Origin of the sequence: Streptomyces sp. NBC_01384 (genome assembly GCF_045040035.1) — a bacterium.
Classification (GTDB): domain Bacteria; phylum Actinomycetota; class Actinomycetes; order Streptomycetales; family Streptomycetaceae; genus Streptomyces.
The window spans coordinates 5,212,596-5,324,800 of record NZ_CP109559.1 but is presented as its reverse complement, the minus strand read 5'-3'; the positions used below and the strand labels follow the sequence as shown (position 1 = coordinate 5,324,800).

At 69.5% G+C, this 112,205-nt stretch carries 110 protein-coding genes, 1 tRNA gene, 4 pseudogenes and 1 riboswitch (2 of these 116 cut by a window edge); of the genes and pseudogenes, 52 read left to right on the top strand and 63 right to left on the bottom strand.

What is annotated here, in order from left to right:
• A protein-coding gene (locus OG747_RS24610) for an HAD family hydrolase (RefSeq protein ID WP_405881502.1) crosses the window boundary here: on the bottom strand, positions 1-8 show its start. Its footprint begins 679 nt before the window's first position; 8 of the gene's 687 nt are visible here — the first part of the coding sequence; it begins with the start codon at positions 6-8; the stop codon falls past the left edge of the window.
• A 58-nt stretch (positions 9-66) separates the two neighbouring features.
• Positions 67-1,152, bottom strand: coding sequence for a hypothetical protein (locus OG747_RS24605; protein WP_405881501.1), 1,086 nt, complete (start codon positions 1,150-1,152; stop codon positions 67-69).
• Between the two features lie 144 nt (positions 1,153-1,296).
• On the opposite strand from OG747_RS24605, the gene OG747_RS24600 reads away from it, so the two are divergent.
• Both OG747_RS24600 and OG747_RS24595 read left to right on the top strand, forming a co-directional pair.
• Positions 1,297-3,945 carry a helicase-associated domain-containing protein gene (locus tag OG747_RS24600; RefSeq protein WP_405881500.1) on the top strand — a complete coding sequence of 883 codons (2,649 nt, stop codon included), beginning with the start codon at positions 1,297-1,299 and terminating at the stop codon, positions 3,943-3,945.
• A 76-nt stretch (positions 3,946-4,021) separates the two neighbouring features.
• The gene (locus OG747_RS24595; protein WP_405881499.1) at positions 4,022-5,695 is read left to right on the top strand and encodes a DNA repair helicase XPB; all 1,674 of its coding nucleotides are present in this window, start codon (positions 4,022-4,024) and stop codon (positions 5,693-5,695) included.
• Here OG747_RS24595 and OG747_RS24590 read toward each other — a convergent pair.
• Both OG747_RS24590 and OG747_RS24585 read right to left on the bottom strand, forming a co-directional pair.
• Positions 5,623-6,690, bottom strand: coding sequence for a glycosyltransferase 87 family protein (locus OG747_RS24590; protein ID WP_405885654.1), 1,068 nt, complete (start codon positions 6,688-6,690; stop codon positions 5,623-5,625). The two genes, OG747_RS24595 and OG747_RS24590, sit on opposite strands and share 73 nt — an antisense overlap.
• A 230-nt stretch (positions 6,691-6,920) precedes the next feature.
• On the bottom strand, positions 6,921-7,112 hold the full coding sequence (locus OG747_RS24585; RefSeq protein WP_405881498.1) for a hypothetical protein: 192 nt from the start codon (positions 7,110-7,112) through the stop codon (positions 6,921-6,923).
• A gap of 347 nt (positions 7,113-7,459) precedes the next feature.
• On the opposite strand from OG747_RS24585, the gene OG747_RS24580 reads away from it, so the two are divergent.
• Positions 7,460-9,586 carry a HelD family protein gene (locus OG747_RS24580; protein WP_405881497.1) on the top strand — a complete coding sequence of 709 codons (2,127 nt, stop codon included), beginning with the start codon at positions 7,460-7,462 and terminating at the stop codon, positions 9,584-9,586.
• Between the two features lie 62 nt (positions 9,587-9,648).
• On the opposite strand, the gene OG747_RS24575 is transcribed toward OG747_RS24580, so the two are convergent.
• Positions 9,649-10,353, bottom strand: coding sequence for a copper homeostasis protein CutC (locus OG747_RS24575; RefSeq protein ID WP_405881496.1), 705 nt, complete (start codon positions 10,351-10,353; stop codon positions 9,649-9,651).
• 190 nt (positions 10,354-10,543) lie between these two features.
• On the opposite strand from OG747_RS24575, the gene OG747_RS24570 reads away from it, so the two are divergent.
• Together OG747_RS24570 and OG747_RS24565 are read left to right on the top strand one after the other, a co-directional pair.
• Positions 10,544-11,236, top strand: coding sequence for a hypothetical protein (locus tag OG747_RS24570; RefSeq protein ID WP_405881495.1), 693 nt, complete (start codon positions 10,544-10,546; stop codon positions 11,234-11,236).
• A gap of 63 nt (positions 11,237-11,299) precedes the next feature.
• Positions 11,300-12,424, top strand: coding sequence for a GNAT family N-acetyltransferase (locus OG747_RS24565; protein WP_405881494.1), 1,125 nt, complete (start codon positions 11,300-11,302; stop codon positions 12,422-12,424).
• Here the strand turns inward: OG747_RS24565 and OG747_RS24560 are convergent.
• Positions 12,414-12,680 carry a DUF4031 domain-containing protein gene (locus OG747_RS24560; RefSeq protein WP_405881493.1) on the bottom strand — a complete coding sequence of 89 codons (267 nt, stop codon included), beginning with the start codon at positions 12,678-12,680 and terminating at the stop codon, positions 12,414-12,416. The two genes, OG747_RS24565 and OG747_RS24560, sit on opposite strands and share 11 nt — an antisense overlap.
• Positions 12,677-13,087, bottom strand: a complete 411-nt coding sequence (locus OG747_RS24555; RefSeq protein ID WP_405881492.1) for a hypothetical protein — start codon at positions 13,085-13,087, stop codon at positions 12,677-12,679. Before OG747_RS24555 ends, OG747_RS24560 begins: the two co-directional genes overlap by 4 nt.
• A 55-nt stretch (positions 13,088-13,142) precedes the next feature.
• On the opposite strand from OG747_RS24555, the gene OG747_RS24550 reads away from it, so the two are divergent.
• From OG747_RS24550 to OG747_RS24540, 3 genes are all read left to right on the top strand, one after another.
• On the top strand, positions 13,143-14,066 hold the full coding sequence (locus OG747_RS24550; protein WP_405881491.1) for a MurR/RpiR family transcriptional regulator: 924 nt from the start codon (positions 13,143-13,145) through the stop codon (positions 14,064-14,066).
• A 154-nt stretch (positions 14,067-14,220) separates the two neighbouring features.
• Positions 14,221-15,156, top strand: coding sequence for an N-acetylmuramic acid 6-phosphate etherase (murQ, locus tag OG747_RS24545; RefSeq protein ID WP_405881490.1), 936 nt, complete (start codon positions 14,221-14,223; stop codon positions 15,154-15,156).
• A gap of 16 nt (positions 15,157-15,172) precedes the next feature.
• A complete protein-coding gene (locus tag OG747_RS24540) occupies positions 15,173-16,696 on the top strand; it encodes a PTS transporter subunit EIIC (protein ID WP_405881489.1) in 1,524 nt (507 codons plus the stop codon).
• On the opposite strand, the gene OG747_RS24535 is transcribed toward OG747_RS24540, so the two are convergent.
• Complete coding sequence (locus OG747_RS24535; protein ID WP_405881488.1) at positions 16,671-17,450, bottom strand: VOC family protein; 780 nt, start codon at positions 17,448-17,450, stop codon at positions 16,671-16,673. The genes OG747_RS24540 and OG747_RS24535 overlap by 26 nt on opposite strands.
• Positions 17,451-17,659: 209 nt before the next feature.
• Between OG747_RS24535 and OG747_RS24530 the strand changes: the two genes are divergently transcribed.
• Positions 17,660-18,247: a hypothetical protein gene (locus tag OG747_RS24530; protein ID WP_405881486.1), complete on the top strand. Its 588-nt coding sequence runs from the start codon at positions 17,660-17,662 to the stop codon at positions 18,245-18,247.
• Positions 18,248-18,283: 36 nt separating this feature from the next.
• On the opposite strand, the gene OG747_RS24525 is transcribed toward OG747_RS24530, so the two are convergent.
• From OG747_RS24525 to OG747_RS24515, 3 genes are all read right to left on the bottom strand, one after another.
• Positions 18,284-19,660 (bottom strand): phosphoribosyltransferase family protein, encoded by a 1,377-nt coding sequence (locus OG747_RS24525; RefSeq protein ID WP_405881485.1) that lies wholly within the window; start codon positions 19,658-19,660, stop codon positions 18,284-18,286.
• A 228-nt stretch (positions 19,661-19,888) separates the two neighbouring features.
• Complete coding sequence (locus OG747_RS24520) at positions 19,889-21,433, bottom strand: subtype B tannase (RefSeq protein ID WP_405885652.1); 1,545 nt, start codon at positions 21,431-21,433, stop codon at positions 19,889-19,891.
• A 221-nt stretch (positions 21,434-21,654) separates the two neighbouring features.
• On the bottom strand, positions 21,655-21,924 hold the full coding sequence (locus OG747_RS24515) for a hypothetical protein (protein ID WP_405881484.1): 270 nt from the start codon (positions 21,922-21,924) through the stop codon (positions 21,655-21,657).
• A gap of 119 nt (positions 21,925-22,043) precedes the next feature.
• On the opposite strand from OG747_RS24515, the gene OG747_RS24510 reads away from it, so the two are divergent.
• From OG747_RS24510 to OG747_RS24490, 5 genes are all read left to right on the top strand, one after another.
• Positions 22,044-22,883: a Scr1 family TA system antitoxin-like transcriptional regulator gene (locus OG747_RS24510; protein ID WP_405881483.1), complete on the top strand. Its 840-nt coding sequence runs from the start codon at positions 22,044-22,046 to the stop codon at positions 22,881-22,883.
• The gene (locus OG747_RS24505) at positions 22,867-23,130 is read left to right on the top strand and encodes a DUF397 domain-containing protein (RefSeq protein ID WP_405881482.1); all 264 of its coding nucleotides are present in this window, start codon (positions 22,867-22,869) and stop codon (positions 23,128-23,130) included. Before OG747_RS24510 ends, OG747_RS24505 begins: the two co-directional genes overlap by 17 nt.
• Positions 23,127-23,576: a hypothetical protein gene (locus OG747_RS24500; protein ID WP_405881481.1), complete on the top strand. Its 450-nt coding sequence runs from the start codon at positions 23,127-23,129 to the stop codon at positions 23,574-23,576. Before OG747_RS24505 ends, OG747_RS24500 begins: the two co-directional genes overlap by 4 nt.
• A gap of 285 nt (positions 23,577-23,861) precedes the next feature.
• Complete coding sequence (locus OG747_RS24495) at positions 23,862-24,683, top strand: hypothetical protein (RefSeq protein ID WP_405881480.1); 822 nt, start codon at positions 23,862-23,864, stop codon at positions 24,681-24,683.
• A gap of 59 nt (positions 24,684-24,742) precedes the next feature.
• On the top strand, positions 24,743-25,414 hold the full coding sequence (locus OG747_RS24490) for a Uma2 family endonuclease (RefSeq protein ID WP_405881479.1): 672 nt from the start codon (positions 24,743-24,745) through the stop codon (positions 25,412-25,414).
• Between the two features lie 27 nt (positions 25,415-25,441).
• Here the strand turns inward: OG747_RS24490 and OG747_RS24485 are convergent, their stop codons facing one another.
• The 6 genes from OG747_RS24485 to thrC all read right to left on the bottom strand — a co-directional run bounded on the left by OG747_RS24485 (position 25,442) and on the right by thrC (position 32,961).
• The gene (locus OG747_RS24485) at positions 25,442-27,019 is read right to left on the bottom strand and encodes a carboxylesterase/lipase family protein (protein WP_405881478.1); all 1,578 of its coding nucleotides are present in this window, start codon (positions 27,017-27,019) and stop codon (positions 25,442-25,444) included.
• Between the two features lie 201 nt (positions 27,020-27,220).
• Positions 27,221-28,345: an NADH:flavin oxidoreductase gene (locus OG747_RS24480; protein ID WP_405881477.1), complete on the bottom strand. Its 1,125-nt coding sequence runs from the start codon at positions 28,343-28,345 to the stop codon at positions 27,221-27,223.
• 243 nt (positions 28,346-28,588) lie between these two features.
• On the bottom strand, positions 28,589-30,211 hold the full coding sequence (gene groL, locus OG747_RS24475; protein WP_405881476.1) for a chaperonin GroEL: 1,623 nt from the start codon (positions 30,209-30,211) through the stop codon (positions 28,589-28,591).
• A 357-nt stretch (positions 30,212-30,568) separates the two neighbouring features.
• Positions 30,569-30,775, bottom strand: coding sequence for a cold-shock protein (locus OG747_RS24470; RefSeq protein ID WP_007493268.1), 207 nt, complete (start codon positions 30,773-30,775; stop codon positions 30,569-30,571).
• A gap of 460 nt (positions 30,776-31,235) precedes the next feature.
• Positions 31,236-31,511, bottom strand: coding sequence for a MoaD/ThiS family protein (locus OG747_RS24465; RefSeq protein WP_030941262.1), 276 nt, complete (start codon positions 31,509-31,511; stop codon positions 31,236-31,238).
• 130 nt (positions 31,512-31,641) lie between these two features.
• Entirely contained in the window at positions 31,642-32,961 is a 1,320-nt protein-coding gene (gene thrC / locus OG747_RS24460) for a threonine synthase (RefSeq protein ID WP_405881475.1), read from the bottom strand.
• Positions 32,962-32,978: 17 nt separating this feature from the next.
• Positions 32,979-33,126: riboswitch (SAM riboswitch) on the bottom strand.
• Between the two features lie 186 nt (positions 33,127-33,312).
• On the opposite strand from thrC, the gene OG747_RS24455 reads away from it, so the two are divergent.
• Both OG747_RS24455 and OG747_RS24450 read left to right on the top strand, forming a co-directional pair.
• The gene (locus OG747_RS24455) at positions 33,313-34,257 is read left to right on the top strand and encodes a glucosyl-3-phosphoglycerate synthase (RefSeq protein WP_405881474.1); all 945 of its coding nucleotides are present in this window, start codon (positions 33,313-33,315) and stop codon (positions 34,255-34,257) included.
• Between the two features lie 154 nt (positions 34,258-34,411).
• Entirely contained in the window at positions 34,412-35,809 is a 1,398-nt protein-coding gene (locus OG747_RS24450) for a trehalose-6-phosphate synthase (protein ID WP_405881473.1), read from the top strand.
• Between the two features lie 27 nt (positions 35,810-35,836).
• On the opposite strand, the gene otsB is transcribed toward OG747_RS24450, so the two are convergent.
• From otsB to OG747_RS24435, 3 genes are all read right to left on the bottom strand, one after another.
• Positions 35,837-36,733 carry a trehalose-phosphatase gene (otsB, locus tag OG747_RS24445; protein WP_405881471.1) on the bottom strand — a complete coding sequence of 299 codons (897 nt, stop codon included), beginning with the start codon at positions 36,731-36,733 and terminating at the stop codon, positions 35,837-35,839.
• 86 nt (positions 36,734-36,819) lie between these two features.
• Positions 36,820-37,047: a DUF3263 domain-containing protein gene (locus tag OG747_RS24440; protein WP_405881470.1), complete on the bottom strand. Its 228-nt coding sequence runs from the start codon at positions 37,045-37,047 to the stop codon at positions 36,820-36,822.
• Between the two features lie 105 nt (positions 37,048-37,152).
• The gene (locus OG747_RS24435) at positions 37,153-38,370 is read right to left on the bottom strand and encodes an ABC transporter substrate-binding protein (protein ID WP_405885650.1); all 1,218 of its coding nucleotides are present in this window, start codon (positions 38,368-38,370) and stop codon (positions 37,153-37,155) included.
• 234 nt (positions 38,371-38,604) lie between these two features.
• Between OG747_RS24435 and OG747_RS24430 the strand changes: the two genes are divergently transcribed.
• From OG747_RS24430 to OG747_RS24420, 3 genes are all read left to right on the top strand, one after another.
• Positions 38,605-39,600, top strand: a complete 996-nt coding sequence (locus tag OG747_RS24430; RefSeq protein ID WP_405881469.1) for an ROK family protein — start codon at positions 38,605-38,607, stop codon at positions 39,598-39,600.
• Complete coding sequence (nagA, locus tag OG747_RS24425; protein WP_405881467.1) at positions 39,600-40,745, top strand: N-acetylglucosamine-6-phosphate deacetylase; 1,146 nt, start codon at positions 39,600-39,602, stop codon at positions 40,743-40,745. The genes OG747_RS24430 and nagA overlap by 1 nt, the downstream gene beginning before the upstream one ends.
• A gap of 144 nt (positions 40,746-40,889) precedes the next feature.
• Entirely contained in the window at positions 40,890-41,819 is a 930-nt protein-coding gene (locus OG747_RS24420; RefSeq protein ID WP_405881466.1) for a 1-phosphofructokinase family hexose kinase, read from the top strand.
• A gap of 18 nt (positions 41,820-41,837) precedes the next feature.
• Here OG747_RS24420 and OG747_RS24415 read toward each other — a convergent pair whose 3' ends face one another.
• Positions 41,838-42,827, bottom strand: a complete 990-nt coding sequence (locus OG747_RS24415; protein WP_405881465.1) for a carbohydrate-binding protein — start codon at positions 42,825-42,827, stop codon at positions 41,838-41,840.
• A 140-nt stretch (positions 42,828-42,967) separates the two neighbouring features.
• A complete protein-coding gene (gene cdgB, locus OG747_RS24410; protein WP_405881464.1) occupies positions 42,968-44,710 on the bottom strand; it encodes a diguanylate cyclase CdgB in 1,743 nt (580 codons plus the stop codon).
• A 469-nt stretch (positions 44,711-45,179) separates the two neighbouring features.
• On the opposite strand from cdgB, the gene OG747_RS24405 reads away from it, so the two are divergent.
• Positions 45,180-45,662 carry a flavin reductase family protein gene (locus OG747_RS24405; protein ID WP_405885649.1) on the top strand — a complete coding sequence of 161 codons (483 nt, stop codon included), beginning with the start codon at positions 45,180-45,182 and terminating at the stop codon, positions 45,660-45,662.
• 82 nt (positions 45,663-45,744) lie between these two features.
• On the opposite strand, the gene OG747_RS24400 is transcribed toward OG747_RS24405, so the two are convergent.
• From OG747_RS24400 to arfB, 3 genes are all read right to left on the bottom strand, one after another.
• A complete protein-coding gene (locus OG747_RS24400) occupies positions 45,745-46,698 on the bottom strand; it encodes a sigma-70 family RNA polymerase sigma factor (protein ID WP_405881463.1) in 954 nt (317 codons plus the stop codon).
• A 69-nt stretch (positions 46,699-46,767) separates the two neighbouring features.
• Entirely contained in the window at positions 46,768-47,055 is a 288-nt protein-coding gene (locus OG747_RS24395) for a hypothetical protein (protein ID WP_405881462.1), read from the bottom strand.
• Between the two features lie 28 nt (positions 47,056-47,083).
• A complete protein-coding gene (arfB, locus tag OG747_RS24390) occupies positions 47,084-47,521 on the bottom strand; it encodes an alternative ribosome rescue aminoacyl-tRNA hydrolase ArfB (protein ID WP_405881461.1) in 438 nt (145 codons plus the stop codon).
• A 183-nt stretch (positions 47,522-47,704) separates the two neighbouring features.
• Between arfB and OG747_RS24385 the strand changes: the two genes are divergently transcribed.
• From OG747_RS24385 to OG747_RS24375, 3 genes are all read left to right on the top strand, one after another.
• A complete protein-coding gene (locus OG747_RS24385) occupies positions 47,705-48,280 on the top strand; it encodes a TerD family protein (RefSeq protein WP_405881460.1) in 576 nt (191 codons plus the stop codon).
• Between the two features lie 183 nt (positions 48,281-48,463).
• Positions 48,464-49,099: a hypothetical protein gene (locus OG747_RS24380; RefSeq protein WP_405881459.1), complete on the top strand. Its 636-nt coding sequence runs from the start codon at positions 48,464-48,466 to the stop codon at positions 49,097-49,099.
• 4 nt (positions 49,100-49,103) lie between these two features.
• Positions 49,104-49,970 carry an SgcJ/EcaC family oxidoreductase gene (locus tag OG747_RS24375; protein WP_405881458.1) on the top strand — a complete coding sequence of 289 codons (867 nt, stop codon included), beginning with the start codon at positions 49,104-49,106 and terminating at the stop codon, positions 49,968-49,970.
• 88 nt (positions 49,971-50,058) lie between these two features.
• Here the strand turns inward: OG747_RS24375 and OG747_RS24370 are convergent, their stop codons facing one another.
• From OG747_RS24370 to OG747_RS24325, 10 genes and pseudogenes are all read right to left on the bottom strand, one after another.
• Entirely contained in the window at positions 50,059-50,637 is a 579-nt protein-coding gene (locus OG747_RS24370; protein ID WP_405881457.1) for a DUF5753 domain-containing protein, read from the bottom strand.
• Positions 50,634-51,143, bottom strand: coding sequence for a Scr1 family TA system antitoxin-like transcriptional regulator (locus tag OG747_RS24365; protein ID WP_405881456.1), 510 nt, complete (start codon positions 51,141-51,143; stop codon positions 50,634-50,636). The genes OG747_RS24370 and OG747_RS24365 overlap by 4 nt, the downstream gene beginning before the upstream one ends.
• Positions 51,144-51,419: 276 nt before the next feature.
• Positions 51,420-51,662 (bottom strand): annotated as a pseudogene (locus tag OG747_RS24360) (hypothetical protein); the annotation flags it as partial.
• A gap of 103 nt (positions 51,663-51,765) precedes the next feature.
• Positions 51,766-51,951: a hypothetical protein gene (locus tag OG747_RS24355; protein ID WP_405881455.1), complete on the bottom strand. Its 186-nt coding sequence runs from the start codon at positions 51,949-51,951 to the stop codon at positions 51,766-51,768.
• 91 nt (positions 51,952-52,042) lie between these two features.
• A complete protein-coding gene (locus OG747_RS24350; RefSeq protein WP_405881454.1) occupies positions 52,043-52,891 on the bottom strand; it encodes a helix-turn-helix domain-containing protein in 849 nt (282 codons plus the stop codon).
• Between the two features lie 12 nt (positions 52,892-52,903).
• Positions 52,904-53,443, bottom strand: coding sequence for a DUF6879 family protein (locus OG747_RS24345; RefSeq protein WP_405881453.1), 540 nt, complete (start codon positions 53,441-53,443; stop codon positions 52,904-52,906).
• Entirely contained in the window at positions 53,403-53,678 is a 276-nt protein-coding gene (locus tag OG747_RS24340) for a hypothetical protein (RefSeq protein ID WP_405881452.1), read from the bottom strand. The genes OG747_RS24345 and OG747_RS24340 overlap by 41 nt, the downstream gene beginning before the upstream one ends.
• A 113-nt stretch (positions 53,679-53,791) precedes the next feature.
• Positions 53,792-53,971 (bottom strand): DUF397 domain-containing protein, encoded by a 180-nt coding sequence (locus OG747_RS24335; RefSeq protein ID WP_405881451.1) that lies wholly within the window; start codon positions 53,969-53,971, stop codon positions 53,792-53,794.
• Between the two features lie 11 nt (positions 53,972-53,982).
• Positions 53,983-54,735, bottom strand: coding sequence for a DUF5753 domain-containing protein (locus OG747_RS24330; protein WP_405885647.1), 753 nt, complete (start codon positions 54,733-54,735; stop codon positions 53,983-53,985).
• Between the two features lie 26 nt (positions 54,736-54,761).
• Positions 54,762-55,622, bottom strand: a pseudogene (locus tag OG747_RS24325) (M1 family peptidase); the annotation flags it as partial.
• A gap of 158 nt (positions 55,623-55,780) precedes the next feature.
• Between OG747_RS24325 and OG747_RS24320 the strand changes: the two are divergent.
• Complete coding sequence (locus OG747_RS24320; protein WP_405885646.1) at positions 55,781-56,281, top strand: hypothetical protein; 501 nt, start codon at positions 55,781-55,783, stop codon at positions 56,279-56,281.
• Positions 56,282-56,313: 32 nt separating this feature from the next.
• Here OG747_RS24320 and OG747_RS24315 read toward each other — a convergent pair whose 3' ends face one another.
• Positions 56,314-57,030 carry a pentapeptide repeat-containing protein gene (locus tag OG747_RS24315; protein WP_405881450.1) on the bottom strand — a complete coding sequence of 239 codons (717 nt, stop codon included), beginning with the start codon at positions 57,028-57,030 and terminating at the stop codon, positions 56,314-56,316.
• Positions 57,031-57,231: 201 nt separating this feature from the next.
• On the opposite strand from OG747_RS24315, the gene OG747_RS24310 reads away from it, so the two are divergent.
• On the top strand, positions 57,232-58,734 hold the full coding sequence (locus tag OG747_RS24310; protein ID WP_405881449.1) for an MFS transporter: 1,503 nt from the start codon (positions 57,232-57,234) through the stop codon (positions 58,732-58,734).
• Here the strand turns inward: OG747_RS24310 and OG747_RS24305 are convergent.
• The 3 genes from OG747_RS24305 to OG747_RS24295 all read right to left on the bottom strand — a co-directional run bounded on the left by OG747_RS24305 (position 58,723) and on the right by OG747_RS24295 (position 61,378).
• The gene (locus OG747_RS24305) at positions 58,723-59,196 is read right to left on the bottom strand and encodes a GNAT family N-acetyltransferase (protein ID WP_405881448.1); all 474 of its coding nucleotides are present in this window, start codon (positions 59,194-59,196) and stop codon (positions 58,723-58,725) included. The two genes, OG747_RS24310 and OG747_RS24305, sit on opposite strands and share 12 nt — an antisense overlap.
• A gap of 105 nt (positions 59,197-59,301) precedes the next feature.
• Positions 59,302-60,714 carry an NAD(P)/FAD-dependent oxidoreductase gene (locus tag OG747_RS24300; protein ID WP_405881447.1) on the bottom strand — a complete coding sequence of 471 codons (1,413 nt, stop codon included), beginning with the start codon at positions 60,712-60,714 and terminating at the stop codon, positions 59,302-59,304.
• Positions 60,715-60,724: 10 nt separating this feature from the next.
• Positions 60,725-61,378, bottom strand: a complete 654-nt coding sequence (locus OG747_RS24295; protein ID WP_405881446.1) for a rhomboid-like protein — start codon at positions 61,376-61,378, stop codon at positions 60,725-60,727.
• A 34-nt stretch (positions 61,379-61,412) separates the two neighbouring features.
• Between OG747_RS24295 and OG747_RS24290 the strand changes: the two genes are divergently transcribed.
• Both OG747_RS24290 and OG747_RS24285 read left to right on the top strand, forming a co-directional pair.
• Positions 61,413-62,300: an aminoglycoside phosphotransferase family protein gene (locus OG747_RS24290; RefSeq protein WP_405881445.1), complete on the top strand. Its 888-nt coding sequence runs from the start codon at positions 61,413-61,415 to the stop codon at positions 62,298-62,300.
• Positions 62,301-62,346: 46 nt separating this feature from the next.
• A complete protein-coding gene (locus OG747_RS24285) occupies positions 62,347-62,532 on the top strand; it encodes a hypothetical protein (RefSeq protein WP_405881444.1) in 186 nt (61 codons plus the stop codon).
• A gap of 44 nt (positions 62,533-62,576) precedes the next feature.
• Here the strand turns inward: OG747_RS24285 and OG747_RS24280 are convergent.
• Positions 62,577-62,651, bottom strand: a tRNA-Thr gene (locus OG747_RS24280).
• A 176-nt stretch (positions 62,652-62,827) separates the two neighbouring features.
• On the opposite strand from OG747_RS24280, the gene OG747_RS24275 reads away from it, so the two are divergent.
• The 4 genes from OG747_RS24275 to OG747_RS24260 all read left to right on the top strand — a co-directional run bounded on the left by OG747_RS24275 (position 62,828) and on the right by OG747_RS24260 (position 65,949).
• Positions 62,828-62,977 (top strand): helix-turn-helix domain-containing protein, encoded by a 150-nt coding sequence (locus tag OG747_RS24275; protein WP_405881443.1) that lies wholly within the window; start codon positions 62,828-62,830, stop codon positions 62,975-62,977.
• Positions 62,978-63,266: 289 nt separating this feature from the next.
• Positions 63,267-64,403 carry an ABC transporter ATP-binding protein gene (locus tag OG747_RS24270; protein ID WP_405881442.1) on the top strand — a complete coding sequence of 379 codons (1,137 nt, stop codon included), beginning with the start codon at positions 63,267-63,269 and terminating at the stop codon, positions 64,401-64,403.
• Positions 64,404-64,676: 273 nt separating this feature from the next.
• Positions 64,677-65,129: a hypothetical protein gene (locus OG747_RS24265; RefSeq protein WP_405881441.1), complete on the top strand. Its 453-nt coding sequence runs from the start codon at positions 64,677-64,679 to the stop codon at positions 65,127-65,129.
• A gap of 88 nt (positions 65,130-65,217) precedes the next feature.
• A complete protein-coding gene (locus OG747_RS24260; RefSeq protein ID WP_405881440.1) occupies positions 65,218-65,949 on the top strand; it encodes an NDP-sugar synthase in 732 nt (243 codons plus the stop codon).
• Positions 65,950-66,072: 123 nt separating this feature from the next.
• Here the strand turns inward: OG747_RS24260 and OG747_RS24255 are convergent, their stop codons facing one another.
• The 6 genes from OG747_RS24255 to OG747_RS24230 all read right to left on the bottom strand — a co-directional run bounded on the left by OG747_RS24255 (position 66,073) and on the right by OG747_RS24230 (position 72,932).
• Complete coding sequence (locus OG747_RS24255) at positions 66,073-67,914, bottom strand: DoxX family membrane protein (RefSeq protein WP_405881439.1); 1,842 nt, start codon at positions 67,912-67,914, stop codon at positions 66,073-66,075.
• Positions 67,915-68,029: 115 nt separating this feature from the next.
• Complete coding sequence (gene rlmB, locus OG747_RS24250; RefSeq protein WP_405881437.1) at positions 68,030-68,971, bottom strand: 23S rRNA (guanosine(2251)-2'-O)-methyltransferase RlmB; 942 nt, start codon at positions 68,969-68,971, stop codon at positions 68,030-68,032.
• 121 nt (positions 68,972-69,092) lie between these two features.
• On the bottom strand, positions 69,093-70,493 hold the full coding sequence (cysS, locus tag OG747_RS24245; protein WP_405881436.1) for a cysteine--tRNA ligase: 1,401 nt from the start codon (positions 70,491-70,493) through the stop codon (positions 69,093-69,095).
• A gap of 252 nt (positions 70,494-70,745) precedes the next feature.
• Positions 70,746-71,252 (bottom strand): 2-C-methyl-D-erythritol 2,4-cyclodiphosphate synthase, encoded by a 507-nt coding sequence (gene ispF / locus OG747_RS24240; RefSeq protein ID WP_405881435.1) that lies wholly within the window; start codon positions 71,250-71,252, stop codon positions 70,746-70,748.
• Entirely contained in the window at positions 71,242-71,994 is a 753-nt protein-coding gene (gene ispD, locus OG747_RS24235; RefSeq protein ID WP_405881434.1) for a 2-C-methyl-D-erythritol 4-phosphate cytidylyltransferase, read from the bottom strand. The genes ispF and ispD overlap by 11 nt, the downstream gene beginning before the upstream one ends.
• Before the next feature lie 455 nt (positions 71,995-72,449).
• Positions 72,450-72,932: a CarD family transcriptional regulator gene (locus OG747_RS24230; protein WP_003953493.1), complete on the bottom strand. Its 483-nt coding sequence runs from the start codon at positions 72,930-72,932 to the stop codon at positions 72,450-72,452.
• A 268-nt stretch (positions 72,933-73,200) separates the two neighbouring features.
• Between OG747_RS24230 and OG747_RS24225 the strand changes: the two genes are divergently transcribed.
• Together OG747_RS24225 and OG747_RS24220 are read left to right on the top strand one after the other, a co-directional pair.
• Entirely contained in the window at positions 73,201-73,401 is a 201-nt protein-coding gene (locus OG747_RS24225) for a hypothetical protein (RefSeq protein WP_405881433.1), read from the top strand.
• A gap of 189 nt (positions 73,402-73,590) precedes the next feature.
• Positions 73,591-74,310, top strand: a complete 720-nt coding sequence (locus OG747_RS24220; protein WP_405881432.1) for a DUF461 domain-containing protein — start codon at positions 73,591-73,593, stop codon at positions 74,308-74,310.
• An 89-nt stretch (positions 74,311-74,399) separates the two neighbouring features.
• On the opposite strand, the gene OG747_RS24215 is transcribed toward OG747_RS24220, so the two are convergent.
• Positions 74,400-75,080, bottom strand: a complete 681-nt coding sequence (locus OG747_RS24215; RefSeq protein ID WP_009340348.1) for a response regulator transcription factor — start codon at positions 75,078-75,080, stop codon at positions 74,400-74,402.
• Positions 75,077-76,405: a sensor histidine kinase gene (locus tag OG747_RS24210; protein WP_405881431.1), complete on the bottom strand. Its 1,329-nt coding sequence runs from the start codon at positions 76,403-76,405 to the stop codon at positions 75,077-75,079. Before OG747_RS24210 ends, OG747_RS24215 begins: the two co-directional genes overlap by 4 nt.
• 262 nt (positions 76,406-76,667) lie before the next feature.
• Between OG747_RS24210 and phoU the strand changes: the two genes are divergently transcribed.
• The 4 genes from phoU (at position 76,668) to OG747_RS24190 (ending at position 78,559) form a co-directional block, all read left to right on the top strand.
• Positions 76,668-77,369: a phosphate signaling complex protein PhoU gene (gene phoU, locus OG747_RS24205; RefSeq protein ID WP_405881430.1), complete on the top strand. Its 702-nt coding sequence runs from the start codon at positions 76,668-76,670 to the stop codon at positions 77,367-77,369.
• Positions 77,370-77,559: 190 nt separating this feature from the next.
• Positions 77,560-77,712 carry a hypothetical protein gene (locus OG747_RS24200; RefSeq protein ID WP_405881429.1) on the top strand — a complete coding sequence of 51 codons (153 nt, stop codon included), beginning with the start codon at positions 77,560-77,562 and terminating at the stop codon, positions 77,710-77,712.
• Between the two features lie 134 nt (positions 77,713-77,846).
• Positions 77,847-78,095, top strand: coding sequence for an SCO4226 family nickel-binding protein (locus OG747_RS24195; protein ID WP_405881428.1), 249 nt, complete (start codon positions 77,847-77,849; stop codon positions 78,093-78,095).
• A 170-nt stretch (positions 78,096-78,265) separates the two neighbouring features.
• Entirely contained in the window at positions 78,266-78,559 is a 294-nt protein-coding gene (locus OG747_RS24190; protein ID WP_405881427.1) for a LysR substrate-binding domain-containing protein, read from the top strand.
• A 452-nt stretch (positions 78,560-79,011) separates the two neighbouring features.
• On the opposite strand, the pseudogene OG747_RS24185 reads toward OG747_RS24190, so the two are convergent.
• The 4 genes and pseudogenes from OG747_RS24185 to OG747_RS24170 form a co-directional block, all read right to left on the bottom strand.
• Positions 79,012-79,241: pseudogene (locus tag OG747_RS24185) on the bottom strand (transposase); the annotation flags it as partial.
• A 131-nt stretch (positions 79,242-79,372) separates the two neighbouring features.
• Positions 79,373-80,803: a DMT family transporter gene (locus tag OG747_RS24180; protein WP_405881426.1), complete on the bottom strand. Its 1,431-nt coding sequence runs from the start codon at positions 80,801-80,803 to the stop codon at positions 79,373-79,375.
• Between the two features lie 87 nt (positions 80,804-80,890).
• Positions 80,891-82,897 carry an FtsX-like permease family protein gene (locus OG747_RS24175; protein ID WP_405881424.1) on the bottom strand — a complete coding sequence of 669 codons (2,007 nt, stop codon included), beginning with the start codon at positions 82,895-82,897 and terminating at the stop codon, positions 80,891-80,893.
• Positions 82,894-83,640, bottom strand: coding sequence for an ABC transporter ATP-binding protein (locus tag OG747_RS24170; RefSeq protein WP_405881423.1), 747 nt, complete (start codon positions 83,638-83,640; stop codon positions 82,894-82,896). The genes OG747_RS24175 and OG747_RS24170 overlap by 4 nt, the downstream gene beginning before the upstream one ends.
• A gap of 119 nt (positions 83,641-83,759) precedes the next feature.
• Here OG747_RS24170 and OG747_RS24165 point away from each other — a divergent pair, with 119 nt between their 5' ends.
• Positions 83,760-85,016 (top strand): sensor histidine kinase, encoded by a 1,257-nt coding sequence (locus OG747_RS24165; protein ID WP_405881422.1) that lies wholly within the window; start codon positions 83,760-83,762, stop codon positions 85,014-85,016.
• Positions 85,017-85,102: 86 nt separating this feature from the next.
• Entirely contained in the window at positions 85,103-85,726 is a 624-nt protein-coding gene (locus OG747_RS24160; protein ID WP_405885645.1) for a response regulator, read from the top strand.
• A gap of 39 nt (positions 85,727-85,765) precedes the next feature.
• On the opposite strand, the gene OG747_RS24155 is transcribed toward OG747_RS24160, so the two are convergent.
• Entirely contained in the window at positions 85,766-86,104 is a 339-nt protein-coding gene (locus tag OG747_RS24155) for a DUF4333 domain-containing protein (protein WP_405881421.1), read from the bottom strand.
• Between the two features lie 329 nt (positions 86,105-86,433).
• Positions 86,434-87,033, bottom strand: a complete 600-nt coding sequence (locus OG747_RS24150; RefSeq protein ID WP_405881420.1) for a TetR/AcrR family transcriptional regulator — start codon at positions 87,031-87,033, stop codon at positions 86,434-86,436.
• Between the two features lie 140 nt (positions 87,034-87,173).
• On the opposite strand from OG747_RS24150, the gene OG747_RS24145 reads away from it, so the two are divergent.
• Positions 87,174-88,304, top strand: coding sequence for an FAD-dependent oxidoreductase (locus tag OG747_RS24145; RefSeq protein ID WP_405881419.1), 1,131 nt, complete (start codon positions 87,174-87,176; stop codon positions 88,302-88,304).
• Between the two features lie 171 nt (positions 88,305-88,475).
• Here the strand turns inward: OG747_RS24145 and OG747_RS24140 are convergent.
• Together OG747_RS24140 and OG747_RS24135 are read right to left on the bottom strand one after the other, a co-directional pair.
• Positions 88,476-88,847 (bottom strand): annotated as a pseudogene (locus tag OG747_RS24140) (Tn3 family transposase); the annotation flags it as partial.
• A 256-nt stretch (positions 88,848-89,103) separates the two neighbouring features.
• A complete protein-coding gene (locus OG747_RS24135; RefSeq protein WP_405881418.1) occupies positions 89,104-89,310 on the bottom strand; it encodes a hypothetical protein in 207 nt (68 codons plus the stop codon).
• Between the two features lie 269 nt (positions 89,311-89,579).
• Here OG747_RS24135 and OG747_RS24130 point away from each other — a divergent pair, with 269 nt between their 5' ends.
• Positions 89,580-89,933, top strand: a complete 354-nt coding sequence (locus tag OG747_RS24130) for a hypothetical protein (RefSeq protein WP_405881417.1) — start codon at positions 89,580-89,582, stop codon at positions 89,931-89,933.
• Between the two features lie 396 nt (positions 89,934-90,329).
• Here OG747_RS24130 and OG747_RS24125 read toward each other — a convergent pair whose 3' ends face one another.
• Entirely contained in the window at positions 90,330-91,091 is a 762-nt protein-coding gene (locus tag OG747_RS24125) for a phosphoglyceromutase (protein WP_405881416.1), read from the bottom strand.
• 152 nt (positions 91,092-91,243) lie between these two features.
• Between OG747_RS24125 and OG747_RS24120 the strand changes: the two genes are divergently transcribed.
• From OG747_RS24120 to OG747_RS24100, 5 genes are all read left to right on the top strand, one after another.
• On the top strand, positions 91,244-92,509 hold the full coding sequence (locus OG747_RS24120) for an MDR family MFS transporter (RefSeq protein ID WP_405881415.1): 1,266 nt from the start codon (positions 91,244-91,246) through the stop codon (positions 92,507-92,509).
• A gap of 66 nt (positions 92,510-92,575) precedes the next feature.
• Positions 92,576-93,823: an ATP/GTP-binding protein gene (locus tag OG747_RS24115; protein ID WP_405881414.1), complete on the top strand. Its 1,248-nt coding sequence runs from the start codon at positions 92,576-92,578 to the stop codon at positions 93,821-93,823.
• A gap of 50 nt (positions 93,824-93,873) precedes the next feature.
• Complete coding sequence (locus OG747_RS24110) at positions 93,874-94,548, top strand: RloB family protein (protein WP_405881413.1); 675 nt, start codon at positions 93,874-93,876, stop codon at positions 94,546-94,548.
• Positions 94,549-94,670: 122 nt separating this feature from the next.
• Complete coding sequence (locus OG747_RS24105) at positions 94,671-97,394, top strand: N-6 DNA methylase (RefSeq protein ID WP_405881412.1); 2,724 nt, start codon at positions 94,671-94,673, stop codon at positions 97,392-97,394.
• Positions 97,384-98,601, top strand: a complete 1,218-nt coding sequence (locus OG747_RS24100) for a restriction endonuclease subunit S (RefSeq protein WP_405881411.1) — start codon at positions 97,384-97,386, stop codon at positions 98,599-98,601. The genes OG747_RS24105 and OG747_RS24100 overlap by 11 nt, the downstream gene beginning before the upstream one ends.
• Before the next feature lie 160 nt (positions 98,602-98,761).
• Here OG747_RS24100 and OG747_RS24095 read toward each other — a convergent pair whose 3' ends face one another.
• The 3 genes from OG747_RS24095 to OG747_RS24085 all read right to left on the bottom strand — a co-directional run bounded on the left by OG747_RS24095 (position 98,762) and on the right by OG747_RS24085 (position 102,415).
• Positions 98,762-100,897, bottom strand: a complete 2,136-nt coding sequence (locus tag OG747_RS24095; RefSeq protein WP_405881410.1) for an AIPR family protein — start codon at positions 100,895-100,897, stop codon at positions 98,762-98,764.
• A gap of 432 nt (positions 100,898-101,329) precedes the next feature.
• Positions 101,330-101,530, bottom strand: coding sequence for a DUF397 domain-containing protein (locus OG747_RS24090; RefSeq protein WP_405881409.1), 201 nt, complete (start codon positions 101,528-101,530; stop codon positions 101,330-101,332).
• Positions 101,531-101,542: 12 nt separating this feature from the next.
• Positions 101,543-102,415 (bottom strand): DUF5753 domain-containing protein, encoded by an 873-nt coding sequence (locus tag OG747_RS24085; RefSeq protein ID WP_405881408.1) that lies wholly within the window; start codon positions 102,413-102,415, stop codon positions 101,543-101,545.
• Between the two features lie 212 nt (positions 102,416-102,627).
• Between OG747_RS24085 and OG747_RS24080 the strand changes: the two genes are divergently transcribed.
• The 5 genes from OG747_RS24080 (at position 102,628) to OG747_RS24060 (ending at position 108,725) form a co-directional block, all read left to right on the top strand.
• Positions 102,628-103,074, top strand: a complete 447-nt coding sequence (locus tag OG747_RS24080; protein ID WP_405881407.1) for an ATP-binding protein — start codon at positions 102,628-102,630, stop codon at positions 103,072-103,074.
• Between the two features lie 5 nt (positions 103,075-103,079).
• Positions 103,080-103,487 carry a hypothetical protein gene (locus OG747_RS24075; protein ID WP_405881406.1) on the top strand — a complete coding sequence of 136 codons (408 nt, stop codon included), beginning with the start codon at positions 103,080-103,082 and terminating at the stop codon, positions 103,485-103,487.
• Entirely contained in the window at positions 103,460-103,960 is a 501-nt protein-coding gene (locus OG747_RS24070; protein ID WP_405881405.1) for a hypothetical protein, read from the top strand. Before OG747_RS24075 ends, OG747_RS24070 begins: the two co-directional genes overlap by 28 nt.
• 257 nt (positions 103,961-104,217) lie before the next feature.
• Complete coding sequence (locus OG747_RS24065; protein WP_405881404.1) at positions 104,218-107,898, top strand: type I restriction endonuclease subunit R; 3,681 nt, start codon at positions 104,218-104,220, stop codon at positions 107,896-107,898.
• 14 nt (positions 107,899-107,912) lie between these two features.
• Complete coding sequence (locus OG747_RS24060) at positions 107,913-108,725, top strand: M48 family metallopeptidase (protein WP_405881403.1); 813 nt, start codon at positions 107,913-107,915, stop codon at positions 108,723-108,725.
• A 13-nt stretch (positions 108,726-108,738) separates the two neighbouring features.
• Here OG747_RS24060 and OG747_RS24055 read toward each other — a convergent pair whose 3' ends face one another.
• Positions 108,739-109,182 carry a DUF2000 family protein gene (locus tag OG747_RS24055; RefSeq protein WP_405881402.1) on the bottom strand — a complete coding sequence of 148 codons (444 nt, stop codon included), beginning with the start codon at positions 109,180-109,182 and terminating at the stop codon, positions 108,739-108,741.
• Positions 109,183-109,231: 49 nt separating this feature from the next.
• Between OG747_RS24055 and OG747_RS24050 the strand changes: the two genes are divergently transcribed.
• Entirely contained in the window at positions 109,232-110,047 is an 816-nt protein-coding gene (locus OG747_RS24050; RefSeq protein ID WP_405881401.1) for an AraC family transcriptional regulator, read from the top strand.
• Here the strand turns inward: OG747_RS24050 and OG747_RS24045 are convergent.
• Positions 110,026-111,750 carry a glycosyl hydrolase family 28-related protein gene (locus OG747_RS24045; protein ID WP_405881400.1) on the bottom strand — a complete coding sequence of 575 codons (1,725 nt, stop codon included), beginning with the start codon at positions 111,748-111,750 and terminating at the stop codon, positions 110,026-110,028. The two genes, OG747_RS24050 and OG747_RS24045, sit on opposite strands and share 22 nt — an antisense overlap.
• Positions 111,751-111,888: 138 nt before the next feature.
• Positions 111,889-112,205, bottom strand: the 3' portion of a protein-coding gene (locus OG747_RS24040) for a YbjN domain-containing protein (protein ID WP_405881399.1). It continues 175 nt past the right edge of the window; 317 of the gene's 492 nt are visible here — the last part of the coding sequence; the start codon falls outside the window, past its right edge; its stop codon occupies positions 111,889-111,891.

Below are 112,205 nucleotides of genomic sequence, written 5' to 3'. Positions count from 1 at the left end.
ATAGGCATATGGGCCATTGTGCCCAGGAGTGGTTTCGGCGATTCGGCGGCGGCGGTCCGGGGGTGCTCAGCGGCGGCGCTGGGAGCGCCAGACCAGGTACAGCGCCGAGGCCACGGCCGCGCCGCGGACCACCCACGGCCAGGTTTCCGTCATCGCCTCGTTCATGTGGCCCTTGGCGATCGGCTCGCCCCAGCGGCCGTTCGAACGGCCCCACAGCCAGACCAGGCCGGCCGCCACGACCAGGCCGGGCATGCCGAGGACGGCCCACTTCGACTCGGTGGGGCTCAGCCGGCGTGAGGCCCAGGCGATGAGCCAGCCGAGACCGAGGGCCAACCAGTTGCCGAGGGCGGCGCCGACGACGAGGAGGACGGCGGCGAGCAGGAGGAGGGGGTTGCTCCAGTTGCCGGGGCGGGGGAGACGGCGACGGGGCGCCGCGCCGGCCTGGGTGTCATCGGCGGGGGCGGCTTTCTCCACCTTGGACGGCTTGGATGTTCTGGACGACTTCGACGGCCTGGATACCTTGGTCGGCTTCTGCGGCTTCTGCGGCTTCCGGCTCGCTTCCCCGGCGGGATCTTCCGCGCCCTCGTCCCCCTCCTCGTCCGCGTCCGCCTCCTCGTCCGCGTGCTTCGACGGCGGCTTGAGCAGTTCGGGGATCTCCACGCCCCCGACGAAGCCCGGGACGCTGTCCACGAGCCCGAACGGGCTGCTGTCCGTGCGCCACCAGTCCGGTTGCGCGGAGCTGTCGCCCAGTTCGTGGGCGCTCGCGAGGTGGGGCGGGGCGGGGCCGTCGTCGGCGACGGCTTTCGGTTCCGCCGGGCGCGGCCTCGGGACGACTCGGCGCAGGCCCCTGGGGCGGTCCTCCCGCTCACCGGCGCGCTGGGTGGGGACTGCGGCGGCCCAGGAGCCGGTGCCGGCCTCGGGAGCGCCCTGGCGGGCGGCGGTGACGATCTCGTCCGGGGTGCCGAGACGGGAGAGGATGCGGCGGACGGCGACCGGGCTGTCGACGGGGGTCTTCGCCCTGCTTCGGTCGATTTCGTTGCGCAACTCCGACACGAGTCGCATGCGGGTGACCGAGGGCAGCTGGCGCTGCTGGGCCAGGTCGCCGACGCGGCTCAGGTAGTCGAATACGAGCTGGTCGCTCTCAATCCCCACGAAGTCCCCTCCGAGGCGCGCGCGTTGAATACCCCGTGGCCACGACCGTACCGCGTCAGACCCCGCATCGGCCTGAACGGCCTCGTCCTCAAACGCCGGACGGGGTAGGGGCGGCGGGGGCGAGAAACCACTACCGTTGAGCGGATGAGCACAGAGGAGCACCCCACGCCGGACCGAACCCCGGACCCCGCCCCGCCGGGAACCGCTCCGCGCTCGCTCGCGGAAGCCCTCCGCGCCCGGGACGACACCTCCCTGTCGGCCCTCCTCCGCACCCGCCCGGACCTCATCACCCCCGTCCCCACCGACCTCACCCAGCTCGCCACCCGCGCAGGCACCCGCGCCTCGGTGGTCCGCGCCCTGGAGCGCCTGGACCGTTTCGCGCTGCAAACCGCGGAAGCGCTGGCCGTGGCGTCGGACCCGGCGACGTACGACGAACTGCTCGGGCTGCTGGCGGGCGACGACGGCGACCCGGCGGTCACGGCGGCGTTCCCACGCGCCCTGGGGACGCTCCGCGAGCAGGCCCTGGTGTGGGGCACCGACGACCGCCTCCACCTCGTCCGCACCGCGCGCGAACTGCTCGCGCCGTCCCCGCAGCACCCGTCCCCCACCGGCCTGGGGCCGACCGTCGCCGAAGCCACCGCCGGTATGTCACCCGGACGCATCCAGGAAATCGTGGCCGCGGCCGGACTGCCGACCACGCACGACTCCGTCTCCGCCGTCACCTCGCTCACCGGGCTGTTCACCGACCGTGCGCGGATGTCGGCGCTCCTCGGCACCGCCCCCGCCGAGTCGCCGGACGTGCTGTCCCGGCTGGTGTGGGGGCCGCCCTACGGCCAGGTCACCGCCGACCCGGCCCGCCATCTGCGCTGGCTGATCGACCGCGGGCTGCTGCTCCCGACGGCACCCGGCACGGTCGTACTGCCCCGGGAGGTGGCCCTGCACCTGCGGGCAGGCCGCGCGCACCGGGCGGCGGAGCCCGTGGCACCGGCGGTCGAGGCCGCGCGGTCACACCGTCCACAGGTTGTGGACGCCGCGGCGGCCGGCCAGGCGTACACCGCCCTGGCGACCATCGAGGAACTGCTCAAGGACTGGCACGAGGGTGGGCCGGCCGTGCTGCGCGCGGGCGGCCTCAGCGTGCGGGATCTGAAGCGGACCGCCGTGGCGCTCGATGTCGCGGAGCCGGTGGCCGCGTTCTGGGTCGAGCTCGCCTACGCGGCGGGGCTGCTGGCCTCGGACGGGGAAGCCGATGAGCGGTACGCGGCCACCCCCGCCTACGACGAGTGGCTGGAACTGCCCCCCGCCGAGCGGTGGGCCCATCTCGCCTCGGCGTGGCTGGCCGCGACCCGTACGGCGGGTCTGATCGGCGGGCGGGACACGAAGGACCGTACGTTGTCGGCGCTGGGGCCCGGCCTGGACCGCTCCGCGGCCCCCGAGGTCCGCCATCGCGTCCTCACCCTCCTCGCCGCGCTCCCCGAGGGCTCCTCCGCCACCCCGGACTCGGTCCTCGCCCGCCTCCAGTGGGAGCGCCCGCTGCGAGGGCCCCAGTCCGCCACCGCCACCGACGATCTGCGCACCCGGCTCGCCCGGTGGACGCTGTCCGAGGCGGAGCTGCTGGGAGTCACCGGCCGGGGCGCGCTGTCGGCGCAGGGGCGGGCGCTGCTGGGGCTCCCGTCGGTGGCCGTCGAGGACGCCGAGACACGGCGCTCCGCCTCCCCCGCCGGCCCCGTCGGCCCCTCCGGCCCTGTCGGTCCCGGTGACAAGCTCCCCGCCCACAAACACCACCGCCCCACTCCCGAAGTCCTCCACGCCCCCTCCGAGACCCCGCGCTCCCCCGCCGAGCAGGCCGCTGCCGCCGCCCACGCCGCCCGGCTCCTCGCCCCGCTCCTGCCCGAGCCCCTGAACCACGTCCTCCTCCAGGCGGACCTGACCGCCGTCGCGCCCGGTCCCCTGGAGCGCCCCCTCGCCGACACGCTCGGCGTGCTCGCGGACGTCGAGTCGAAGGGCGGGGCGACGGTCTACCGCTTCACCCCGGGGTCGGTACGGCGGGCCCTGGACGCGGGCCGGTCGGCCTCCGACCTGCACGCGTTCCTCGCGGCCCACTCCCGCACGCCCGTCCCGCAGCCGCTCGCCTATCTGATCGACGACGTGGCCCGTAAGCACGGCCATCTGCGGATCGGGGCGGCCTCGGCGTACGTCCGCTGCGACGACGACGCCCTGCTGAGCGAGATCCTCGCCGACAAGCGCTCACAAGGGCTGCGGCTGCGACGCCTCGCACCCACCGTGCTCGCCGCGCAGGCCGACCCGGCCACCCTCCTGGAGGGCTTGCGCTCCATGGGCTTCGCACCCACCGCCGAGTCCGCGGAGGGTGATGTGCTGATCACCCGCGCCCACGCCCACCGCACCCCGCCGCGCACCGCACCCGCGCCCGTCCCGGAAGGACCGCCGGTGCCCGACGCCACCCTCCTCGGCGCCGCGATCCGCGCCATCCGCGCCGGAGACCTGGCCTCCACGACCCCGCGCAAGGCCGCCCCCGCCGACGCGCCGGGCAACGGCGAGCTGCCGCGCACAAGCTCCGCCGAGACCCTCGCCACCATGCAGGCCGCCGTCATGACCGGCGAGGCGGTGTGGATCGGGTACGTGAACGCCGAGGGCGCCGCCAGCCAGCGTGTGATCGCCCCGATCCGGGTGGAGGGCGGCTTTGTGACGGCGTACGACCACACGGCGGACGAAGTCCGCACGTACCCGCTGCACCGCGTCACCGGGGTCGCGGAACTGGCGGACGACCAGCCGTGATCACCGCCCCTTGAGGCACACTGGACGTTTGGCCGGTCATCCGCGCGGGGGTGACGGCACGCAGAAAGGGACGGGTGTGAACGGACCCCTCATCGTCCAGAGCGACAAGACACTGCTCCTGGAGGTCGACCACGAGCTGGCCGACGCCTGCCGTCGGGCCATCGCGCCGTTCGCGGAGCTGGAGCGGGCGCCCGAGCACATCCACACCTACCGGGTGACGCCGCTCGGGCTGTGGAACGCGCGGGCCGCGGGCCACGACGCCGAGCAGGTCGTCGACGCGCTCGTGGAGTACAGCCGCTACCCCGTGCCGCACGCCCTGCTCGTCGACATCGCCGAGACCATGGACCGCTACGGCCGGCTGACGCTCTCCAAGCACCCGGCCCACGGGCTGGTCCTGACCACCACCGACCGGCCCGTCCTGGAGGAGATCCTGCGGTCGAAGCGGATCATCCCGCTCGTCGGCGCCCGGATCGACCCGGACACCGTGGCCGTGCACCCCTCCGAGCGCGGGCAGATCAAGCAGACGCTGCTGAGGCTGGGCTGGCCGGCCGAGGACCTCGCCGGGTACGTCGACGGGGAGGCGCACCCGATCGAGCTGGCGGAGGACGGCTGGGCGCTGCGGCCGTACCAGAAGCAGGCCGTGGAGAACTTCTGGCACGGCGGGTCGGGTGTCGTCGTACTCCCTTGCGGTGCCGGTAAGACGCTCGTCGGGGCCGGGTCCATGGCGCAGGCCAAGGCCACCACCCTCATCCTCGTCACGAACACCGTCTCGGCCCGGCAGTGGAAGCACGAGCTGGTGAAGCGAACCTCGCTGACCGAGGACGAGATCGGCGAGTACAGCGGGACGAGGAAGGAGATCCGCCCGGTCACCATCGCCACCTACCAGGTGCTGACGACGAAGCGGAAGGGCATCTACCCGCACCTCGAACTCTTCGACTCCCGCGACTGGGGGCTCATCGTCTACGACGAGGTGCATCTGCTGCCCGCGCCCGTCTTCAAGTTCACGGCCGATCTGCAGGCGCGGCGGCGGCTGGGCCTGACCGCGACCCTGGTCCGCGAGGACGGGCGCGAGTCGGACGTCTTCTCGCTCATCGGGCCCAAGCGGTTCGACGCGCCCTGGAAGGAGATCGAGGCGCAGGGGTACATCGCGCCCGCCGACTGTGTCGAGGTCCGGGTCAACCTCACCGACTCCGAGCGGCTCGCGTACGCCACCGCCGAGACCGAGGAGAAGTACCGCTTCTGTGCGACGACCGCGACCAAGCGGAAGGTGACCGAGGCGCTGGTACGGAAGTTCGCGGGGCAGCAGATCCTGGTCATCGGCCAGTACATCGACCAACTCGACGAGTTGGGCGAGCACCTGAACGCGCCCGTCATCAAGGGTGAGACGAGCAACGCGCAGCGCGAGAAGCTGTTCGACGCCTTCAGGGAGGGCGAGATCAGCGTGCTCGTCGTGTCGAAGGTCGCCAACTTCTCCATCGACCTGCCGGAGGCGACCGTCGCCATCCAGGTCTCGGGCACCTTCGGCTCGCGCCAGGAGGAGGCCCAGCGCCTCGGCCGCGTCCTGCGCCCGAAGGCCGACGGCCACCAGGCGCACTTCTACTCCGTCGTCGCCCGCGACACCATCGACCAGGACTTCGCCGCCCATCGGCAGCGGTTCCTGGCGGAGCAGGGGTACGCCTACCGGATCGTCGACGCGGACGAGTTGCTGGCCGGGGCCGAGACGGAGACCGAGACCGAGACCGACAGCTGAGCGAGCAGAAGCAGCCCCAGTAGGGGGTACGGCGCGGCCAACGGCTGTTGCCACCAGGGGAGGTGAAGGTCCAGATCTCCCTGGTGCGGGATCAGCCAGAGGGTGCGGGCCGCGAAGACCGCGGTGACGGCGGCGGCCGGGCGCAGGCCGCGTTCGGCGTACAGCACGGCGATCAGCGGGACGCACCACACCCAGTGGTGCGACCAGCTGATGGGGGAGATCAGGAGGGCCGTGAGGGCGGTGACGAGGATGCCTCCACGGTCGTCGTACGCCGTACACGTGCGGGCCAGCCAGAGGCCGGCGCACCCGACGGCCACGGCCGGCAGCGCCCAGGCGAGGCCCGGCGACGGATCGCCCAGCGCACGGGCGATCAGTCCCTGGAGCGACTGGTTGTCGACGATCCACGCCTTGCCGACGCGGTCGGTCTCGTAGAGCCGTCGGGTCCAGAAGTCGACGCTCGCGGCGGGGAGGACGAGTGATCCCAGCACCACCGTCCCGGCGAAGGTGGCCGTGGCGGTGGTCGCTTCCCGCCTGCGGCCCGTGAGCAGCAGGTAGCCGATGAAGAGGGCGGGGGTCAGTTTCATCCCGGCCGCGATGCCCAGCGCGATGCCCTTGCCGGGGGCGCCGGGCGGCCGCGTCAGGTCCCAGAGGATCAGGCAGGCGACGGCGAGGTTGACCTGACCGAAGAGGACGGTCTGGAAGACGGGTTCGAGCCAGAGGGCGAGCGCGGTGGCGGCGCAGACGGCAGGAAGCCGGACGGGGAGACCCGCGAGGCGTCCGGAGAGCCGGACGAGGACGGCCAGCAGGGCCACGTTCCCGGCGACGAAGGTCACCTTGAGGGCGGTCGGCGGGAGCCAGGCGGTCGGTACGAAGAGAAGCGCGGCGAAGGGCGGGTACGTGGCGGGCAGGTGCCACCGGGTGACGGTGAACCCGTAGAGATCCGTGCCGCGGACGACGGCCGCGCCCTCGGCCCGGTAGACGAGCACGTCGGCCATGGGGGCACGCTGGAGAACACACAGCGCGGCGAAGGCGGCGAGGGAGATGGCGAGGGCGGTGGCGAGCAGGGCGGTCGCGATGGTCGGCGAGCGGAAGGACGCTGCCGGTCGACTGGCGTCAACTTCGCTGAGCGATCGGGGAAACACGTTCCGTTGAAACACGGAGTGACCCTAGTGCGGGGGCAGTTCGCCCCGGCGTACGGCTCACCGCCGTGACTACGACATCCAGCTCATCGCCGGTGCACGCCCGCCTCCTCCCCGTACTCGCCGAGGAGCACCACGCCGAGGGCCGCGCCCGCGAAGACCTTGACGGCGCGCAGGGCGTCGCCGAGGCGGTGGTGGTGGTGGCCGGAGGAGTAGGCGGTCGCGCCATGGGCGGGACCGGGCTGGACAGGGCCTGGGGTGAAGGTTGCTGCGCTCATGTATCCATGATGAAATGCGCGCCTCCTGATGGCGTCGGCCTATGGACCGAACCTCGGCGGCCTTCTCGTACGCCTGTAGGCCTCTCCGCGTACGCCTCACGACGGACGGCGACCCCTAGGGATACGGGGGTCGCACCCCTGATGCCGCGAAAAACGGTTGGCCCGGACCTCCTCCCCTGACCTAGAATCTCCGCTCTTGCCCGCCTCCCTCGACGGAGTGCCGCTGCCCGGACGGAAACCGGACGGCATCCAGGAATCACCCAGAAATCAGCCAGGGATTCCCCAAGGACTCCCCAGGGATTCCCCGACGGAATCACTTACGCAGCAGGTCCCCGGAGGCAGCCCCCGTGTCCACCCCGTCCGCCGACCCCCATGACGCCCACGACCCCCTCTCCCGCGAGCGATCCCATCTCGGCGAGTCCCGCGCGGCACTGCGCGCGATGCGCGAGGACGTGGAGAACCTCGACATCAGCGACGTCACCGCGAACTGGGTGAACGCCGCGGTGCTCCAGCACCAGATCGACGAGCGCATCAAGGCCCTCGCCGACCTCAGCCACACCCCGCTGTTCTTCGGCCGCCTCGACTACCTGCACGCGCCCGGCGCCGACAAGGCGGAGGGCGCGGAGGGATCAGAAAGGCGCGAAGCGCATTCCCTGCAAGGGCGGCGGCGGGAGACGGGCGAGCGGTTCTACATCGGGCGGCGGCATGTGCACGACGCCGAGGGCGACCCGATGGTCATCGACTGGCGCGCGCCGGTGTCGCAGCCGTTCTACCGGGCCTCGAAGAAGGACCCGATGGACGTCGGGCTGCGCCGCCGCTTCGGATACACCGGCGGCGACCTGACCGCGTACGAGGACGAGCACCTGTCCGATCCCTCCGAGGCCGCGGCCACCAGCAAGCTGCTCCAGCGGGAGATCGAGCGCCCGCGCGTCGGCCCGATGCGCGACATCGTGGCGACCATCCAGCCGGAGCAGGACGAGATCGTACGAGCGGGGCTGGCGGGCTCCGTCTGTGTGCAGGGCGGTCCCGGCACCGGGAAGACCGCTGTCGGTCTGCACCGCGTCGCCTACCTCCTCTACGCGCACCGGGAGCGGCTGGCCCGCACCGGCACACTGGTCATCGGGCCGAACAAGTCCTTCCTGCACTACATCGAGCAGGTGCTGCCCGCGCTGGGCGAGCTGGAGGTCAAGCAGGCGACGGTCGACGACCTGGTCGCGCATGTGGAGGTGCGCGGGACGGACGACGCGAGCGCCGCCGTCATCAAGGGCGACGCCCGGATGGCCGAGGTGCTGCGCAGGGCCGTCCGCTCGCACGTGACGCTGCCGACCGAGCAGGTCGTGGTCGTGCGCGGCTCGCGGCGCTGGCGCGTACCGGCGTACGACCTGGAGGAGATCGTCCGGGAGTTGCTGGACCGCGACATCCGGTACGGCGCCGCCCGCGAGGCTCTTCCGCAGCGGATCGCGCACGCCGTGCTGGTCCAGATGGAGCGCTCGGGCGAGGCCCCGGACGACCGGGTGCAGGACGCCGTCGCCCGCAACACCGCCGTGAAGGCCGCGGTGAAGGAGATCTGGCCGCCGGTCGAGCCCGCCAAGCTGGTCCTGCGGCTGCTCACCGACGCCGACTTCCTCGCCGTCCACGCGGAGGGGCTCCTCGACGGGGACGAGCAGAAGGAGATCCTCTGGGCGCTGCCTGGATCCGGGAAGAGGGCGGTACGGTCCGTCAAGACCGCCAAGTGGTCGGCTGCCGACGCCGTGTTGATCGACGAGGCCACCGATCTGGTCCAGCGCACGCACTCCCTCGGGCACGTGGTGCTCGACGAGGCGCAGGATCTGTCGCCGATGCAGTACCGGGCGGTGGGGCGGCGCTGTACGACGGGTTCGGCGACGGTGCTGGGGGATCTCGCGCAGGGCACGACCCCTTGGGCGACGCGGAGTTGGGACGAGGCGCTCGCCCATCTCGGCAAGGGGGAAGCCGTCGTCGAGGAGCTGACGGCGGGCTTCCGCGTCCCCACCGACGTCATCGGCTACGCCTCCCGGCTGCTGCCGCACATCGCGCCGGGCCTCACGCCGGTGGCGTCGGTCCGTGAGAACCCGGGCTTCTTCGAGGTGCGCCCGACCACCGCCGACGAGGAGGTCGTGAGCGCCTGCGAGGAGTCGCTGCGGCACGAGGGCTCGATCGGGCTCATCGCCGCCGACGCCCGCGTCCCGGCACTCGCCGAGGCGCTGACGGCGAGGGGTCTGACGTACCTGGGCCCGGGCGAGGAGACGACGGCCGAGACGCGCCTCACGCTCGTCCCCGCCTCCCTCGCCAAGGGCCTCGAGTACGACTACGTGGTCCTGGACGAGCCGCAGGCCGTGGTCGACGGCGAACCGGACGAGCGGACCGGCCTGCGCCGCCTGTACGTGGCGCTTACGCGAGCGGTCTCGGGCCTGATCGTGACCCACGCGGCGCCGCTGCCGCCGCAATTGAGCTAGAAGCCAGACCGTAAGGGACTTCAGGGTGGCGGTGGCGGCGTTCACGACACGGACGTCGGCCGCTACGCGTCTACGGCCTCCCGCCACTCCCGTACCGCCTCCACCGCCACCGGCGCGTCCCAGCCGCCCGGCCGGGACGCGCCGCCGATGTGAAAGGCGTCGATCCCCGCGGCCCTCAGCCGAGGAACGTGATCGAGACGCAGCCCGCCCCCCACCATGATCCGCGGCTCGTAACCGGGTTCATCGCGGCGGGCGGCCTCGGCGAGGAGGGTCGGGACACCGTCGTCCACGCTGTCCGGCGAACCCGCCGTGAGATACGCGTCCAGGCCCGGCAGGTCCGCGAGCTGCTTGCGCAGGGAGTCGCGGTCGGCGGCGCGGTCGATCGCGCGGTGGAACGTCCAGGGGCAGCCGTCCAGTTCGGCGACGACCCGCTCCACGGCGGACAGGTCGGGGCCGCCGTGCTCGTCGAGGAACCCGAGCACGAACTCGTCCGCTCCCGCGGCCCGCATCTCCCCCGCGACCCGTACGAGCGCGTCGACGTCCTTGGCGCCGCCCGCCGCGAAGCCGCCCGCCCGCCTCAGCATCACGCGCAGCGAGATGTCGACGGCGGCGCGGATCCCGACGAAGGTCTCCACCGCCGGGGTGAGCCCGTCGGCGGCTATGTCGGTGACCAGCTCCAGCCGGTCGGCGCCACCGGCCTGGGCGGCGATCGCGTCCTCCACGCCGAGGGCGATCACCTCCAGGAGGGCACGCTTGCGCTCGCTCATAGGACCTCTTCCTCTGGGGCGGCTACAGGTCTAGTCCAATCCCAGCCTACGCCGGGGCGGCGACCGCCGCGAGAAGGCCTTGTTCTTCTGCGTTCGCTGATGCCTCGTTCAACATCTCGTTCAACAGTCAACAGCAGCCCCGGCAGCTCAGGGTCCCTTGCCGACGGAGCCCTGGCGGGAGAATCAGCACATGCCCGACCTCGACCTGCTGCGCACCCGCTGGACCCGTGCCCTGGAAGGGGCCCGCCCCCTCGGCGGCCCCGAACCGGCCCCGTACGCCGACAACCTCCTCGCCCGCTGGCAGGAGCCGCGGCGCCGGTACCACACCCTCGCGCACCTCACCGCGGTCCTCGACCACATCGACGTACTGGAGAAGTACGCGGACGACCCCGACCTGGTCCGCCTCGCCGCCTGGTTCCACGACGCCGTCTACCTCCCCGACCGCTCCGAGAACGAGGAGCGCTCCGCCCGCCTCGCCGAGCGAGCCCTCCCTGAGGCGGGGGTGCCGGAAGAAGGGACGGCGGAGGTCGGCCGCCTCGTCCGCCTCACCGTCACCCACGCCCCGGCCGACGGCGACCGCAACGGCCAGGTCCTCTGCGACGCCGACCTGGCGATCCTCGCCTCACCCCCGGACACGTACGCCGCCTACGCCGCCGCCGTCCGCGAGGAGTACGCCTTCGTCCCGGACGCGGCCTTCCGCGAGGGCCGGGCAGCCGTCCTGCGCCAACTTCTCGACCTGCCAGTGCTGTTCAGGACGCCGTACGGAACACGGGAGTGGGAGGAGCGGGCCCGGGAGAACATCCGGCGCGAGCTTGCCGACCTCGGCCATGACGGTGACGAGCATGGGGGCGGCCACGGAGGTCAAGTAGGCCAAGCAGGGTAAGCAGGACAAGCAGGGCGACAATCCAGTACGTACACGAACCCGACCGCGCCTATCCTCACCCGCATGCGAGACATGGGTGGCGATCAGGTGGCGGAAGCCGTCGCGGGGGCCGTGGCGCTGCTGCGGACGGCGACCGGGCGGGACTGGGAGGGTGTCAGGGCGGGCCGTCTGGAGTGGAGCTGCCGGAAGACGGCCGAGCACATCGCCGACGATCTCATCGCGTACGCGGGGCAGTTGGCCGGGCGGGCCACCACCGGGTACGTCCCCTTCGAGATCGCGTTCGAGGACGGTACCGACAACGCGGGCGTCGTCGACGTGATCGAGACGACCGGCGCCCTGCTCGCCGCCGCCGTGCGCACCGCACCGCGCGAGGTGCGCGCCTTCCACCCGTTCCCGTTCCGCAGTGCGAACCGTGAGGGCTTCGCCGCGATGGGCATCACCGAAGTGCTGCTGCACACGCATGACATCGCCGAGGGACTGGGGCTGGCCTACGAGCCGCCCGCCGACCTCTGTGCGGACGTCCTCTCCCGGATCTTTCCGCATGTCCGGCCCGGGGCCGCCCCCTGGCCCACCCTCCTGTGGGCGACCGGTCGCGGCAAGCTGCCGGGGCGCGCCCCGCTCACCGAGTGGCACTGGAGCAACAACCTGGTCATCGAGGCCGAACGGCTCACGCTCCAAGGGGTCACCCCGGCGGCCGCCGCCGATCTGTGCGCGGGCGGCACCGGCGGCTTCGAGTGGATCGAGGGCGGCCCCTTCGCGGGCACGCGGGACGCCGCCGGGATGATCGTGAAGGCGTACGAGAGCGGGGTGCACCGCCCGGAGTGGGGCGTGTTCGTGCTGGTACGGACCGAGGACGGCCGCGCGGTCGGCGCCATGGGCTTCCATGGCACCCCCGACGAGGAGGGCCGCGTGGAAGTCGGCTACGACCTCGCCGAGAACGCCCGCGGCAACGGCTACGCGACCGAGGCCCTGCGTGCCCTCTCCGCCTGGGCCCTCGCCCGCGACGACCTCAGCCTCCTCTTCGCGGCCATAGAGCGGACCAACACCCCTTCCCAGCGGGTCGTCGCACGCGCCGGGTTCACACGGGTGAGCGAGGACGAGGAGCAGTACGCGTACGAACTGCGCGGGCTGGACCCGTCCCTGCGGCTGTACGCCCGTACGGACGGTCCAGGGGTACTCAGCGGCTGACGTGCTTGCGTCGGCGCAGCCCCGCCCCGTACAGCAGCCGCACCACCTCGCGGCTGCTGACCTGCACCGCTCCGGCGCGTACGGCGTCCTCGTAGCGGTGGGAGGGTATGTCGTAGTGGTCGCGCTCGAAGGCGCGCGGCGGGACGCCCAAGTCCGCCGCGAACGCGTGCAGTTCGTCGTACGACACATCGCTGACCAGATGGGACCACAGCCGCCCGTGCCCCGGCCAGGCGGGCGGATCGATGTAGACCGTCACGAGGACGGGGTCCCGCCGGTCGCCGAACCCAGCAACCCCACCGACGCGACCCTCACGCCCGCCTTGTGGCAGACCCAGTGCGGGTCGGGCCCCAACTCGGGCTCGACGTCGAGGGCGTGCGGGTCGCCCGAGCCGCAGACGGGGCACAGCGGCCACCGCCCGTACCGCTCCAGCAGCGCGTCCTGTACGTCCTGGGCGACGAGCCCCGCGACATAGCCGACGCCCTCCGGCCACTGCTCGACCCACCAGCGGCGCTGCACCACCGAGTCCTCGACGAGCGAGACGACGTCCGCCTCGGCGACCTCGCCCGCGACGAGATCGGCGAGGACGAGGGCACGGGCGGCGTGCAACGCCTGCTCCAGGGGACTGATGGGGTTGCTGTGGGAGGGGTGGGATGGGGAGGCCATGTTCCCATTGTGCGCACCCTTGACCGCATACCCCAGCAGAAAATATCTTTCAAGAGTGACCCGAGAAGTGAAGGAAATTTTCGCCGGTGAGGCTCCGCCCGCTCCCGCCGCCCTCGCGGCCAAGGTGCGGACGCTGGCCCCGTCGATGACCCGCTCCATGCGGCGGGTCGCCGAGGCCGTCGCCGGTGACCCGGCCGGCTGCGCGGCCCTCACGGTCACCGGTCTCGCCGAACTCACCGGCACCAGCGAGGCGACGGTCGTACGCACCGCCCGTCTGCTGGGCTACCCCGGCTACCGCGACCTACGCCTGGCGCTCGCGGGCCTCGCCGCCCAGCAGCAGTCGGGCCGCGCCCCCGCCGTCACGGCGGACATCGCGGTCGACGACCCCATCGCCGACGTGGTCGCCAAGCTCGCGTACGACGAGCAGCAGACCCTCGCCGACACCGCGGCCGGGCTCGACACGGTCCAGCTCGGCGCGGCCGTCACCGCGCTCGCCGCCGCCCGCCGCATCGACATCTACGGCGTCGGCGCCTCCGGCCTGGTCGCCCAGGACCTCGCCCAGAAGCTGCTGCGCATAGGTCTGATAGCCCACCCGCACAGCGACCCGCACCTCGCCGTCACCAACGCGGTGCAGCTGCGCGCCAAGGACGTGGCGATCGCGATCACCCACTCCGGCTCGACGGGAGACGTCATCGAGCCACTGCGGGTCGCCTTCGAGCGCGGGGCGACGACGGTCGCGATCACCGGCCGCCCGAACGGGCCCGTCACGCAGTACGCCGACCACATCCTCACCACCTCGACGGCCCGCGAGAGCGAGTTGCGTCCCGCGGCGATGTCGTCACGTACGAGCCAGTTGCTGGTGGTGGACTGTCTGTTCGTGGGGGTCGCCCAGCGGACGTACGAGACGGCGGCGCCGGCGCTGTCCGCGTCGTACGAGGCGCTGGCGCACCGGCACAGTCCTCGGGGGCGGATGCGCTAGCGCTCCGCTGGAAGCCTGCAAAAACTGGATGCCGTCGTAACGCCGCGGGCCCGTTGTGGCTGGTCGCGCCCACGCGGCGGAGCCGCATATGTTCGCAGCCCCGCGCCCCTGAAGGGGCGCCTCACCACCCTGCACCGGAAAGAGCCGCGCCTTCATGACCCCCCCATCCAACTACCGTGATCTGCGCGCCGAGTTGGAGGCGCTGACCACCGAGGCGTTCCGTCCCGAGCTCGCCGAGATCGACCGGCTGTCCACGCTGGAGATCGCGAAGATCATGAACTCGGAGGACGCGACCGTGCCGACGGCGGTCGCGAGCCAGCTCCCCCGTATCGCCGCCGCGATCGACGCCATCGCGGAGCGCATGTCCCGCGGCGGCCGGCTGATCTACGCCGGCGCGGGCACCGCGGGCCGCCTCGGTGTCCTGGACGCCTCCGAGTGCCCGCCCACCTTCAACACCGACCCGGCGGAGGTCGTGGGCCTGATCGCGGGCGGCCCCAGCGCGATGATCACCTCGGTCGAGGGCGCCGAGGATTCGACGGAGCTGGCGGCGGCCGACCTGGAGGCGCTCGCCCTGACCTCCGACGACACGGTGGTCGGTGTCTCCGCCTCCGGCCGTACCCCGTACGCCGTCGGCGCGGTCGCACACGCCCGCGCGCGCGGCGCGTTGACGATCGGCCTGTCCTGCAACGCGCACAGCGCGCTGGCCGCGGCGGCCGAGCACGGCATCGAGATCGTCGTCGGCCCGGAGCTGCTGACGGGTTCCACCCGTCTCAAGGCGGGCACGGCCCAGAAACTCGTGCTCAACATGCTGTCGACGATCACGATGATCCGGCTCGGCAAGACGTACGGGAACCTGATGGTCGACGTCCGCGCCTCCAACGAGAAGCTACGGGCCCGTTCCCGCCGTATCGTCGCCCTCGCGACCGGCGCGTCGGACGAGGAGATCGAACAGGCCCTCGCCGCCACGGACGGCGAGGTGAAGAACGCCATCCTCACCATCCTCGGCGGGGTGGACGGGCCCACGGCCGCCCGCCTTCTGGAGGAGAGCGACGGCCATCTGCGCGCGGCGCTCGCCGCGGTGCCCCGCTGACCAGCACCCTCAAAGGGTGCGCACATCGAACGACTCCACGGCCGCCGCGATCCTCCCCCTGGTCGGCGGCGCCGCGAACGTCACCTCCGTCGCCCACTGCATGACGCGTCTCCGCCTGGGCCTGCGCGACCGGACGCTCGTACGGGAGGAAGCTCTCAGGGCCCTGCCCGCCGTCCTCGGCGTGGTCGCGGACGGCGACAGCTACCAGATCGTGCTGGGACCGGGCACGGTCGCCCGGGTGACTCCGGAGTTCGAGGCACTCGTCACGAACTCGCCCGGTGCACTCCTCACCGACACGCCCGGTGCACTCCTCACCGACACGCCCGGTGCACTCCTCACCGACACGGCCGGTGCACTCGTCATGAACACGGCCGCCGACCTGGCCGCACGCGGCGCCGAGTGGAAGGCAGCCCGGCAACAGCGCAACGCGACCCCCTTCAAACTCCTCCTCCGCCGGGTCGCGAACATCTTCGTCCCCCTGATCCCCGCCCTGATCGGCTGCGGAGTCATCGCGGGCCTGAACGGCCTGTTGGTCAACCTCGGCCGGCTCCCCTCCCTCACCCCGGCCCTCGCCGCGATCGCCTCCGGCTTCATGGCCCTGATCGCCGTCTTCGTCGGGTACAACACGGCGAAGGAGTTCGGCGGCACCCCGATCCTGGGCGGGGCGGTGGCGGCGGTCATCGTGTACGCGGGGGTCGCGAAGGTGACGGCGTTCGGGGTGACGCTGACACCGGGCCAGGGCGGGGTGCTGGGCGCGCTGGCCGCCGCGCTGCTGGGAACGTACGTGGAGAAGTGGTGCCGCCGCCGGGTCCCGGAGGCCCTGGACGTCCTCGTCACCCCCACCCTCACCGTCCTCCTCACCGGCCTGGTGACGCTCTACGCCCTGATGTACGCGGCGGGCGAGCTGTCGACGGCCGTCGGTACGGCGGCGAACTGGCTCCTCGACCACACCGGTGTCTTCGCGGGCCTGATCCTGGGCGGCCTGTTCCTCCCCCTGGTGATGCTGGGCCTGCACCAGACCCTGATCCCCCTCCACACCACCCTCATCGAGCAGCAGGGGTACACGGTCCTGCTGCCGGTCCTGGCGATGGCGGGCGCGGGCCAGGTCGGCGCGGCACTCGCGGTCTACGTCCGCCTCCGCCACGACACCTCCCTGCGTACGACGATCAAGTCGGCGCTCCCGGCGGGCCTGCTGGGCGTGGGCGAGCCGCTCATCTACGGCGTCTCGCTCCCCCTCGGCCGCCCCTTCGTCACCGCCTGCGCGGGCGGCGCGGCGGGCGGCGCCTTCGTCGGCCTCTTCTCGACGCTCGGCGACAAGATCGGCTCCACCGCGATCGGCCCCTCGGGCTGGGCCCTGTTCCCCCTCCTCAAGGGCACGGGTGGGCCGGCCCTGACGGTGGCGATCTACGCGGGCGGGCTGCTGACGGGGTACGTGGTGGGGTTCCTGGCCACGTACGCCTTCGGTTTCGGCCCCCATACCGGCCCGGGTTCCGGCCCGGGTTCCGGCCCCGTTCTCAGGCGGCCGGAGGATTCGGCTTGAGGAGGGCGAAGGGCGCGCCGAACGGGTCGGCAAGCCAGGCGAGGCGGCCCACGTCGGTCACGTCCGTGGCGGGCATGAGGACGGACCCGCCGCTGCCCTGGGCCGTGAAGACGGTGGCGTCGGTGTCCGCCACCGCGAAGTAGGGAATCCAACGCGGCGCCATACCCTCCTGGAGCTCGGCGAGACCGCCGAACGAGGCGTCCTGCTGATCGCCCTCGGCGGTGGACAGCACGGTGTAGGTCATGCCGGGCATGGTCATGTCCTGCGACCGCCAGCCGAACAGGGAGCCGTAGAAGGCGAGGATCCCGGTGGGGTCCGGAGCGTGGAGTTCGACCCAGCACAGGGTGTTGTCCTCGGAGGCCGCCTCCAGACCCCCCACCGCGGCGGGCTGCCAGACCGCGAACTCGGCGCCGCCCGGGTCGGTGAAGGCCGCCATCCGTCCGGCCTCCATGACGTCGAAGGGCTCGGCCCGCACGACTCCGCCGCCCTGTTCGACCGCCTTGGCGGTGGCGTCCGCGTCCGGGGTCTGGAAGTACACCGTCCAGGCCGAACGCGCGCCCTCATCGGTGAGCGGCCCCAGGGCTGCCACCGTCTTGCCGTCCTTCTGGAAGAAGCCGTACCCGCCCGCGTCCGGCCCCGCGGACTGCAGCTCCCAGCCGAAGACCGCCCCGTAGAAGGCGGCCGCGGCCATGGTGTCGGGGCTGCCGAGGTCGACCCAGTTGGGTGAGCCGGTGACGAAGTCGGTGGTGAGCATCGTGTCGCGCCTGCCTCCCGGTAGCCCTTTTTGCCTTCACCGAGCGTCACGCGGACGGCGACACTCCGCAACCCGAGCCCTTGGCCACGTCCTCGCCCCGGCGGCGACCTCAGCACCACGGCCGGCTTCACCACCCCTGAGTCGATTGTCAGTGGCGTGTGCAACGGTAGGTGGGAACAGGGCACCGTCCGCAGAAGGGACCCACCACCGTGAATCACGCACAGCTCACCGCCCTCGGCCGTGCCCTGCGCGTCCTCGGCGAGCACGGCGACGCGCTGACCGCCGACACCCCCGACGCGAAGCTGCACGAGGTCAAGGCCGACCTCAAGCGCGCCCTGGACCTGCTGGAGGAGACGGTGACGACGGCGGTTCCCACGACCCGCTGCGCCGAGCATCCGAACGGCCCGGTGGACGAGGGCGCCGTCGACCTCTGTCTGCTCTGCGAGACCCGCCGCCGCACCGCCCGCCGCACCGAGGTCAACGACGCCTTCCCGCAGGGCCGCCCCAGCAGCGCGGACGAAGCCCCCGAGCGCACCATGTCCCGGTACGGCGTGCGGGGCGACCGCCCCCAGCCCCAGCAGCGCTGGCTCCCGGAGGTGTGGACCGGCCAGGCGTGGCAGCTGTGCGGCACCCCGCGCCGCGACCGCGTCGAGGCGGAGCGGTACCTGGCCGCGGAGCGCCGCACCCCCCGCCCGGGCATGGCCTACCGCCTGGTCCACGAGTTCACGGACTACGAGGTGCTGCGCATCTGGGGCACGCCGGTGAAGGTGGACATCGAGCCGATGGGCAACCTGTAGGCCGACCCAGGTGGATCGATCGAGTAGGCGGTCGGCTCACCTGCGGGCTCCCGCACGCGGAACGGCGGAGGCGAGATGCCTGCTGAACCAGTCCGTGGCCAGCTCGGTGACCGATTCCAGGGTGCCGGGTTCCTCGAAGAGATGCGTGGCACCGGGGACGACGGCCAGCTGATGCTCGCAGCTCAGGCGCGCCGCGGCCTGCCGGTTGAGGTCCAGCACCTGGTGGTCGCGGCCCCCGACGATGAGCAGCGTCGGAGCCTTCACCTCCGGCAGCCTGGGGCCGGCCAGGTCCGGCCTGCCTCCGCGGGAGACGATTGCCGCGATGTCCGCTGCGGGCTCCGCCGCGGCCCACAGCGCGGCGGCGGCTCCTGTGCTGGCACCGAAATAACCGAACTCCATGCCCTGGGCGTCGGGCTGCTCACGCAGCCATCCGGTCGCCTGGATCAGGCGGCGGGCGAGCAGCGCCGTGTCGAACACGTTGTCCCGGTTCACCGCCTCGGCCTCGGTGAGCAGATCGAACAGAAGGGTGCCCAGACCGGCGCGGTTCAGCCCGGTGGCGACGAAGCGGTTGCGCGGGCTCTTCCTGCTGCTGCCGCTGCCGTGGGCGAAGAGGACGACCCCGGGGGCACCGCGGGGTACCGTCAGCCGCCCGTCGAGCGCGGCGCCTCCGGCCGGTATCCGGACCGCCCTGTCATAGAACGGGGAATCGTGCTCCGTGGAGGCGCTGCCCGTGGCCGGCGGCGCGTCGGACGGGGCATGCGTCGCGGACAGGGCGTGCGTCGCGCGGTTGTGCTCCAGGCAGGCGATGACCTCCTCGTCGCTCGTCTGCTCGAAGTCCGTATAGAACTGACCGATCGCGTAGAACATCCGGGGGGTGTGCAGACAGATGCCTTCGTCCGCCTCGCCTCCGAGGCGGGCCGACCAGTCGTGCGGCGCCACGGGAACCGCCACCACGATCCGCGACGCGCCGCGGGCGCGCGCGATCCGGCAGGCCGCCAGTGCCGTGGAGCCGGTCGCCAGACCGTCGTCCACCACCAGGACCGTCCGTCCCTCGTACCGGGCCGGCTGCCGCTCGCCCCGGAAGCGGCGGGCCCGCTGCGCCAGGACGCCGCGCTCGTGTTCCTCCACCGCGGTCAGATCGCGGTCCGTCACACCCGTGGCCCGCACCACCTCTTCGTTGATGACGCGCACGCCTTCCTCGCCGATGGCGCCCATGGCCAGCTCCGGCTGGAAGGGCACCCCGAGCTTGCGTACGAGGCAGACGTCGAGCGGAGCGCCGAGGGCCTCGGCGACCTGCGCGGCGACCGGGACGCCGCCGCGGGGAAGTCCCACGACCACCAGGTCCTGGCCCTTCAGGTGGTGCAGCCGGGCAGCGAGCTGTCGGCCCGCATCGGTTCGGTCTGTGAAGTACATGGTCGCCTCCCGGGTGAGGTGAGGTCCTCGAGTCCCGAGTGAAGTCCGCTGTGCGCGCCGGGCGACCGTCGCGGGGACTGTGACGCCGCTCCGCGGCCGAGGATGCCCGGTCCGCACTGCCGGCAGATGACCAGCGTAACGAGGTCACCGCCCATTCCTCCAGGCGAGGCCAGGACGGATCATGCCGGGCCGGCGCCGGCCCGGCATGATCCGGACGAAAGGCCCTGGCTAGCCCCTGTAGCCCGACACCGTGGCGATCCACTTGATGAAGTCGCCCGGGTCGTTGTCCGCGCCGTGACCGGCGTCCCAGTAGTACGAGGTGTCGACGTCGTCGCCGAGGTCCTTCAGGCGGGCGGCGAGGTTGCTCGCGACGGTGAGCGCGGTGTCGCTGTCCTTGGTGCCGAGGCGGATCCACCAGTGCTTCGACCGGTTCTGGTTGGCGTCCTCGATGAGGTGGTGCATCGGGTTCATCAGGTCGAGCTTCGCGGGGATGTCGCTGTCGAGGCGCGCACTGGAGCCCTCCTCGTGGCGCAGGCTGTACAGCGTGAAGTGCCGCTTCGCGGTGGTCCCCGTACCGAACTCGTTGTTCTCGCCCGTGGACAGGTCGAAGGCGTCGAAGGCCGGCGTGTCCTTCTTGCGGGCGCCCACGTGGGTGAGGAAGTCGGCCCAGGAGAAGGCCGCCCTGCCGTCGGACCAGGTGATGAACGTGTTCGTGGCCAGGTAGGTGGCCCGGTCCGCGTCCGACAGCGCCGCGAGGTACTTGGTGGCCGACGGCTCCAGGTGGGTCTTGACGAGGTACTCGTCGAGGTTGCGCGCCGTAAGAGCCCCGAAGCCCTTCGCCGTCAGCTTGAGGGAGGCGAGGTAGTCGCCGTACGAGGTGGTCAGCGCCTTGGAGACGGTCTGGTCGACGAGCGAGCCGCTGCCCAGCGCGTTGGCGCCCCAGTTCCACTCGTACGCCATGTCGGCGTGCTCGAGGTCGGTGATCGGGCACCAGGCGCCGGTGGCGAAGATCGCGTCGCTCGCGTCGGCGGCACCGAGTTCCCGGAGGTACGTGTCGTAGATCGGGCTGTCGCCGGACGCGCCGAGCAGGGAGGACAGGGCGCCGCCCGCGCTGGTACCGGAGGAGACTATCCGGTTCACGTTGCCCGGGATGCGCCCCTTGTTGAACTTCACGTACCGCACCGCGGCCTTGAGGTCGACGATGGCGGCCGGGGCGGTGCCGTAGTACGTACCGCCGGCGTCGACGAGGGAGCGGCCGCGGGCGCCCGGCTCCACGACGACGTACCCGGCGGCGAGCGCCAACTGCTGACGGCTCGCGGCGGAGTCGGCAGCGGGAGCGGGACCGCCCGGGCCACCGGGGCCGCCGGGGCCCATCCCGCCGCCTGCGCCGATCCCCGTGGCGCTCGCGACGGACGAAGGCATGTAACCGCCGACCTGGTTGGCGAAGAGGATGGGCGCACAGGTCGCGTCCACAGCCGTGCCGTCGATCTTCACCGGCACGCTGACGTTGAGGGACTGATAGGTCGCGTCCACCGGGTTGGCCACGTACGAGGCCACTTTGTAGAAGTGGTAGACGACCTCGTGGGCGGTGCCGGTGGTGTCCGTGATGGTGGTGGTCAACTCCGTGTAGCTGTCCGGATCGAAGGCCAGGGAGGAGTCCGTGGCCTTCGAGGAGGTCGCGGACTTCGAGGACGACCCGACGGTACCGCTCGCCGCCTGCGCGCCGGAGGCGAATCCGATCGCCGGCACCGCGGCGCCCGCCGTGAGCCCCATGACCACTGTTCTACGCTTCACTTCCGTCTCCTGTCTTCGCGGCTCGTTCGAACAACGCGCCCAGCACAACAGCCGTTTCTTAAGGCCTCCTTTGTGTCTCCGGTGACAGCACGGGAAACCGGCCACCGTCCCTGACCAGGCCCAACCCGGCACGACCAGGCCCGACCACCGGTGTCCCGCCCTGCCCGTCTGCAAACCGAGCCCAATCGCCCACAAAATTGTCAGCAATTTTGGCGCAATCTCGCACGCTCGGAGTCCCGGTTGGCCTCCCTGACCCGCGCCCGCAGCACCTCCTCCGTCGCGCACGCCCGCAGCACGTCCGCCAACCGCACCGCCGTACGCACGTTGCACCGCCCGAGCGCGACCAGAGCGAACGGCTCCTCACTCGCACCGGTCACCGGATCGACCCGCAGCGAGGGCAGGACGACACCGACACCTTCCAAGGCCGCCTTCAACTGCGCCACCACTTCCTCCGTCGACGTCACGCCCATCGCTCCGCTTCCTCCACTCTGAGTGTTCGCTTTCACCACACAGAGTGGCCGTCGCGCCTCTAACCTGGCCAGAGCCGGCGTCCCAACAACCCAGCGTGTGCGACAGGGAGTTGTTGTCCATGGCAGGTCCGAAGGATCTCGATCCCTCCTCGTCCCCCCGTGCCCTCCTGGGCGCCGAGCTGCGCCACGCCCGCGAGAGAGCGGGCCTGAGCCAGGAGGAATTAGGCGGCCGACTGTTCGTCAGCGGCTCGTTCATCGGCCAGTTGGAGGCGGGCACGCGGCGGATGCAGCCGGAGTACGCGCGGATGCTCGACGAAGTCCTGGGTACCGAGGACTTCTTCACGCGCAACTGCGGGGCCGCGTCCAAGTCCCGCTATCCGGAGCACTTCGCGGAAGTGGCGGAGGCGGAGGCACTCGCGACGGCGATCCGGGAGTACGCGCCGCTGCTGATCCCGGGGCTGCTCCAGACGCTGGCATACGCACGGGCCGTGAACCGCGCGTACGCGCCGACAGCGCCGGAGGAGGTGATCGAGGAGTGGGTGGCAGGCCGGATGGAGCGGACCCGCCTTCTCGACGACCCAACAAAGCCGTTGTTGTGGGCGGTGCTTGACGAGGCGGCGCTGCGCCGGGAGACGGGTGGCCGCGCGGTGATGGCGGAGGCCCTGCGTCACATCGCCGATCTGGCGCGCCGAAACCGGGTCATCGTGCAGGTGCTGCCGTTCAGCGCGGGAGCGCACACGGCGATGGAGGGCTCGCTGAAGCTGATGGAGTTCGAGGACGCCCCTCCGCTGGTCTACCTCGAAGGGGTCGCCACCGGACGGCTGGAGGACGACCCGGCCACCGTCAGGCACCACAAGCTGGCCTACGAACTCCTCGCCGCCTCAGCCCTCTCCCCGGAGAAGTCCCTGGCCCTGATCGAGGTGCTGGCGCAGGATTACACCCATGAGGAACTTCCCTGACTACGACCTGAGCACGGCCATATGGCACAAGTCCAGCTACAGCGGGGGCGGTGGCGGCAACTGCCTGGAAGTAGCCCGCTGGCGGAAGTCGACGTACAGCGGGGGCGGCGGCGGCGACTGCCTGGAAGTCGCCGACGGGCACCCCGCCCTCATCCCCGTCCGCGACTCCAAGAACCCCCTTGGCCCGAAGCTCGTGTTCCGGGCGGAGGCCTGGTCCGCGTTCGTCGAAGGCGTCAAGGAGTCTTGAGCGAGTCGCGCGAGCCCGTCTTCCTCAGGACCAGGACCAGCCCCGGGTACGCCTACAATCCCCGCAACCCCATCGGCCTGGCCCTCATCTTCGGTTCCCTGCTGCTCGCCGGAGGCGGGGTGTACTACTTCGAGGCGAGTTCGAAGTGGAGCGAGGGCGAGTTGCGTACCGCCGTCCACGAGGCAGCGGCCAATCTGGAAAAGGAACCCCACGTCAACGACGAGTTCCTCGGCTTCGACGCGCTCATCGACGAGGCCATCGACGCGACCGGCGAGGGCCCGTCGACCGGAGCTGGGATCAGACACGTCATGAACCCCGACGCCACCGACGACTACACCATCACCGGCAACGGCACCGACGCGACGTTCTGCATGCACGTCCTCGCGACCCCGACCAGCGAGACCTACGCGGTCCTGACGGTCAAAGTCACCAACGGCGCCTGCTGAGCCCTCCGGACAGTGGCCCGAGGCTCAAGCCTCGGGCCCCGAGCGCTCTTAACAAGGAACGGGCGGTGGGCCCCAACCCACCCTCCCACCCTGGCGAGTTGACTTGACGCGACCGACTTGCCACGCACAGTCACCAGGGCTTAGCGTGCCGAAATAACGAACAACCCCCGCCAGGTGCTGGAACACCTGCGGGGGTTTGACCAACGAGACGATCAGAGGCATCGACCCGTGGCTGACGCCAACTTTAGTGCTGCACCCCGCCCTGCGCACGCCCTCCCCCACCCCATGGCCAATCCGGGTTACGGAAAACGCAGCGCCCCGGACCAACGCCCCCGCACCAACGACGACTTCGCACACCTCCCGCCCCGCGAGGCGGCGATCGCCGCGTATGTCGACCGGCTCCCCGACGGCGCCGACATCTCCGTAAAAACGCTGGCCAAGACGCTCCCGTACGGACAGTGCGCCCTCCGCACCGCCCTCAACAACCTCACCCGGGCGGGCCACTTACGTAGGGGCCGCGAACACCTGGCCGACTCGGGCAGCGCGCGCTGGATCACCCGATCGTGGTTCTCCCGTACGGCGCGCGACGACGACTGGTGGGCAGGGTTCACGCGGGGCGACGTACCGCAGGAGCTCCCGGACAGACGGGCCGCCCCCACCCGCTCCCGCGCGTACATCCTGCTGGCGGCGCTGGGCCGCACGACCCCGGCCCTGTCCCTGTCCGCCAGGGACTGCGCGGACCTCGCTCCCCTGCTCGCGGAATGGTTCGCGAGGGGTGCCACCGACGAGCACGTGCTCCAAGCCCTGACCACGGGCCTCCCCATCCCCGTCCACAGCCCGGCCGCCCTCGTCCGCACCCGCCTGATCGGCAAGCTCCCACCGGAACCCGTACGAGAGACCCCACCACGCCCACCCCTCCGCATCCTGGAGTGCGCGAAGTGCGGGACCCCGGGCCGCCCGGAGGCCCTTCCGGGCGGCGTCTGCGGCCCATGTCGGGGTGACACCGCCCCACCGCCCACCGGCCCGCTGACATCCACCGCAGTCCATGCCCACGCCGCCGCGGCCCGCGCGGCGATGGTCGGCCGACGAGAAAGGGCACGCGGATGACCGCTCCAACGGTCCGGAAGCACACAGCAGGGGCACGATGGAAGGGAGGAGGCAACACCATGACCCCTGGCACCGCTGAACGCCCGCAGATGTCCGTGGAGGACTTCGAGGAACTGGCCGCCAAGGCCCCGAAACGCGTGAAACTCGAATTCCTCGGAGGACGTCTCTCCAGCAAGTACCCACTCGACGTCGAAGACTTCGAGGAGCTGGAGCGCAGGGCCCCCGAAACAGTGCGGCTTGAATACATCAACGGAGAACTAAGGGTCAAGGCGATGCCGGACGGCAACCACCGCTCGATCTTCATGTGGCTGCTGCGTCAGTGCATGCAACAGCGCCCTGACCTCGATCTCGTGCCCGAGTCCGGCGTCAAGGCCGAGGCCTACCGCAAGGGTCGCGCCCGCACGGATGGAAGCCTCGTTCCGGTGGATCACTTCAGGGGAGACGGCGAGTGGTCTGAAGCGGAGGGCGTCCTCATGGCGGTCGAGATCACCTCCCACGACCGCGACACCGACCAGCGTGACCGCATCGACAAGCCCATTGGCTACGCGGAAGCCAACATCCCTATCTACCTCCTCATCGACCGGGACGACAACACGGTCACCGTGTTCAGCGAGCCGAAGGAGGGCCGGTACCAACTGGCCCCGTCCTACCCCTGGGGTTCCTCCATCGAACTCCCCGCCCCCGTGAACATCACCCTCAAAACCGAGAAGCTCAAGGACTACGCCGACTGACCCGCACGAGGGAACCCGGCGGCGCCCTCAGCCCATCAGCGGCAGCGCCCCGAACTCGTGGCGCTGCCAGAGACGTCGCGAGGTCTCCTCCGGGTACGCCGTGACGACGGACTCCGCATCGAAGACCTGGGTCAGCCGCCGCTCGGTGTCGTACGCCGGCCAGCCCGGGTCTCCCGTCGTGGCGAACGCCGTCCAGGCCCCGCGGAAACGGGACGACAGGGCCTCGGTCTCCGGCGAGGGGTCGGCCCCGGCGAACAGAAGGACGCCGAGGTCGGCGGCGAAGGTCCCGAACAGCAGCGGTATGTCGAGGCCGTGGCAGGCGCCCAGCGCGCCGCCGAATGCCGGGGCGGGCCAGGCCAGCTCGTAGACGTGCGCGCGGCCGCCGCCCGCGATCTGCGCCTCGGCCAGGCGCAGCGAGGGCATACGGAACAGCGCGTCGGAGTGGACCCACTCGTACAGCTCGTCGGGCGTGGCTTCGGGGAAGGCGGTGCGGTAGGCACGCTCGCCGTCCAGTCCCGAGCCCGAGCCCGAGCCCGAATCTGAACCCGTCCCCGTCCCCGCCCCCGCTCCCGGTCCGAAGATGCGCAGTTCCGTCGTCGCCTGTTCGTCAGTGATCGTCCCGAGTTGTCCGCCCAGGGCGGCGAACAGCCGGTGCTCGTTCCGGGTGTGCCCGGCGATCAGTTCCACGTCCCGTGCCGAGCCGGCCGCCAGCGCCTGCCAGGGAGCGGTCGGCAGCACCTCTCCGTCGACGACGGGCGAGAAGGCGGTCAGCGTGTGGGCGACCGCTCCCCACTTGCCCTCGAACGCCGGCATCTTGGCGCCCAACGTCTCGCCGGCGGCGGTCAGTCGCCGGGGCTCCACCGTCGACAGATCGGCGGCCGTCGGGCGCAGGCCCGCCTCGGCGGCGATGGCGGCGGCGATGTCCCGGGCGAGTTCGTCGGAGAAGAAGGGGCCGGGCACGCTCTGCGCGATCGCCCGCCCGAACAGCCCGGCGGCGCTCGGCATGGCCAGCAGCGCGGCGACGGACCCGGCGCCCGCGGACTCGCCGAAGACGGTGACCCGGCCGGGGTCGCCGCCGAAGGCCGCGATGTTCTCCCGTACCCATTCCAGGGCCGCGACCTGGTCTAGCAGGCCCCGGTTGGCGGGTGCCCCGTCGATCCGGGCGAAACCCTCCATGCCTAGGCGATAGTTGAGGGTGACCACGACGAGGTCGCCGTCGCGGGCGATGCGCTGGGCGTCGTATCCGGGGCTGCCGGCGTGGCCGAGCTTGTAGGCGCCGCCGTAGATCCAGACCATCACCGGGCGGCGGGCAGCCGGGTCAGGGTCGGGTGTCCAGACGTTGACGGTCAGCCAGTCGTCGCCCATGGGGGCGTCGATCACGCCCGTACGGCCCTGGAACACCGACTCCTGTGGGGGCGGCGGGCCGAAGGCGAACGCGTCCCGGGTGCCGTCCCAGGCGGCCACCGGGCGCGGGGCGGCGAACCGCGCGTCCCCCACCGGCGGTTCGGCGAACGGCATGCCCCGGAAGACCACCAGCCCGTCCTCCCGGCGACCGCGCACCGCACCGGCGCGGGTACGCACCACGTTCACTCCTGCTGCCGTCACGATGGCTCCCTGGGTGCTGGTGGAACGGACGGGCTCTTGAAGGAACAGCGTGCTACGAAAAAGCCAGGCGATCACCCCCTACGGATGAGAAGGGCGATCGCCTGGATCAGGTTTCGGACAGGTCCGGTCCCGACCGATCGGGTCAGGTCAGGTCAGGTCGGGTCGGGTCAGGTCAGGTCAGGTCAGGTCCGAGGGTCGGCTTCAGCTGAGCGTGCTCAGCGCCTTCGCGTCGTACGCCCCCAGCTCCCCGAACCGCCCGCCCAGCACCTTCGCCGCCCACTCCGGGTCGGCGAGGAGGGCGCGGCCCACGGCGACGAGGTCGAACTCGTCGCGCTCCAGGCGGTCCAGGAGGTTGTCGAGGCTCGCCACCGGGGCACCCTCGCCCTGGAAGCTCTTGAGGAAGTCGCCGTCCAGGCCGACCGAGCCGACCGTGATGGTGGGCTTGCCCGTGAGCTTCTTCGTCCAGCCCGCGAGGTTCAGGTCCGAGCCGTCGAACTCCGGGAGCCAGTAGCGGCGGGTGGAGGCGTGGAAGGCGTCGACGCCCGCGGCGGCGAGCGGGGTCAGGATGGCCTCCAGCTCCTCCGGGGTCTCGGCGAGCCGGGCGTCGTAGTTGTCCGACTTCCACTGCGAGTAGCGGAAGAGGACGGGGAATTCGGCCGAGACCGAGTCACGGACCGCGGCGACGATCTCCGCCGCGAACTTCGTACGGGCGACCGGGTCACCGCCGTACGCGTCCGTGCGCCGGTTGGTGCCCGCCCACAGGAACTGGTCGAGCAGATAGCCGTGCGCGCCGTGCAGTTCGACGCCGTCGAAGCCGATGCGCTCGGCGGTGGCGGCGGCCTCGGCGAACGCGGCGATGACCTCGTCCAGGTCGGCCTGGGTCATGGCCTTGCCGGTGCCCTCGGTGCCGTCGAGACGGATGCCGGAGGGGCCGACCGCGGGGGCGTCGGCGTACGGCGGCCGCCCCGCCTTGCGCACCATGCCGATGTGCCACAGCTGCGGAACGATCGTGCCGCCCGCCGCGTGCACCGCGTCGGCGACCTTCGTCCAGCCCGCGAGCTGCTCCGTGCCGTGGAAGCGCGGGACGCGGTCGCTCTCGCCTGCCGAGTCGTGGCCGACGTACGTGCCCTCGGTGACGATGAGGCCCACGCCCGCGGCGGCGCGGCGGGCGTAGTACCCGGCCACGTCCTCACCGGGGACGCCGCCCGGGGAGAACTGCCGGGTCATCGGTGCCATCGTGATCCGGTTCGGGACGGTCAGGCCGTTCAGGGATACGGGGCGGGACAGGATCTCGGCAGCGCGGGTGGCGGAGGCGTCGAGCGTCACGTGAGGGGCTCCTCGGAGAGGTCGAAGGACATCGAGCAGATGGTCGGGCAGATCGGCCGGCAGGAAGTGCGCATGTATGTGCATGTGCATTTACCGCACTCTCGACGTCAACCAACCCGTCCGCCACGGCATTCCGCCGCACTCGTCTCCCTCGTGTGATCCCGGACACGCCCGAGGGCGGCACCCCCTGGGAGTGGGGGTACCGCCCTCGAAACGTAAGGACAGTGATCAACCAGAGGTCGATCAGAAGTCCATGTCACCGCCCGGCATGCCGCCCGGAGCGGCCGCGGAGGCCTTCTCCGGCTTGTCGGCGATGACGGCCTCGGTGGTGAGGAACAGCGCGGCGATGGAGGCGGCGTTCTGCAGGGCAGAGCGGGTCACCTTCGCCGGGTCGATGATGCCTTCGGCGATCATGTCGACGTACTCGCCGGTCGCGGCGTTCAGACCGTGGCCGACGGGCAGGTTGCGCACCTTCTCGACGATCACGCCACCCTCGAGACCACCGTTGACGGCGATCTGCTTGAGCGGGGCCTCCAGGGCGAGTCGCACGGCGTTGGCGCCGGTCGCCTCGTCACCTTCGAGCTCCAGCTTCTCGAACACGGCGGACGCCTGGATGAGAGCCACGCCACCACCGGCGACGATGCCCTCCTCGACGGCGGCCTTCGCGTTGCGAACGGCGTCCTCGATGCGGTGCTTGCGCTCCTTGAGCTCGACCTCGGTGGCGGCACCGGCCTTGATGACGGCCACGCCGCCGGCCAGCTTCGCCAGGCGCTCCTGGAGCTTCTCGCGGTCGTAGTCCGAGTCGGAGTTCTCGATCTCGGCGCGGATCTGGTTGACCCGGCCGGCGACCTGGTCGGCGGAGCCGGAGCCGTCGACGATCGTGGTCTCGTCCTTGGTGATGACGACCTTGCGGGCGCGGCCCAGCAGGTCCAGACCCGCGTTCTCCAGCTTGAGGCCGACCTCCTCGGAGATGACCTCGCCGCCCGTGAGGATGGCGATGTCGCCGAGCATGGCCTTGCGGCGGTCACCGAAGCCCGGCGCCTTGACGGCGACGGACTTGAAGGTGCCACGGATCTTGTTGACGACCAGGGTCGACAGGGCCTCGCCCTCGACGTCCTCGGCGATGATCAGCAGCGGCTTGCCGCCCTGCATGACCTTCTCGAGGAGCGGCAGCAGGTCCTTGACGTTGCTGATCTTCGAGTTGGCGATCAGGATGTACGGGTCGTCGAGGACGGCCTCCATACGCTCCATGTCGGTGGCGAAGTACGCCGAGATGTAGCCCTTGTCGAAGCGCATACCCTCGGTGAGTTCCAGCTCCAGACCGAAGGTCTGGGACTCCTCGACGGTGATGACGCCTTCCTTGCCGACCTTGTCCATCGCCTCGGCGATGAGCTCGCCGATCTGGGTGTCGGCGGCGGAGATGGAGGCCGTGGAAGCGATCTGCTCCTTGGTCTCGACGTCCTTGGCCTGCTCCAGCAGGGCACCGGAGACGGCCTCGACGGCCTTCTCGATACCGCGCTTGAGGGCCATCGGGTTGGCGCCGGCGGCTACGTTGCGCAGACCCTCGCGCACCAGCGCCTGGGCCAGAACGGTGGCCGTGGTCGTACCGTCACCGGCGACGTCGTCCGTCTTCTTGGCGACTTCCTTGACCAGCTCGGCGCCGATCTTCTCGTACGGGTCCTCGAGCTCGATCTCCTTGGCGATGGATACACCATCGTTGGTGATCGTGGGGGCGCCCCACTTCTTCTCGAGGACGACGTTGCGGCCCTTGGGGCCAAGGGTGACCTTGACGGCGTCGGCGAGCTGGTTCATCCCGCGCTCGAGACCGCGCCGTGCCTCCTCGTCGAACGCGATGATCTTGGCCATGTGAAGTGGTCCTCCCGGACTGGGGTGGATTGCTCCGGACCGCGCTGGCGCCCGCGACGGACGGCCTGCCTGCCTCGTGGTTCCTTGCCCCACCTGGCCTGCGGGCCTCACCGACCCGGTCCTCGTTATCACTCTCACCATCAGAGTGCTAACGCCAATGATTAGCACTCGCCCCTGCCGAGTGCAAGCGGCTCCCCTTGATCCGCAGATGAGAACCCCTTGAAGACAGGCGAACAGCCGACCTGACGACAGGCGAACAACGGACCGAACGGGCAGACCGAAGGGGCAGACCGAAGGGCCCGCACCCCATGGGGATACGAGCCCTTCGTCACGTCGAACAGTCAGTCGGCGCGTGCTTCAGCCGGTCGCCAGTCGGACCATGTCCGCCTGCGGCCCTTTCTGACCCTGCGAGATCTCGAAATCGACCCGCTGGCCCTCTTCCAGGGTGCGGTAGCCGTCCATCTGAATCGCGCTGTAGTGGACGAATACATCCGCACCACCGTCGACCGCGATGAAGCCGTACCCCTTCTCCGCGTTGAACCACTTGACGGTGCCCTGAGCCATGCCTAACTCCCCTATTACTGGCCCTTGCACAGGACCGCACTTCGCGGACCCGGGTCAGACCTCACCCCCCAACGGTTGGGGGTGTGCGCCGGAACGCGTCGACCGCGGCTGAATGTATCTGTCCAACTGCCGTCTGCAACAGGTCAATTGGACGAGAATTCCGGGCACGGTCGATCGGGAATATGGGGAGAATTTGTGAAGTTTCAGGGCAAGTCGGGCCCCATAAATGCCATAAACGGCTCAAAAAGGCGGGGGACTTTGGCTACTTCTTGCCGGACCTCGGGCGCGAACTCATATGCGCCCGGCATGCGAAGTGCAGCGGGTTCCCCAACTCTACCGCGCTCAACCATACTGAATTGCCCCCTCCGCTTCTCTCGCGGAGGGGGCAATTCGATGAACTCTCGGTGATTGGCATTACCAAGGGTAACTATCTCACCGTACGTAATCGGATGCGTGGCGGTCAGCCGCCGGCGACGGCGGGGATGATCGAGACGCCCGCGCCGTCCGGCGTCGCCGTCTCCAGCCCCTGTTCGAAGCGGACGTCGTCGTCGTTCACGTACACATTGACGAACCGGCGCAGCTTGCCCTGGTCGTCCAGGACGCGCGCGGCGATACCCGTGTGGTTCTTCTCCAGGTCCGCGATGACCTCACCGAGGGTCCCACCCTCGGCCGTCACCTCGGCCTGGCCACCGGTGTAGGTGCGCAGGATGGTGGGGATGCGGACGTTGACGCTCATTCCTTGTGACCTCCGGTCGGGTAGCGCCCCAGAGGGGCGCAGGGCCTTGCTGAATATGCGGCTCCGCCGCATGGGCGCGACCGGCCCCCCACCGGTCCGCAGCGTAGAAAACAGCCCTCCGGGCCAAGCCCTACGCGAGCCCGGCCTCTCGGAAGGAGTCCAGATTCGGACGAATGGTCGCCGTCAGCCCCGTGCCGGCCACCGCGTCCAGCGTCTTCAGACCGTCCCCGGTGTTCAGAACGACGGTCGTCAGCGTCGGGTCCAGCAGGCCGTTCTCGATCAGCTTCTTCGTGACCCCGAGGGTCACCCCACCGGCGGTCTCCGCGAAGATGCCCTCCGTGCGCGCCAGCAGCTTGATCGCGTCGACGACCTGCTCGTCGTTCACATCCTCCACGGCCCCACCCGTCCGCCGCGCGATGTCGAGCACGTACGGCCCGTCGGCCGGGTTGCCGATGGCGAGCGACTTGGCGATGGTGTTCGGCTTCTGGGGCCGTACGACGTCGTGGCCGGCCTTGTAGGCGACGGACACCGGCGAACAGCCCTCGGCCTGGGCACCGAAGATCTTGTACGGCTTGTCCTCCACCAGCCCGAGCTTGATCAGCTCCTGCAGACCCTTGTCGATCTTCGTGAGCTGGGAACCGGAGGCGATGGGGATCACCAGCTGGTCGGGGAGCTGCCAGCCGAGCTGCTCGCAGATCTCGTACGCGAGGGTCTTGGAGCCCTCCGCGTAGTACGGCCGCAGGTTGACGTTGACGAAGCCCCAGCCCTCGCCGGCCGGGTCGCCGATCAGCTCGGAGCAGAAGCGGTTCACGTCGTCGTAGTTGCCCTCGATGCCGACGAGCTCGCCGCCGTAGATCGCGGCCATGACGACCTTGCCCTGCTCCAGGTCGTGCGGGATGAACACGCAGGAGCGGAAGCCGGCGCGCGCGGCGGCGGCACCCACCGCGCCGGCGAGGTTGCCGGTGGAGGAGCAGGAGAGCGTGGTGAAGCCGAACGCGCGGGCGGCCTCGATGGCCTGGGCGACGACCCGGTCCTTGAAGGAGTGCGTCGGGTTGCCGGAGTCGTCCTTGACGAAGAGCTTGCCGGCCTCGACGCCCAGCTCGCGGGCGAGGTTGTCGGCCTTGACGAGTTTGGTCCAGCCGGGGTTGATGTTCGGCTTGTCGGCGACGTCGGCCGGGACGGGGAGCAGCGGCGCGTACCGCCAGATGTTCGCGGGGCCCGACTCGATGCGCTTGCGGAGTTCTTCGGTTTCGTAGGCCGAGAAGTCGTACGCGATCTCCAGCGGGCCGAAACACTCCTCGCAGGCGAAAACCGGGCCGAGCGGCACGCGGTGTCCGCACTCGCGGCAGGAAAGCGCGGCGGCGGGTCCGAGATCGACACCGGCTACGGTGTCAGTGTCGGTGTCGCCCGCGACGGAGTTCGTGGTGCTTGCAACTGTCTGCGCAGCCATGGAGGCGAGGCCCTTTCTCCTCATCTTCCTCACGACGCACTTCGCCATGAGACGGATTTGGCACCTTCCCTAGCCGGGAGCCTCGCCACAGCGATGTGACAGGAACCAGCTGGAGGGTTGCCGGGGCTTCATCGGGCCGTATCCCTCTGCCCCTCTGGATGAGCGGTATTCGGTTGTGTCGTGCGGGTGATGCGTGTGGTGCGACGGTCCGCGAGTGATCTACGACATGCGATGGTCATCCGCGTTGTTCAAGACTGTAACCGAAGGCCAGGACAGTTGAGATAGTCGTCCGAACCGCGAGACGGATCACACCGTGACACCGGGTGATCAGACAGTGAGGAGCCGCAGACTGTGCTGAAGGAAGTTGAGCGCTGGCTGAACAACCGCTCCTGGTCCGTGACCGACCGCCCGCTCCACAGACTGATGTCCGCCAAACGGGCCACGGGCTCCTCGGTGAGTGTCGTGCTGCCCGCGCTGAACGAGGAGGAGACGGTCGGTGAGATCGTCGCCGTCATCCGCCACGACCTGATGCAGCAGGTGCCCCTCGTCGACGAGATCGTCGTCATCGACTCGGGCTCGACCGACCGCACCTCCGAGGTGGCCGCCGCGGCGGGCGCGAGAGTGGTGCACCGGGACGAGATCCTGCCGCGCATCCCGACCGTGCCCGGCAAGGGCGAGGTGCTGTGGCGCTCGCTCCTGGTGACGAGCGGGGACATCGTCTGTTTCATCGACGCGGACCTGAGGGAGTTCTCGTCGGACTTCGTCTCCGGGATCGTGGGGCCGCTGCTCACCGAGCCGGGCGTGGACCTCGTGAAGGGGATGTACGACCGTCCGCTGGGCGGCGCCGCGGGTCAGGGCGGCCGCGTCACCGAACTCATGGCCCGCCCCCTGCTCAACATGCACTGGCCGCAGCTGGCCGGCTTCGTCCAGCCGCTCGGCGGGGAGTACGCGGCCCGCCGCTCGCTGCTCGAACAGCTCCCCTTCCCCGTCGGTTACGGCGTCGAGCTGGGCATGCTCGTCGACGCCCTGCACCTGGTGGGCCTGGACGCGCTCGCCCAGGTCGACGTGGGTGTACGCAAGCACCGCCACCAGGACGGGCAGGCGCTGGGCCGGATGTCCGCCGCGATCTACCGCACCGCCCAGCTCCGGCTGGCCCGCGGCCACCTCATCCGCCCGGCCCTCACCCAGTTCGAACGGGGCAAGGACGGTTTCGAGCCGCGCACCTACTCGGTGGACACGGAGGAACGTCCGCCGATGGTCGAAATCTCCGAGTACCAGAAACGAAGGGCAGCGTGAAAGCGCCCCGGTAGGGGCGCGGGGCTGTGGAATATGCGGGGCTGTGACATATGCGGCTCCGCCGCGTGGGCGCGACAAACCCCCACCGGCCCGCAGACGGCATACGGCTGAAGGGAACGTTTGAGCGTTTCGACGCCGGGCTAGGTTTCGAGGCATGGCTTCCCCCGCTTCAAAGCAAGGCGCCCACGGCATCCTCGTCGCATCCAACCGCGGGCCGGTCACCTACGAGGTCCAAGAGGACGGCTCGCTCCACGCCAAGCGCGGCGGGGGCGGGCTGGTCTCGGGCCTCTCCGCGATCGGGCCGGAGGCGGGCGCCCTGTGGGTGTGCTCGGCGCTCGGCGACGGCGACCGCGAGGCGGTCCGGCGCGGAGTCGCCGAGGACGGCGTACGGATGCTGGACATCGACGCCGAGGTGCACGCGGACGCGTACAACGGCATCGCGAACTCCGTGCTGTGGTTCGTCCACCACATGCTGTACCAGACCCCGCTGGAGCCGGTCTTCGACGTGGAGTTCCGCCGTCAGTGGGCGTCGTACGAGGCGTACAACCGCGCGTTCGCCGAGGCGCTGGCCGTCGAGGCGGCCGACGGCGCGGTGGTGGTCGTACAGGACTACCACCTGACGCTGGTACCGGGCATGCTGCGGGCCCTGCGCCCCGACCTGCGCATCGGCCACTTCTCGCACACCCCCTGGGCGCCGGTCGACTACTTCCGGATGCTGCCCGACGACATCGCCGAGCAGGTGCTGCGCGGCATGCTCGGCGCGGACCGGCTCGGCTTCCTCACCCACCGCTGGGCGGACGCGTTCACCGCTTGCGCCACCGCGATCGTCGGCGGGCTTGGCGACACCCGGGTCGGCGTGCACGGGCTGGGCGCGGACGCGGACTTCCTGCGGAGGCGGTCGCACGAGGCGGATGTGGCCGAGCGGATGGACGCGCTGCGGGGGCAGATCGGCGAGGGCCGCAAGACGATCGTGCGGGTCGACCGGACCGAGCTGTCGAAGAACATCGTGCGGGGCCTGCTGGCGTACCGGCAGCTGCTGGAGGACCAGCCGCAGTGGCGCGAGCGGGTGGTCCACGTGGCCTTCGCCTACCCCTCCCGCCAGGACCTCGCCGTCTACCGCAACTACACGGCCGAGGTCCAGCGCGTGGCGAGCGAGATCAACTCCCAGTACGGGACGCCGGGGTGGACCCCGGTGGTCCTGCACGTCAAGGACGACTTCGCCCGCTCCCTGGCCGCGTACCGGCTGGCCGACGTCGCCCTCGTCAACCCCATCCGCGACGGCATGAACCTCGTCGCCAAGGAGGTGCCGGTCGTCTCCGACGAGGGGTGCGTGCTGGTGCTCTCGCGGGAGGCGGGGGCGTACGAGGAGCTGGGCGAGGATGCGGTGGGGGTGAATCCGTACGACGTGGTCGCCACCGCGCGGGCGCTGGACGAGGCGCTGGCCATGCCGGTCGGGGAGCGGGCGGAGCGTACGAAGCGGCTGGCTGCCGCCGGGACCGCCCTGCCTCCGGCGCAGTGGTTTCTTGAACAGGTGCGGGAGTTGGAGGACTGAGCCGCCCCTTACGGAGCGCCGCAGTCCTTACGGGGTGCCGCAGTGCGCCGCCAGTGACCTGAGCAGGCGTACGACTCCCGCCGGGCCGTCGACGACCAGGTCCGCGCGTTCCGCCAGTTCGGTGACCTCCGAGCTGCCGCTGCACACCAGCAGGCCCGGGATGCCGTCCGAGCGGAGTTTGTCGACGGCGGCGAAGGCCGGGAGGTCGCCCAGGTCGTCGCCGGCGTAGAGGACGGCTTCGGCCTGGACCTCGCGGACGTACTCCAGGAGGGCGACGCCCTTGTCCACGCCCGGGGGACGGAGTTCGAGGACCATCCGCCCCGGTTCGACGATCAGACCGTGCCGGGTGGCGAGGTCGGTGAGGGGTTCGCGCAGCGCCTCGAACGCGGCCTGCGGGTCCGTCGCGCGACGGGTGTGGACCGCGACCGCGCGGCCCTTCTCCTCGATCCAGGTGCCCTGCCAGGCGCCGATCTCGTCGAGGACCCCGGGCAGCTCGGCGCGGACGGCGGCGACGCCGGGGTGCGGGGCGGGGGCGCTGACGGTGCCGGTGCGGGCGTCCCAGCGTTCGACGCCGTAGTGGCCGAGGACGACGAGGTGGTCGAGGCCCGGGACGCCCGCGAAGCCGCCGTGGCGGACCGCGACGCCGGCCGGGCGGCCGGTGATCACGGCGACGGAGGCGACTTTCGGGGCGAGGGCCGCGAGGGCGGGGACCGCGTCGGGGTGGGCGCGGGCCTGCTCGGGGTCGGTGACGATCGGGGCGAGTGTTCCGTCGAAGTCGAGCGCGATGACGGCCCGGTCGGGCCGGGTGAGGATGGCGTCGAGGCCGTCGCGTCCGGCGGGGGTCGCCGGCGTCGGCAAGGGTTCCGAGACGTCCGGGTGTTCCGGGGATTCCAGGGATTCCGGGTGTTCCACGTGGCTGCCCATGCTTCGACCCTATCCGCGCGGGGCCGGGCGCACCCACGGCTCACCGAGTCACGCCCCGCCGGGGAACGTCTTGTCGGCGTCGGGGGTCAGCGTTCCGAGCGACGGGAGTCTCGGACCCTGCGGAGGCGGTTCACCGTGATCGGGTCGTGCGCGAGGGCGCGCGGGTCGTCGAGGAGGGCGTTGAGGAGTTGGTAGTAGCGGACGGGGACCAGGCCGAGTTGCTCGCGTATCGCCCGCTCCTTGGCGCCGGGGCCGACGAAACCGCGCCGCTCCATGGCGAGGATCGCCTGCTCCCGCCCGCTCAGTTCGTCCATGACCGCACCGTAGCCCCCGGCACCGACATCGACACCGACGCCGACATCGGCACCGACGCCGACGCCGACATCGGCACCGACGCCGACAACGACGCCGCTACCCCACTACCCCGCGCTGTCCGTCATCGTCGCCGTCCGCTGGAGCGAGCCGAGGACGTCGGCCGGGCTGCCGCCCGGGGAGACCGCCTGGCCGATCTGTTTCTTGATCTCGGCGCTGACGGCGGCCCAGGAGGTCTTGCCGACCGGGTAGAGCTGAGAGGAGGGGAGCTCGTCCAGGAACGGCACGAGGTCCGCGTCACCGGCGTCGGCCGCCATCGCGTCGGACGCGGACGTCGTGACCGGCAGCAGGTCGTACTCGTGGGAGAAGTCCAGCACGTTCTTCTGGCTGTAGACGTAGTCGAGGAACGTACCGATCTGCTCGCGGTGACCGTTCTTCTTGAAGGCCATCATCCAGTCGGCGACACCCATCGTGGCCTGGGCCCTGCCGTTGATGCCGGGCATCGGCACCATCCCGAACTTCACCCCCTTGGCGGCGGCCGTCTTCATCAGCGTGGGGTGCCCGCTGAGCATCCCGACCTCGCCGCGCGCGAACGCCGCGAAGGCATCGGCACGGTTCAGCTTCGCGGGCGCGACGGGTCCGGTGAGCCCCTTGCCGACCAGTTCGTCCTTGAGCCAGGTGAGGGTGGCGACGTTCTGGGCGGAGTCGAGGCTGTAGGTGCCGACGTCGTCGGTGTAGCCGTCGCCGCCGCTCAGCAGCCACTGCATGGTCTCCGCCTGCGCCTCCTCGGGCCCGAGGGGCAGCGCGTACGGGATCTTGACGCCTCGGGACTTCAGCACCCTGGCGTCGGCGGCGAGCTCGCTCCAGGTGGTCGGCGCGGTAAGGCCCGCGTCGGAGAACAGCTTCTTGTTGTAGAAGAGCAGCCGGGTGGAGGCGGCGAACGGCATGCCGTACTGCACCCGGTTCACCTGCCCCGCCTCGGTGAGCTGCGCGATGAAGTCGCCCTGGACGGGTATGGAGAGCACCTCGTCGACCCGATAGAGGTCGCCCTTGGCCGCGTAGTCGGCGTACGTGCCGATCTGCGCCATGTCGGGCGCGTCGCCCGCCTCGACCATCTCCTTGACCTTGCGGTCGACATCGGTCCACGGGTAGACGGTGACCTCGACCTTGGTGCCCGGGTGCTCACCCTCGTACGTCTTGGCCAGCTTGTCCCAGTACTTCTGGGAGCTGTCGGCCTTGGCGTCGCCGTAGTCGGCGGCCACGAGTCTGAGGGTCACGTCCCCGGAACCGCCCGAGCCGCCGCATCCCGCGAGGGTCGCCGTCATGCCCAGGGCGGACGCCACCGCGATCAGTCCTGTCCTGCGCCCTGTCCCACGCCCGGCCCTACGCCGACCTGTCCTACGCCGCTGCACTGCTCTTCTCCACCCCGGCCGCCCCTGTCCAGGGGTTGCCCGTCTTTGCTTCTGCGTCCGTTGCATCCGTCTCGGTATGCGGATACAAGGTCTACACCACGCGAGTGGACTAGACCTCTCCTGGGGTAAGGGGCGACACTGTCCCCCGTGAGACATGTCATCGCCCTGGATGTGGGCGGCACCGGGATGAAGGCCGCCCTGGTCGGGACGGAGGGCGAGCTCCTCCACCGGGCCCGCCGCGCCACCGGCCGGGAGCGCGGCCCGGACGCCGTGGTCGACGCGATCCTCGACTTCGCGGCCGAGCTGCGCGCGTACGGCGAGCACCACTTCGGCGAGCCGGCGGCGGCGGCCGGAGTCGCCGTCCCCGGCATCGTCGACGCCGACCGCGGCGTCGCGGTGTACTCGGCCAACCTCGGCTGGCGTGACATCCCGATGCGCCGGCTGCTCGGCGACCGGCTGGGCGGGGTGCCGGTGGCGCTCGGACACGACGTGCGCACCGGCGGCCTCGCGGAGGGCCGGATCGGCGCGGGGCAGGGTGCCGACCGCTTCCTGTTCATCCCCCTCGGCACCGGCATCGCGGGCGCGATCGGCATCAACGGCGACGTCGAGGCGGGCGCGCACGGCTTCGCGGGCGAGATCGGCCATATCGTCGTGCGCCCTGGAGGGACCCCCTGCCCGTGCGGGCAGCACGGCTGTCTGGAGCGGTACGCGTCCGCGGCGGCCGTCAGCCAGGCCTGGGCCGAGGCCTGCGGGGACCCGACGGCGGACGCCGCCGACTGCGCGAAGGCCGTCGAGTCCGGGGACCCGCGGGCGCGGGAGGTCTGGCAGGACGCGATCGACGCGCTCGCCGACGGGCTCGTCACCGCGCTCACCCTGCTGGACCCGCGCACCCTGATCATCGGTGGCGGTCTCGCCGAAGCCGGGGAAACCTTGTTCACACCGCTGCGGGCCGCCATCGAGCGGCGCATCACCTTCCAGAAGCTGCCGTCCCTGGTCCCCGCGGCCCTCGGGGACACGGCCGGATGCCTGGGCGCGGGCCTGCTGGCCTGGGACCTGCTGAATCAGCCGAGCCGACCACGCCCTTCGAGCTTGCCGAATCAGCCGACCACCGCTTCCCAACCGACTTCGGAGGTAACCACCTGATGGCCCCTAGCAAGGTTCTCGCCGGTGCCAAGGTGGTCCTGCCCACCGGGATCGTGGACGGCGGCCGCGTGATCGTCGACGGCACACGGATCGCCGGCAGCGAGCCCGTCGACGCCCGGACCATCGACCTCAGCGGCCACTGGCTCGTCCCCGGCTTCGTCGACCTCCACAACCACGGCGGCGGCGGCGCCTCCTTCACCTCCGGGACCGTCGAGGAGGTCCTCCAGGGCGTCCGCACCCACCGGCTGCACGGCACCACCACCCTCGTCGCCTCGACCGTGACCGGCGACATGGACGGCCTCGCCCAGCGCGCCGGGCTGCTCTCCGAGCTGGCCGAGCAGGGCGACATCGCGGGCATCCACTTCGAGGGCCCGTTCATCTCGCCGTGCCGCAAGGGCGCGCACTCCGAGGAACTGCTGCGCGACCCGGACCCGGCCGAGGTCCGCAAGCTGGTCGACGCGGCGCGCGGCCGGGCCCGGATGGTCACCCTCGCCACCGAACTGCCGGGCGGCCTCGACTCCGTACGCCTGCTGGCCGAGCACGGGGTGATCGCGGCGATCGGGCACACGGACGCGACGTACGAACAGACGGTGGAGGCCATCGACGCGGGCGCGACCGTGGCGACGCACCTGTTCAACGCCATGCCCGCGCTCGGGCACCGCACGCCCGGGCCCATCGCCGCCCTCCTGGAGGACGAGCGGATCACCGTCGAGCTGATCAACGACGGCACCCACCTCCACCCCGCCGCGCTCCAGCTGGCGTTCCATCACGCGGGCGCGGACCGTGTGGCGTTCATCACGGACGCCATGGACGCGGCGGGCTTCGGCGACGGCCGCTATCTGCTCGGCCCGTTGGAGGTCGAGGTCAGCGACGGGGTGGCGCGGCTGGCGGAGGGCGGCTCGATCGCGGGCTCCACGCTCACCCTCGACCGCGCCTTCCAGCGGGCGGTGACGCTCGACCGGCTGCCGGTCGAGGACGTGGTCGCGGCCCTGTCCGCCAACCCGGCCCGGCTGCTGGGCATGTACGACACGGTGGGCTCCCTGGAGCCGGGCAAGGACGCCGACCTGGTGGTCCTGGACGCGGAGTTCGCCCTCAAGGGCGTGATGCGCAAGGGCGCGTGGGTGGTGGATCCCCAACTGGGCTGATTCATCCCTTTGTTGCCACACGGCGGTTGGCCCCCGGGACTGGGCCGACCGCCGTTGTCTTTGGCATGATCGAGCCTCCGGAACAGCCGGCACGCACATGCCGCGCGTCTACTTGATGATTCTCTTCGGGGGAGGTCGGCCCAGGTGATCCTCACGGTCACACTGAACACCGCTCTCGACATCACCTATCGCGTACGGTCCCTGCGCCCGCACACCGCGCACCGGGTGACCGAGGTGACCGAACGCCCCGGCGGCAAGGGCCTGAACGTGGCCCGGGTGCTCGCCGCCCTCGGTCACGAGGTGACGGTCACGGGCTTCACCGGCGGCGCCACCGGCCGCATCCTGCGGGACCAGCTCATGGCCACACCCGGGGTGGTGGACGCGCTGGTGCCGGTCGCGGGAGCGACGCGCCGCACGATAGCCGTGGTCGACACGACGACGGGTGACACGACTCAACTCAACGAGCCAGGACCGGAGATCACCCCTGCCGAGTGGGCGGCCTTCCAGGAAGCGTACGAGGTGCTGCTGCGCTCCGCCTCGGCGGTGGCCCTGTGCGGCAGCCTGCCGCCGGGGGTGCCGGTGGGCGCGTACGCCGGGCTGGTCCGCACGGCCCGCGCCGCGGCCGTTCCGGTCCTCCTGGACACCAGCGGCGAACCACTGCGCCGCGGGGTCGCCGCCCGCCCCGACATCGTCAAGCCGAACGCCGACGAACTGGCCGAACTCACCGGCTCCCACGAGCCGTTGCAGGCGACCAGGGACACCCGCAGACGCGGCGCGCACGCCGTCGTGGCCTCACTGGGCGCCCAGGGCCTGCTCGCCCACACTCCGGACGGCCTCTGGCGCGCCACCCCACCACGCCGCGTCCACGGCAACCCGACCGGCGCGGGCGACTCGGCGGTCGCGGGCCTGCTGTCCGGGCTGGTGGAGCGCCTTCCGTGGCCGGAGCGCCTGGCCCGCGCCGTCGCCCTGTCCGCGGCGACCGTACTGGCCCCCGTGGCGGGCGAGTTCGACCGCCCGGCGTACGAGACGCTGCTGGAGCAGGTCGCGGTGACGGGGGACGCCACGGCGGCGTGAGCGCCGCGGCCCCGGCGACTACGACGTGACCTGGCCCAGCTTCAGCGACAGCTGGTCGAGAAGGGCGTCACACTGGTCGCCGTCCCCGCAGGAGATGGTGATCGTGTTGGTGCCCTTGGTGAGGGTGGGCCACGCGTAGGTCTTCGTCCAGCCCTTCGCGTAGTCGCCCCCGGCAGCCTTCGCGAAGTTGCTCATGTTGAGCTTGCGCCCGAACACCTTGCCATTGACGGTGAGCGTCATCTTCGCGTCCTTGCCAGGAACGCTGTAGCGGGCGAAGAGGGTGTACGTCCCGTCCTCGGGAATGCCGTTGACGGTCCAGGTGACCTGGGCTCCGGTGGTGTTGAGGCCGGTCACGTAGGTGCCGCCGTCGGCCTGGGCGCCCGCGACGTCCGACGCCGTCGTCACACCCGTCCCCAGGTTCAGCGCCTTCGCGTCGATCTTCGGGAGTTCACCCGCGACGGCCGACTGCGAGGCCGACGCGCTCGGTGACGCGCTCTGCGAGGCCGTCGGGGTCGAGCCGCTGCCGGCCGTGTTCTTGGTCTTGTCGTTCGAGTTGTCGTTCATCATGGCGATGCCGATGCCGATGACGACGGCGGCGGCCACGGCGATCGCGCCGATCAGCAGGCCCTTGGTGTTCGGCCCGCGACCACGACCGCCGCCGCCGACCGGCGCGTGCCGGGTGGTGGGCGGGCCGCCGGGGACCGTCTCGGGCGCCGCGTAGTGCGCGTTCGGCTGGCCGTAGGCCCCCTGCTGAGGTACCTGGCCGTACGGCGCGGTCGGGGCGGCCTGCTGGCCGTACTGCGCGGTCGGAGCCTGCTGGCCGTAACCGGCCTGCGGCTGTCCGTACTGGCGCTCACCGACTGGCCGCACCCGGTTGACCGAGCCCGGGTAGCCGTAGCCGCCACCTCCGCTGGGCGGGGTGGCGCCGTTGGCCTGACCGTCGGCGTAGAGGTAGCCGAACGGGTCGTCGTCCTCGGGCGTGCTCGCGCCGTTGTTGCCGGGCGTCATCCCCACGTACTCCTCAACAGGTGCGGTACAGATGCGGTTCACGAAAGGAAGGGCGTAAATGACGAGACTACCCGCTCCCAGGGGGCCAAACAGGTGAGCTTCACCGCATCAACCCACTGACCTGCGACTTATCCGGCGACTTATCCGGCACGTCGATGCTGTTTGGGACGAGACCGTTTCTCGACGTACATCCGTTCGTCAGCGGATTTCAAGACCTCGTCCGCCGTCATGCCGCAGTGCGCCCACCCGATGCCGAAGCTGGCGCCCACCCGGACGGCCCGGCCGTCCACGCGGATCGGCGGGATGATCGCGTTCCGCAGCCGTACGGCGAGGTCCGCGGCGTCCGCCCGGCCGAGCCCGTCGGCGAGCACCACGAACTCGTCGCCGCCGAGCCTGGCCACTGTATCGCCGTCCCGGACCACGTTGGTCAGGCGTCTGGCGACCTCGATGAGCACGGCGTCGCCCGCGTTGTGCCCGAACCGGTCGTTGATCGACTTGAAGCCGTCGAGGTCGCAGAAGAGCACCGCGAGCCCCTTGGCGCCGTCGTCCGTCTCGCCCTCGGGCGCGATGGTGTGCACATGGTGGTCGAAGGCGTCGTACGCGTCGAAGCCCGGCCCGAGGTCGAAGCCGTGCCCGCTTCCGTTGATCCCGTTACTCCCGCCGCTTCCGCTGCTCCCGTCGCCGCCGAGGTGTCCGTCGTAGGCGCCGTGCTCGGCCGCCTGGTCGGCGTACGGACCGTGCCCGTACGCAGCGTCCAACGACTCGACCGCGCCCGGCTGGAGGGCCCCCGGGCGCCGGCAGAGGCGCGAGCTGAGGCGGGAGCGCAGCTCGGCCGAGTTCGGCAGGCCGGTGAGGGAGTCGTGCGAGGCGCGGTGGGCGAGCTGGAGCTCGCGGCGCTTGCGTTCCTCTATGTCCTCGACGTGCGTGAGCAGGAAGCGGGGGCCGTCGGCGGCGTCCGCGACCACGGAGTTGCGCAGGCTGACCCAGACGTACGTGCCGTCGCGGCGACCGAGTCTGAGCTCGGCCCGCCCGCCCTCGGCGGACGTCCTGAGCAGCGTGCCGATGTCGTCGGGGTGGACGAGGTCGGAGAAGGAGTAGCGGCGCATCGCGGAGGCGGGGCGGCCCAGCAGGCGGCACAGGGCGTCGTTCGTGCGCAGGATGCGGCCGTGCTGGTCGCCGCCCATCTCGGCGATGGCCATGCCGGACGGGGCGTATTCGAAGGCCTGACGGAAGCTCTCCTCGCTGGCGCGCAGGGCCTGTTGCTCGCGCTCCAGCCGGACCAGCGCGCGCTGCATATTGGCACGTAGACGCGCGTTGCTGATGGCGATGGCGGCCTGGAAGGCGTACATCTGGAGCGCTTCACGCCCCCACGCGCCGGGGTGCCGCCCGTTGCGCGGCCGGTCCACGGACAGGACGCCGATCAGCTCGCCGCAGCTGCCGCCCGAGATACTCGGGGTGTACATGGGCGCGAAGAGGCGGTCGGAGGGGTGCCACTCGTCCTCGAAGCGGGGGGCGGGTCCGTCGGTGTACCACTGCGGTACGTCGTCGTCGTCGAGGACCCAGCCCTCGGTGTGCGGTATGAACCTGAGGTCGCCCCAGGCCTCGCCCATGTTCAGCCGGCGGTCCCAGGAGGTGCGGGAGCCGACGCGGCCGGTGATCAGCGCTTCGGCGGCGGAGTTGCCGGCGAGCGCGGCGACCACGAGGTCACCGTCGGGGCGTACGAGATTGACACACGCCAGCTCGTAGCCGAGGCCCGTGACCACGCCGTCGGCGACGGTCTGCAGCGTGTCCGCCAGGCTCCGCGCGGTGTTCATGTCCGCCATCACCTGATGCAGTTGCCGCAGGGTCGCAAGACGGACATAAGGCTCCGACTCGGTCTCCATTCGCCCTCCCCTCGAGACCTCGCAGCAACTCCAGGGTTGTCTTCGGCGTACCTGGTTCGTACCTGCTTCTCTTACGGTTCTCTTGCGCCTACCAGTTGGTAGCTTCGTGCATAGCTTCCCCGCCACTGAATCACAGCGCGCTGCCCACTCGGTACACAGGGTCAACAAAATATGGCTCCTGTGACTCAAGTCACAGGCGAAGATGAGCAATTGAGTGAGGTTTCTGTATTCCCCCGTGTGTTTACTGAACGCTTATTTAGACACTGTGCGGACACTGTGAGCAATTGTGTCCGTCGAATGGGCACGGCACTGTCCGCCCTCGGACCTAGGACCCGGCTCGGGCCGAGGTCCGATGTGACTCGCCAGGGCCGGAGACTAGCGTTTCGGCGTGCTGAAGACTCCCCCTGCCGCTCCACCCGCCCCCTCCGTGCATGCTGAGGGGGTGAGCAACGACGAGTTCCGCGCCGCCATGACCCGACTGGCAGCGGGCGTGGTCCTGGTGACCGCGCACGAGCCCGCGCTGGACCCGGAAGGCCCGGGCGGCGAGGACGTCGGCATGACGGCGACGGCCTTCATGTCCGTCTCCCTGGACCCGCCGCTGGTCCTCGTCAGCCTGCGCGAGGGCTCCCGCATGGACGACCTGCTCGACGAACAGCCCCTGTGGGCCGTCTCCGTGCTCTCCGAGAGCCAGCGCCACATCGCGGGCCGCTTCGCCATGAAGGGCCGCATCAGCGACCGCCTGCTCTTCGAGGACATCCCGTACGTCCGCGGCGAGGCGGCCGGGGCGCTCCTGGTCGGCGGCGCCCTGGCGACCCTGGAGTGCCGCACCGAGCAGCGGGTGAGCGCCGGCGACCACACCCTCGTCATCGGCCGCGTCCTGACGGCGGCGGTGCCGAGCGCGGACGGCGGACCGCTGCTGCACTTCAAGGGCAGGTACCGGCAGTTGGGCTGACGCCCGCGCTCGCCCGTTCTTACGCACCCTGCTTGTTACGCACCCTGCTTGTTGCGCACCTCGCTTCCTGCGCGCCCTGTTCTTACGCGTCGAGAACGGTGACGTCGAGCCCGGCCAGCCGCTCCGGGTCGTTGACGATGTCGATCACGACGATCCTGCCGCGTACGACTGTGAAGGCGAGGACACTGACGGGACGTCCGTCCGTGACCACGACCACACCCGCGGCGCCGTTGACGAGGGCGGGCCGCGCGATCCGGGCGAGGTGCGCGAAGCCGCTCGCCCCCGAGGCCACAGCGCTCGCACCGGCCGTCACCCCGCCCTCGGACCGCGCCACCACATCCGGGTCGAGTACGGCGACGAGCGCGTCGAAGTCCCCGTCGCGCGCCGCCGCGAGGAACGCGTCCACGACCTCCCGCTGCTGCGCCAGGTCCCGATCGGGCGCGGGCGCCCCGCCCCGGACCCGGCGCCGGGCCCGGCTGGCGAGCTGCCGGGACGCCGCCGGGGTACGGCCCACGATGGGTGCGATCTCCTCGAAGGGCACCGCGAACAGGTCGTGGAGCACGAAGGCGAGCCGCTCGGCGGGCGTCAGCGTCTCCAGTACGACCAACAGGGCGAGGCCCACCGAGTCGGCGAGCAGCGCCTCCTGTTCGGGGTCGATGCCGGAGACGGGGCTGAGCACCGGCTCCGTCATCCGTACGCCGGGCCGCTCCTCCAGGGGAGGCAGGGGCTCCTCGCCACGGGTCCTGCGGGAGCGCAGCATGTCGAGACAGACCCGGCCGACGACGGTCGTCAGCCAGCCGCCGAGGTTGTCGACCCGGTCGGCGTCGACGCGGCCGAGTTTGAACCAGGCCTCCTGGACGGCGTCGTCGGCCTCCGCGAGCGAGCCGAGCATGCGATAGGCGACGGCGCGGAGGTGACCGCGGTGGGATTCGAATCGCGCGGCGAGGAATTCGTTCGCGCCCGCGCCCGTATCCGCGCCCGCGTCCGTGTCCGCGCGGTCGTTCCCGTTCTCTTTCAGAAATTCGCTGTCGCTCATACGTCACATCTCCTGGTCGCCGCCGCGGTCCGTCATGGCATTGACGGACCCCGGCCGTTGGATGTGACGTCACGTCTCCGGTACGGCGCTCAGTCGCAGCCGGACGCCGTCCCCGGCTCGCTCCACCTCGACCTCGTTCACGGAGTCGTCCTCGAAGCGCAGGGTGAAGTACGGACTGGCCTCGATCAGGAACTGCATGTCCTCGCGCGCGCCGCTGTCCAGCGGCGCGGAGACCACGGCGTCCCACACCCGGGTGCCGGGCACCGCGGCCGGCCGGAGCCGGACGGGGATCCGCGCCAGGCAGGTCGATCGATTGGCCCACCACTCCAGGTGCGCCCGGTCCTCATATCCGTCCATTCCATGAGATTAGCCATAAGTCGGGCACCTAGCCCCAGTCGTGGCCGGAGCGCCCCCGCTTGGTGTCGGAGCGCTGCTTCTTCTCGCGCAGCCGCCGCTCGTTGATCCCCCGGGGGATACGGGTGGCCCGGCGGGGCTTGGGCGGCGGCGCGCTGGCCTCGGCGAGCAGGGAGGCGAGCCGTACGGCCGCGGTCTCCCGGTTGCGCCACTGCGACCGGTGCTCGGACGCGCGGACGCTGATGACGCCGTCGACGAGCCGTCCGGCGAGCCTGGCGAGGGCGCGCTCCTTCCAGACCGGGGGCAGCGCCTCGGTCCTGGCGAGGTCGAACCGCAGCTCGACCTGCGAGTCACTGGTGTTGACGTGCTGGCCACCGGGCCCGCTGGAGCGGGAGAAACGCCACATGAGCTCGGCCTCGGGAAGGGAGACGGAGCCGCGGATGACGTAAGGACCGGACATGGGGTCCATGGTCGCGCGGATGTCCGGTCCACGTCACCCTCTTTTCCGCCGCGAAGGTAAAGAAAGTAAAGAGAGCAGGAACCTTCGGTACCCCTCTTGGCGTTCTTAGGGGTAGTTGTAGCTTCGTGCCCGTACGAAGCCCATACGTACGGGCACAGCGCACGTACGCACCGAGGGAAGGGACTCCCAACAATGGCTGTAAGCCTGTCCAAGGGTGGCAACGTCTCGCTCACCAAGGAGGCTCCGGGCCTGACCGCCGTCACCGTGGGCCTCGGCTGGGACGTCCGCACCACCACGGGTACCGACTTCGACCTCGACGCCTCGGCCATCGCGGTCAACCAGCAGGGCAAGGTCTACTCGGACGCCCACTTCGTCTTCTTCAACAACAAGCAGACCCCGGACCAGACCATCGTCCACACGGGCGACAACCGCACGGGCGAGGGCGCGGGCGACGACGAGGCGATCAACGTCAACCTGGCGGGCCTCCCCGCCGACATCGACAAGATCGTCTTCCCGGTCTCCATCTACGACGCGGAGAACCGCTCGCAGAACTTCGGCCAGGTCCGCAACGCCTACATCCGCATCATCAACCAGGCCGGCGGCACCGAGATCGCCCGCTACGACCTGAGCGAGGACGCCGCCACCGAGACCGCCATGGTCTTCGGCGAGCTCTACCGCAACGGCGCGGAGTGGAAGTTCCGCGCGGTCGGCCAGGGCTACGCGTCGGGCCTGGTGGGCATCGCCCAGGACTTCGGCGTCAGCGTCTGAGTCGCCCAAGGCGAGCGAAGGAGCCCCCGGCCCGGGGAATCGGGCCGGGGGCTCCTCGCGTCTCCCGCCTCTCTCCCCGCGTAGGGATTACCCCACGCCCCGCCCAAGTTACTGAAATCTTCAAGCACTGAGCTCTAGGCTCCCCGTGTCCCCACTCACCCCCCACGGGAAACGGAGCCCTCCATGGCTGACTCATCGGACGAGCACTGTACGAGTGACAGCGCTCCACCCACCGTTCTGATGGACAACCAGGCGCTCGACGACTTCCTCACCGCCGCGGTCACCGAGTACCAGCTCATCACCCCCCAAACCCCCCTCCCCTGCTTCGCCCTCCTCCTGGGCAACGCCGACCGGGGCACCCTCCACGTCGAACGCGTCGCCTTCGGCCGCAACGCGCGCACCTCGGACCCGGCGGCCCGCCGCGAGTTCAGCGAAACGATCGTGCCCCGCTTCGGACCGGCCTACGAGAACGAGCACCGCGCATGGTGGATCGACTCCCGCGACCTGCTCAAGGCCTCCAAGGAAGCCGATGCCCTGGGCCTGGACCTCCTGGGCTCCATCCACATGCACCCCGACTGGCACCGCATAGGCCCGCCGCGGGAACGCGGATTCGTCCTCAGTGAGCGCCCCACCCCCATGGACTGCCACGTCTTCGGCCACACGGCCTGGCCGATCAACATCATCTGCTACCTGGAGCGCCGGGCCGACGCCTTCTACCACGCACTGGCGGCCTGGGCCCCACCACCGGCCGAACTCCCCGGCAGCGACTGCGCCGAACTCCCTCTGCGCGTCCGCATGACCACCGCGGTAGGTGTCTGACGTCATGACGACCGCCGAAACGCACTCGATCCACGCCCTGTGGGAAACGATGGCCCGCGCCTGGGCATCGGCCGACGCCGCGCTCTTCGCCTCGAACTTCTCCCCGGACTGCGACTTCACCTCCGTACGCGGGGACAAGCCGCCGGGACGCGCGGGCGTCGAGGCGGCCCACGACCGCCTGTTCCGCACCCTGTACGCGGCCACACGCCTGGACGCCCGGATCATCGCCATCCGCCGGCTGCGCCCCGACCTGGCGACGGTCGAGGCCGAGTCCACGGTCACCCGCACCACCGACGGCACGACCCTGGCCACGACACACGCCCTGGCCGTAGTCGAACAAACCGCCACCGGGGCCTGGCAGATCACGGCGTTCCACAACATGATCCCGGCCACCACCCCCAAGGAGACAAGCCCGGTGAAAGCCCCCGAGCCCGAGAAACCCCCCGTAACAACGACCGCGGCCACGCCCCGCGAGTCCCCGGCCCGCCCGAAACTCCGCCACTTGGCGATAGTCGCCCGGGACCCCGAAAAACTGGCCGCCTTCTACACCTCGGTCTTCTCGATGGAACTCTTCCACCGAGACCCCGACGGCAGCTGCTTCCTCTCCGACGGTTACCTCTCCCTCGCCCTCATCAAGCACCAACTCGACGGCGACACCCCGGTCGGCATGAACCACTTCGGCTTCCACATAGCCGACACGGAGGCAACCACGGCGGCCCTCGTGGCCCAGGGCGTGGACAAGCCCGCGGAACGCTTCACCAACCGCCCCTTCGCCGAATACCGGGCCATGGACCCCGAGGGCAACTGGTTCGACCTGTCAGAACACGGCTTCGGCGGCCCCAGGCCCCCGACTGCCTCCGACGAGGCCTGACCGCCCCTTCACCCGCAGCCCGTGCCCGGTGCGATGTCCCGGGCACGGGCTGTGCCGCGGCACGCACCCGCGCCCATGGACAGCACCATCACGCAGCTGACTCCTCCGCCCACCTCTCCAGAAGCCTCCTCGCTCCGTCCCCCTCGACCGCGCACTCGGAGAAGCACTCGAAGAGCCGCCGGTAATGGGCGACATCCTGCGGCTCCCTCAGAACAACTCGGCCGGTGAACACTTCCAAGGTCACCACGTCGGCGTCGTAGACCGTGAAGGTGTTGAAGGGAACTTCGGGGATCCGAGCCTTCAGAGGGAGCACCCCAATGGCCACGTTGGAACGCAGGGACAGGGACACGAGGTGCTCCAACTGCCCTGCCACGAGGGGGCCGTCGCCCAACTTCCACCGAAGGGCGGATTCGGTCAGCACAAACTCGAACCGCTTGTCCCGCTCCTCAAGGACGGCCTGGCGCGCCAACTTCAACGCCATGACACTGGTCACGTCCCCGGCTGCGGACGCCGACGTCCTGGTCATTACGTGTCGCATGTACTCAGGCGTCTGGATCAACCCGGTAGGGATCGCGGGCAGGAAGTAGCGCAGGTGGTGCGCGTCGCGCTCCCAGGCTGCGAGTTCACCCTGGACACCGTCTCCCCCTGGTGTCGGCTCCAGCTTCATTCTCGCCCCTCGCCTGTCAAAGGACGGCTGAGGACATCAAGCTCGTTCTCGATCAGGCTCCTCGCCCCCTGTCCGTAGACCGCCGACCGTTCGTACCAAGTGAACGCCTTTTCATAGACAGCGAGTTCCCCCTTGTTCGTAATGGTGAGGCCCGCCGAAAGCGTCTCGACCTCGACCCGCGCCCCGTCGAAAATCGAGAACGCATTTTCCGGGAACAGGTCGAGTTCAGCTCGTACTGGAATGATGCCGAGCCTGAGTCCCGGCAGTTCGAGGGCGCAGAGCAGATGAAGCAGCTGGCCTCGCATGATGTCCGCACCGCCGAGGTTCGTCCGCAGCGCCTGCTCGCCAAGCAAGGTGTGGTACCTGCGACCGTCCTGGCCGATGAACCGGGCACGAGCCGTCCGCCGTGTCACTCCGGCCTCGACATCGTCGGGGATCTCATGGAAGGCGACGACCCGCTGGAGCACCGCACGGGCGTAGTCCGCGGTCTGGAGGTCTCCCCACACAATCCGGGCAATAGTGGCGTGAGACCCTGGTGGAGCGGGCGAGTTCCAGGAACTCGTCCTGCACTGGGCCAGTCCCCGCGCGGAGGTGCTTGTCCCATGTGTAGCGCTCTCGCTCGGGCTTCGTCATGCGTGAAGACTCCTCGTTCTGTCTCGTAGACGGGCATCAGGGCGTACGCCGGCACTCCTCCTGCGAAATGGCCCGCTCCCAAACCACTTCGAAGGCGCCGGTGCGGAGTTACTCAGCAGTTCCTCGAACGACGGTTCCTTCGTCACACTTCAATCTCCTCTGCGGAGAGGACACGGCAGATCAGGCACCGCGCGGTTCGGTGTGCAGGTGACCAGAGCCAGAGAGAGATACGAAGGACGTTCGAGATAGAAACCCAGAGACACATCGCCACCCCAACCAAGGTGCCCAGCGGCAGAGTTCACGAACTGCGCCAGACGGGTGGCGTCACGCTCCGCGTCGGAGTCGAATCTGGGCGCGTACTCGACCAGCCGTTCCCCGAGCCAAACCGCCGCCGCTGAACGCGCCCCGAGACACCGAGATCGGCCAGCGCTTCGCGAAGTGCTGTGGTCGCGTCAACTGCCCGACTGCGTGCTTCCCGCCATGTCTGCATGTCCATCAGTGCCCCGCCGCGTGATGCTCGCGCAGTTCCACGTTGCGGTCGGACACGCCGCTGTAGTCACCACTGGAGCGCGCGTTCTGTCTGGCGACGACGAAAGACAGACACTCGGTACAGCCCGGCACGGCGGAGGGCTCGGCCGGCGGCACGGCCAGGTGGTAGTCCTGCGGCTTCTGCGGCTTCATACGTGGCCTCCCCGACTGGTCCGCTCGATGCAATGACCGTAGGGAGAAGGGACGCTGCCGGCCCACGATGTTGCATGGGATTGCACGACAATCACCCGAGAGAGTCCATGGCCGCCGTGATCAGCGCGCGAGCGTTGGCACCGTAGACGGCCAAGTCGGCCAGTTCCGCGAACGTGTCGGCGTACGCACCCACCTCGCTGGGCTGAGTGATCGTGAGGTGGCCGGATACCAATTCGACATTGACCTGTTCTGTGTCGAAAATCCAGAACCCCTCTACCGGCATCCGGGAACGATCGGGCCCCGTGGGCACCACACCCAAGCTGACGTTGGGCAGTGAACCGATCGTGAGCAGGTGACCGAGTTGTCCGATCAGCGCGTCCGCCCCACAGAGTCCGTTGCGCAGGACCGACTCCTCAATCAGGAACGCGAATCGTCGATCTCCCTCGTACAGCACACGCTGACGCTCCATGCGGACGGCCACCGCTTCAGCCACGTCGTCCGCCTCAACCCTGCGGCGCTGAACAGCGCGCAACACCGCCTCGGTGTAGCCGTAAGTCTGGATCAGGCCCGGCACGAGCCACGACGAGTAGGAGCGGAAGCGATGTGTGCGCTCGAACAAAGGCAAGCGTGCTTCCTGTGCCTGCTTGAGCCCCGCGCGCTCCATCCGCCGCCAGCCAACCCACATGCCCTCAGCGGTCCGCAGCGAGGCAATCAGATCGGCCGCCTGATCCTCCGCCCCGCACGCTCGGCACCACGCCCGAATATCGTCCGCCGAGGGGGGCGTACGGGCGTTCATGATGCGAGACGACTTGGACGGATGCCAGCCGCAGCGCTCGGCGATATCACGCCCGGACAGCCCAGCATCCCGGCACAACTCCGCGAGTCGATCCGCTAGAGCTTGCCGGGCCCGCTGGGCGCTGGAAGACGGAGAGACAGCCATGACTGCGGCAGATCAGCGGGGCCGGTACTCCTCGTGAGGGATCGCACGCCGCCACACGGCCTCAAAGGCATCGGCGCATGGCTTCACGCGCTCTGGATCGTCCGTGTACTCCCGCCCGTCCACGTCCAACTGCCCATCACCGGTGAAGTGATGAAAGAGCGCCTGCGCGCCATCGAACACCCAGAAGTCCGTACCCGGCAGCGCAAGATCGGTCGCCCGCCTTCTTGGTAGCCACCGGACCAACTCACCCGCAGCGATGTTGGTGAACGTGCCGTCGTACTCGTATCGCGCGTAATCACTGATCGGCTCGGAGATGATGCGGGCGCGCCGGACCACGACACCGCGGGCGACCGCGTCGCGCACCGCGTCGTGCCAGCCACCCCACCACGAAGACCGGTCAGCGGGGTCAAGCCGCTTGCCCTGCTGCCACGCGATGAACTCGGGGTCATCCAGCATGTAACTGTCGCGCAACTCAAGGTGCACGGCTGAGCGTTGGGCCTTCGCCAGGGCGTTACGCGCTGGTGGTTGCACTTGCGGTCTCTCCCTTGTCATCGCCCGGGCGGGGGATGTACTTCAGCATGACCGCCGGGAGCCTGATGATCGTCTCGTGGTCCGGTACGTCCGTGGAGTGGCCGGGGATCGAACCGACCTCCTGGCACTCCTTCACCTCCTCCTCGGTCGCCTTGTACGACTGGATCAGGAGGTCTCCCGTCTCCTCGTGAAGCCAGATGGTCGGAGACTCGTCGGTCGGCGTGTTGGGGATGATGCCGAGGAACTTCAGGGTCATGGACGCTCCCGCTGTCGAGGTGGGTTGCACCGGCGTGCACGAGTCTCAGCGTCTCGGTTCGTCAGCGTCCAGGGAGCGAGTACGGCGCGTGGGAGCACGGCGGGCTCGACCGCTCACTGTCGCTCGGCTTTGAAATGACGTATCAGGGCCAGCAAACCTCTGGGGGCCAGGGCGAGTACGTCACCGGGCTCATCGCTCTCGCGGAGGAGGAGATGGGGTTCGCGGCGGGCGAGTTCGACACAGTTTTCGGCATTCACTCCCGAGAAGGACGACTTCTGCCACTGCGTGGACATTCCAGGACTCCTCACAGTTCTCTCGCGATCTGGTGGATGAGCTTCCGAGATTCCGGCTCGCTCAGCGAGACCTGCTCGGCGATGTCGAGCAGGCCGACGAACCTCTTGAGCTGAGCAGCCGCGGTGATGAGGAAGCCGCCCACAGGTCCATCCATCTGAACCGTGTCGAGCTGTGGCACGACTCCGCCCGCGTACAGCAGGGGATACGTCGCCTCAATGAACTCCTCGCAGGTGAACGGAATGACCCGAACCGTCACCGCCGGCCCCTCTGAGGCTTCGAGCAGGTACTCGAGCTGCCCCTTGGCAACCTTGCGCCCACCGAAGCGCATGCGCAGTGCCGCTTCGTGGACGATGGCCTGAAACGGAGGCGGCGCGTCCCGCTCGAAGATGTCCCGACGCTTCATCCGGAACTCCACCCGAACGTCCACCTCCTCGGCAGGCAGCGTCGGCGTGTAGCTGCGGTGGATCGCCCGCATGTAGTCCTCGGTCTGAAGGACGCCCGGCACGTTCATCGCCTGGACGCCACGCAAGTACGTTGCGTGGTGCTCCAGTTCGGCGATATTCAGAAAGCCGGGTGAGAGCATGCCCCGGTAGTCATCCCACCAGCCCTGGCCGCGCGACTCGCGGGCGATGGTGCACAGCGCCTCGATCAGATGCCGGTCATCGCATGCGTAGAACACGGCCAGCCGCCGGATCCGTTCCTCACTGATCCCGATGCGGCCCGCCTCTATGTGGCTGATCTTGGCCTGATCGGTAGAGAGCAGACCGGCAGCCTCACGGGCCGTCTTCCCTTCTTGGCGGCGGCGGTCTGTGTCGGGTCCACGGCGACGTACACCGGCAGGCCGTTCTTGGTGGTGGAGCGCGTGACGTCGTACTTCCCGATCGCCAGCGTCGCGACATAGCTCGCCATGGGTTCGGCGCTGTGCCAGGTGAAGGTCGTACGGCCGTCCGCGGTCGTCGTCCTGCTCTTCAGCTCGCCGTTGGAAACCGCCTCCAGGCCCTTCGGGACGGTGATGACGATGTCGTACGTCGCCTTGTCGGAGGGGTGGTGATTGCCGGGGAACCAGGCCATCGAGCCGGTGGGTTCGCCGAGGGCGAGGGCGCCGTCGGCGGTGCGCAGCCAGCCCTCCTCCGAGCCGTCCGGGTCGGTGAGCGTCTCGGGGGCGCCGGAGTAGCGGACCGTCGCGCGAAACGTCTCGCCCTTGTCGAGGTCGGTGTGCGGGCGCACGGTCAGTTCCTGGCCCGCGCGGTTCCAGCGGGCGCCCTTGCCCTCGACGGTGACACCTGCGACGTCCAGGCCCTTCAGGTCGAGATGGAAGGCGCTGAGGTTCTGGGTGGCCCGCGCGGTGATCTCCGCCGTCCCGTTCAAACGCTTGCCCCGCGGGTCGTAGGCGAGCGTCAGGGCGTAGTGCGTGACGTCGTACCCGCCGTTGCCCATCTTCGGGAAGTACGGGTCCCGCACCCCGGAGGCGCCGGGCCTGCCGTGCACGCCACCTCCGCCGCCGCACGCGGTGAGGGCGAGAGCGAGGGTGAGGGCGAGTGCGGGTGCGAGGGCCGGGGCAAAGGGGACGGCAACGGAAGATCGGGGCACACTCACGATCTTACGAGGCCGCACCCTCTTTGTCCGAGGCCATGACAACCCACCCCCCATTGCCTTCTTGATCGCCCCCCGTCGCCCGAACCGCGACACCTGCGTCCGTGCCCGTACCCGTGCCCGTGCCCGGGCCCGAAGCCTTGGCACGCGCCCGAAGCCGCACCTCCCGCCCCGAGACCAAGCCCCCTCCCCCGGGCCATGACACCATCACCTACGTGCTCGACATCGGCTACGCCCTCTCCAACCGCTTCCCCGACCCCCCGCAGACCGACTACCGCCGCGCGGACGTCCACGCGCTCCGGCACGACCTGTTCTGCGGCGATGTCTACCTCGCCGACACCAAGGCGGACCGGGAGCTGTCCACAGCCTGGGGATGGGTACCGGTGCTCGACTTCGCGTGGGCGCTGTGCGACATCGTGGAGCAGCTCGACCGGGACCCGCGCGGCAGCCGGGCCTCGCGCCCGCAGCACGCGGAGCTCGACTTCACCGAGTCGACCGACCGCATGCTCTTCGAGCGGCGCTTCGGCTGGGTGGACATCGAGGCCGACTGGATGCCGGGCGACGAGGAGCCGCTGACCTTCTCCCACTCCGAACTCCGCCGCGAGGCCCGCGACTTCCTGCACGACCTGATCGCCGACCTCACCGACCTCCACGACGACCTCGCCGAGAACCCGGCCATCTGGACCCTCCAGGCCCGCTTCCCCCGAGTGACCTGATCCCCCTCACCCTCGTCCGCGGGCCCCGTCCCTCACTCCTCCCCGGACCCGGATCCCCCGTCCACCCGCACCCCCAGCGCCGCCGCCAGCACCGGCGCCAGGTCCAGCAACTGGCTCGGGCTGATCACCGCCCCCGCCAGCCGGTCCACGCCCCGGGCGATGTCCAGTTCCGCCGCGCGGCGCAGGTCGACGTCCGTCAGGGTGGCCGCGGTGAGATCCGCGCCCTTCAGGACGCAGTCCACGAACTCCACCCGCTCGAGCCGGGCGCCCCCGAAGTCCGGCTCGACCAGCACACAGCCCTCGAAGACAACGTCCTTGAGTCGGGCCTTGCGCAGGTTCAGGTAGTCGATCTTGCCGCCGCGGATCAGGACTCGCTCCAGTACGGAACCGTGCAACTGCACCCCGCCCAGCCGGGCGTCGACCAGCTCGACATCGCGCAACGTCGACTCGGCGAGATCGGTGCCCACGCCCCGTATGCCCGTCAGGACCGAGTCCAGCACGCGCGCGTGGTGCAGCCGCGTCTCGTCCAGCGCACACCCCGTCAGAGCGCAGTCCATGAAGCGCGCGCCCCCGCCGTCCTGCCCGACGAAGTCGACCTCCAGGAACTCCAGCCCGTCATAGTCCCCGTCCGGCTCCAGCCCGAAGCCGTCGTACGGCTCCAGTGATGACAGCCTGACCTCCGGCCGCCGCGCCCCCTGGACCACTCCCTTTGCCCTGCCTGTTGCCCTGCCCGCCGCTTTCCGCACCATGCCCCCATCTTGCCCTCCCCCACCGACAACGCCCCCTGACCTGCCCGTTCACCTCCGGTGTCACATTCCCACCACCTCGGTCGGTCGTACGCAGAGCGTGACCAGCGACAGCCTCGCCACACCCTCGCGGCACCCTCGCAGCACCCTCGCGACAGCCTCCGGGAAGATGCGATTCGTGCCCATTCATGGTCTTCTGGGAAGGTGAGCGTCACCCGAACGGGTGAACCCGCAGGCACACCGACGGGCGCGGACTCCCACCGCTGGTGGGGTCTGGTGATCATCGCCCTCGCACAGCTGATGGTGGTCCTGGACGCAACCATCGTGAACATCGCGCTCCCCTCCGCACAGCGCGCGCTCGGCATGTCCGACGGCAACCGGCAGTGGGTCATCACCGCGTACACCCTGGCCTTCGGCGGCCTGCTCCTGCTGGGCGGCCGGATCGCCGACCTGGTCGGCCGAAGACGCACCTTCGTCTTCGGCCTCATCGGCTTCGCGGCCGCCTCCGCGATCGGCGGCGCGGCCACCACCTCCGCCATGCTCTACGGCGCCCGCGCCCTCCAGGGCGCCTTCGCCGCCCTCCTGGCGCCCTCCGCGCTCAGCCTGCTGACCACCACCTTCACCGACCCGAAGGAGCGCGGAAAGGCCTTCGGCGTCTACAGCGCCCTCGCGGGCAGCGGCTCGGCGATCGGATTCATCGTGGGCGGGCTGCTGACCGAGTACCTGAACTGGCGCTGGTGCCTGTACGTCAACATCCCCATAGCCGTCGTCGGGGTCTTCGGCGCGTTCGCGCTGCTGCCCGACCCCCCGGGCAACACCGGCGCCCGGCTCGACGTGCGCGGGACGCTGCTGGGCTGCGGCGGACTGGTCACGATCGTCTACGGGGTCAGCCAGGCGGAGTCGCGCGGCTGGACGGACCCGCTGGTGCTGGCCCTCCTCACGGGCGGAATCGTCCTGCTGACCACGTTCGTGTTCTGGCAGACGAGGGCCCCGAGCCCGCTGCTCCCCCTCCACATCGTCAAGGACCGCACGCGCGCGGGCTGTTTCCTGACGATGACCCTCGCCATCATCGGCATGTTCGGCATGTACCTGTTCATGACCTACTACCTGCAGGTCATCCTCGGGTACTCACCCGTGAAGACGGGCCTGGCCTTCCTGCCCCTGCCGGTCTCCATCGTCATCTGTACCACGCAGATCTCGGCGCGGCTGCTGCCCCACGTGGTGCCGCGCGTGCTGATGGTCCCCGGCGCGCTCCTCGCGACCTCCGGGATGCTGTTCTTCACCCAGCTCACGGTCCACTCCCACTACGCGGACCAACTGCTGCCCGGCCTGATCCTGATGGGCTTCGGCATGGGCCTGATCCTCATGCCGGTCTTCGCCACCGCCACCGCCGGGGTCGCCCCACAGGACTCGGGCGTGACCTCCGCGACCGTGAACACCTCGCAGCAGGTGGGCGGATCGATCGGTACGGCCCTGCTGAACACCATCGCCACCACCAGTGGTACGGCCTACATCGCCGCGCACCTGACCAACCCGGCCCAGCGGGCCCCGGTCGTCCGTGAGGGCCTCGTGCACGGCTACACGGTCGCCATCTGGTGGGCCTGCGGCATCATGCTCCTGGCCGGCCTGGTCGCGGGCCTCATGGTCACCACGAGGGTCCCCAGGCGCGCGCCCACACCGGCCCCCGCGCCGGAGTCAGTGCCCTGACCCCAGCTCCCGCAGCGCCCCGTCCGTCAGCCGGTACACCGTCCACTCGTCCTGCGGCCGCGCGCCGAGCGCCTCGTAGAACCTGATCGACGGCTCGTTCCAGTTCAGCACCGACCACTCGAGCCGCCCGTACCCGCGCTCGACGCAGATCCGCGCCAGCTCGGTGAGCAGCGCCTTGCCGTGCCCGCCACCGCGCACGTGCGGCCGTACGTACAAGTCCTCGAGATAGATCCCGTGCACGCCACGCCACGTCGAGAAGTTCAAGAACCACAGGGCGAACCCGACCGGCTCCCCCGCCGCCTCCGCGATGTGCGCGAACGCGGCCGGGTGCTCCCCGAACAGCGCCTCGCGCAACTGCTGCCGGGAGGCCCTCGCCTCGTCCGGCACCTTCTCGTACTCGGCCAGTTCACGGACCATCGCGTGGATGACGGGGATGTCGGCGGGGGTGGCTGGGCGAATCATGGCCGCAGTGTCACACATGCGTGCCGGGCACACGCGTGCCCCCGCCTGGGCCTGAGTAACCGTCGGTCCCAGCGCGGCACAGACGGCCAACGCCGCCCATAACGGTCAGTGACGTCCGGCCACCCGGTCCGCCACCTGCGCCAGACGCGACGACTGAGCACTGTGCGTGGCGAGTTCGCGGCGGTCGGCCGTGCGATAGGTGGCGTACATGCCCTGGACGCCGATCCAACGGAAGGGCTCCGGCTCCCACTTGCGGACCTTGTGGTTGACCCAGGGGAGAGCCGTCAGGTCGGTCGGGCCCGCCTGACCCGAGTCCTGCTGGATCAGGTCGCGCAGGGTGCGGGCGGCAAGGTTGGTGGTGGCGACGCCGGAGCCGACGTAACCGCCCGCCCAGCCGAGCCCCGTCGAGCGGTCCAGAGTCACCGTGGCGCACCAGTCGCGCGGTACACCAAGGACGCCCGACCAGGCATGCTCCACCCGGACCCCGGCCAACGACGGGAAGAAGCGGACGAGAATCTCGTACAAGGCCTCGATGGTCGCCTGCTGGGTACGGCCGTCGTTGTCGGTGCGCGAACCGAAGCGGTACGGGACGCCACGGCCGCCGAGCGCGATACGGCCGTCCGCGGTGCGCTGGGCGTACATGTACGCGTGCGCCATGTCGCCGAGCGTCTCGCCGCCCTCCCAGCCGATCGTCGCCCACTGCTCGGGAGTCAGCCGCTCAGTCGCGATCATGGAGGAGTTCATGGGCAGCCAGGTGCGCTTCTGACCCTTCAGGGAGGCCGTGAAGCCCTCCGTGCAGCGCAGCACATAGGGGGCACGGACAGTGCCGTACGGCGTCACCGCGCGCTTCGGACGGATCTCCGTGACCGGGGTCTTCTCGTGGATCGTGACACCGAGCGCCTCGACCGCCGCCGCCAGCCCCTTGACGAGCTTCACCGGGTGCAGACGTGCCCCGTGCGGGGTCCAGGCCGAGCCGACCGCGTCCGCGACCCGCACGCGCTCAACGGTTTCCCGGGCGCCGTACAGCTCGCGGTCCTTCTCACCGTACGACAGCTCATGCTCGTGGAAGGCCTTCAGACGGGCCAGCTGGGCCGGTGTGTACGCCACCTCCAGGACACCGCCCTGATGGACGTCCGCCTCGATGCCCTCCTCCGCGGCGACCCGGACGACCTCCTCGACCGTCTCGTTCATCGCCTTCTGAAGGCGGACCGCCGCCTCGTGGCCGTGCAGCTTGGCGTACCGGTCACGGCCCGCGACGCCGTTGTAGAGCCAGCCGCCGTTGCGCCCCGAGGCGCCGTAGCCACAGAACTTCTGCTCCAGGACGGTGACGCGCAGGAAGGGGGCCGCCTTCTTGAGGTAGTACGCGGTCCACAGGCCCGTGTAACCGCCGCCGACGATCACGACGTCGGCGGTCGCGTCGCCCTGCAGGGGCTCCCGGGGCTCGGGCAGACCGTCGTCCGCGTACCAGAAGGAGATGCCGCCGTTGACCGTGCCGCTTCCCGTACCGCTGCTGCTCATGGCCGGGACGTTAACCCCTGACAGCGGCCGCTGTCTCCTTCGGATTCCGTGCTTTTCCGCGGCCCCTGACCAGCGGATAGCAGGCCAGACCGATCAGCATCGAGGTGAAATGTCCAAGATCGGTGAAGGTACGGCCGGTCGCGAACGGAACCCCGTACACCGCGAACACGGCCACCACATACGGATACCTCCAGGGCGCCGCGACCCGGTACGTGAGCACGGCGATCACGCCCGCCAGCGCGTAACTCACCCCGATGTCCAAGGTGTCGACCGCCGAGTGCGGCACCATGTCGTGCCGGATCGCCCACAGCAGCGCGCCCTCGCTGATGAGCGTGGCCAGCACATGCGCCGCCACACACACCAGCAGCCAGCGCGCGGTGCCCAACCAACGCTCGGCCTGCGCGTGGAAGACCGTGTACAGGACGGCGTACGGCAGCCAGTCCCCGCTGTCGATCCACATCGCGCTGACGATCAGCGCCCGCACCGGATTGTTCGACAGCTCATGGATGTTCGTCGAGCGCTGCCGCAGGAAGTCCACCTCGAAATCCGGCGACATGTGGTGCACGGCCACCGTGGTCACGAAGAGAATCCCCAGCCAGACGTACGCACCCGGGGCGCCGCACACGTACGTCCACACCCTGTGGAGGCCCCGGTCGATTCGCATGAGCCGATTCACCCATGCCAGTAGTGTCCCGTAGGTGATCGACATTCCGGACGAGCTGGCCGCCTCGCAGACGAAGTTCAACGGAGAGGCCGGGCGGGCCTTCATCACCGGACTGCCGGATCTGGCGGCGGACTTCCTGAAGCGCTGGGAGCTGCGCGTCGACGGCCCGTCGATGTACGGCGTCTGCGCCCTGGTACTGCCGGTCGTCCGCGCCGACGGCATCCCGGCCGTCCTCAAACTCCGACTCCTCGACGAGGAGAGCGAGGGCGAGCCGATCGCCCTGCGCGTCTGGGACGGCGACGCAGCGGTACGTCTCCTCGAACACGACGCCGCCACCGGCACGATGCTCCTGGAACGCCTCGACCCGACCCGCATGCTCTCGCACCTCCCCGACACCCGCGAGGCCGTCCTGGTCATCGCCCGCCTGCTGGCCCGCCTGACCTCCGTACCAGCGCCGCGGGGCATGCGACGACTCGGCGACATCGCGGCGGCCATGCTCGACCAGGCCCCGTGGGCACTGGACCAAGTCCCGGACGCCACGACACGCCGCCTCCTCACCGACTGCGCGGCCGCCGTACGCGAAGTCGTCACCGAACCCGGCGACCGCCTCCTGCACTGGGACCTCCACTACGAGAACGTCCTCGCCGCGGACCGCGCCCCCTGGCTGGCCATCGACCCGAAACCGCTGGCCGGCGACCCCGGCTTCGACCTGTACCCCGCCCTCAACAACCGCTTCGACACGGACGAGATCCGCCGACGCTTCGACGCCATGACGGACCTGCTCGGACTGGACCGCGAACGGGCCCGCGCCTGGACCCTCGCCCGTGTCCTGCAGAACTCCCTCTGGGACATCAAGAACCGCCGCCCCCCGGAACCCCAGCAACTGGAGATCGCACGGAGGCTTCGCGGAGACCAGGGGTGAGCCGGCGGTGAGTGCGCGGTGAGCACACCCGAACACGCTCACCACCATGACGAACCCACAGAACACCACCCCGAAGAACACCGACATACTGGTCACCGGCGCCTCCGTCGCCGGCCCCGCACTCGCCCACTGGCCGCACCTCCACGGCCTCCAGGACCCGCGCGACCACCACACCCTGACAACCGGGGACGGCCTGTTCCCGTCATTGAGGGCGGCCCGTCCGCACGACTGAGGGCGGCGCGGATATTCCGCGCCGCCCTCAGTGACGTACTGCCGAGCCTCCTGTCGGATTCGAACCGACGACCTATCGCTTACAAGGCGATCGCTCTAAACCAACTGAGCTAAGGAGGCACCGCGCACAACAACGCCGCACGCGAAGGCGGCTCCACTCTACACAGAGCCCGTTTCCTCAAGCGACGAAGTTCGTGACTCACCTCGCCCCGAAAACTGTGTGTAACCATCCGCGCACCCGTTCGTTGATCGGTCTGACGTGCTGTTCCGAAGCTCGGATCGTCGGGGAGGGGTTCATGGGGGAGCCGGCGGAGAAGCCGCAAGCGGTGAGGGGCGAGGAGGCCAAACGCATCAAGCGCGAGGCCCTCGATCCGACCGATGAGCAGGCCGAGCCGCTGCGGCGGACGTTCGGTGCCTGCCGGTGGGTCTACAACGAGCTCGTGTGAGACCAGTCGGGCGTGGTTCATGAGGACCGTGCTCGTCGGGCAGTGGGCCGTGAAACAGGAAGCGCAACAGGTCAAAAGGCGTCCGCTCCGGCCTGTGCGGCACAGGCCAGAAGTGCAGTGCTCGACCCCTTCGAAAATTTTCCGCGAAGGTCACAGGGCCGCAGGTACTGACAGCCGAGTGAACGCCAGGTACCGTCCTGACCCAGTTCACTCGTGTGGACTACACCAACCACCTTCCTACAACGGATCGTCCGGCACGTTCCTGCCGGTAGAAGGGGGCCCATTCATCATGGCCACTGTCTCGTTCGACAAGGCGACCCGGATCTACCCGGGTTCCGAGAAGCCCGCCGTCGATGCTCTGGAGATCGACATCGAGGACGGCGAGTTCCTCGTCCTCGTCGGTCCCTCCGGTTGCGGCAAGTCCACCTCGCTCCGCATGCTCGCGGGGCTCGAGGACGTGAACGCCGGCGCCATCCGCATCGGTGACCGCGATGTCACGCACCTGCCGCCCAAGGACCGGGACATCGCCATGGTGTTCCAGAACTACGCGCTCTACCCGCACATGACGGTCGCCGACAACATGGGCTTCGCGCTCAAGATCGCCGGTGTACCGAAGGCCGAGATCCGCCAGAAGGTCGAGGACGCGGCGAAGATCCTCGACCTCACGGAGTACCTGGGCCGCAAGCCGAAGGCGCTCTCCGGCGGTCAGCGCCAGCGTGTCGCGATGGGTCGCGCCATCGTGCGTGAGCCCCAGGTCTTCCTCATGGACGAGCCGCTGTCGAACCTCGACGCCAAGCTCCGTGTCTCGACCCGTACGCAGATCGCCTCGCTGCAGCGCCGTCTCGGCATCACCACCGTGTACGTCACCCACGACCAGGTCGAGGCCATGACCATGGGCGACCGGGTGGCCGTGCTCAAGGACGGTCTGCTCCAGCAGGTCGACTCGCCGCGCAACATGTACGACCGCCCCGCGAACCTGTTCGTCGCCGGGTTCATCGGCTCCCCCGCCATGAACCTCGTCGAGGTCCCGATCACGGACGGCGGCGTGAAGTTCGGCAACTCCGTCGTGCCGGTGAACCGCGAGGCACTGAAGGCCGCCGCGGACAAGGGCGACCGCACCGTCACGGTCGGCGTCCGCCCGGAGCACTTCGACATCGTCGAGCACAACGGCGACGCCGCGAAGTCGCTGTCGAAGGACACCGAGGGCGCCCCGGCCGGCCTCGCCGTCTCGGTGAACGTCGTCGAGGAGCTCGGCGCCGACGGTTACGTCTACGGCAGCGCCAAGGTCGACGACAAGCTCACGGACCTGGTCGTCCGCGTCAGCGGCCGCGCGGTCCCGGACAAGGGCGCCACGCTGCACGTCGTGCCGCGTCCGGGCGAGACCCACGTGTTCTCGACCTCGACGGGCGAGCGGCTCTCCGACTGACGAGCGGCTCTCCGACCGGCGAGCGCCTCTGCGGTCGCGGCAACGGATCGAAACACCCGGGTTCAGCACCCCGTAGCGGGTGAATTCACCCAAGTTGACGAAGAGGGCCCCACAGCCTGCTGTGGGGCCCTCTTCGTTCTCGACAAATACCCCGGCAAGCCGGTCATTTCGATACGTGTACGTCAACCCGGCACCTTGAAGTAGCGGGTTCCCCATCCCTCAAACTGATTACTAAATGTCGCCAAATCATCACCCCGCGCTACCCTCACTCGCGTGAAGCACTCCACCACTAACCAACGGACCCGGCGTGGCCGTGGCCCCGCCCGCCGGATCGGTCGCACCCTCGCCCTCGTTCTGCCTGTTGTCCTGGTGCTCTCCGGGACCCTCGCGGTCACCCGAGTCAACTGGTCGGGGAACTCCTCGGACTCGGTGCTCACCGCCGCCTCCTCCTCGGACGTCTCCTCGCGTGCCGTGTCCCGCGCCCCGCAGGACGTGCTGCGCGACCGGCTCCTGCTGGAACTCCAGGAGAAGAACCCGGGTGACGCCCTCACCGACCTCCAGAAGGCGGTGAACGGCCGCCCGTCGCTCGCGAAGCACTGTGTGTCCATCGCCCGCGCCCTCGGCCGCGCCGCGGTCCGCGCGTACGGCCCGACGCGCGCCCAGGCGTTCGCGCGCCCGGTCTGCGACACGTCCTTCGCATCGGGGGTCGCGGCCACGCACCTCTGAGCCGTCACGTCCGCTCCTCAAGTAACAGCTGGCTAAGGGATCCGTTGCCGACGGAAGCCGCGAGCGGGGCGCGACGTACAGTTCGGGCATGACCGATCCGAACGCCGCGTCGCGCCCCGTTCAAGCCGTTGTCCTGGCCGGCGGCCAGGGCTCCCGGCTGCGTCCCTACACCGACGACCGGCCCAAGCCGATGGTCGAGATCCCCGGCACCGGGACCCCGATCATCGGCCACCAGTTGACCTGGCTCGCCGAGGAGGGCGTCACCGACGTCGTCGTCTCCTGCGGCCACCTCGCCGAGGTCCTCCAGAAGTGGCTGGCATCGGCCGACCTACCGGTCAACATCACGACGGTCGTCGAGACCGAGCCCCTCGGCCGCGGCGGCGGTCTCAAGTACGCCGCCGCGCACCTGCCCTACCCGGACCGGCCCTGGTACGCGACGAACGGCGACATCTGGACCCGTTTCTCGCTGCGCGACATGGCGGACTTCCACACCGAGCGCGACGCCGTCGCCACGCTCGCCCTCGCCCGTCCCCGTATCCCGTGGGGCGCCGTCAAGACGGACGGCTTCGGACGCGTCACGGACTTCATCGAGTCCCCGCCGACCACGTACGAGATCAACGCGGGCGTCTACGTCTTCTCCGCCGAGTTCGCCGACCTGCTCCCCGAGCGCGGCGACCACGAGCGCACCACGTTCCCGCACCTGGCCCGCGAACGCCGCCTGGGCGGCTTCCCGCTGCCGCAGGGCGCGTACTGGCGCGCCATCGACACCGCGAAGGACCTCACGGAGGCGGCAAAGGAGCTGGCCGCCCTGGGGCGCTGAGAGCCCGCCACAGAGCCTTGGACACGTCGATGGGGCCCCGCACACCTGATGTGTGCGGGGCCCCATCGACATAGCCGTCGTCGTACCCGTCGTACCAGGGGGAGGGCGTCGCCCCGTGAGGGATTACCCCAGGAGGCCGCCGACCAGCCGGTCCGAGCCGCCGGAGGTGCTGCCGCCGGAGCTCGAGCCGCCGGACGTACCGCCGCCCGCACCGCTGCCTCCGGAGCCGGCACTGGCGCCACTGGCGCCGCTGGACGACGGGCCCGCGCTGGTGCTCGGGGCCTGGTGCACCGGCGAGGACCGCTGGGGCGGGGCCTGGCCGCTGCCCTGGGTCTGACTGGGGCCACTGGTGACCGTGCCGCCCGTCTCACGGATGGCGGCGCCCGGCATGGTGGCCGCCCCCGACGGCGACGAGGAGCTGCCGCGGGTGTGCGTCTCGGCCGAGGCCGACGGGGTGGTGGCCTTGTGGTGGGGCGTGCCGGGCTCCTGGGGAAGCGGGGAGCCGGGCAGTTCGTTGCGCGGGGCCTCGCCCGGTCCGGGCACGACCACGCGGTCGGCGTCGCGGACGGCGCCGCCGAGGAGCGAGCCGACGAGCAGGGTGAACCCGACGACGACGGCCGAGACGAGCGCGCCGCGGCGCAGCACTCGGCGCCGCAGGTCCCAGATGTCGGCGCGCGGCCCGAGCGTGCGCCAGGCCTCGCTCGCGAGGCGTCCGTCGACGGAGTAGACGGGGGCGCCCGCGATGATCAGCGGGGACCAGGCGGCGAGGTAGATGATGTCCGGCGCGTCGTACGCGGGGACCGTCTTCCAGCTGACGGTGACGATGAGCGCGGCCGACAGCATCGCGCCCACGACCGCGGCGGCCCGCTGCCACAGCCCAAGCACCGTGAGGACGCCCACGACGACCTGGAGGAAGGCGATGACGAGCCCGGAGCCCACGGGGTGCTGGAGCGCGAACTGCCGCAGCGGCTCGGCGACTTCCCAGGGGTGCAGGGTGTTCAGCCACTTCACCATGGAGCCGCGCTCGCCGCCGTCGAAGTAGACGGGGTCGCAGAGCTTGCCCATGCCGGCGTAGACGGAGATGAACCCGAGGAAGATACGGAGCGGGAGAAGCACCACGCCGAGGTTCATCCGGCGGCCGGGGTAGTACGCGTGCCGGACGGGGTCGGCACCGTGCCGCCTGACCGGCTCGGCACCGGCCCCTTCGGGTTCCTCCCGCGCGAACTCCCGGCCCGTGTACCGCGGTTCGTCGTAGCCGCTGCCCACGCCGCGCATGTTCGGCAGCAGCAGGGTTCCCGCGGAGTCATGGTCATGGCCGCGCTGGCTGCCGACGAGGGGCGTCTCGGCCGTCTCGGCCGTCTCGACGGTCATGTCGCCTTCGTAGCCCGGGTGTTCGTATCCCCGGTTTTCGTAGCTGCGGTTTTCGTAGCCCCGCTGTTCGTATCCGCGCTGTTCGTAGCCTTGCGATTCGTAGCCCTGCGCTTCGTAGCCCTGCTGTTCGTAACCCTGCTGTCCGTAGTCCTGCTGTCCGTAGCCCTGCTGTCCGTCGTAGCGCGGGATGACCTGGGTGGCGCCGGCGTCGCCCGCCGGGCCCGCGGAGCCATGGCGCACGCTGGTGCTCCGCACGGCCTGCAGGAGGCGGTGGGCGCCGGTGTCGTCGGGGTCCGACTTCCCGCTCCAGACGACGGGCGCGCGGCGGCGGGCCCCGGCGGCCGGGCCGCCCGCTCTGCCTGCCGTACCGACGACGGGGATCCGCGCGCTGTCGCCCGTGGAGCTCGAGTGCCGTGCGACACGCGGTGCTGGGCTCCGCGTCGCGGCGCCCAGCTGCACGCGGAAGCTCGCATGATTGACGATGACCTGCGCCGGATCGCTCGGCACCTTCACCATGCTCAGCGCGGGAGCGTCGTCGAATCCCGACGAGCGGTCCCCCGTGGGTGTGCGGGGTGTTCTGGTGTCCACACTCATCTAACCGAGTGACGTGTGATTAGGACACTGCTTTGACCGCGCCGATCTGTCCGGACCGCGTCAAGGTCATCCCGATCATCCCGATCGCCCCACGGGGGTGGCTGCGCGGACGCCTTCAGACGCGTCGGCGCGCCGCCTCGTACAGCACAACTCCCGCCGCGACACCGGCGTTCAGCGACTCCGTGCCACCCGGCATCGGAATCCGCACCCGGAAGTCACAGGTTTCGCCGACGAGTCGGGACAGGCCCTTGCCCTCGCTGCCGACGACGATGACGACGGGGCCGCCGAGGGCCTCCAGATCACCGACCTCGACCTCGCCGTCCGCGGCGAGTCCGACCACGACGAGGCCGGCCTTCTTGTACGCCTCAAGGGCCCGCGTCAGGTTGGAGGCGCGCGCGACGGGCGTACGGGCGGCGGCACCGGCCGACGTCTTCCAGGCACCGGCGGTCATACCGGCCGCGCGCCGCTCGGGCACGACGACGCCGTGACCGCCGAAGGCCGAGACGGAACGGACGACGGCACCCAGGTTCCGGGGGTCGGTCACGCCGTCGAGGGCGACGATCAGCGGGTCCTGGCCCTCGTCGTACGCGGCGGCCGCGAGGTCCTCGGGGTGCGCGTACTCGTACGGCGGGACCTGGAGGACGAGGCCCTGGTGGTTGAGCCCGTTGGTCATGCGGTCGAGCTCGGGGCGCGGGGCCTCCATGAGGTGGATGCCGCCGCGCTCACCGGCGAGCTGGAGCGCCTCGCGCACCCGCTCGTCGTTGTCGATGAACTGCTGCACGTACAGCATCGACGCGGGCACGCCCTCGCGCAGCGCCTCCACGACCGAGTTGCGCCCGACGACCATCTCGGACGTGCCCTTGCCGCCGCGCCCGCGCGGGGCGGGACGGCGTGCGACCTGCTTCGCCTTGGCGCCCGCGATGCGGTTCTTCTTGTGCCCCTTGCGCATCTCGGCGGGCGGGGTGGGGCCCTTGCCTTCCAGGCCCCGGCGTCGCTGGCCGCCACTGCCGACCTGCGCGCCCTTCTTGCCGGACATGCGGCGGTTGTTAGCGGCCATGACCTACCTGTCTGTGTGAGGCGAGCGTACGTACGTACTTGAAGTGTCGTATATGCAGTGTGCCGCCCGGAGGCCCGGGCGGCACAATCGATCAAGGCCGAGGAGGCCCCGAGGGGCCCGCTCAGCGGGGGCCGAGCGTCCAGCGCGGTCCCTGCGGGCCGTCCTCGATGACCAGGCCGGACTGGTTGAGCTGGTCGCGGATGGCGTCCGCGGTGCCCCAGTCCTTGCGGGCGCGGGCGGCCTCGCGCTGGTCGAGGACCATCCGGACGAGGGTGTCGACGACGCCGTGCAGGTCTTCGCCGCGGTCGCCCTCACCGGCCCACTGCTCGTCGAGCGGGTCGAGCCCGAGGACACCGAGCATGGCCCGGACCTCGGCGAGGCGGGCGACGGCGGCTTCCTTGTCGTCGGCGGCCAGGGCGGAGTTCCCCTGCCGGACGGTCGTGTGCACGATGGCGAGCGCCTGCGGCACGCCCAGGTCGTCGTCCATGGCCTCGGCGAAGGCGAGCGGCACCTCGGCGGCGGGCTCGACAGCGCCCCCCGCCTTCTCGACCACGCGCTGCACGAAGCCCTCGATGCGCGCGAACGCCGACTCGGCCTCGCGCAGGGCCTCTTCGCTGTACTCGATCATCGAGCGGTAGTGCGGGGTGCCGAGGTAGTAGCGCAGCACGATGGGCCGCCACGTCTTGACCATCTCGGAGACGAGCACGGAGTTGCCCAGGGACTTGGACATCTTCTCGCCGCTCATGGTGACCCAGGCGTTGTGCACCCAGTACTTGGCGAACTCGTCACCGAAGGCCTTGGCCTGCGCGATCTCGTTCTCGTGGTGCGGGAAGATCAGGTCGAGCCCGCCGCCGTGGATGTCGAACGCGGGGCCCAGGTACTTGTGGGCCATGGCGGAGCACTCCAGATGCCAGCCGGGCCGGCCCCGTCCCCACGGCGTCTCCCAGCTCGGCTCGCCCGGCTTCGCGGCCTTCCACATGGCGAAGTCGCGCGGGTCCCGCTTGCCGGTCTCGCCGACGCCGGACGGCTGCTGGAGGTTGTCCAGCTCCTGGTTGGACAGCTGGAGGTACTCGGGGAAGGACCGCACGTCGAAGTAGACGTTGCCTTCCGCCTCGTACGCGTGCCCGCGCTCGATGAGCCCGCGCATCATCTCCACCATCTCGGTGATGTGCCCGGTGGCCCGCGGCTCGTAGGTGGGCGGCAGGCAACCGAGCACGGAGTAGCCGTCGTTGAACGCGCGCTCGTTCTCGTACCCGATCGCCCACCAAGGGCGGCCCTGGTCCGCCGACTTGGTGATGATCTTGTCGTCGATGTCGGTCACGTTGCGGATGAACGTGACGTCGTACCCGCGGTACTCGAACCAGCGGCGCATGATGTCGAAGTTGAGGCCCGAGCGGATGTGCCCGATGTGCGGTGCGGCCTGCACGGTGGCACCACACAGGTAGATCGAGACACAACCCGGCTTGAGCGGGGAGAAGTCACGGATCTGCCGGGCGCTGGTGTCGTACAGGCGAATGGTCACCACTCCAGGGTAGTGGGCCCCGGGGTGTGCCCCGCGACCTTCCCTCGCAAGGAGGACTTATTCGTGACATCTGTGGGCGGCGACCGCCCCTCAGAGGGTCTCCAACGCTTCCGACGCTCTTCCTGCGGTGGACTGCGGAGCGTCCGGCGGACATGGGGTTCCTCTCGTACGCCGCCGCGGTGACGACCGTACGAGCGTTGGAGACCCTCACGGGTGCCCGGTCCCGCACCGCCGGCGCCGTACCGGCCGGCGTCAGCCCGTGTGTGCCACCAGTGCCGTGGCGATCGCCATCAGGCCCTCGTCGCGGCCCGGGAAACCGAGGCCGTCCGTCGTCGCGCCGGAGACCGACACCGGTGCGCCGACCGCCTCGGAGAGGATCTTCTGCGCCTCGTCCCGTCGCTTCCCGATCTTCGGGCGGGGTCCCACGACCTGGACGGCGACATTGCCGATGGTGAAACCCGCCGCGCGGACGATCCGCGCGGCCTCCGTCAGCAGCGTGACCCCGGACGCGCCGGACCACTCGGGCCGGCCGGTCCCGAAGTGGGCGCCGAGGTCACCGAGGCCCGCCGCCGAGAACAACGCGTTGCAGGCGGCGTGCGCGACGACGTCCGCGTCGGAGTGCCCGGCAAGGCCCGGCCCCTCGCCCTCCCACAGCAGCCCGGCGCACCACAGCTCCCGCCCGTCTTCGAAGGCGTGGATATCGGTACCGATGCCGACCTGCGGCAGCACCACGGGTACACCGGATGTCTCAGAAGCCATCGTTCGCCCTCCTGCGCGCGAGGACCGCCTCCGCGAGGACGAGGTCCAAGGGACGCGTCACCTTGAACGCCTCCTCGTGCCCGGGCACGACCACGACCCGTGTGCCGAGCTGCTCGACCATGCTCGCGTCGTCGGTCACGTCGTCGGTGACGGTCTCGTGGGCACGTACGAGGGTGGCGCGGTCGAAACCCTGCGGGGTCTGCACGGCGCGCAGCCGCGCCCGCTCGGGCGTGGCGACGACGGGCTCGGGCGCCCCCGGCTCGCTCGCCGGCTCGACCTCCTTGACGGTGTCGGCGAGGGGCAGCGCCGGTACGACGGCGGGGGCGCCGTCGCGTACGGCCTCGATGACCGCGTCGACCGTGTCCACGGGTACGAGCGGGCGGGCCGCGTCGTGCACGAGGACGATGTCGATGCCCGGGGGCAGCGCGTCGAGGCCGTACTTCACGGACTCCTGACGGCTGTCCCCGCCGGGGACGACGAGGAAGTCGGTGCGGTCGGGCAGCGCGTGCGCGTCGAGCAGGGTCTTCACCTCGGCGGCACCGTCGGGCGGGGCCACGACGACGACCAGCGAGACGGCACGGGACGCGGCCATGGCGCGCACCGCGTGGATGAGCATGGGGGTGCCGTTCAGCGCGCGGAGCGCCTTGGGGGCGCCCGGACCGAGGCGCACGCCCCGGCCGGCGGCGGGAATCACGGCCGCCGTACGTGCCCCGGACGACGAAGGGCGCGAATCGTCAGACATCGGTTCCTGTCAGGTTTGTGTACTCGGGGTGCTTGGGTATGGCCTGGGGGTGCCCCCTGCTCGAGCTGAGCCGAGAGCCGGGGGAGTGCCGGGCGCGAGCCTTGACCGGACCCTTCCGTGACATCCGGTCGAGCAAGCTGCCCGGGCCCGGCACGCCAAGTATCGCCAAGTATCGGGGACGCGAGTTCCCGAAGGGGCGTAAGTACGGGGCGTGGGGCGTGGGCACGGGGGCGTGAGGACGAATTCACCGTTGGGGCGCGATTAAGAAATCGCTGTTGGGCCCTGAACAGGCCGTTGGATATGAACATGCCGCAGCGCCCGGCGACAACCATCGCCTCAAGCGACAGCAATTACGTCATCGGGCACCGCGGCATTTCATTGCGCAGCTGTGCGGGCTGGTGTGTACGTCAGGACGACTGCCGGGTGAGCGGCCACCGTCTGTACGACTGCCTGCGTCAGGACGCGAGAACCTCGTCGAGCAGGGCCTCGGCCTTGTCCTCGTTCGTGTTCTCCGCGAGGGCGAGCTCGCTCACCAGGATCTGCCGGGCCTTGGCGAGCATGCGCTTCTCACCGGCGGAGAGTCCACGCTCGCGCTCACGACGCCACAGGTCACGCACGACTTCCGCGACCTTGATGACGTCGCCGGAGGCGAGCTTCTCCAGATTTGCCTTGTAACGACGAGACCAGTTCGTGGGCTCCTCGGCGTACGGCGCGCGCAGCACCTCGAAGACCCGGTCCAGCCCGTCCTGACCGACCACATCACGCACGCCGACGAACTCCGCATTGTCCGCTGGCACACGCACCGTCAGGTCGCCCTGGGCGACCTTCAGCACCAAGTAGGTCTTGTCCACGCCTTTGATCTGGCGAGTTTCGATGGCCTCGATCAGCGCGGCCCCGTGATGGGGATAGACCACGGTGTCGCCAACCTTGAACGTCATGTGACAGGTACCCCTTCCGTGGCTATCCAGGGTAACACGGAAACCGCGTCTTCTGAATGGCGTTTTCGCAGGTCAGGGCATATCTCGGGGCTTGACAACCGCAACAGGAACGTGCTGCGAGGGGCGAGCGGAAGAGGGTATTCGCAGGTGGGAGCGGCTGTCCAGGGCAAGAGAAACGCGTACGTTACACACACCGCACGCTCTTGACCAGGGTCTGTACATCCCGGTTTGTCCGGCTCCAAGAGCTCGACTTCCGCTACTCCGTTCGATGGGCGGAGTCGGGTACGAGACGAATCCGGAATTGATCACGGCCCTCACTGATCTGCCGGTGATCAATTTTCTGGACCGCCATGGATTCCTTACCGGAAAATCTCAAGCGGATCTCGTTGCTGCTCTCGTCGCCACCCTCGTCACTACTCTTGCGACCACTTATGTGAATGGCGGACGAACACAAGCCCAAAACAGCTGATGGGGCGGCCCCGAACCACGCGACGGCCGGGGCGCACGAGCGGCCCGACGGGGCTCGAGGACCACAAGGGGCGGGTCGGGTGCGGCGGCGTGGGAACGGCTCGGTAACCTAAGGCCGCTGACAGACCCTTAGGGCGGCTTTACATGGGAGCCGCTCTGCTTCGCCCACGTTCAAGGAGTTGCCGCCGCCGTGAGCAGCAGCCTTCGACGCGGCGCCCTCGCCGCCGCCGCCATCGCGTTCTCGATCGCCTCGCTCGCCGCGTGCGGTGCCGGCAGCGACGCCCAGACGCTGGGGGTCAAGCCGGACAACGCGGCGACGACCGTCGGCGACATCAAGGTGCAGAACGCCCTCGTCATCACCCAGCCCGACGCGACGTCCACGGGCCCGGCGGTGATCTCCGCGACCGTGTTCAACAACGGTCGCACCCCCCAGACCCTCGACGCGGTCAAGGTCGGCGGTGACGGCACCGCCGAGATCACGCCCGCCACGGGCACGGGCACGGTGACCATCCCGGCCGGTGGCTCCATCATCCTGGGCGGCAAGGGCAACGCCTCCGCCGCCCTGACCGACCCCGGTGCGGTCGTCAAGGACGGCAACGCCCAGCCGGTCACCTTCACCTTCAGCAAGACCGGTGATGTGAACCTGCGCGCGTTCGTCGTCCCGGCCGAGAGCTACTTCACCAAGTGGGGCCCGAGCACCATCCCCGCGGCGCCCGGCGCCATGGCCACCGGTTCCCCGTCCGCCTCGAAGTCGCCGAAGTCCTCGAAGTCCTCGAAGTCCTCGAAATCGCCGAAGTCCTCGGCCTCGCCGTCCGGGTCCGCCTCGGGCTCGCCCGACAGCGCGGCGTCGTCGAGTGCGACGGCGACGGCCACGGCCAGCGCGAAGGCCTCGACGTCGGCCGGCCACTGATCCACCGCGCAGGTCCACCACGCACGAAGGGCGGTACCCCGAGGGGTGCCGCCCTTCGTCGTACTAATTCGCCGTACTAAGGAGTCGGTTTACGGCTCAAACTTGTAGCCGAGGCCACGCACCGTCACCAGGTACCTCGGGGCGCCGGGGTCCGGCTCGATCTTGGCGCGCAGGCGCTTGACGTGGACGTCCAGCGTCTTGGTGTCACCGACGTAGTCGGCACCCCACACCCGGTCGATGAGCTGCATCCGGGTGAGCACGCGGCCCGCGTTGCGCAGCAGCATCTCCAGGAGGTCGAACTCCTTCAGGGGGAGGTCGACCTTGGAGCCGGAGACGGTCACCACGTGGCGGTCGACGTCCATACGGACGGGACCCGCCTCGAGAGCGGCCGGAGTGACCTCCTCCGGCTCCCCGCGGCGGCGCAGGACGGCCCGGATACGGGCGACCAGCTCGCGGGAGGAGAAGGGCTTGGTGACGTAGTCGTCGGCTCCTATTTCCAGCCCGACGACCTTGTCGATCTCGCTGTCCTTGGCGGTGACCATGATCACCGGGACGTTGGAGCGGCCGCGCAGCTGGCGGCAGACCTCCGTACCGGGCAGCCCCGGCAGCATCAGGTCGAGGAGGACGAGGTCGGCGCCGTTGCGCTCGAACTCGTCGAGTCCGTCGGGCCCGGTGGTCGCGATGGCGACCTCGAAGCCCTCCTTGCGGAGCATGTACGACAGGGCGTCGGAGAAGGACTCCTCGTCCTCGACGACGAGCACACGGGTCACGGAAGGACCTCCGGAGCGGGAAGCGGTTCGTACGGGGATGTGACGGTGGTCGTCCCGTCGGGCTGCCCGTTCTCGTCCTCATCGTCGAGTCCGGGCATGTGGTGGTCGATCCCGCGGTCGCGGGCCGCAGCCGCCTCAGGCAGCCGCAGGGTGAACGTGGAGCCCTGACCCTCGGAGCTCCACACCGTGACCTCCCCGCCGTGCGAGGCGGCCACGTGTTTGACGATCGCGAGACCGAGACCCGTACCGCCGGTCTGGCGGGAACGGGCCGGGTCGACGCGGTAGAAGCGCTCGAAGACGCGCTCCCGGTCCTTTTCGGAGATGCCGATGCCCTGGTCGGTCACGGCGATCTCGATGAGGTCTCCGCCGGGCGCGGTCACCCTGCGCGCGGCTATACCCACCCGGGTGCGGGCGGGCGAGTAGTTGACGGCGTTCTCGACGAGGTTGCCGAGGGCGGCGGCCAGCTGGCCGCGGTTCCCCCAGATGCTGAGATCGGCGGTGCCGCCCGCCCGTCGCCCGCCACCACCCTGCTCGAGCCCTTCGGGCGCCCCGACATTCGCGGCCATGGTGATCTGCTTGGTGCCGGCCTGGTGGCGGCACCGGTCGACGGCCTCGGCGACCAGTTCGTCCACGCGGACGGGCTCGGCGTCCTCGAGAGGATCGTCGTTCTGCACCCTCGACAGGTCGATGAGCTCCTGGACGAGGTTGGTGAGCCGGGTGGCCTCTATCTGCATCCGCCCGGCGAAGCGCTCGACGGCCTCCGGATCGTCCGAGGCGTCCATGACCGCCTCGGAGAGCAGGGAGAGCGCGCCGACGGGGGTCTTCAGCTCGTGGCTGACGTTCGCGACGAAGTCGCGCCGTACGGCCTCGATGCGCCGCGCCTCGGTGAGATCCTCGACGAGGAGGAGCACGAGCCGGGAACCGAGCGGGGCGACGCGCGCGGAGACAGCCAGGGCCTCCCCCCGTCCGGTCCCCCTCCTCGGCAGATCCAGCTCGACCTGGCGTATCTCCCCGTCGCGGCGGGTGTCGCGGGCCATCTGCATCATCGGCTCGACGGCGAGTTTGCCGCCGCGCACCAGCCCGAGGGCGTACGCGGCGGAGCTGGCCTTGACGACGGCGTCGGCCTCGTCGAGGACGACGGCCGAGGACCGGAGCACGGACAGAACCGTGTCGACACCCGGCGGAAGCACCGGGTCCGTATGCAGCGATGTGCGGGTGGGGCGTTTCTGGTCGCGCTCGCTCCAGCGGAACGCCAGCATGGCGATGACACCGGTGAGCACTCCGGCGATCGCTGCCGCTGCGGCGACCGCCGCGTTCACGTCCATGCATCCAGGTTAGGCATGTCGTCACGCCAGGCCACAGCCATCGGAGTGCGACCTCGAACACTCGTCGCCCAGAGTTCACCTAGGAGCTAGGGTTGGTTCATTTGGGGTGACGGAAACGGACGCGTACGGGCCGGAACGTGGGGGCGTGGGGTTCACGGGGCTCGTCCGGAGATCCTTCCGGAGATCCTTCCGGCGGTCCGTCCGACGGTCAGGACAGCCTGGCCCCCGGACCCCGAGACTGACGTAAGAGAGGGACAACCAGATGCGTGACGCGTACCACGAGGAACTTGACTCGATCGGCGACGGCCTGGTCGAGATGGCCCGGCTCGTCGGGTCGGCGATCGGACGCGCCACGACGGCCATCCTCGACGCCGACCTGAAGCTGGCCGAGACCGTGATCGCGGCCGACCAGAAGGTCGACGACCTGCAGCACGACCTGGAGGCCCGCGCGATAGCCCTGCTGGCCCGCCAGCAGCCGGTGGCGACGGACCTCCGTATCGTCGTCACGTCGCTCCGTATGTCCGCGGACCTGGAGCGCTCCGGCGACCTGGCCCAGCACGTGGCGAAGCTGGCCCGGCTGCGCTTCCCGGAGCGCGCGATCCCGCACGATCTGCACGCCACGATCCTGGAGATGGGCCAGCTCGCGCAGCGCCTGATGGCGAAGGCGGCCGAGGTGATCATCACGAAGGATGTCGATCTGGCGCTCCAGCTGGAGCAGGACGACGACGAGATGGACCTGCTGCACCGCACGCTCTTCCAGCACCTGCTGGACGACCGCTGGAAGCACGGCATCGAGACGGCCGTCGACGTGACCCTGCTGGGCCGCTACTACGAGCGCTTCGCCGACCACGCGGTGTCGGTGGCCAAGCGTGTGGTGTACCTGGTGACGGGTGAGTACGCGGACGAGCTCCAGCCGGACATCCAGCCGGACATCCAGCCGGCGACGGGGATCGAGGGGGTCTGACCCCCGAGGGTCCGGCAGCTGCGGGTGGTGTCGCTCCTGCTGCGGGTGGTGTCGCTCCTGGGGTGACGTGTCGCTCCGGGAGCGCGCGCGAGCCTCAATGCGCCGTTGATGCGCCCAGCGGGGTGGGCATGCAATGGGTGAAGGCACCCAGCCTCGATGCCTCGCTGAGGCCTCATTGAGGGAGGACCCCATGGCCGATTCCCCCACGACGCCCGACCCGACCCTGGACCGCGACACCGATCAGCCCGCCGACATCAAAAGCCTCCCCCTGTTCGGCGCCTGCGGCTGCGGCTCCGGCTGTGGGTGCGGGTGCCAGTCCGGCAATCCGTGCCAGTGCGGCTGATCACGCACGTACGTCAGGAAGGGCCCCGTCACCACGGCGGGGCCCTTTCCGCGTTCGCCGCCACCGCCGTCTGGGCGCAGCATGGAGGGAAAGGGACGGAGCGGCAAAGCGCTCTCGAAAGGAGGTGCGCGGTCATGGCTCAGTACATGGACGTCCACCACGGGATGGCGGGCATCACGGCCGACCAGCTCATGGCGGTACACAAGGCCGACCTCGCCGTGGAGAAGGACGAGGGCGTGCACTTCGAACGGGCGTGGGCGGACCCGAAGTCCGGCACCGTCTACTGCCTCTCCGACGCCCCCTCGGCCGAAGCGGTGCAGCGCGTCCACGAACGCGCGGGCCACAAGGCGGACGAGATCCACCCCGTGCCCCTGTCGATCTGACACCTCCCCCGACCGACAGCCCCCTGCCCTACGAGGGCTCCGCGAGCAGGGGCTCGGACGCTGCCCGCGGGAGCCGGCCGGGGTTGTCGTGCCGTCGTGACCCGCTCAGTGGAGCGCCCCATCCCCATCCCCATCCCCATCCTCTGATCGTCGAGTTCGGCGAGGCATCCTTGCCCACGCAGCTTCGCCAACTCCGCGCTCACCGCATCGACGTCGCAGTGATCGGCGTGGGACCGGACCTGCCCGCCTACGAATTCGAGGGACTGCGCCGCGACCTGCTCCTCGGCGGCGGCCTTCTGCTGGCCGTCCCTGCCAACCACCGGTTCGCCGGCCGCGGAGCCATCCCGGTGACCGAGCTGAGGGACGAACCCTGGATCGTCGGCAAGGGCCTCCGCGACGACCCCCAGTTCGGCGCCTGGCCGACCCTCGACCACCCGCGGATCGCCTACGCCGCCCGCGGATGACCCACTCGCCTCGGCCTTGTCGCCACCGGTCTCGGCATCACCGCACTCCCCGAAGTAGCCGCGGCCGCGGTCCCCACCGGAGTCCGCATCGTCCAAGTCGACGACCCCGCCTGGCTCGGCCGAGCCATCGTCGCCGTCACGATCCGCGACCGCTCTCCCGAGGTGACAGCCACCGTGGGGCGCTGCGCCACGAGGCCGCACAGTTTCGTGTGGCGCCATGACGCCGCACCCGGCAAGGAAGATCCACGCTGTGATTCCGCTCTGCTCGACCACGGCCGACTCGGCCTGGATGCGGTCGGCCTCCTCTCCCAGTTCGTCCACGCGACGGCGAGCACCCAGCTCACGCTGCTCGAGGGGCCCAACCAGCGAGGGCATCACGACCTCACCGGGAGCCACAGCACGACATGCCACTACTCCCACGGAACCCCCGGCCCTGCGCCCGAGCAGCGAAACTCGAAGGCCCCGGCCACGTCCCGGTCCACTCTGACCTCGACGGGACCGACATCGGTCAGCGCTGTCCTGCCGTTGTTCTTCCCGGCCTGATCATGCTTCTCATAGCCGACGTGATCGGTGATCTCGCCTTCCAGGGCGGACTCCAGCACCCGCTTGGTCACCTGCTGCAACAGCCCCCGCCCTCACCGGTCAGTTGCAGGCCCTCACCGCGGGCCCGGTCAACCAGCATCGCGATCAACTGCTCGTCCTACGTGGCCGCACCGACCGACTCGACCACGGGCTCTTCCTCGATCGTCATCTCACTCACTTGGCGTCTCCGTGATCAACAGATCCGCCGTTGATCAGGCACTCCCGTCCGAATCACTCCTGATGGGAGTGAACGGTCTTGTGCAGCAGGCGTCCGTCCAGGACGGCAAGCATCTCCGTGCTGTAGTACGGGTCCTGCTGGCACATTGTCCGTAAAGCCGAGGCCAGTTCGTCGATGACATCTTCGCCCGTCACGCCGTACCACTCCTGGTAGGCGTGGTCGAGGCAGGTGCGCGTGCTGGGGAGATCCCGGCGCGCCGAAGAGGAGTGGAACCGGGCGGCGGTCAGCCACAGTCGGGCGGAGAGGGCGTGGTCCGCAGCGATACGGGCGACGACGGCGCGTACCTCGATCCAGTGCGTGGCCTCGGCGGACTTGGCGCCGTGGACGCGGACGGCCTTGTTCTCCAGCTTTCTTATGGTGGCCTCGACCACCGTGAAGCGTCCCATATACGCTTCGCGCCACAGAAAGGCGTGGATGTCGTCACCGGGTATGTGGTTCAGGGCGAGGAGCGGATGCTGCGGGAAAGCGACGAGGCCACGTACCTCGCCTGTGGTGTCCGTGTCCGTTACCGGATCCGCGCGCCGGGCGTCCGCGACCACCACCGCGGTCACTCCCAGCATGATCATGAGCAGTCCCGGCCACGCTGTCGCGGCGGGCAGCTGGCCGAGCCACAGCCAGGCGATGAGTGCGGCCACGGGTGCCTCCAGCAGCAGCAATATGCTCACCGCCGTGGCCGGCGCCCGGCCGAGGACGAAATTGAGGGAGAACAGGCCGAGCAGCTGAGGAAAGATCAGCAGACCCAGCAGGGCGAGCCAGGTGCCACCGTTGAAGGCGAACAGAGGCGTTCCGGTGACGAGGCAGAGGATCAGCAGCTCCACCGTACACACTGAGGAGCACAGCACTGAGTACACCATCGTGCTGACATCGGGGCGGGCCTGTTCGCTGATCGCCGTGTAGCCGGCGAGTGCGATCGCGCCCGCGAGGGCGAGCGCGTCACCGACGACCGCTTCGATGCCCGCCCGCCCGTCCATACCGCTGGCGATGGCCGCGCCCGCCACGGAGATGCCGAGGCCGGCCCAGGTCGCGCGCGGCAGCCGGTGGCCCTGCAGCGTCGAGATGAGGGCCTGCCAGACGGGCTGGGTGGCGACCAGGGCGGTCGCCATGGCGACACTGGTCATCCGGGTGCTGGACATGAAGGTGGCGAAGTGCGCGGCCAGCGCCGTACCGGCGAGAGCGCCCAGGAGAGCACCTCGGCGTTGCTCCTTGCGCACGAGAAAGCGCTCGCCGCGGAAAACCTTCCTGAACTCGCGTCGGCGGATCAGGGCGACCACCGGTCCGAGGGTCAGGAGCCCCAGCGCGTTGCGGCCCAGCGCCAGCGCGAGCGCGGAGCCGGTGGCGAACGCGGTGAGCGGCGCGGTCGCGGAAAACGCGCCGACCGTCACCAGCACGGCGGTGATGGAAACGGCATCAAGCTTTGTGCGCATGGCGTGGGGGAACCTTCTTGCGATAAGGAGTTCATGGATGACCGTCAAAACCGATCAGCGAGGTCGAGGTCGGCGGCACAGTTCCGGCTAGTCCGGGCGCGGGCCCGCTTCTCCCGCGACCGTGCGCAGCAGTGGGCGGCTTGCCGCGCTCGCGCCGGCCAGGCCCGCGAAGCCCAGCGCCAGGCAGCCGACGAGGAGCGCGCTGCCACGGCCGTCGAACTGCGGGGCACCCCCTGCGAGCGTCAGCGGCGCCGCGCAGAACAGTCCCGTGAGCACCGCGCCGCCCGCGAGTACGGCGGCGGGCAATACCGACTCCGTACGCCTGGCCGCGTCCAGGACGCGTAGTGGGGTGCCCGCGAGGTGGAGCAAGCCGTACGTGCGTCGGCGGTCCAGGACGGACGAGGCGGCCGTGATGCCCGTCGAGGCGATGGCGATGGCGAAGCTCGCACCGAGCACGGCCAGCGTCACGAGGTGGAAGTCGCGGTCGAACTGCCGCGACTGCCAGTCGACATCGGGGCCCGTGACCGGGTACTGGCCGGGCACGAGGCCGCTGAGCACACCGCGCGCCGCGTCCAGTCGGCCCGGGTCCGTGACGGTCGCGGTGACCTGGCGCTCGCCACCTCCGCCCACGCCGCTGGCGACCCAGTCGTCGTTCGTGCCGACGGTGGCGTGGATGCCCGCGCGCTCCAGGCGTGCGGTGGCCTGCTGCCGCACGGCGGCGACGTGCTCCTTCGGCACGGACAGCGCGAGCTGGTCCGCGCTGCCCCACGGCGAGTCGCCGCCGAGGCTGAACAGCGCGAAGAAACCGGCCACGAAGGCCGCCAGTGTCAGCGCCGACACCGCACGCCACACGGACTTGGGATCGTCGAGCAGGCGGCGCCCCGCAAGGAGCGTCGCCGGTCGCCGCGCCGACCCGGCCACGAGAGTGCCGAGCAGGCCGACCACCCAGGGGCCGATGACGGACAGTGCGGCGAAGACGGCGGCGCAGCAGTACACCACCGCGTCGATGTCCATCGGCTTGCCCTTGGACAGTTGCCAGTAGCCGAGCAGTACGGCGACGAACAGCAGTGCGCGTACGGCGTTCATACGGGGAGTGCGCGAGCGGCGTACGACTCCGAGCGGGCCCACGACCACCTGCCGCAGTCCCGCCAGCGCGCTGGCCGCCACCATCAGCACCACGCCGGCGAGTACGGCAAGCAGGACTCCCGTACCGACCCAGAGGTCGGAGACGTACCAACTGCCGCCTGCCAAAGGAACCTTGGCCGCGAACGGCAGCAGAATCCCATAGCCCAGCGCGCCCGCGACGGCCCCTGCCGTACCGGTCAGCGTCGCCTCGGCCACCGCGATCCCCGCGATCCGGCCCGGCGCCGCACCCAGCAGCCGCAGCGTGGCCAGCCGTGTGTCGCGACGAGAGACGGACAGCCGGGCCGAAGAGGCGCCGAGCACGAGCAGCGGCACGATCAGCAGTACCGTGGCGATCTTCACCAGAGCCTGGTACTGCGCACCGAGGCCGTCCGCCGTGCGCTTCCCCGCGAAGTCCGCGACGGGTGTGGGCGTGACGATGTCCCCCGGGCGGCGCGGGTCGGTGCCGCGCTTCACCGTCATCGCCGGGTCATCGGCGCGGTGCCCGACGACGGCCACCTTCTCGCCGGGCCTGACCAGCGCGGCGCGGCCGAGCATGCCGGTGGTGGTGTTGTTGCTGCCGGGCAGCTTGCCGAGCGCAGGCGACGTCCATACCTCGCCCGGCTTCGGGAAGTGCGGCATGCCGGGAGGCGCGGGCGCCTCGCCGCTCCGGCCCGGCAACGCCGCGACATCGACGACGGTCACGGGCTCACCGCCGATGAAAGTAGTGCCCACCGCCTCGACTGCCACCGCGCGCGAGAGCCCGGCCTTGACGGGGGTACGCCAGTCGGCGTGCGCGGCGCGTGAGCCGAAGCCGAGGTTGGCGCCGACGCACAGGAGCAGCAGCGTGGTGCAGATCGCCGCTGCGGCGACGGACAGTCCGGCGCCGAGACGGCCATGCCTGCCGCCGCCGCGGAGCAGCCGCCAGGTCAGTGTCCAGGTGGTGCGGTCCAGGGTCCTCGCAGTCCTCATCGCACAACTCCGTCGGTCACGCCGGCCGTCACGCCGGTCCAGGCCGGGCCCGCGTCAGCCTCCGCGTCCCGTACGATCCGCCCGTCCCGCACCTGCACCGTACGGTCGCACCAGCGGGCCACCGTCCGGTCGTGGGTGACCACGACCAACGCCGTGTTCTGCGTCCTGGTGACTTCCGTCAGCATCCGGATCACGTCCTGCCCGGTGGCCTGGTCGAGCGCGCCCGTCGGCTCGTCGGCGAAGACGACCTGGGCGCCCGCGACCAACGCCCGTGCGAGTGCCACCCGTTGCGCCTGCCCGCCGGACAACTGACCGGGGCGGCTGTCCTCCTTGCCCTCCAGGCCCAGCGGCGCGAACCACTGGCGCGCGCGCCGCTCCGCCTCGCGGCGCGAGGTACCGCCGAGCATCAGCGGGAGCGCCACGTTCTCCACTGCCGGCAGTTCGGGCAGCAACTGCCCGAACTGGAAGACGAATCCGAAGCGGGTACGGCGCAGCTCGCTGCGGTCCGGCTCGCGCAACTGGTCGATGCGCTCGCCGTTCAGCAGCACTTGGCCGCTGTCCGGGCGCTCGATGTTCGCGAGGCAGTGCAGCAACGTCGACTTGCCGGACCCGGAGGGGCCCATCACGGCCAGCGACTCGCCCGCTCGCACGGCGATGTCCACGCCGTCGAGCGCGTGGGTGGATCCGAAGGACTTGGACAGTCCGATGCCGCTCAGCACGGGCGGCGAAGAGGTGTTGTTCATGTGGTCCAACATCCGCTTCCGGTAAGGCCCGTCACCTCGGCCGACCGACCGGTTCGGAGCCGCCGCGTCGTCCTTTCGGCCGAGGCCGTACGACGGGGGCCGCCCCTACGCTGCGAGATGTGTCAGACAGAGACGATCACACCCGGAATTCCCCGCTGCCCCACCGCACCGCCCTCACCGCACTGGGGGTGGTCATGGCGCTGTTGTGGGTGGTCGACGTGGCCGGCGTCGCGTCCGACGCCGGACTCGAAGGCGGCAACGCATGGTGGAGGCTGGCCCCGGGCCTCGTGGCGGCCGTCGCGCTGCTGCTGCCCGGCAGACGTCTCGCGCCGGCCTGGGGCGCGGGTGCCGCGGTGCTCGTCTCCTGGACGGTGACGCTGGCCCTCTTCACGTCCGTGAAGCCGTCGCTGATCGCCGACTGGGGCCTGCTGGAGACGCTGTGCCTGCTGCTCCTGCTGGTGCGCACCACGAGAGACACACCGCAGCCCTGGCTGGCCGCCACGCTGGGCACCGTACTCGCCTCCGCCGTGATCGCGGCACCGATGCGGATGCACGACGAGAGCGGCAACTCGGTCTTCTCCTTCCTCCTGATCTTCTTCACGGGCGGTGCCGTGGGCCTCGGCTCCTACCTCCGTAGCCTCGACGACCGCAGACGCCGCGCCGTCGCCGACACCCGCCAGAACGAACGCCTGGAACTCGCCCGTGAACTGCACGACTTCGTCGCCCACCACGTCACGGGCATCGTCGTCCAGGCCCAGGCAGCCCGTACGATCCGCGAGATCGCGCCCGAGCAGGTGGACCCGCTGCTGCGTGGCATCGAGCAGGCCGGGGGCGAGACCCTGCAGTCGATGCGCAAGCTGGTGCGCGTGCTGCGCGACGACACCACACGGGCGGTGCGGCCGGGGGAGCTGTACGCCGAACTGGGCGACCTGGTCGCCACGTTCTCCGAACGCGACCTCCCCGCCACCCTGCAGGTCGCGGCCGAGGCCCGGCAGGCGCGGCCGGCCCCCGAGGTGGAGACCTCCGTGCGGAACGTCGTGCGCGAGGCGCTGACGAACGTACGCCGCCACGCGCCGGGATCACCGTCCGTCTCCGTACGGGTCGCCCTGTCGGACGATGACGGCGATCACGGCGACAGCGGTGATCGCGCGGCTGCCCGGCGGCTTCGGGTCGAGGTGCACAACGCACCACCGCCCCGGCCGGCGGCGCCGAACGCCGAACCTCTCGGCGGGCGCGGCGGCCTCGGCCTCATCGGGCTGACCGAACGCGCCGAGGCGGTCGGCGGCACGCTCCACGCCAGCCGGGCCGAGGACGGCGGCTGGAGGCTGACGGCGGAGTTCCCACTGCGCGGCGCTGTGGCAGGATCCCCCGCATGACCAACGCTGGCGGATCAAGCGCGTCGGGCGCATCGGGCGGATCAGGCGGATCGTCGATCCGGGTCCTGATCGCCGACGACCAGGAAATGGTGCGCACGGGCTTCCGGTTGATCCTCCAGACACAGCCCGGTATCGAGGTCGTGGGCGAGGCGGCCGACGGCGCGGAGTGCGTGGACCTGGCCAGGAGGCTGCGCCCCGACGTGTGCCTGGTCGACATTCGGATGCCGAAACTCGACGGGCTGGAAGTGACCCGGCTGCTCGCGGGCCCGAAGGCCGTCGATCCGCTGCGCGTGGTGGTCGTGACCACCTTCGACCAGGACGACTATGTCTACGGGGCGTTGAGCAACGGTGCCTGCGGGTTCCTGTTGAAGGACGCGGGCCCCGGACTGCTGGTGGAGGCCGTCCGCGCGGCAGCGCGCGGCGACGCGCTGATCTCGCCGTCCGTGACCGTGCGGCTCCTGAAGCGGATCGGCGAACAGCGGCCCGCCTCCAGCGGCGAAGTGTCTTCCGGCCCGCTGACGGAACGGGAGTTGGATGTGGCCCGGCTGGTCGCCGACGGACGGACCAATCAGGAGATGTGCGCCGAGCTGTGCGTCTCGCTCTCCACCGTCAAGTCCCATCTGACGAACATCCAGGTCAAGTTGGGGCTGCGGAACCGCGTGGAGATCGCCGCCTGGGCATGGCGCTGCGGCGTGGTCGGCGACCGCTGAACCCGTCGCCGCACCACGCCGTCCGGTCTCCGACTCCCCCTACTTCGACAGCCCGTAGTCGAAGCTCACCCTGTCGCCGTTCACCCCGGTCACGGAGATCAGCATCGTCTTCGTCTCACCCTTGAAGACGGCGGTGCACTTCACGGTGTAGTCCATCTTCGCGTGCAGCCCGCTCGGGCAGGTCACGGACTGCGGGCCGTCCTGGACGAACGGGATGCCGTAGTTCTCCTTGGCCAGCTTCTCGACCACCGTGCGCGAAACCGTGTGATCAGCTCCGCCCGCGGTGGCGACCGACGAGTTGTCGAACACGTTCCACGCCGTCACCACGCCTCCCGCCAGCACGGCGGCCGCGGCCAGGGCTATGACGATGCGCTTCATGGGGTGCTCCTTCGATTCCCGCGACGGCCGGACCCTACCGGCTGTTCTCCTCAGAGCTTCCTCTCACGCCTACTCAGCCACCTCGGCACAACGGCCGGTAGTGACACCCGGGCCCCGGCCGAAAGGACGACGGCCGTTCGCTGCGACGCACCACGTTCCCACCGGATACACCGGATGCGGGTTCTGATCTTCCCCCGGGGGGCGCCGTGCTTGGTGAACGCGTCCAGCTGTGAGTCGAGTTCCTGGCCGAGGGTCGAGCAGCGGGCGTCCCCGTTGGTGAGAACGGGCCGCCCTTCCGGGTCCGCGCCGCCTGACGGTTGGGACCGAGGTCAGTCGCGGCCGTGACCGAACCGCGGGGCCGGGGCGCTCCATCCGTGTTCGAGGAGGTCGAAGGCGGCGTCGACGGCTCGTTCGGGGTCGTCGGCGCGCTGGGCGAGGGCGGAGGTCTCCAGGGCGAAGCGGGCCAGGGCGGCGCTGCGCGGGTCGTCGGGTGTGACGCCGAGGTCTTGGGCGATGGCGCGGGCGAGGGCGTCCTGGTGGCGCATCCACATGCGGTGGGCGTAGTCGCTGAGGGCCGGGGTGGTTTTCACCAAGTAGAGGAAGTCGGCGTAACGGGCGTCGGAGTCGGCCCGGATGCGGACACGCTTGACGTGCGCGCACAGGGCCTGGGGGATGGTCGTGCCGGGGGCGCGGTCGCGGACGGCGGTGACGAGGCCGGCTTCCTGGTCGGCCTCCTCGTCGAAGACGAGCGCCTCCTTGCTGGGGAAGTGCTTGAGAAGCGTGGTTGTGGACACGTCGGCGGCCTCGGCGATCTCGTGCAGGGTCACCGCGTCGTAGCCCCGTTCGATGAAGAGGTTCAGGGCGGCGTCGGCGAGCGCCTGGCGCGTGGCGGCCTTCTTGCGCTCGCGCCGTCCTCCAGGTGTCGTCATGCTCTCATCGTACACAAAGGTGTCCGATGAAAAAAGTTGTACCGTTGCACTTATTTGGTGGTTGTGCTTTCGTGGAGCGGCCGGACCGGTACCCGACCGTGCCAGCTCCTGCCCCGCACACTCCGACAAGGAGAATGACCATGAACCGCATCGCCGTCATCGGCGCCGGACCCGGCGGCCTGACCTGCGCCCGCATCCTCCAGCGCCATGGCATCGACGTCGCCGTCTATGACTCCGATGCCTCCGCGACCGCCCGCGACCAGGGCGGCACCCTCGACATGCACCCCGACACCGGACAGCACGCCCTGCGCACCGCGGGTCTGTGGGACGGCTTCACCGCCCTGGCCCGGCCCGAGGGCGAGCAGATGCGCCTGGTCGCCCGCGACGGCCGCGTCCTGTTCGACGCCGCTCCGCCCCAGGACGGCCAGGGCAACCCCGAGATCGACCGCGGGCAGCTCCGCGACCTCCTGCTCGGCTCCCTGGCCCCCGGCACCGTCCGATGGGGCCACAAGCTGGAGCGCGCCGAACCGCGCGGCGACGGCCGCCACCGCCTGCACTTCACCCACGGCCACAGCACCGAGACCGACCTCGTCGTCGGTGCAGACGGCGCCTGGTCCCGCGTGCGCCGCATGCTGACGGACGCGGTCCCGCTCTACACCGGCGTCACCTTCGTCGAGACCGGCCTGAACGACGCCAACACCCGCCACCCGTCACTGGCCGCCCTGACCGGCAACGGCACCATGATGGCCCTCGACAACAACCTCGGCTTCGCCGCCCAGCGCAACAGCGGCGGCCACATCCGCATCTACGTCGGCATGCGCACCCCCCAGGACTGGCACCAGCAGGCCGGCGTCGACCTCACCGACCCCGCCGCCGTCCGCGACGCCCTCCTGCACCGGTTCGCCGACTGGAGCCCCGCCCTGCGCGGCTTCATCACCGACACCGACACCGGCTACACCAACCGACCCCTGTTCGCCCTGCCCGTCCCCCACACCTGGGAACCCACCCCCGGCGTCACCCTGCTGGGCGACGCCGCCCACCTGATGTCCCCCTTCTCCGGCATGGGCGCCAACCTCGCCATGCGCGACGGCGCCGACCTCGCCCAGGCCCTCACCGAACACGCCACCGCCGACGACGCCGTCACCGCCTACGAGAAGATCCTCATCCCCCGCTCCGTCGAAGCGGCCGAGGGAGCCGCTGAAGGCATCGACGGCGCCTTCGCCCCCGACAGCGCCGAGCAGACCCTCGCCCACATGACCGCCCACCACTGACACCCGCCCCCGGAATCCGCCCGAACCCCCGCAACAGCGCCGACGGTGGGGCGATCGAGCGTCAGCGGGGCCACCGGCCCCTAGCCGCGCTCACCCCTCGCCGGCACGGGTTCGCCCCGGTGCCGACCGCCTGGGACAACGGACCTGCTGGGCCGTACGGGCCGGCCGGGCTCAGCCCTCATCGCCGTCGCGGGCCGGCTCGGCCGCGTCCGGGTCGCGCAGGGGCCGGTGTCCCCCGTCCCGGCCCGCCGGCGGCGAAGTTGAACTGGTAGCGGCCCATGAAGTTGATGTGCCGGTCCTTCAGCGGGGAGATGCGGGCCGCGTCCTCCTCCTTGATCCCGTGGCCCTCGGCGTGGAGCTGGGAGACGGCAGCGTCCGGATAGCGAATTCTCCAGAGCCCACGGCGTGGAGGACGAGGCCCGGACCGGCCAACTGATCTGCCTGCCCGTCGCGGTACGCCTGCCGGATCCGGCCCCGGCCGCCGTGGCAGATGGCACAGGCGAAGCGGTGGCGGGAGTCCTGGACCGTGAGCTGCCGGTTCATCAGGAAGGGGCCATCGCTGTCGGGTTCCGTCCACACGTCCCGGATTCCGACCGCTTCAGCCAACAGACGCAGGGCCGCTCCTCGGCAGCTCGCTGCGCTCGCGCGCGACGGCGGGCGGGAGCTCCCGCCCGCCGCGTGCTTCCGGGCCGACTCGAACCTAGCGTGCCCGACGGGTCGGCACAGTCCCTGCGACTCTCCCGGCTACGCTCGCGCGCGAGCGCCCCGCGGCGCGTGGCTGCGGGGCGCCTTGTGGGGTTTAGTCGACCGGCTCCCCGTCGTGCGTACCGCCCTTGCAGAGGTTGCCCGGCTCATTGATCGCGGGCGTTCCGCCTCCCTGCCTGCACTGAGAAGGGGTGACGTAGGATGGCGCACCCTGTGCGGTGGCGGTGGCGGCGCCTGTGAGGCCGAGTCCGGCGAGGGCTGCCGTGGCGATGACGGCGGCGAGGATTCGTCGAATGCGCATTTGGTTCCCCTTTCACGGGATTGCCTCGGTTGGGGCACTAGTCAGCTTGATCTTCACCCATGTGGGTGGCACGTCATGTTGCGCCATTCGGGTGACAGCGCTGTCGGGTGCGGGGTCGGTGACGCGACCCGTCGGACAGGCCCTAGCCGGATCGGTCAGTGACGGCCGTTCCGGCCGCTACCAGGCCCCGGAGGACGCTACTGGACGCGGGCGATTGCTGGGGTTGCGGTACCTGGCTGCTGTACCGCAGGATCCCGGCGGAGGTGACCATGGAACGGCATTTGCTGGAGAAGCTGTTGGCCGGTGACGACGAGGCGTCCGTGGCTGCTCTGGCCGCCCTCCACAGCGGCGCCACCTACAGCGTGTGGGACACGGCGCATCCCGCACAGCAGCACGCCGGGGTCTTCGCACGCCGACTTCGGCGCATGCGGCTGCACGGAGTAGAACCTCTTGGGCTGGAACGAATGGTGCGGCTCCTCCGTGAGCATGGCCGGCCGGTGCGCGGAGGGCTGATCGATTCTGCCGATCAGAAATGGACCTTCCTGATCTACTTCACCGAAGACGGCAGCGCACTGGTGGCCTGCGCCCGCCTGCAGCGGTGGGTCGAGCGATCACCGCTTTAGGAGTTCGATCGCTGCTCGGCACTGTCGGGGAGCCGCCCAGCCACGCCAGCCGTGCAGGACCGCGTAGGGGTGCTGGCGTCCGGTCGGCCTCGGCCTCGAACGGGATGTAGCCGACCTCGTCGATCACGATCAGCGGGTAGCGGGCCGAGCTTGACCAGTTCGTCCTAGGGCCAGTGAGCACATGGTTAGAAGGGTCGGCTTCGAGCCGCTTACAGAAGGGCCTGATGAGTTCGATCCGGAGATGCGCCAGTGGTACGTCATGGCTGATCCTCCGGACTGACCCGTCAATTGCGATGGGCAGCCATCACGCATCTGACGGCCCCTAGACGGCCCCAGCCCACTGAAGAGCCCCCTACCAGCGGGGAACCCGCTGGTAGGGGGCTTGATCGGTCCGTCTTACTTCTTCTTGCCCTGGTTCTTGACCGCCTCGATCGCGGCGGCGGCCGCATCCGGGTCGAGGTAGGTGCCGCCGGGGGTGAGCGGCTTGAAGTCGGCGTCCAGTTCGTAGGAGAGGGGGATGCCGGTGGGGATGTTCAGGCCCGCGATGTCGGCGTCGGAGATGCCGTCGAGGTGCTTGACGAGGGCGCGGAGGCTGTTGCCGTGGGCCGCCACCAGGACCGTACGGCCCGAGAGGAGGTCCGGGACGATGCCGTCGTACCAGTACGGGAGCATGCGGATGACGACGTCCTTCAGGCACTCCGTGCGGGGGCGGAGCTCCGGGGGGATCGACGCGTAGCGCGGGTCGTTCGACTGGGAGAACTCGCTGCCGTCCTCGAGGGGCGGGGGCGGGGTGTCGTACGAGCGGCGCCACAGCATGAACTGCTCCTCGCCGAACTCGGCGAGGGTCTGGGCCTTGTCCTTGCCCTGGAGGGCGCCGTAGTGCCGCTCGTTCAGGCGCCAGGAGCGGTGGACGGGGATCCAGTGGCGGTCCGCGGACTCCAGCGCGAGCTGGGCGGTGCGGATCGCGCGCTTCTGGAGCGAGGTGTGGACCACGTCGGGCAGCAGGCCGGCGTCCTTGAGCAGCTCACCGCCGCGGACTGCCTCCTTCTCGCCCTTCTCGTTGAGATTGACGTCCACCCAACCGGTGAACAGGTTCTTCGCGTTCCATTCGCTCTCGCCGTGGCGGAGGAGGATCAGCTTGTACGGTGCGTCGGCCATGCGTACGAGCGTAATGGAAGCCTTCGTCCCCTCGCTCACCCGCCCGCAGGCCGGACAGTTGACGGCATCTGTTAATCGACTGGCTCGCGGCCACGGGCGGCTCGTAAGTTGTGATCACCAGTTGAGCCGCTTACATCTGTGGGGGATGCCCGATGCCACTCGCCGTCATGCGACGCGCCGCCCGAGAGACCGTCTCGGGGCTCCCCCGCGAGTTCTGGTGGCTGTGGACCAGCACCCTGATCAACCGGCTCGGGGCTTTCGTCGCCACCTTCATGGCTCTGTACCTGACGCTCGACCGCGGGTACTCCGCCTCGTACGCGGGTCTGGTGGCGTCCTTGCACGGCCTCGGCGGGGTCGTCTCCTCGCTCGGCGCCGGCGTGATGGCCGACCGGCTCGGGCGGCGGCCCACGCTGCTCGTCGCGCAGACGTCGACGGCCGCCTCCGTCGCGCTGCTCGGTTTTATGCACCATCCGGTGGCCATCGCCGCGGTCGCCTTCCTGGTGGGTATGGCCAGCAACGCCTCCCGGCCCGCCGTCCAGGCGATGATGGCCGACATCGTCCGGCCCGAGGACCGCGTCCGGGCGTTCTCCCTCAACTACTGGGCGATCAACCTCGGCTTCGCGATCTCCTCCATGGCCGCCGGTTTCATCGCCGAGTTCAGCTACCTCGCGGGCTTCCTCATCGAGTCCGGCATGACCCTGGTGTGCGCGCTCGTCGTCTTCGCGAAGCTGCCGGAGTCCCGGCCGGTCCAGTCGGCCAAGGAGGCCAAGGAGGCTGTCGGCCTCGGGACCGTGCTGCGCGACCGGCGCTTCATGAGCGTCGTCGGGCTGTCCTTCCTCGTCGCGCTGGTCTTCCAGCAGGGGTCGGTCGGACTTCCCGTCGCGATGGGCGCGGCGGGCTTCACCCCGGCCGACTACGGCCTCGCGATCGCCGTCAACGGTGTCCTCATCGTCGCCCTGCAGATCCCGGTCACCCGTTTCATCCAGCACCGGGACCCGCGGCGGCTGCTCGTGATCTCCTCGCTCCTCGCCGGGTACGGCTTCGGGCTCACCGCCTTCGCCGGGTCCGTCGGCGTCTTCGCCCTCACCGTGTGCGTGTGGACCCTGGCCGAGATCGTCAACGCGCCCACCCAGACGGGCCTGGTCGTCCTGCTCTCCCCGACCCACGGCCGGGGCCGCTACCAGGGCATGTACACCCTCTCCTGGTCACTCGCCGCGCTGATCGCTCCCCTGATGTCCGGCGTGGTCATCGACCGGTTCGGCGCGGAGTGGCTGTGGGGGCTGTGCGCGGTGGTGGGTACGGGGGCGGGGGCCGGGTACGGGCTGCTGATGCGGCGCCTTCCGGCGGGAACGGCAACGGCATCAGCACAGAAGCCCGCGGCCCCGGCATCAGATCCCATGCGCGAACAGGCAGCCTGATCTCCTGGTCCAGTAGGCGCGCGCGTGATCACGGCACTACTCTGTGCGCGACGAGAGGAGGCCGGTGTGCTGCTGAGATTCCGTGTGGCGAACGTACGATCGCTGCGCGACGAGCAGGAGCTGTCCTTCACCGTCCCCTCCGGCCACGAACCGGGCCCCGCCCACAGCCTGGAGCTCGCGGGAGGCAAGACCGTCGAGATCTACCCTTTGGCGGGCATCTTCGGCGCCAACGCCTCGGGCAAGTCCAACGTGCTGAAGGCCCTCGGCGACATGCGCAACGCGGTACTCAACTCGTACTCCGGCTGGACCACCTACCGCGGCCTCCCCCGCCAGCCGTTCGCGCTGGACGACAAGTCCGCGCAGGACACCTCCTTCTACGAGGTCGACTTCGTCGCCGAGGACGGCATCCGCTGGACCTACGGCTACGAGCTGGGCGCGACCCGGGTGGAGGCCGAATGGCTGCACTCCTACCCCCGCGGCCGACGTCAGGTATGGCTCGACCGGGACGCCTCCCGGGACGAGGAGTACGACTTTCCCGGCGGCCGGGTCCAGGACCGGGCGCGGCTGGCCCGTACGACCCGCTCGAACGCGCTCTTTCTCTCCCACGCAGGCACCGACAACCACCCGCAACTGAGCCCGATCTTCCACTGGTTCGACCGGAACCTCTGGTGGATCGACCCGGAGGACGCCCGGCACGAGCGCGAGGCGTTCACGGTCCAACGCCTCCAGGAAGAGGGGTCACGCGGACGCATCGAGGAGCTTCTCCGCGTCGCCGACCTCGGCATCACGGGAGCCGAGGTCGACCAGCAACCCGGTCAGCCCGCCACCGTCCGCCTGACGCACCGCTCCGGCACCTTGCTCGACTGGGACCAAGAGTCCCTCGGTACCCGCTCCTGGTTCGCGCTGCTCGGCCCGATGCTGCTCGCCCTGGACGAGGGCGCCGTGCTACTCATCGACGAGTTGGACTCCAGCCTGCATCCCCGGTTCGCGGCAGAAGTCGTACGTCTCTTCCACGACCCACTCGTCAACACCCGTGGCGCACAACTGGTGTTCACCTCCCATAACCCGTCCCTGCTGCGCACGCCCAGCGGTGGCCGGTTGATGGACCCGGGCCAGGTCTGGCTGACGGAGAAGGACGAGACCGGCGCCACCGAGCTCTATCCGCTGACGGCGGCCGAGCCCGGTGAGCTGGAGGACCTGACGACTTCCTACCTCGCCGGGGCGTTCGGGGCCGTGCCCGACGTCACGGAGGGGCAGATCGCACGCCGTCTGCTGGCGGCTCGCTTCATGGAGACGGAGGCTGGGCGGGCCTGATGGCGCGGACGAGAGGCAAGGACTCGACGGAGCGGACGCAGCGCGCGTCCATGCGTCAGCCCACTGTGTGGGTCTTCACCGAAGGCACGCTCACCGAGCCCCAGTACATCGACATCGTCAAGGGGCTGCGGGACCCCGGCATCCGGCTCTCCGTACGCATCGCCAACGACGAGCGCACCAACGGCGGCACCAAGGGCCCCAGGAACCCGACCTACTCGCGCAAGCCCCTCGACCTCCTCGACCAGGCCCTCGCCAAGCTCCGCGAGGAGAACAGGAGAGCCAAGCGGGAGAAGTGGCCGAATCCTCCGAAGGGCACCCGGTGGACCACGGTGTGGTGTCTCTTCGACCGCGACACGCACCAGGGCGTCGACGACGTGATCGACAAGGCCAGGGAGACGGACGGCCTGGAGGTCGCGTTCTCCCACCCCTGCTTCGAGCTGTGGCGGCTGCTGCACTGCAAGGACTACACGAGTAATTTCGGCGGGGTCTGCGACGACGCGACCAAGCGGCTGCCCTTCGTAACGCCGCGCATGCCCAAGGAGCAGACAAAGGTCGTGGTGCCGTCCCAGATCCTCAAGAGCGACGTGGACGGTTTCGCCAAGGCCAAGGCACGCGCCCTGCGGATCAACGACCAGCACCCGGCGCACCTGCCCAAGAGCAGGCAGGACCCTTACACGGACGTGTGGCGCTTTGTGGAAGAGGGCCTGCGGGTAACCGACTACTGAGTCGCGCACCGCCAAGCGGCAGCACGCGTCACGTCTCGCCTAGGGTTTTCACGAACCTCCCTCTCCGCCGTACGCTTCAGGCCGTACGTAGACCCGCCCAAGAGCACAGGGAGCCCTTTTTCGTGGCCAAGCTCACGCTCGCCCAGCTCGAACGCCATCTCTTCGCGGCGGCGGACATTCTGCGCGGCACGATGGACGCCGCCGAATACAAGGACTTCATCTTCGTCCTGCTCTTCCTCAAGCGGGTCAATGACGAGTTCGAGGCCACTCGTGACCGGATCATCGCCGGGGAACTCGCCCGGGGACGATCGCGGGCCGAGGCCGAGAAGGAAGCCGAGAACCTCGACAAGTACGTCGTACGTCGCGTCCTTTACGTCCCGAAGAAGGCGCGCTGGGACGTCCTGATGGGCGCCTCCGACGACGTGGCGACCCGCTCCCTGCTGCCCGCGCTCGACGCACTGGAGGCGCAGGAGGGAAACGAGGATCTCGAGAACCTCTTCAGCCACATCAACTTCAACCGCATCGGCGGCGGATCAGGCAGCGGAACGTCGGCCGCGAAACTTGCCGACCAGCGGCTCACCGCCTTGATCCAGCACTTCGGCACCCTGCGGCTGCGCGGCGAGGACTTCGAGTTCCCCGACATGATCGGCGCCGCGTACGAGTACCTGATCAAGGAGTTCGCCGACACGGCCGGCAGCAAGGGCGGCGAATTCTATACCCCACGCGCGGTGGTGCGGATGATGGTGGAACTCGCCCGGCCACACGTCCGTATGCGGATCTACGACCCATGCGTCGGCTCCGGCGGCATGCTCATCCATGCCAAGGAGTACATCGACGAGCACGGAGGAAACTCCGAGAACCTCTTCCTCGCGGGCCAGGATGCCAACAGCGGTTCCTGGGTCATGGCCACGATGAACATGCTCTTCCACGGCGCCGACGAGTTCGAGCTGCACACCGGCGACACCCTCACCAACCCGCTGCACGCCGAGCGCAACTTCGATCTGGTCCTGAGCAATCCCCCCTTCTCGATGGACTACGACAAGTCCGCCATCGAGGACATCAAGGACCGGATGCCATACGGGGAGACCTCCGAGCGTGGCAAGGCCGACCTGATGTTCCTCCAGCACATGCTGGCGATGGTGAAGGACTCGTCGGAGGGCTCCGTCTTCACGGTCATGCCGCATGGCGTCCTGTTCCGCGGCAGCACGGAACAGGAGATCCGCGCGAAGCTGATTGAGGACGACCTCATCGAGGCAGTCATCGGCCTGGCCCCGAACCTCTTCTATGGGACGGGAATCCCGGCCTGCGTCCTGGTTCTCCGCTCCGAAGGCCAGAAGCGAAGCGACCGGCGCGGCAAGGTGCTGTTCATCAACGCGGACCGCGAGTTCCACGCGGAGCGCGCGCAGAACGTGCTGCTGCCCGAGCACGTGGAGAAGATCGTCTCCACGTTCCACGCGACGGAGACCGCCGCGAAGCCCGAGGGCCCGGGCGCCGACTTCGCCCGGCTGGTCGAGCGCGACGAGATCCGAGCCAACGACTACAACCTCAACATCCGCCGGTACGTGGACAACACACCGCCGCCGGAGCCGCAGGACGTGCGGGCGCACCTGAGGGGCGGAGTGCCGGTCGCGGAGATCGAGGCGCGGCAGGAGTTGCTGGATGCGTACGGTATCGGCATTGATGACCTGTTCGTGAAGCGGGACGGGGACGACGAGGCGTACGTCGACTTCCTGCCGGAGGGCGAGGGGCGCCCCGACACGGCGAGGCTCGCGGAACTGGCGGCACCCAGGGAAGCGGAGCTTCGGGCTGCCTTCGACGAGTGGTGGACGGTTGAGTCGGAGGCAATCGCCGAACTGGCGCCTCCGGAGGGCGAGGACGACCGCACTGAGGGCGAACGCAGGGCCCAACTCGCGCGTCTGCGAGCCGACTTGATCGACACGTTCACCAGCCGACTGGGCAAGGTGAAGCTGCTGGATCGGTACGCGCTGGCCGGCGCGGTCGCCGGGTGGTGGCACGAGGCGAAGTACGAGCTGATGGCTCTAGCCGGGAACGGCTTCGCCGGGGTCGTGGACGGCTGGGTCGAGACGGTCGAGACGATGCTGCAGCCGGACCGTGATCCGCGTACGGGCGGCACGCGGAAGCGGACGGCGGCTGAGCGGCGGCAGGCGTACGACCACAAGGTGGTCGCCGCCATCGCGCCGAAGTTCCTGATCGATCTGGCGGAGGCGGATGCCCGGAAGGCAGAGCTCGACGCGAAGTGGAAGGCCGCGCAGGAGGCGGAAGCGGCGGCGGCTTCGGGAGCGGAGGCGGGGGACGACGACTCGGGCGAGTCGGATGCAGTGAGTGAGACTCAACAGCCGCTCAGCGCGGAGGAGTTGGCGAAGCTCAAGCGCGACCGTACGAAGGCGAACGCTGCGATGAAGAAGCTGGAGGACGACTTCTGGCCGCTGGATTCCGGGGGGCGGGCCGCCAAGCAGGCCAAGGCGAAGAAGTCGGCGGTGACTTCGGCGGCTGCCGTGGAGGAGGGGCAGCAGGTTCTGCTGCTGGAGGTTGAGGCGACGGCGCCTGTTTCAGTGCCGGACGCGGAGCCGAGTGCGGGGTTGCATCAGGCTCGGGACGCCTTGAAGAAGGCGCGCGGTGAGCGCGGGGTGGTGCTGGGCATCCTGCGGGACGACCTTGCGGCCAAGCTGGAGGGGCATGTGGTGCGGGGGCGGCGGGAGTTGATTGCCTCATATGAGAATTTGGAAGGCAAGTACGCGGTCTCTCTGCAAGATGTCGCAGCACAACGGTCCGAGGCAGCCACGAAGCTTGAAGACCTCCTGAAGGAGTTGGGCTATGCAAATTGAAGCCCACGCCGATCGACTCCCACTCGAGGAATGTGCAGAAGTCACCGGTGGCGTGACCCTCGGTCGAGCCGTGCCGGATGGCGGAAGTTTGGAACTCCCGTACTTGCGGGTCGCGAATGTCCAGGACGGCTACATCGACACCAGCGATGTGAAGACCATTCGAATCCTGCCAAGCGAAATCAACCGCTTCAAACTCCACCGAGGCGACGTGCTACTCACAGAGGGCGGAGACTTCGACAAATTGGGACGGGGGGCGGTCTGGGATGGTCGTATCAACCCTTGCCTTCACCAGAATCACGTATTCCGCGTCCGATGCATCCAGTCTGTCATGTTGCCCGATTTCCTAACTCTTTATCTCTCATCGCACGAAGGCCGCAAATACTTTCTCAGCATTGCCAAGCAGACGACTAACCTAGCGACTATTAACTCATCACAGCTCAAATCAATGCCTATCCCCTGCCCTCCTCTGATCGAGCAGCAGCGAATCGTCGAGGTACTGGACGCCGTGGGCCAGATGGAGCGTTCCATCGAGGCATCTATCGCTAAGCAGCGTACGATGCGACTCGGCATCCTACTTACCTCATTGGGGTCGATCGACCTAAAAAAGAGCTCCGAGGGCTGGTTGCGCGTTCCCTTGAAGGACGTCGTCCCCTCCACCGAGTACGGCATCTCCTACGCCCTTACCGACGACCCAAGCGGCATCCCCGTACTTCGCATGAACAATATCCGCGATGGTCAAGCAGACGTGAGCGACCTTCGCTACTGCCCTGCGTCGATTCCGAACAAGCTTCACCTCCGGCGAGGCGATGTTCTGTTCAACCGCACGAACAGCATCGACCACGTAGGCAAGGCTGCCCTCTGGCTTGATGACCTCCCCGAGGCATCGTTCGCGTCCTATCTGGTCCGCCTGAATCCAGATACGAGTCGGCTCCTCCCCGAATACCTGGTCGAGTGGCTCCACCATCCCATCGTCCGGCAACGGGTCAAGGCCATTTCGACCGTCGCTGTCCAACAGGTAAACGTCAATCCAACACGGCTCCGAGAGCTCGAGATCGACCTGCCGGTGGACCTCGCAGACCAGCGAAAAATCATCGACTCCCTCTCGGCATGTGACGAGCTGATCAGTCGCGATCAGGAGGAACTGACGAAGCTGCGCAAGCTCAAACTCGGCCTCACGGATGACCTGCTGGCAGGGAAAGTGCACTGACAGGTGGGCGCTTCAACAGCCCCTACCACTGCAAGGTGTGCATGCATGCACGGGATGCGTACGACCTAATGCCGAATGAGACAGATGAGGCCTGACAGGCGGACTACGGAACTCCCATCCATGCCAACTCTGGGCGGGGCTATTGAAAGCGCCCGGAGCCCTACTCCTGTTCGGCCTGCTCGTCGAGCAGCATCCGGGCCATGTCGGCAAGGGTATGCTCGCCGTCCAGGGTCCATCTGGCGGGACCCGGAACCGCAACAGGTGCTTCCTCCCAGCCGGCCAACTCGTACATGTGCATAACGAGACGGGTAGGCGAGTAGGTTCGGTTGTCTACTGCCCACAGGAGGCACTTCGTCCGGTCATTTACCCAAGTCGCTTCTGCACGTCGGGGATCCTCCGCAAGCCATGACGCCAGTGCCTCTTTTTCGGGCTTATTCCACAGTCGAAGTCGTACTGGAGTGCCAGCAGCGATCTTTCCATTATCGACAAGCGTGGGAATGGAGTTGGGGCGCCGAGCCTTGCGCTTACTTTCGGAGGAAAGACGATAATCGGCGGGCAAGGTGGGAATAACGCCTTCACGTTGTGCGTCGCGCAGCACCAATTTGGTGAGCTCCTTGCAACGTGTCACATCGGTGAGAGTCCCGCTGAGGAACGATGTCGGGCCGAACTTGCCGTCGATGTGATGAATCAGCCAGGACAGCACCCGCGCAGTGAGGGAGGGCACCTCGGTAAGCACCTCTACCCAGTCATAGTCGGGATCGTCAATCCGGTTGGTGTCAAGCAACTGAAATACCAGGTGGGTGACGAGCAGGTCGCCGCGTTGCGTGACGTCAGCGGCCCGCTTCTGGAACTTCTTGCGTTCTACGTTGAGAGCTGCGCCGACGGCCCGATGGACCAGGACGGATCGCCAGATCTGAAAGGCACTCGGGCGTTCCCCGAACAACCGCCCATACGCCCCACTCCTTCCTCCCTCCCAGAGCAGATCAGTGTCTCGCTTGGCACGCACGCTGAGTTCCGAGCCGTGATGCGCGCAGGCAAGGGCAATGGCCGCTTGCAAGACCGAGCAACCCTCCTCGGGGGCTGGATCCGGTTCACCTCGTTTGTACACATATGATTTCTGGAGCGATAGTGCGAGGTCCTCTCTGATCATCGCCTGCGCCTCATCCTGAGCGATGAAATCGCGCTGCTCAACGTGGTTCTGCGTGTTGGTCGTCTCGGTGATACGCCGTGCGACGTCAGGCATGCCCTCGCCGACAACGATGACCTTGACCGTGACTTCGGATTCGTCCACTGATTCCGGAAAGGACTGGAACGCCCGGTGCGCCGTTGTTACCGTCTGCGCTCCGTTGACAACACTGACGTTGCTGAGGTGCAGGTGTACAGGCTCATCCGGCCTGCGCCGCCCGGGCCAGTCCTCTTTCAGCCCTTCGCACAGCACCGTGATCCCGTTGTTGAACAACCAGAAGTTTTCGGGCTCCTCGGCCAGCGTGGTGAGCATCCCGGAATTTACACGAGTCGTGCCCAGCGACTGCCGAAGGTTCTGCGAGTAGAGACCGTCCCCATGTTCGCCATACCACTCGGCGATATTGCTTACCGCAACCGTGCCCTGGTAGGCGACAAGGGGAGTGTTCCGCCTAAGCCAGTTCACCATCCGGACTGTGACGTGAACCGGCTCTGGAGCTAGATCGTCACGGACCTGCTTCAGCACGTCAGCTGCGTTCACCACGCGATAGTCGAGGACTGGACCGAGTCCGTTGAACTCCCTGCGTGCGTCCTCAAGTACGGCCGTGACCTCTTCGTTGAGGATTCCCATTCCCATGACGGCGATCACCAAGGTGACCTTCAAACGGGCGTCATGCATCGCAGAGTTCACTCGAGCCACGATGGGGTCGAGTCGATCGTTGAAGCGCTCAAAGCTTCGCTGCTCGATCAGGCGGAGTCCATGAATGAACTTGTGGGCGGCGTCGGTGTTGAACTTCGCCTTGCCGTCGTCGCTCCACTTTGCCTGGACGAGCCACACCTCCTGGGTGCTGTCCGTTACCGCCACCCCGTCGATGCCCTGGTCGAGCTCGCCATCGATGACCGATGCTCCCGCGGTTCGGTGGTCGCACCCGGTGACAACGCGTACAGCCGCAGCGGTCAGAGCCCGGGACAGGAACCTCTGTTCATATCCACTCTGGTCGTACGACCTGAGGTCCTCGTCATAGATGAGATCTTTGTAGTGCTCCAGCAATGCCGTGCGGATCTGGTGGCGCCGAATCGGCGACGTCGCGTTCCTGAGCTCTGACTCGTGCATGTCGCCGCCCCGGCCCTCCCCGTGTGTCAGAAGCCACATTGTAGGTAACTACGTGGCAGCAATGGGACGGGGCGACCCAACTCCAGGTCTGGTCAAGAGGTGTGTCGCCATCCAGACCAGTGCCCACAGCGCCTGTCTGTGGGCGGGCTTCCATGCCGGGAATGCGACACTTTGGCGACAAATATCAAATTCTGCGCCTTGGCTGCTGAGAGCCCACCGGTCCTCACGCAGCCAAGTGAAAACACGGCTACGCGACCCGCTTCCCGGCGGCGGCGTTGAGGAACGTCACTACACGTCATCCCCTACTTGCCACCGGAGCCAGAACCTCTGCCAGTGATGGCGTCCCACGTGTTGTTGCGCGGCCACCAGACGAGAGCGCCCCGGGCGGTTGCCAGGGGCTCTGCGCTGACCACTCGGGGCACTGAGCGGCTGTCACAACTCCGGGGACCGGTCGCCCTTCACCTCTGCCACGAAGTCGACCCATGCACCGTCAGAGAAGTTGAGAACGGGACCGAGAGGGCTCTTGGAGTCGCGAACGTCCACGCCCTCACTCGCTGCGCGCCGAGTCTCGATGCACTCGCCGTTCTGCGCACTGTAAGAGCTCTTGAACCATTCGGACCGGTAAGCAGACATTTGCCGTTCTTCCTAGGTTTGGGCGAGTTCGTTCGCGATGTCGAGAATCAACGCTTCGGACTCCAACGCGTTCAAGGCGGTTGCGCACAGGTGGTTGAAGACGTTGCCGTAGTGCGTGGTGTCCTCGGGCGCCTCAAGGTAGGCGTGGCTCGTGAAGTTCTCCAAGAGCACCACCTCAAGTCCCGAGGGTGGCGGGAACCGGTAGATCAAGAAGGGGATCGGGCCGCCCATGTACGCCCCTGCGGAAAAGGGTAGTACCTGCAACGTTACGTTCGGAAGCCGTCCAACTTCCGTCAGGTGCAAGAGCTGATCGCGCAGCACGCCGGCACCACCAACCTGTTGCCGCAGGGCCGATTCACCAAGAACCATCCACACGTTGAGAGGCGCCGGATCGGTTCGCGTCAGCGCCTTCTGCCGCTCCAACCGCACGCGCACCTTGGTCTGCCGATCGGCATCGAGCGGTCCGGCCGAACCGCCCTGGATGACAGCAGTCGCGTACTCCTCGGTCTGGAACAACCCCGGAATGACTCCGGGCTGAAAGCCCCGGCACTCCGACACCTCGTCCTCAAGGCCGATCAGATCAAGGAAGTCTTGGGGTAGCTGATCCTCAAGGACGCGCCACCAGCGCTGATGCTTGCCCTCCCTCGCGAGGGCAAGCCAGCCCTCACGCTCCGACTCCCCCTTGACCCCGTACAGGTCGAGTAGGGCCTTGAGGTCAAGCGCGCGGATACCGCTCCGCGCCGACTCGATGCGGCTGATCTTCGCCGGATGGCAGCTGAGGTGTTCAGCCGCATCCTCCAACAACAGCTCACGCTCTTCGCGGAGCCGTCGAAGGTTCGTTCCCAGAACACGCCGCCGCACGGTCGGCTTCTGCTCAACGCCCACCTTGCACCCCCTCGCTACCGACTGCCGCCCTCAACGGTCGGAATCGTACTCAGGGCGACGCCACCAGCAAGCCAAATACAGTGTTTCACTTGCACTTTGATCGGCTTGCGAGGAAGCTACAGATAGCGACGAGACGCGCACTTTGCGTGTTCTTGACGGGCGGCCAGTTCTGGCCGTTCCGGAATTCGGCCGCGCCCGAAGGGGGACGTGTTGTGCCCAGAGAAGCCTTACGAACAACAGTCACCGAGGGCGGCAGGGAGGTGGAATGGCGCTTCCCCCGACACCCACGGAGCGTCAGTAGAGCGCGCGCCATGCTGCGTGAGCAGCTTGACGGTTGGGGCGTCGGGGGCGGTGTAGCCGATACGGCCGTGTTGCTGCTCTCGGAGCTGGTCACCAATGCCGTACGACATGCCCGAGTCCCCCAAGGGCGGGAAATCGGGGCACTGTTCGCGCTGCGCGACGACGTGCTGCGGGTCGAGGTGGCGGACGCCAGCAACGTTGCCCCCACTCCTCGCACACCCGACAAGGACGACGCCGGCGGGCGTGGCCTGCTGTTGGTGTCCACCATGGCCGACGACTGGGGAGTGTCACCCCGTGAGGGCGTCGGCAAAGTCGTTTGGGCGGAGCTGAAACTCTCGCCGGGCGATGTCGCCGACTAAGCGGCATGCTGACGCCTGCCGCTGTCACCGTGCGCCCCGGGTTCTGGGGCGAGTGCGTGACGACCCGCCAGGGCCGGGACGCGATTCAACAAGCCACGCTCACAGGCTCGTTCGAGGCGCACAGCGCGACTCAGGCCATCCGATGGGTACGCGTGGCGCTGAGGACCGTCACGCCCGCGCTGGACCAGGTCGAGGGGCAACGCGCGTTCGCATGGCTGTCCCACGGCCAGTGGGAGGCCGTTCACCGAGTCAGTCACGGTGAGCCGTTCGCCTTCGAGGTGTCCACCAATGGTCTCCACATCCTGTGGACAATCCGACGGGTCCTCTTCCTTCCTCTTGCCCATCGGCGGGCAGGCCAGTTGCCCGCGTGTGCCGAACGGTTCGCGTGTCCACGCCCGCCGGGCGCCCGCTGATGGCTCGGGGCAGGTGGGAAGAGCACTCAGAGGCGATCATCAGCGAATACCGGAGCGGGAAGCCGGTCAAGGAGATCACGGCGGCATTCGGCATACGTGACAACGTGCTGTACGCCCTCCTACATCGGCACGGCGTCCCAACACGGGGACGTCGTGCACTACCGGTCGGCGAAATCGTGCGCCTCTACACCGAGGAGCACACAAGTACGCCCCGGATCGCCGGTGGCTACGGAGTATCCGAGAAACGCATCTCGGCACTGTTGAAGGCGCAGGGGGTGCCCGTTCGCAGACGAACGGGCATGAGTGTGGTCACCCCGGAGAAGGCAGCCCAGTACGCCGCGCTACGCGCACAGGGCCGACGCCACTACGAGCTTGCCGCGCTGTTCCGCATCCACCCCAACACCCTGTACAAGGCGTTGAAGAGACTCAGACAGGCCGAGAGGGCGGACGAAGGCGGGGAACCAACGTCATAACGGCAGCCTTCCTTGCCGATCGAGTAGGAGGGTCGGGTCTCCCGACCCTCACTCCCACACCCCTGGACATGCGGGCGCGCATACGGCGGTTCATCGTCGGCTGAAGCCACCTGCACGAGAAGCACTGCCCCTTGGCGTGATCACGCACATCCCACCCGCCCCTGCCGCACAATGGACCAACAGGCAACCGGGGAGGCCGGCCGACCGGCCGTCATCACACAGCGCGTCGGCTCCTCGAAGGCGAGGAGGGGTGCGGGGTGCAGGGCTCGACGCGCAGCGAGATGGAACGGGACGAGGTGGAAATCCCGTTCATCCGGCAACTGGAGTCGATGGGCTGGACCCACATCAGCGGTAAGGACCTTGCCGACAGCAAAGAGCGCGACTACACCGACGTACTCCTGAAGAACCGTCTCGCCCGGGCCATCCGGAAGATCAACCGGCTGGACGGCAGCGACGCCGAGTGGATCGATCCCGAGGACCGGGACGGGCACGCGGCGCGGGCCATCGCCGCGCTGGAGAGTCTGTCCGTCGGGCCGCAGGGGCGCAGTCTGCGGGAGGCCAACCTCCAGGCCACCGACCTGCTGCTGCACGGTGCGCCGCCCATGCGCGGGCATGCCGTCCACCACAAGGGCCTGGATGTCCTCGTCCAGTACATCGACTGGGAGATAGCGGACGAGGAGCGGATCAACGAGCGGAACGACTTCCTCGTCGTGTCGCAGCTACGCGTCCGTACCCCTGCCGGATACGAGGAGATCCCCGACCTCGTCCTCTTCGTGAACGGCATCCCCGTCGCGGTCGTCGAGTGCAAGAGCCCGGATCTCCAGGACCCCGTCGGTCTCGCGATCCGGGACCTGCGCGCGTACACCGGAAACCCCGTCGAGTACGACACGGACGAGCGCGACCCGCGCGAGATGCCCCGGGGAATCCCCGCTCTCTTCAAGACCGTTCAGCTGTTGATCGCTGCCGCAGGCAGCACCGCCCAGCTCGGCACGATCACGTCTCGCGTATGCGATTTTGCGCCATGGCGCAGTACCGAGCCCGACTACGACAACACGGACGAACTCCGAGACGCTCTGCGGCAGGCCGACGTCACGCCGAAGCTGCTGGAGGCCGGGGAGGATCCGACCGAACAGCAACAGCTCGTGGCCGCAGTCCTCAAGCCCGTCAACCTGCTCAACATCCTTCGGCACTACGTCTTCGCCGTACCGGTCAAGGAGAAGAAACAGCAGCCGGGGCGCAGCAGCGCGAAGAAGAACGCCGGGGACGAGTCTACGGGCGCCCTGAAAGTCAAGATCGTCTGCCGGCACCAGCAGTATCGCGCCGTCGAGAAGATCGTCCACCGGCTGCGTACCAAACGCACCAGACTCGACCCCGGCGCCACCGCAGACGAACGCGGTGGTGTCATCTGGCACACCCAGGGGTCGGGCAAGAGTTTGACCATGGCGTTCCTCGCGCGGCGGCTGCACATGAGCCGCGACCAGGCGCTGAACACGTACACCCTTCTCGTGGTCACCGACCGCACCCAGCTGCAGGACCAGCTCGACGCCGCCATCCGGCGCGGCGGCAGGTCCATCAAGACCGCCGAGCGGCAGGCGGACGTCGAGGGCATGCTGCGGACCGGCGGACGTCACGTCGTCTTCGCGATGATCCAGAAGTTCGGTGTCGCCGGGTTCACAGCCGGTGGCGAGAGCGGCGACGAGCGGTCTTTCGACGACGAGTACAAGGCCGTACGGAAACGCATCGCGGCGGGTGTCGAGTCCGCCGAGGCGGCCGATCCCGCGCCGGACACCGAACCGCCCCGCTTCCCCCTGTGCACGGAGTCCACCAAGGTCCTTGTCCTCGTCGACGAGGCCCACCGTTCCCACACGTCGACGCTCCACACCTGCCTGCGCCAAGCCGCGCCGAACGCGGCCCGGATCGGCTTCACCGGTACGCCGATCATGGAGGGCAAGCTCCGCGACACCGAGCGGATCTTCGGTCCGTTCATCGACAAGTACAAGATGGCTGAGGCCGAGCACGACAAGGTCGTCGTCCCCATCCGCTACGAAGGCCGGACCGGACCTGCCGACGTACACGACGGGGAAGACCTCAACGCCAAGTTCGCGAACCTCATCGCCGACCGTACTGAGGAGCAGAAGGAGTTTCTGCGCAAGAAGTACAGCCAGCCCAGCGAGCGCGATGTCGTCGAGTCCGTGACCATGATCCGGGCGAAGGCCGAGGACATGCTCAAGCACTACGTCACGCACGTACTACCGGGCGGTTTCAAGGCACAGGTCGCCGTGGTCAGCCGCCGTGCCACGGTGGAGTACCGGCACGCACTGCGGGACGTGCGGACCGAACTCCTGGAGGACGTAGCCAAGTTCGCGCCGATGGGCCGCCTTCCCGAGCGGCTTCGCGGTGTCGAGCCGAAGGACTTCTCGGAGCAGGACCAGGTTCTGTACTGGGCCTGGCGCTTCCAGGAGATCATCCGGCGGATGGAGTTCGTGCCCGTCATCTCCGCCGGCAGCGAGCGGAAGAACGGCCTCTGGAGGGAGTGGACGGACGAGAGCCGGCAGAAGCAACACGTCGAGCGCTTCCTCGAAGACCTGCCGGAGCTTCCCAAGGACAATCCCTGGAACATCACTTACCGGCCTCAGCCGATCCCGCCCCGCATGGGGATGATCGCCAAGCAGCCCTGGAGTACGCCCGCTCCCGCGCAGCAGTCCGCCGTTCCGCAGGAAGCGCCGGTCACCTTCCTCATCGTCAAGTCGATGCTACTCACGGGCTTCGACGCGCCCGGCGAGCAGGTGCTGTACCTGGACCGGCCCATCCGGGACGCGGAACTGCTGCAGGCCGTCGCCCGCGTCAACCGCCCCGCACCCGGCAAGGAAGGCGGGACAGTCGTCGACTACTACGGGGTGCTCGCCCCGCTCAGTGACGCGCTGTCCGGATACGGCAAGGAGGCTCCCGCCGTGCGCGCGAGCCTCCGGGATGTCGCGGACGCCGTCGCGGAAACCGCCGAGGCCGCCGAAGCGGTACGAGACTTCCTGACGGACAAGGCCATCGGCGGGGCCGACCTCGACACACGGGGCGGCCGGGCACGCGCGATGCTCGCCCTGCACGACGAGGACGACCGGGCTCTGCTCGACAAGAGGCTCGGGGAGTTCCTGGGCTCACTGGAGCGCGTGCTGCCGCACGAGGACGCGCTGGACTTCCTTCGCGACGCGAAGCGCTGGGCACTGCTCCAGCAGCGCGTACGCCGCCACTACCGGGACGCGCCCGGTGGGCTCTTCAGCCTGCGTGGATACGGCCGCAAGGTGCGCGCCCTGATCGCCGAACACCTGGAGGCACCCGAGATCGTCCAGGCCATCCCGCCCGTGTCGATCCTCTCCATCGACGCCTTCGACGATGCCGTACAAGAGATCGAGGACCCCAAAGAGGCCGCCGCCGAGATGGAACACGCCCTCCGCTACCACCTGGAGGAACGGGTCCGGCGGGAGAACGAGGAGAAATACAAGGAACTGTCCAAGGCACTCAAGGAAGTGCTGGAGAACATGAACGCGCGCTGGCGGATCGACCAGCTGGCCGAGCTGATCGACCAAGCGCGGCAGGAGCAGGACGACGACCCACTGCTGTCCGGGGTTAGCCTGATGGAACGCCGCGTGCACGGGTGGCTGAAGAGTGCCATCGAAAGTCGTACGGCCATCACGCCGCCGGAACCAGGCGAGCTGCGCAAGCTGTCAGCCGGGGTGTACGAGGTGGTCCGCGAACAGGTCCGCAGCGTCGGATACCGGGCTCAGGGCAAGCATGTGACCCGGCTGACCTCCCACGTGACCGAGCGGCTGCGTCGCGATGGCCTGGAAGCCGGGTCCGGCGATACCGAAGAGGTACGCGCGGTGGCCCGACACGTCGTGAATCACGTACAGGAGCACGTTCAGGACTTCCGGGAGGAGCGGTAGGCACAATTGTCGGTGTGCCACCCATATCCCGACCGACTGCGCAGCAAGAGCCCGAAGCCATCGGATACCTCTCCGACGGCCAGCTCCTGCGTGTCGGAGAGCTGCGGCTCGACGTCCGCGTCAGTTCCCGCCGCACCCGGCTCGGCCTGACCGTCGAGCGGGATGGGTCCGTCGTCCTGCGCGTCCCTGTCGACTGCGACGAGGGGCGCGCGCGGGACTTCGTGCGGACGCACGAGGACTGGATCACCGAAAAAGCACGGCTCCGGGACCGCTTCCGCCCGGCTCACGCTTCGATCGACCTGCTCGACGGAACCGTGTTCCGGTATCTGGGACGCGAGTACCGCCTGCTGCTCGTGGACGAAGAGGCCGGACCGGCGCGGCTCCAAGCCGGGCGGCTGCGCCTGGACCGGTCCGTCGCATCCGATCGTGCAGTCGGCCGAAAGGAGCTCATCGACTGGTACCAGCGGGCCGGAACGTCCTGGTCCCGCGGCAGGCTTCAGCCGTGGGCGGGGCGCCTGGGCGTGGCCGAGCCCCCGGTGGAGGTACGGGATCTCGGGCAGCGCTGGGGGGCCTACTTCCCGGACAGTCTGGGGAAGGACGGCGCCCTTGGCCGAATGGTCCTGCACTGGGCGGTCTTCCAGCTCCCCATCCGACTCGTCGATTACGTCATCGCCCATGAACTGGCGCATATCCGTATCCCGGGGCACGGCCCCGACTACTGGCGGCTGCTGCGCCGCGCCATTCCAGAGTGCGAGCGGCTGAAGGAAGAGCTGGACGAAATGGGGCGCCGGGTCTGGCTCGGCGACATAACCGCCCTCTCGGAATGATCACCGCACACTGCTAGGGATGCATCCGCGCGCCCTTCACCACCTTGTCCACCGCGTTCCGCGGCCCGTACACCGCGAGTCCCACGACGTCCAACTCCCCCGTCGGCACGGCCCGTACGGCCGCCCGGTTGTCCCGGTCGTTGCCGGTGGCGAAGAGGTCGGAGGTGAAGACCGACCGCGGCAGCACCCGGGACAGGGCGCGCCCGTGTGCCGCGGTCAGCGTCTCCTTGGTGCCCTCGAAGACCAGCACCGGCTGACGGAACATCGGCAGATACGGGACGCCGTCGGCGTCGGAGTACGGCTCGCCGACCACCTCGGGAACGGCCGTCCCGAGCCCGCTGACGAGAAAAGCGGTCACATTGAGTCGCTGCCAGGGCTCCAGGTCGTCCCTCAGCAGGACGGCGATCTTGGTGTCGAAGCGGACGGGCCCGGCGGCCGGAAGGTTCTCGGTGCTCATGCACCGAGACTGCCGACCCTCGTACGCCCACGTCTTGTACGTTGTTTGCATGGTGGCCCAGCGGGAGATCTCCGTGTGGCGCCCGAGCGTTCCGGGTGTCGTGGAGGTCTTTCACGCCCACTACACCGAGTACGCGTACCCCATGCACGTACACGAGGCGTGGACGCTGTTGATCGTCGACGACGGCGCCGTGCGCTACGACCTCGACCGGCACGAGCACGGAACCCCGCACGACACGGTCTCTCTGCTGCCGCCGCACGTCCCGCACAACGGCTCTCCGGTCACCGAGCACGGCTTCCGCAAACGTGTCCTGTACCTCGACCTGAGCCGGCTCGACGAGAGCCTCATCGGGCCGGCGGTGGACGGTCCCGACCTGCGTGACCCCTTGCTGCGCCGACGCGTCGGACAACTGCACACCGCCCTCGCGCACCCCGGTGACGAGTTGGAGGCCGAAAGCAGGCTGACGCTGGTGACCGAGCGGTTGCGCGGCCGGCTGCGCCCGCGGCGCGCGGGACTCGCGGGACTCACAGGAGAGGAGTCGCGTCCCGGCCGGACGCTCGCCCACCGGCTGCGTGAACTGCTCGACGCAGCTCTCGTCGAGGGGATCTCCCTCGACGAGGCCGCCCGGCTGCTGCACGCCCATCCCGCCCATCTCGTACGGGCGTTCAGCGGCGCCTTCGGGATCGCGCCGCACCAGTACCTGATGTCCCGGCGCGTCGACCGCGCCCGCCGACTGCTCCTGGAGGGCGGAAAACCGTCCGAGGTGGCCACCGCCACCGGCTTCTACGACCAGTCGCACCTCACCCGTCACTTCAAGCGGCTGGTGGGCGTTGCCCCCGGGCGCTATCGCGTCAGCGCGCGCTGAGCCTCGTACAGGTTCCGCGGTCGTACGACGTCCGTCGTGCCGTAGAGCTCCAGGCGGGAGTGCAGGTCTCCGGTGAAGTCGGGTACGTCGATCTGGTCGAACTCCGCGCAGGTGTTGACGCCGACCGTGGCGCTGTAGGGCGCGAGGCCGTCGATCTTGACGAGGCCCGCGCGGCCGTTGGTGTCGCGGATGTTCCAGTGGGTGAAGCGGGCGCCGAAGAGGGGTCCGGCGGAGGCGTCGCCGCCGTGCCGGCCGTTGTTGTTGACGGTGATGTCGGTGCGGACGTCGGCGAAGGGCAAGCCGCGGTGCGAGTCGAAGGTGCCCATCTGGAGGTCGCCGCGCGACCAGACGTTGTAGGAGGAGAGGCCTTCCACGTTGATGCCGTGGAGCTGGGTGTTCGGCGGGGCCGGGACGGTGCGCTGTTCGATGGTGAAGTCCTCGACGAGGTTGTCGTGCGAGCCCTCGCGGCAGAAGTACGGGTGGTGCGAGCCGCGGCCCGCCACGCGGGTGCGGCGCAGGGTGCAGGCGGAGGCGGCGACGAGTCCGAAGCCGTTGTCGACGTGGCGGACCGTCACGTCGTCGACCCAGCAGTCGTACGCGCACTGCAGGACGACCCCGTTGTAGCCCTTGTCGAGGAGGTGCGGGGACTGGGGCGTCTCGACGGCCTCCAGGGTGAGGCCTTCGACGCCGGAGCCGGTCAGCGCCTCGACGTGGGTGGTCAGGCGCGGGTCCCACTCGGGGCGTACGTCGAGGGGAAGCGGGCGCTCCAGGGTGACCTTTTTGCCCTGCACGCGCGCGATGCGCACGGGCCACTCGTAGGGGACGTAACTCGTGAGCTTGGTCTTGTCGTCCCAGTAGTACGCCTCGGGGCCCGGGCCGCCGCCCGCCATGTGCTCCAGGAGGGTGTGGTCGGTGTCGTCGGCCAGCCGGAGCAGGACGAGTCGGCCGGGCTTGAGCGGGCGGGGATCGGCGACCGTCACCGTCCAGGAGCCGCGGGTGGCCGGGGCGAGGGTCGTCAGGGTCTCCCACTCGTCGCGCTTGTTGCCGGTCCAGCCCTCGAAGGGCCAGTTCTTCGCCTGGATGGCGGTGACCAGGGAGTCCCAACGGGCCGTGGGCGCGAGCCAGATGAGGCCGCCCGCCCAGGACCAGGACGACTTGTCGCCGCCGTAGCGGGAGCCGTAGACGCCGATCAGCTCGGTGAGGTTCTTGGTCGCGTACAGCTTCGTACGGTCGCTGCCGGCGCCGCGCAGGACGACGTTCGAGTGACCGACGCGGATCAGGCCGTCGATGCGGAAGGTGCCGGGCGGGATGAGCACCGTGCCACCGCCGGCCCTCCCGGCAGCGGCGATGGCACGGTTGATCGCGGGGGCGCAGTCCGTCGTGCCGTCGTCCGCGACGGCGCCGTGGTCGCGTATGTCGGCCACGACGGGGCGGCGGGGGAAGCGCGCCGCCCCACCCCGCCGGCCGGCCCGGCCGATGTACGGGATCTGCGGGTGGGTGAAGGGGGTGCGGGTGAACTCCCGCCAGAGGGCGGGGACTTGGCCACCGCCTTCGGATCGTGCGGCGCCTGTCCGCGGTTGTGCGGCGCCTGTCCGCGGTTGCGCGGCGGCCGTCGACGGTTCGCCGGTCACGGCGACGGCCGCCACGGCTATGGCGCTGCCGAGCAGGCCCCGTCTGCTGATGCTCACGTGCTCCTTGCTCATACCCGCCCGCCTTCCGCCGCATTTCATGAATTTCCATGGATGTGAACGACGTTCAGATCTGCGTCGGCTGTGAGCATGCCACCGAGACCCCTGGCCCGGAAGGGGTCATGCGCCAGTTAGTTGGACTGGACCTGAAATTCAGCCAGTAGGACGCTGAGTCAGATGCGTGAACGTTTCCAGATTGCGGGTCGACTCGCCGCGGGACACCCGCCAGGCGTACTCCTTGCGGATCGCGGAGGCGAAACCGAGCTCAAGGAGGGTGTTGAAAGCGCCGTCCGCGGCCTCCAGGACCGAGCCGAGCAGCCGGTCGATCTCGTCCGGCGTGACCGCGACCAGCGGCAGTTTGCCGACCAGATACACGTCCCCCAGGGGGTCGACCGCGTAACTCACTCCATAGAGCTTGAGGTTGCGCTCCAGGAGCCAGCGGTGCACACCCGGTTCGTTCTCGTCGGGGT

Coding starts and splice junctions, on each gene's coding strand:
- OG747_RS24130 (WP_405881417.1), top strand. CDS start 89,580: ATGGAACGGCATTTGCTGGAGAAGCTGTTGGCCGGTGACGACGAGGCG.
- OG747_RS24180 (WP_405881426.1), bottom strand. CDS start 80,803: ATGCGCACAAAGCTTGATGCCGTTTCCATCACCGCCGTGCTGGTGACG.
- OG747_RS24600 (WP_405881500.1), top strand. CDS start 1,297: ATGAGCACAGAGGAGCACCCCACGCCGGACCGAACCCCGGACCCCGCC.
- ispF (WP_405881435.1), bottom strand. CDS start 71,252: ATGGCTTCTGAGACATCCGGTGTACCCGTGGTGCTGCCGCAGGTCGGC.
- OG747_RS24450 (WP_405881473.1), top strand. CDS start 34,412: ATGGCTTCCCCCGCTTCAAAGCAAGGCGCCCACGGCATCCTCGTCGCA.
- OG747_RS24340 (WP_405881452.1), bottom strand. CDS start 53,678: ATGACCCTGAAGTTCCTCGGCATCATCCCCAACACGCCGACCGACGAG.
- OG747_RS24470 (WP_007493268.1), bottom strand. CDS start 30,775: ATGGCTCAGGGCACCGTCAAGTGGTTCAACGCGGAGAAGGGGTACGGC.
- OG747_RS24395 (WP_405881462.1), bottom strand. CDS start 47,055: ATGGACGGATATGAGGACCGGGCGCACCTGGAGTGGTGGGCCAATCGA.
- OG747_RS24355 (WP_405881455.1), bottom strand. CDS start 51,951: ATGAAGCCGCAGAAGCCGCAGGACTACCACCTGGCCGTGCCGCCGGCC.
- OG747_RS24315 (WP_405881450.1), bottom strand. CDS start 57,030: ATGGTGCGGAAAGCGGCGGGCAGGGCAACAGGCAGGGCAAAGGGAGTG.
- OG747_RS24535 (WP_405881488.1), bottom strand. CDS start 17,450: ATGCTCACCACCGACTTCGTCACCGGCTCACCCAACTGGGTCGACCTC.
- OG747_RS24565 (WP_405881494.1), top strand. CDS start 11,300: ATGCGAGACATGGGTGGCGATCAGGTGGCGGAAGCCGTCGCGGGGGCC.
- OG747_RS24400 (WP_405881463.1), bottom strand. CDS start 46,698: ATGAGCGACAGCGAATTTCTGAAAGAGAACGGGAACGACCGCGCGGAC.
- OG747_RS24050 (WP_405881401.1), top strand. CDS start 109,232: ATGGTGGCCCAGCGGGAGATCTCCGTGTGGCGCCCGAGCGTTCCGGGT.
- OG747_RS24370 (WP_405881457.1), bottom strand. CDS start 50,637: ATGAAGCTGGAGCCGACACCAGGGGGAGACGGTGTCCAGGGTGAACTC.
- murQ (WP_405881490.1), top strand. CDS start 14,221: ATGACCCCCCCATCCAACTACCGTGATCTGCGCGCCGAGTTGGAGGCG.
- OG747_RS24225 (WP_405881433.1), top strand. CDS start 73,201: ATGGGCGGAGTCGGGTACGAGACGAATCCGGAATTGATCACGGCCCTC.
- OG747_RS24200 (WP_405881429.1), top strand. CDS start 77,560: ATGGCCGATTCCCCCACGACGCCCGACCCGACCCTGGACCGCGACACC.
- OG747_RS24345 (WP_405881453.1), bottom strand. CDS start 53,443: ATGACAAGGGAGAGACCGCAAGTGCAACCACCAGCGCGTAACGCCCTG.
- OG747_RS24155 (WP_405881421.1), bottom strand. CDS start 86,104: ATGAAGCGCATCGTCATAGCCCTGGCCGCGGCCGCCGTGCTGGCGGGA.
- OG747_RS24045 (WP_405881400.1), bottom strand. CDS start 111,750: ATGAGCAAGGAGCACGTGAGCATCAGCAGACGGGGCCTGCTCGGCAGC.
- OG747_RS24380 (WP_405881459.1), top strand. CDS start 48,464: ATGGCTGACTCATCGGACGAGCACTGTACGAGTGACAGCGCTCCACCC.
- OG747_RS24230 (WP_003953493.1), bottom strand. CDS start 72,932: ATGACGTTCAAGGTTGGCGACACCGTGGTCTATCCCCATCACGGGGCC.
- OG747_RS24440 (WP_405881470.1), bottom strand. CDS start 37,047: ATGGACGAACTGAGCGGGCGGGAGCAGGCGATCCTCGCCATGGAGCGG.
- ispD (WP_405881434.1), bottom strand. CDS start 71,994: ATGTCTGACGATTCGCGCCCTTCGTCGTCCGGGGCACGTACGGCGGCC.
- rlmB (WP_405881437.1), bottom strand. CDS start 68,971: ATGGCCGCTAACAACCGCCGCATGTCCGGCAAGAAGGGCGCGCAGGTC.
- OG747_RS24170 (WP_405881423.1), bottom strand. CDS start 83,640: ATGAACAACACCTCTTCGCCGCCCGTGCTGAGCGGCATCGGACTGTCC.
- OG747_RS24260 (WP_405881440.1), top strand. CDS start 65,218: ATGACCGATCCGAACGCCGCGTCGCGCCCCGTTCAAGCCGTTGTCCTG.
- OG747_RS24160 (WP_405885645.1), top strand. CDS start 85,103: ATGGTGCGCACGGGCTTCCGGTTGATCCTCCAGACACAGCCCGGTATC.
- OG747_RS24300 (WP_405881447.1), bottom strand. CDS start 60,714: ATGAGCAGCAGCGGTACGGGAAGCGGCACGGTCAACGGCGGCATCTCC.
- OG747_RS24435 (WP_405885650.1), bottom strand. CDS start 38,370: ATGACGGCGACCCTCGCGGGATGCGGCGGCTCGGGCGGTTCCGGGGAC.
- phoU (WP_405881430.1), top strand. CDS start 76,668: ATGCGTGACGCGTACCACGAGGAACTTGACTCGATCGGCGACGGCCTG.
- OG747_RS24255 (WP_405881439.1), bottom strand. CDS start 67,914: ATGAGTGTGGACACCAGAACACCCCGCACACCCACGGGGGACCGCTCG.
- cdgB (WP_405881464.1), bottom strand. CDS start 44,710: ATGGAGACCGAGTCGGAGCCTTATGTCCGTCTTGCGACCCTGCGGCAA.
- OG747_RS24575 (WP_405881496.1), bottom strand. CDS start 10,353: ATGAGCGAGCGCAAGCGTGCCCTCCTGGAGGTGATCGCCCTCGGCGTG.
- OG747_RS24495 (WP_405881480.1), top strand. CDS start 23,862: ATGGCCAATCCGGGTTACGGAAAACGCAGCGCCCCGGACCAACGCCCC.
- OG747_RS24335 (WP_405881451.1), bottom strand. CDS start 53,971: ATGTCCACGCAGTGGCAGAAGTCGTCCTTCTCGGGAGTGAATGCCGAA.
- OG747_RS24270 (WP_405881442.1), top strand. CDS start 63,267: ATGGCCACTGTCTCGTTCGACAAGGCGACCCGGATCTACCCGGGTTCC.
- OG747_RS24135 (WP_405881418.1), bottom strand. CDS start 89,310: ATGCGCATTCGACGAATCCTCGCCGCCGTCATCGCCACGGCAGCCCTC.
- OG747_RS24175 (WP_405881424.1), bottom strand. CDS start 82,897: ATGAGGACTGCGAGGACCCTGGACCGCACCACCTGGACACTGACCTGG.
- OG747_RS24515 (WP_405881484.1), bottom strand. CDS start 21,924: ATGGGCGTGACGTCGACGGAGGAAGTGGTGGCGCAGTTGAAGGCGGCC.
- arfB (WP_405881461.1), bottom strand. CDS start 47,521: ATGGACCCCATGTCCGGTCCTTACGTCATCCGCGGCTCCGTCTCCCTT.
- nagA (WP_405881467.1), top strand. CDS start 39,600: ATGGCCCCTAGCAAGGTTCTCGCCGGTGCCAAGGTGGTCCTGCCCACC.
- OG747_RS24525 (WP_405881485.1), bottom strand. CDS start 19,660: ATGTACTTCACAGACCGAACCGATGCGGGCCGACAGCTCGCTGCCCGG.
- OG747_RS24405 (WP_405885649.1), top strand. CDS start 45,180: ATGACCCGACTGGCAGCGGGCGTGGTCCTGGTGACCGCGCACGAGCCC.
- OG747_RS24285 (WP_405881444.1), top strand. CDS start 62,347: ATGACGAACCCACAGAACACCACCCCGAAGAACACCGACATACTGGTC.
- OG747_RS24110 (WP_405881413.1), top strand. CDS start 93,874: ATGCGTCAGCCCACTGTGTGGGTCTTCACCGAAGGCACGCTCACCGAG.
- OG747_RS24385 (WP_405881460.1), top strand. CDS start 47,705: ATGGCTGTAAGCCTGTCCAAGGGTGGCAACGTCTCGCTCACCAAGGAG.
- OG747_RS24590 (WP_405885654.1), bottom strand. CDS start 6,690: ATGGCCGACGTGCTCGTCTACCGGGCCGAGGGCGCGGCCGTCGTCCGC.
- OG747_RS24490 (WP_405881479.1), top strand. CDS start 24,743: ATGACCCCTGGCACCGCTGAACGCCCGCAGATGTCCGTGGAGGACTTC.
- OG747_RS24295 (WP_405881446.1), bottom strand. CDS start 61,378: ATGCGAATCGACCGGGGCCTCCACAGGGTGTGGACGTACGTGTGCGGC.
- OG747_RS24415 (WP_405881465.1), bottom strand. CDS start 42,827: ATGACGCCCGGCAACAACGGCGCGAGCACGCCCGAGGACGACGACCCG.
- OG747_RS24145 (WP_405881419.1), top strand. CDS start 87,174: ATGAACCGCATCGCCGTCATCGGCGCCGGACCCGGCGGCCTGACCTGC.
- OG747_RS24520 (WP_405885652.1), bottom strand. CDS start 21,433: ATGGGGCTCACGGCGGGCGCCGCGGTGCCGGCGATCGGATTCGCCTCC.
- OG747_RS24095 (WP_405881410.1), bottom strand. CDS start 100,897: ATGCACGAGTCAGAGCTCAGGAACGCGACGTCGCCGATTCGGCGCCAC.
- otsB (WP_405881471.1), bottom strand. CDS start 36,733: ATGGGCAGCCACGTGGAACACCCGGAATCCCTGGAATCCCCGGAACAC.
- thrC (WP_405881475.1), bottom strand. CDS start 32,961: ATGGCTGCGCAGACAGTTGCAAGCACCACGAACTCCGTCGCGGGCGAC.
- OG747_RS24120 (WP_405881415.1), top strand. CDS start 91,244: ATGCCACTCGCCGTCATGCGACGCGCCGCCCGAGAGACCGTCTCGGGG.
- OG747_RS24505 (WP_405881482.1), top strand. CDS start 22,867: ATGAGGAACTTCCCTGACTACGACCTGAGCACGGCCATATGGCACAAG.
- groL (WP_405881476.1), bottom strand. CDS start 30,211: ATGGCCAAGATCATCGCGTTCGACGAGGAGGCACGGCGCGGTCTCGAG.
- OG747_RS24055 (WP_405881402.1), bottom strand. CDS start 109,182: ATGAGCACCGAGAACCTTCCGGCCGCCGGGCCCGTCCGCTTCGACACC.
- OG747_RS24375 (WP_405881458.1), top strand. CDS start 49,104: ATGACGACCGCCGAAACGCACTCGATCCACGCCCTGTGGGAAACGATG.
- OG747_RS24275 (WP_405881443.1), top strand. CDS start 62,828: ATGGGGGAGCCGGCGGAGAAGCCGCAAGCGGTGAGGGGCGAGGAGGCC.
- OG747_RS24465 (WP_030941262.1), bottom strand. CDS start 31,511: ATGAGCGTCAACGTCCGCATCCCCACCATCCTGCGCACCTACACCGGT.
- OG747_RS24075 (WP_405881406.1), top strand. CDS start 103,080: ATGCTGACGCCTGCCGCTGTCACCGTGCGCCCCGGGTTCTGGGGCGAG.
- OG747_RS24350 (WP_405881454.1), bottom strand. CDS start 52,891: ATGGCTGTCTCTCCGTCTTCCAGCGCCCAGCGGGCCCGGCAAGCTCTA.
- OG747_RS24150 (WP_405881420.1), bottom strand. CDS start 87,033: ATGACGACACCTGGAGGACGGCGCGAGCGCAAGAAGGCCGCCACGCGC.
- OG747_RS24570 (WP_405881495.1), top strand. CDS start 10,544: ATGCCCGACCTCGACCTGCTGCGCACCCGCTGGACCCGTGCCCTGGAA.
- OG747_RS24210 (WP_405881431.1), bottom strand. CDS start 76,405: ATGGACGTGAACGCGGCGGTCGCCGCAGCGGCAGCGATCGCCGGAGTG.
- OG747_RS24100 (WP_405881411.1), top strand. CDS start 97,384: ATGCAAATTGAAGCCCACGCCGATCGACTCCCACTCGAGGAATGTGCA.
- OG747_RS24305 (WP_405881448.1), bottom strand. CDS start 59,196: ATGATTCGCCCAGCCACCCCCGCCGACATCCCCGTCATCCACGCGATG.
- OG747_RS24125 (WP_405881416.1), bottom strand. CDS start 91,091: ATGGCCGACGCACCGTACAAGCTGATCCTCCTCCGCCACGGCGAGAGC.
- OG747_RS24195 (WP_405881428.1), top strand. CDS start 77,847: ATGGCTCAGTACATGGACGTCCACCACGGGATGGCGGGCATCACGGCC.
- OG747_RS24555 (WP_405881492.1), bottom strand. CDS start 13,087: ATGGCCTCCCCATCCCACCCCTCCCACAGCAACCCCATCAGTCCCCTG.
- OG747_RS24585 (WP_405881498.1), bottom strand. CDS start 7,112: ATGAGCGCAGCAACCTTCACCCCAGGCCCTGTCCAGCCCGGTCCCGCC.
- OG747_RS24510 (WP_405881483.1), top strand. CDS start 22,044: ATGGCAGGTCCGAAGGATCTCGATCCCTCCTCGTCCCCCCGTGCCCTC.
- OG747_RS24090 (WP_405881409.1), bottom strand. CDS start 101,530: ATGTCTGCTTACCGGTCCGAATGGTTCAAGAGCTCTTACAGTGCGCAG.